The organism is Paucilactobacillus vaccinostercus DSM 20634, from assembly GCF_001436295.1.
GTDB classification, from domain to species: Bacteria; Bacillota; Bacilli; order Lactobacillales; family Lactobacillaceae; genus Paucilactobacillus; species Paucilactobacillus vaccinostercus.
The window spans coordinates 1-115,343 of record NZ_AYYY01000006.1; the positions used below are offsets into that span (position 1 = coordinate 1).

At 41.3% G+C, this 115,343-nt stretch carries 113 protein-coding genes and 2 other annotated features (1 of these 115 running past the window's edge); of the genes, 92 read left to right on the top strand and 21 right to left on the bottom strand.

Translation table 11 applies throughout. The features are described 5' to 3' along the window. Positions 1-69: 69 nt before the first annotated feature. Positions 70-552, bottom strand: coding sequence for a hypothetical protein (locus tag FC26_RS01850; protein WP_057777362.1), 483 nt, complete (start codon positions 550-552; stop codon positions 70-72). A gap of 98 nt (positions 553-650) precedes the next feature. Between FC26_RS01850 and FC26_RS01855 the strand changes: the two genes are divergently transcribed. The 5 genes from FC26_RS01855 (at position 651) to FC26_RS01875 (ending at position 5,328) form a co-directional block, all read left to right on the top strand. Continuing rightward, positions 651-1,391, top strand: a complete 741-nt coding sequence (locus tag FC26_RS01855; protein ID WP_057777363.1) for an MBL fold metallo-hydrolase — start codon at positions 651-653, stop codon at positions 1,389-1,391. A gap of 292 nt (positions 1,392-1,683) precedes the next feature. Beyond that, the gene (gene spxA / locus FC26_RS01860; protein WP_057777365.1) at positions 1,684-2,085 is read left to right on the top strand and encodes a transcriptional regulator SpxA; all 402 of its coding nucleotides are present in this window, start codon (positions 1,684-1,686) and stop codon (positions 2,083-2,085) included. Positions 2,086-2,208: 123 nt separating this feature from the next. After that, positions 2,209-2,901, top strand: coding sequence for an adaptor protein MecA (locus tag FC26_RS01865; protein ID WP_057777366.1), 693 nt, complete (start codon positions 2,209-2,211; stop codon positions 2,899-2,901). 145 nt (positions 2,902-3,046) lie between these two features. Beyond that, positions 3,047-3,283, top strand: a binding site (T-box leader). A 58-nt stretch (positions 3,284-3,341) separates the two neighbouring features. Further along, positions 3,342-4,184 carry a homoserine O-succinyltransferase gene (locus FC26_RS01870; protein ID WP_057777368.1) on the top strand — a complete coding sequence of 281 codons (843 nt, stop codon included), beginning with the start codon at positions 3,342-3,344 and terminating at the stop codon, positions 4,182-4,184. Between the two features lie 82 nt (positions 4,185-4,266). Further along, positions 4,267-5,328 (top strand): competence protein CoiA, encoded by a 1,062-nt coding sequence (locus FC26_RS01875; RefSeq protein ID WP_057777370.1) that lies wholly within the window; start codon positions 4,267-4,269, stop codon positions 5,326-5,328. Between the two features lie 18 nt (positions 5,329-5,346). Here FC26_RS01875 and FC26_RS01880 read toward each other — a convergent pair whose 3' ends face one another. Beyond that, positions 5,347-5,982: a DsbA family protein gene (locus FC26_RS01880; protein WP_057777372.1), complete on the bottom strand. Its 636-nt coding sequence runs from the start codon at positions 5,980-5,982 to the stop codon at positions 5,347-5,349. Between the two features lie 276 nt (positions 5,983-6,258). On the opposite strand from FC26_RS01880, the gene yjbM reads away from it, so the two are divergent. From yjbM to mgtE, 4 genes are read left to right on the top strand one after another with little or no spacing between them, the layout of a single operon-like run. Continuing rightward, complete coding sequence (yjbM, locus tag FC26_RS01885; protein ID WP_057777374.1) at positions 6,259-6,948, top strand: GTP diphosphokinase; 690 nt, start codon at positions 6,259-6,261, stop codon at positions 6,946-6,948. Positions 6,949-6,970: 22 nt separating this feature from the next. Next, positions 6,971-7,780, top strand: coding sequence for an NAD kinase (locus FC26_RS01890; protein WP_057777376.1), 810 nt, complete (start codon positions 6,971-6,973; stop codon positions 7,778-7,780). Continuing rightward, positions 7,777-8,658 (top strand): RluA family pseudouridine synthase, encoded by an 882-nt coding sequence (locus FC26_RS01895; RefSeq protein WP_057777377.1) that lies wholly within the window; start codon positions 7,777-7,779, stop codon positions 8,656-8,658. The genes FC26_RS01890 and FC26_RS01895 overlap by 4 nt, the downstream gene beginning before the upstream one ends. 15 nt (positions 8,659-8,673) lie before the next feature. Further along, positions 8,674-10,032: a magnesium transporter gene (gene mgtE, locus FC26_RS01900; RefSeq protein WP_057777379.1), complete on the top strand. Its 1,359-nt coding sequence runs from the start codon at positions 8,674-8,676 to the stop codon at positions 10,030-10,032. Between the two features lie 86 nt (positions 10,033-10,118). On the opposite strand, the gene FC26_RS01905 is transcribed toward mgtE, so the two are convergent. Next, positions 10,119-11,138 carry a beta-propeller fold lactonase family protein gene (locus FC26_RS01905; RefSeq protein WP_057777381.1) on the bottom strand — a complete coding sequence of 340 codons (1,020 nt, stop codon included), beginning with the start codon at positions 11,136-11,138 and terminating at the stop codon, positions 10,119-10,121. A gap of 117 nt (positions 11,139-11,255) precedes the next feature. Between FC26_RS01905 and FC26_RS01910 the strand changes: the two genes are divergently transcribed. The 4 genes from FC26_RS01910 to FC26_RS01925 all read left to right on the top strand — a co-directional run bounded on the left by FC26_RS01910 (position 11,256) and on the right by FC26_RS01925 (position 16,280). Then, positions 11,256-12,446: an AI-2E family transporter gene (locus FC26_RS01910; protein WP_057777383.1), complete on the top strand. Its 1,191-nt coding sequence runs from the start codon at positions 11,256-11,258 to the stop codon at positions 12,444-12,446. Continuing rightward, positions 12,427-13,275 carry a methyltransferase domain-containing protein gene (locus FC26_RS01915; protein WP_057777385.1) on the top strand — a complete coding sequence of 283 codons (849 nt, stop codon included), beginning with the start codon at positions 12,427-12,429 and terminating at the stop codon, positions 13,273-13,275. Before FC26_RS01910 ends, FC26_RS01915 begins: the two co-directional genes overlap by 20 nt. 181 nt (positions 13,276-13,456) lie before the next feature. Further along, positions 13,457-13,969: a tRNA (cytidine(34)-2'-O)-methyltransferase gene (locus FC26_RS01920; protein ID WP_057777387.1), complete on the top strand. Its 513-nt coding sequence runs from the start codon at positions 13,457-13,459 to the stop codon at positions 13,967-13,969. Positions 13,970-13,979: 10 nt separating this feature from the next. Beyond that, positions 13,980-16,280: an FtsK/SpoIIIE family DNA translocase gene (locus tag FC26_RS01925; protein WP_057777388.1), complete on the top strand. Its 2,301-nt coding sequence runs from the start codon at positions 13,980-13,982 to the stop codon at positions 16,278-16,280. 67 nt (positions 16,281-16,347) lie between these two features. Here the strand turns inward: FC26_RS01925 and FC26_RS12425 are convergent, their stop codons facing one another. Then, the gene (locus tag FC26_RS12425) at positions 16,348-16,464 is read right to left on the bottom strand and encodes a DUF4044 domain-containing protein (RefSeq protein WP_083483715.1); all 117 of its coding nucleotides are present in this window, start codon (positions 16,462-16,464) and stop codon (positions 16,348-16,350) included. A 66-nt stretch (positions 16,465-16,530) separates the two neighbouring features. Then, positions 16,531-17,496, bottom strand: coding sequence for a magnesium transporter CorA family protein (locus FC26_RS01930; RefSeq protein ID WP_057777390.1), 966 nt, complete (start codon positions 17,494-17,496; stop codon positions 16,531-16,533). A 111-nt stretch (positions 17,497-17,607) separates the two neighbouring features. On the opposite strand from FC26_RS01930, the gene FC26_RS01935 reads away from it, so the two are divergent. From FC26_RS01935 to FC26_RS02075, 29 genes are all read left to right on the top strand, one after another. Continuing rightward, positions 17,608-17,946 (top strand): hypothetical protein, encoded by a 339-nt coding sequence (locus FC26_RS01935; RefSeq protein ID WP_057777392.1) that lies wholly within the window; start codon positions 17,608-17,610, stop codon positions 17,944-17,946. Positions 17,947-18,109: 163 nt separating this feature from the next. Further along, positions 18,110-18,538, top strand: a complete 429-nt coding sequence (gene mraZ / locus FC26_RS01940; protein WP_057777394.1) for a division/cell wall cluster transcriptional repressor MraZ — start codon at positions 18,110-18,112, stop codon at positions 18,536-18,538. A 20-nt stretch (positions 18,539-18,558) separates the two neighbouring features. Continuing rightward, the gene (gene rsmH, locus FC26_RS01945; RefSeq protein ID WP_057777396.1) at positions 18,559-19,506 is read left to right on the top strand and encodes a 16S rRNA (cytosine(1402)-N(4))-methyltransferase RsmH; all 948 of its coding nucleotides are present in this window, start codon (positions 18,559-18,561) and stop codon (positions 19,504-19,506) included. Positions 19,507-19,533: 27 nt separating this feature from the next. Then, complete coding sequence (gene ftsL2 / locus FC26_RS01950; RefSeq protein WP_057777398.1) at positions 19,534-19,917, top strand: cell division protein FtsL; 384 nt, start codon at positions 19,534-19,536, stop codon at positions 19,915-19,917. Next, the gene (locus FC26_RS01955; RefSeq protein ID WP_057777400.1) at positions 19,917-22,070 is read left to right on the top strand and encodes a penicillin-binding transpeptidase domain-containing protein; all 2,154 of its coding nucleotides are present in this window, start codon (positions 19,917-19,919) and stop codon (positions 22,068-22,070) included. The genes ftsL2 and FC26_RS01955 overlap by 1 nt, the downstream gene beginning before the upstream one ends. 18 nt (positions 22,071-22,088) lie before the next feature. Further along, positions 22,089-23,045, top strand: coding sequence for a phospho-N-acetylmuramoyl-pentapeptide-transferase (gene mraY / locus FC26_RS01960; protein WP_057777402.1), 957 nt, complete (start codon positions 22,089-22,091; stop codon positions 23,043-23,045). Between the two features lie 18 nt (positions 23,046-23,063). Then, complete coding sequence (gene murD, locus FC26_RS01965; RefSeq protein ID WP_057777404.1) at positions 23,064-24,437, top strand: UDP-N-acetylmuramoyl-L-alanine--D-glutamate ligase; 1,374 nt, start codon at positions 23,064-23,066, stop codon at positions 24,435-24,437. Further along, positions 24,438-25,529, top strand: a complete 1,092-nt coding sequence (gene murG, locus FC26_RS01970; protein ID WP_057777406.1) for an undecaprenyldiphospho-muramoylpentapeptide beta-N-acetylglucosaminyltransferase — start codon at positions 24,438-24,440, stop codon at positions 25,527-25,529. Positions 25,530-25,556: 27 nt separating this feature from the next. Then, positions 25,557-26,399 (top strand): cell division protein FtsQ/DivIB, encoded by an 843-nt coding sequence (locus FC26_RS01975; RefSeq protein ID WP_057777408.1) that lies wholly within the window; start codon positions 25,557-25,559, stop codon positions 26,397-26,399. A gap of 167 nt (positions 26,400-26,566) precedes the next feature. Continuing rightward, positions 26,567-27,949 (top strand): cell division protein FtsA, encoded by a 1,383-nt coding sequence (gene ftsA / locus FC26_RS01980; RefSeq protein ID WP_057777410.1) that lies wholly within the window; start codon positions 26,567-26,569, stop codon positions 27,947-27,949. Between the two features lie 25 nt (positions 27,950-27,974). Further along, entirely contained in the window at positions 27,975-29,177 is a 1,203-nt protein-coding gene (ftsZ, locus tag FC26_RS01985; protein WP_057777413.1) for a cell division protein FtsZ, read from the top strand. Positions 29,178-29,271: 94 nt separating this feature from the next. After that, positions 29,272-29,700: a cell division protein SepF gene (locus tag FC26_RS01990; RefSeq protein ID WP_057777415.1), complete on the top strand. Its 429-nt coding sequence runs from the start codon at positions 29,272-29,274 to the stop codon at positions 29,698-29,700. A gap of 18 nt (positions 29,701-29,718) precedes the next feature. Beyond that, positions 29,719-29,982, top strand: coding sequence for a YggT family protein (locus FC26_RS01995; protein WP_191978870.1), 264 nt, complete (start codon positions 29,719-29,721; stop codon positions 29,980-29,982). Between the two features lie 18 nt (positions 29,983-30,000). Next, positions 30,001-30,789 carry a YlmH family RNA-binding protein gene (locus FC26_RS02000; protein ID WP_057777417.1) on the top strand — a complete coding sequence of 263 codons (789 nt, stop codon included), beginning with the start codon at positions 30,001-30,003 and terminating at the stop codon, positions 30,787-30,789. A 14-nt stretch (positions 30,790-30,803) separates the two neighbouring features. Continuing rightward, positions 30,804-31,496, top strand: coding sequence for a DivIVA domain-containing protein (locus FC26_RS02005; RefSeq protein ID WP_057777419.1), 693 nt, complete (start codon positions 30,804-30,806; stop codon positions 31,494-31,496). A 26-nt stretch (positions 31,497-31,522) separates the two neighbouring features. Beyond that, positions 31,523-31,735 (top strand) — a binding site (T-box leader). Between the two features lie 71 nt (positions 31,736-31,806). Then, positions 31,807-34,608 carry an isoleucine--tRNA ligase gene (gene ileS / locus FC26_RS02010; protein ID WP_057777421.1) on the top strand — a complete coding sequence of 934 codons (2,802 nt, stop codon included), beginning with the start codon at positions 31,807-31,809 and terminating at the stop codon, positions 34,606-34,608. A gap of 127 nt (positions 34,609-34,735) precedes the next feature. Further along, positions 34,736-35,725, top strand: coding sequence for a diaminopimelate epimerase (dapF, locus tag FC26_RS02015; RefSeq protein ID WP_057777423.1), 990 nt, complete (start codon positions 34,736-34,738; stop codon positions 35,723-35,725). A 14-nt stretch (positions 35,726-35,739) separates the two neighbouring features. Next, on the top strand, positions 35,740-35,961 hold the full coding sequence (locus FC26_RS02020; protein ID WP_057777425.1) for a cold-shock protein: 222 nt from the start codon (positions 35,740-35,742) through the stop codon (positions 35,959-35,961). A 2-nt stretch (positions 35,962-35,963) separates the two neighbouring features. Further along, the gene (locus FC26_RS02025; protein ID WP_157061006.1) at positions 35,964-36,527 is read left to right on the top strand and encodes an NUDIX hydrolase; all 564 of its coding nucleotides are present in this window, start codon (positions 35,964-35,966) and stop codon (positions 36,525-36,527) included. After that, positions 36,517-36,804, top strand: a complete 288-nt coding sequence (locus tag FC26_RS02030) for a hypothetical protein (RefSeq protein ID WP_057777426.1) — start codon at positions 36,517-36,519, stop codon at positions 36,802-36,804. Before FC26_RS02025 ends, FC26_RS02030 begins: the two co-directional genes overlap by 11 nt. 20 nt (positions 36,805-36,824) lie before the next feature. Continuing rightward, positions 36,825-37,520 carry a 5'-methylthioadenosine/adenosylhomocysteine nucleosidase gene (locus tag FC26_RS02035; RefSeq protein WP_057777428.1) on the top strand — a complete coding sequence of 232 codons (696 nt, stop codon included), beginning with the start codon at positions 36,825-36,827 and terminating at the stop codon, positions 37,518-37,520. An 11-nt stretch (positions 37,521-37,531) separates the two neighbouring features. Continuing rightward, positions 37,532-38,695 carry a cysteine desulfurase family protein gene (locus tag FC26_RS02040; protein WP_057777429.1) on the top strand — a complete coding sequence of 388 codons (1,164 nt, stop codon included), beginning with the start codon at positions 37,532-37,534 and terminating at the stop codon, positions 38,693-38,695. Position 38,696: 1 nt separating this feature from the next. Next, positions 38,697-39,038 (top strand): cysteine desulfurase, encoded by a 342-nt coding sequence (locus FC26_RS02045; RefSeq protein ID WP_057777431.1) that lies wholly within the window; start codon positions 38,697-38,699, stop codon positions 39,036-39,038. A 103-nt stretch (positions 39,039-39,141) separates the two neighbouring features. Further along, the gene (gene mnmA, locus FC26_RS02050) at positions 39,142-40,275 is read left to right on the top strand and encodes a tRNA 2-thiouridine(34) synthase MnmA (RefSeq protein WP_057777433.1); all 1,134 of its coding nucleotides are present in this window, start codon (positions 39,142-39,144) and stop codon (positions 40,273-40,275) included. Between the two features lie 141 nt (positions 40,276-40,416). Next, a complete protein-coding gene (locus FC26_RS02055) occupies positions 40,417-41,079 on the top strand; it encodes a histidine phosphatase family protein (RefSeq protein WP_057777435.1) in 663 nt (220 codons plus the stop codon). 15 nt (positions 41,080-41,094) lie between these two features. Next, positions 41,095-41,775, top strand: a complete 681-nt coding sequence (locus FC26_RS02060; protein ID WP_057777437.1) for a tetratricopeptide repeat protein — start codon at positions 41,095-41,097, stop codon at positions 41,773-41,775. 27 nt (positions 41,776-41,802) lie between these two features. Further along, the gene (recD2, locus tag FC26_RS02065; RefSeq protein WP_057777439.1) at positions 41,803-44,280 is read left to right on the top strand and encodes an SF1B family DNA helicase RecD2; all 2,478 of its coding nucleotides are present in this window, start codon (positions 41,803-41,805) and stop codon (positions 44,278-44,280) included. A gap of 82 nt (positions 44,281-44,362) precedes the next feature. Next, entirely contained in the window at positions 44,363-45,358 is a 996-nt protein-coding gene (locus FC26_RS02070) for a ribose-phosphate diphosphokinase (RefSeq protein WP_057777441.1), read from the top strand. Positions 45,359-45,373: 15 nt separating this feature from the next. Further along, on the top strand, positions 45,374-45,949 hold the full coding sequence (locus FC26_RS02075; protein WP_057777443.1) for a TIGR01440 family protein: 576 nt from the start codon (positions 45,374-45,376) through the stop codon (positions 45,947-45,949). An 82-nt stretch (positions 45,950-46,031) separates the two neighbouring features. Here the strand turns inward: FC26_RS02075 and FC26_RS02080 are convergent, their stop codons facing one another. Together FC26_RS02080 and FC26_RS02085 are read right to left on the bottom strand one after the other, a co-directional pair. Continuing rightward, a complete protein-coding gene (locus FC26_RS02080; protein ID WP_057777445.1) occupies positions 46,032-46,463 on the bottom strand; it encodes a Spx/MgsR family RNA polymerase-binding regulatory protein in 432 nt (143 codons plus the stop codon). Between the two features lie 146 nt (positions 46,464-46,609). Further along, positions 46,610-47,410 carry a 2-keto-4-pentenoate hydratase gene (locus FC26_RS02085; protein WP_057777447.1) on the bottom strand — a complete coding sequence of 267 codons (801 nt, stop codon included), beginning with the start codon at positions 47,408-47,410 and terminating at the stop codon, positions 46,610-46,612. 628 nt (positions 47,411-48,038) lie between these two features. Here FC26_RS02085 and FC26_RS02090 point away from each other — a divergent pair. The 3 genes from FC26_RS02090 (at position 48,039) to FC26_RS02100 (ending at position 50,577) form a co-directional block, all read left to right on the top strand. Continuing rightward, complete coding sequence (locus FC26_RS02090; RefSeq protein ID WP_057777448.1) at positions 48,039-48,563, top strand: copper resistance protein NlpE N-terminal domain-containing protein; 525 nt, start codon at positions 48,039-48,041, stop codon at positions 48,561-48,563. A gap of 250 nt (positions 48,564-48,813) precedes the next feature. Beyond that, entirely contained in the window at positions 48,814-50,196 is a 1,383-nt protein-coding gene (locus FC26_RS02095; RefSeq protein ID WP_057777450.1) for a LysM peptidoglycan-binding domain-containing C40 family peptidase, read from the top strand. 168 nt (positions 50,197-50,364) lie between these two features. Continuing rightward, a complete protein-coding gene (locus tag FC26_RS02100; protein ID WP_057777452.1) occupies positions 50,365-50,577 on the top strand; it encodes a hypothetical protein in 213 nt (70 codons plus the stop codon). Positions 50,578-50,620: 43 nt separating this feature from the next. Here FC26_RS02100 and FC26_RS02105 read toward each other — a convergent pair whose 3' ends face one another. Then, positions 50,621-51,577, bottom strand: coding sequence for a diacylglycerol/lipid kinase family protein (locus tag FC26_RS02105; RefSeq protein WP_057777454.1), 957 nt, complete (start codon positions 51,575-51,577; stop codon positions 50,621-50,623). 103 nt (positions 51,578-51,680) lie between these two features. Next, the gene (locus tag FC26_RS02110; RefSeq protein WP_057777456.1) at positions 51,681-51,893 is read right to left on the bottom strand and encodes a DNA-directed RNA polymerase subunit epsilon; all 213 of its coding nucleotides are present in this window, start codon (positions 51,891-51,893) and stop codon (positions 51,681-51,683) included. Between the two features lie 150 nt (positions 51,894-52,043). Between FC26_RS02110 and FC26_RS02115 the strand changes: the two genes are divergently transcribed. Then, complete coding sequence (locus FC26_RS02115; protein ID WP_057777458.1) at positions 52,044-52,529, top strand: hypothetical protein; 486 nt, start codon at positions 52,044-52,046, stop codon at positions 52,527-52,529. Positions 52,530-52,617: 88 nt separating this feature from the next. On the opposite strand, the gene def is transcribed toward FC26_RS02115, so the two are convergent. Next, a complete protein-coding gene (gene def / locus FC26_RS02120; RefSeq protein ID WP_057777459.1) occupies positions 52,618-53,178 on the bottom strand; it encodes a peptide deformylase in 561 nt (186 codons plus the stop codon). A 255-nt stretch (positions 53,179-53,433) separates the two neighbouring features. Here def and pdhA point away from each other — a divergent pair, with 255 nt between their 5' ends. The 18 genes from pdhA (at position 53,434) to holA (ending at position 74,350) form a co-directional block, all read left to right on the top strand. Further along, the gene (gene pdhA, locus FC26_RS02125) at positions 53,434-54,540 is read left to right on the top strand and encodes a pyruvate dehydrogenase (acetyl-transferring) E1 component subunit alpha (protein ID WP_057777461.1); all 1,107 of its coding nucleotides are present in this window, start codon (positions 53,434-53,436) and stop codon (positions 54,538-54,540) included. Between the two features lie 2 nt (positions 54,541-54,542). Beyond that, the gene (locus FC26_RS02130; RefSeq protein ID WP_057777462.1) at positions 54,543-55,520 is read left to right on the top strand and encodes an alpha-ketoacid dehydrogenase subunit beta; all 978 of its coding nucleotides are present in this window, start codon (positions 54,543-54,545) and stop codon (positions 55,518-55,520) included. Between the two features lie 33 nt (positions 55,521-55,553). After that, positions 55,554-57,158, top strand: a complete 1,605-nt coding sequence (locus tag FC26_RS02135) for a dihydrolipoyllysine-residue acetyltransferase (RefSeq protein ID WP_057777464.1) — start codon at positions 55,554-55,556, stop codon at positions 57,156-57,158. 7 nt (positions 57,159-57,165) lie between these two features. Beyond that, positions 57,166-58,587, top strand: coding sequence for a dihydrolipoyl dehydrogenase (gene lpdA, locus FC26_RS02140; RefSeq protein ID WP_057777467.1), 1,422 nt, complete (start codon positions 57,166-57,168; stop codon positions 58,585-58,587). A 98-nt stretch (positions 58,588-58,685) separates the two neighbouring features. Continuing rightward, the gene (locus FC26_RS02145) at positions 58,686-58,970 is read left to right on the top strand and encodes a UPF0223 family protein (RefSeq protein ID WP_057777469.1); all 285 of its coding nucleotides are present in this window, start codon (positions 58,686-58,688) and stop codon (positions 58,968-58,970) included. 3 nt (positions 58,971-58,973) lie between these two features. Next, positions 58,974-59,744 carry an inositol monophosphatase family protein gene (locus tag FC26_RS02150; RefSeq protein WP_057777470.1) on the top strand — a complete coding sequence of 257 codons (771 nt, stop codon included), beginning with the start codon at positions 58,974-58,976 and terminating at the stop codon, positions 59,742-59,744. A 100-nt stretch (positions 59,745-59,844) separates the two neighbouring features. Continuing rightward, positions 59,845-61,689: a translational GTPase TypA gene (typA, locus tag FC26_RS02155; RefSeq protein ID WP_057777472.1), complete on the top strand. Its 1,845-nt coding sequence runs from the start codon at positions 59,845-59,847 to the stop codon at positions 61,687-61,689. 80 nt (positions 61,690-61,769) lie between these two features. Continuing rightward, entirely contained in the window at positions 61,770-62,501 is a 732-nt protein-coding gene (locus FC26_RS02160; protein WP_057777474.1) for an MIP/aquaporin family protein, read from the top strand. A gap of 182 nt (positions 62,502-62,683) precedes the next feature. Beyond that, positions 62,684-63,853, top strand: coding sequence for an FtsW/RodA/SpoVE family cell cycle protein (locus FC26_RS02165; protein ID WP_057777476.1), 1,170 nt, complete (start codon positions 62,684-62,686; stop codon positions 63,851-63,853). 23 nt (positions 63,854-63,876) lie between these two features. Continuing rightward, the gene (locus tag FC26_RS02170) at positions 63,877-67,305 is read left to right on the top strand and encodes a pyruvate carboxylase (RefSeq protein WP_057777477.1); all 3,429 of its coding nucleotides are present in this window, start codon (positions 63,877-63,879) and stop codon (positions 67,303-67,305) included. Between the two features lie 105 nt (positions 67,306-67,410). Continuing rightward, positions 67,411-67,695 (top strand): YlbG family protein, encoded by a 285-nt coding sequence (locus FC26_RS02175; RefSeq protein ID WP_057777479.1) that lies wholly within the window; start codon positions 67,411-67,413, stop codon positions 67,693-67,695. Between the two features lie 3 nt (positions 67,696-67,698). Further along, complete coding sequence (gene rsmD, locus FC26_RS02180) at positions 67,699-68,262, top strand: 16S rRNA (guanine(966)-N(2))-methyltransferase RsmD (RefSeq protein ID WP_057777481.1); 564 nt, start codon at positions 67,699-67,701, stop codon at positions 68,260-68,262. 1 nt (position 68,263) lies between these two features. Next, complete coding sequence (gene coaD / locus FC26_RS02185) at positions 68,264-68,752, top strand: pantetheine-phosphate adenylyltransferase (protein WP_057777483.1); 489 nt, start codon at positions 68,264-68,266, stop codon at positions 68,750-68,752. A gap of 31 nt (positions 68,753-68,783) precedes the next feature. Next, on the top strand, positions 68,784-69,800 hold the full coding sequence (locus FC26_RS02190) for a SepM family pheromone-processing serine protease (protein WP_235809457.1): 1,017 nt from the start codon (positions 68,784-68,786) through the stop codon (positions 69,798-69,800). 71 nt (positions 69,801-69,871) lie between these two features. Continuing rightward, positions 69,872-70,507 (top strand): ComEA family DNA-binding protein, encoded by a 636-nt coding sequence (locus tag FC26_RS02195; protein ID WP_057777487.1) that lies wholly within the window; start codon positions 69,872-69,874, stop codon positions 70,505-70,507. Between the two features lie 51 nt (positions 70,508-70,558). Then, on the top strand, positions 70,559-71,032 hold the full coding sequence (locus tag FC26_RS02200) for a ComE operon protein 2 (RefSeq protein WP_057777488.1): 474 nt from the start codon (positions 70,559-70,561) through the stop codon (positions 71,030-71,032). A gap of 37 nt (positions 71,033-71,069) precedes the next feature. After that, on the top strand, positions 71,070-73,334 hold the full coding sequence (locus FC26_RS02205) for a DNA internalization-related competence protein ComEC/Rec2 (RefSeq protein WP_083483716.1): 2,265 nt from the start codon (positions 71,070-71,072) through the stop codon (positions 73,332-73,334). After that, on the top strand, positions 73,304-74,350 hold the full coding sequence (holA, locus tag FC26_RS02210; protein ID WP_057777492.1) for a DNA polymerase III subunit delta: 1,047 nt from the start codon (positions 73,304-73,306) through the stop codon (positions 74,348-74,350). Before FC26_RS02205 ends, holA begins: the two co-directional genes overlap by 31 nt. Positions 74,351-74,399: 49 nt before the next feature. Here the strand turns inward: holA and rpsT are convergent, their stop codons facing one another. Further along, positions 74,400-74,654 carry a 30S ribosomal protein S20 gene (gene rpsT, locus FC26_RS02215; protein WP_057777494.1) on the bottom strand — a complete coding sequence of 85 codons (255 nt, stop codon included), beginning with the start codon at positions 74,652-74,654 and terminating at the stop codon, positions 74,400-74,402. A gap of 269 nt (positions 74,655-74,923) precedes the next feature. On the opposite strand from rpsT, the gene rpsO reads away from it, so the two are divergent. The 9 genes from rpsO (at position 74,924) to FC26_RS02260 (ending at position 84,318) form a co-directional block, all read left to right on the top strand. Next, on the top strand, positions 74,924-75,193 hold the full coding sequence (gene rpsO, locus FC26_RS02220) for a 30S ribosomal protein S15 (protein ID WP_057777496.1): 270 nt from the start codon (positions 74,924-74,926) through the stop codon (positions 75,191-75,193). Positions 75,194-75,379: 186 nt separating this feature from the next. Beyond that, complete coding sequence (dapA, locus tag FC26_RS02225) at positions 75,380-76,252, top strand: 4-hydroxy-tetrahydrodipicolinate synthase (protein WP_057777497.1); 873 nt, start codon at positions 75,380-75,382, stop codon at positions 76,250-76,252. Between the two features lie 26 nt (positions 76,253-76,278). Continuing rightward, a complete protein-coding gene (locus tag FC26_RS02230; protein WP_057777499.1) occupies positions 76,279-77,991 on the top strand; it encodes a ribonuclease J in 1,713 nt (570 codons plus the stop codon). A 70-nt stretch (positions 77,992-78,061) separates the two neighbouring features. Next, a complete protein-coding gene (locus FC26_RS02235; RefSeq protein WP_057777502.1) occupies positions 78,062-78,991 on the top strand; it encodes a hypothetical protein in 930 nt (309 codons plus the stop codon). A gap of 228 nt (positions 78,992-79,219) precedes the next feature. Further along, positions 79,220-80,410 (top strand): elongation factor Tu, encoded by a 1,191-nt coding sequence (gene tuf, locus FC26_RS02240; RefSeq protein WP_057777504.1) that lies wholly within the window; start codon positions 79,220-79,222, stop codon positions 80,408-80,410. A gap of 232 nt (positions 80,411-80,642) precedes the next feature. Further along, positions 80,643-81,968: a trigger factor gene (tig, locus tag FC26_RS02245; RefSeq protein WP_057777506.1), complete on the top strand. Its 1,326-nt coding sequence runs from the start codon at positions 80,643-80,645 to the stop codon at positions 81,966-81,968. Between the two features lie 139 nt (positions 81,969-82,107). Then, complete coding sequence (gene clpX / locus FC26_RS02250) at positions 82,108-83,358, top strand: ATP-dependent Clp protease ATP-binding subunit ClpX (protein ID WP_057777508.1); 1,251 nt, start codon at positions 82,108-82,110, stop codon at positions 83,356-83,358. A 70-nt stretch (positions 83,359-83,428) separates the two neighbouring features. After that, a complete protein-coding gene (yihA, locus tag FC26_RS02255; protein ID WP_057777509.1) occupies positions 83,429-84,022 on the top strand; it encodes a ribosome biogenesis GTP-binding protein YihA/YsxC in 594 nt (197 codons plus the stop codon). A gap of 2 nt (positions 84,023-84,024) precedes the next feature. Further along, positions 84,025-84,318 carry a nucleoside triphosphate pyrophosphohydrolase family protein gene (locus FC26_RS02260; RefSeq protein ID WP_057777511.1) on the top strand — a complete coding sequence of 98 codons (294 nt, stop codon included), beginning with the start codon at positions 84,025-84,027 and terminating at the stop codon, positions 84,316-84,318. A gap of 47 nt (positions 84,319-84,365) precedes the next feature. On the opposite strand, the gene FC26_RS12905 is transcribed toward FC26_RS02260, so the two are convergent. Further along, positions 84,366-84,518 carry an SPJ_0845 family protein gene (locus FC26_RS12905; protein ID WP_164478247.1) on the bottom strand — a complete coding sequence of 51 codons (153 nt, stop codon included), beginning with the start codon at positions 84,516-84,518 and terminating at the stop codon, positions 84,366-84,368. 214 nt (positions 84,519-84,732) lie between these two features. Between FC26_RS12905 and FC26_RS02265 the strand changes: the two genes are divergently transcribed. From FC26_RS02265 to obgE, 3 genes are all read left to right on the top strand, one after another. After that, positions 84,733-85,479: an amino acid ABC transporter ATP-binding protein gene (locus FC26_RS02265; protein WP_057777514.1), complete on the top strand. Its 747-nt coding sequence runs from the start codon at positions 84,733-84,735 to the stop codon at positions 85,477-85,479. A 100-nt stretch (positions 85,480-85,579) separates the two neighbouring features. Then, positions 85,580-87,388, top strand: coding sequence for an excinuclease ABC subunit UvrC (gene uvrC, locus FC26_RS02270; RefSeq protein ID WP_057777516.1), 1,809 nt, complete (start codon positions 85,580-85,582; stop codon positions 87,386-87,388). 65 nt (positions 87,389-87,453) lie between these two features. Further along, positions 87,454-88,752: a GTPase ObgE gene (obgE, locus tag FC26_RS02275; protein WP_057777518.1), complete on the top strand. Its 1,299-nt coding sequence runs from the start codon at positions 87,454-87,456 to the stop codon at positions 88,750-88,752. A gap of 4 nt (positions 88,753-88,756) precedes the next feature. Here the strand turns inward: obgE and FC26_RS02280 are convergent, their stop codons facing one another. Then, a complete protein-coding gene (locus FC26_RS02280) occupies positions 88,757-89,032 on the bottom strand; it encodes a hypothetical protein (protein ID WP_057777520.1) in 276 nt (91 codons plus the stop codon). 95 nt (positions 89,033-89,127) lie between these two features. Between FC26_RS02280 and rnz the strand changes: the two genes are divergently transcribed. From rnz to FC26_RS02300, 4 genes are read left to right on the top strand one after another with little or no spacing between them, the layout of a single operon-like run. Beyond that, positions 89,128-90,057, top strand: a complete 930-nt coding sequence (rnz, locus tag FC26_RS02285) for a ribonuclease Z (protein WP_057777522.1) — start codon at positions 89,128-89,130, stop codon at positions 90,055-90,057. Positions 90,058-90,074: 17 nt separating this feature from the next. Further along, the gene (locus FC26_RS02290; RefSeq protein WP_191978871.1) at positions 90,075-90,893 is read left to right on the top strand and encodes an SDR family NAD(P)-dependent oxidoreductase; all 819 of its coding nucleotides are present in this window, start codon (positions 90,075-90,077) and stop codon (positions 90,891-90,893) included. Positions 90,894-90,948: 55 nt separating this feature from the next. Beyond that, complete coding sequence (recJ, locus tag FC26_RS02295) at positions 90,949-93,267, top strand: single-stranded-DNA-specific exonuclease RecJ (protein ID WP_057777574.1); 2,319 nt, start codon at positions 90,949-90,951, stop codon at positions 93,265-93,267. 14 nt (positions 93,268-93,281) lie between these two features. After that, the gene (locus tag FC26_RS02300; protein ID WP_057777525.1) at positions 93,282-93,800 is read left to right on the top strand and encodes an adenine phosphoribosyltransferase; all 519 of its coding nucleotides are present in this window, start codon (positions 93,282-93,284) and stop codon (positions 93,798-93,800) included. A 58-nt stretch (positions 93,801-93,858) separates the two neighbouring features. Here the strand turns inward: FC26_RS02300 and FC26_RS02305 are convergent, their stop codons facing one another. Then, positions 93,859-94,308, bottom strand: a complete 450-nt coding sequence (locus FC26_RS02305; protein ID WP_338045547.1) for a nucleoside 2-deoxyribosyltransferase — start codon at positions 94,306-94,308, stop codon at positions 93,859-93,861. 91 nt (positions 94,309-94,399) lie between these two features. Here FC26_RS02305 and FC26_RS02310 point away from each other — a divergent pair, with 91 nt between their 5' ends. Next, entirely contained in the window at positions 94,400-95,023 is a 624-nt protein-coding gene (locus FC26_RS02310) for a hypothetical protein (protein WP_057777529.1), read from the top strand. Between the two features lie 34 nt (positions 95,024-95,057). Here FC26_RS02310 and cytX read toward each other — a convergent pair whose 3' ends face one another. Continuing rightward, positions 95,058-96,233 carry a putative hydroxymethylpyrimidine transporter CytX gene (gene cytX, locus FC26_RS02315; protein WP_057777530.1) on the bottom strand — a complete coding sequence of 392 codons (1,176 nt, stop codon included), beginning with the start codon at positions 96,231-96,233 and terminating at the stop codon, positions 95,058-95,060. 138 nt (positions 96,234-96,371) lie between these two features. On the opposite strand from cytX, the gene FC26_RS02320 reads away from it, so the two are divergent. From FC26_RS02320 to FC26_RS02335, 4 genes are all read left to right on the top strand, one after another. Further along, positions 96,372-97,376, top strand: coding sequence for a nucleoid-associated protein (locus tag FC26_RS02320; RefSeq protein WP_057777532.1), 1,005 nt, complete (start codon positions 96,372-96,374; stop codon positions 97,374-97,376). 63 nt (positions 97,377-97,439) lie between these two features. Continuing rightward, entirely contained in the window at positions 97,440-98,828 is a 1,389-nt protein-coding gene (locus FC26_RS02325; protein WP_057777534.1) for a class II fumarate hydratase, read from the top strand. A 1-nt stretch (position 98,829) separates the two neighbouring features. After that, on the top strand, positions 98,830-100,221 hold the full coding sequence (locus FC26_RS02330; protein ID WP_057777536.1) for a flavocytochrome c: 1,392 nt from the start codon (positions 98,830-98,832) through the stop codon (positions 100,219-100,221). A 197-nt stretch (positions 100,222-100,418) separates the two neighbouring features. Further along, positions 100,419-101,762 (top strand): FAD-dependent oxidoreductase, encoded by a 1,344-nt coding sequence (locus tag FC26_RS02335; protein ID WP_057777538.1) that lies wholly within the window; start codon positions 100,419-100,421, stop codon positions 101,760-101,762. 73 nt (positions 101,763-101,835) lie between these two features. On the opposite strand, the gene FC26_RS02340 is transcribed toward FC26_RS02335, so the two are convergent. Beyond that, the gene (locus tag FC26_RS02340; protein WP_057777540.1) at positions 101,836-102,474 is read right to left on the bottom strand and encodes an EAL domain-containing protein; all 639 of its coding nucleotides are present in this window, start codon (positions 102,472-102,474) and stop codon (positions 101,836-101,838) included. A 265-nt stretch (positions 102,475-102,739) separates the two neighbouring features. Between FC26_RS02340 and FC26_RS02345 the strand changes: the two genes are divergently transcribed. Then, on the top strand, positions 102,740-103,267 hold the full coding sequence (locus tag FC26_RS02345) for a hypothetical protein (protein ID WP_057777542.1): 528 nt from the start codon (positions 102,740-102,742) through the stop codon (positions 103,265-103,267). Between the two features lie 50 nt (positions 103,268-103,317). On the opposite strand, the gene FC26_RS02350 is transcribed toward FC26_RS02345, so the two are convergent. Both FC26_RS02350 and FC26_RS02355 read right to left on the bottom strand, forming a co-directional pair. Then, entirely contained in the window at positions 103,318-103,797 is a 480-nt protein-coding gene (locus tag FC26_RS02350; RefSeq protein ID WP_057777544.1) for a Fur family transcriptional regulator, read from the bottom strand. 93 nt (positions 103,798-103,890) lie between these two features. Continuing rightward, positions 103,891-106,713 carry a YfhO family protein gene (locus FC26_RS02355; protein ID WP_057777545.1) on the bottom strand — a complete coding sequence of 941 codons (2,823 nt, stop codon included), beginning with the start codon at positions 106,711-106,713 and terminating at the stop codon, positions 103,891-103,893. 171 nt (positions 106,714-106,884) lie between these two features. Here FC26_RS02355 and FC26_RS02360 point away from each other — a divergent pair, with 171 nt between their 5' ends. From FC26_RS02360 to FC26_RS02370, 3 genes are all read left to right on the top strand, one after another. Further along, positions 106,885-108,054, top strand: a complete 1,170-nt coding sequence (locus FC26_RS02360) for an AbrB/MazE/SpoVT family DNA-binding domain-containing protein (protein WP_057777548.1) — start codon at positions 106,885-106,887, stop codon at positions 108,052-108,054. 42 nt (positions 108,055-108,096) lie between these two features. After that, positions 108,097-109,212, top strand: a complete 1,116-nt coding sequence (locus tag FC26_RS02365; protein ID WP_235809456.1) for an AI-2E family transporter — start codon at positions 108,097-108,099, stop codon at positions 109,210-109,212. Positions 109,213-109,523: 311 nt separating this feature from the next. Continuing rightward, positions 109,524-110,891, top strand: coding sequence for an Nramp family divalent metal transporter (locus tag FC26_RS02370; protein ID WP_057777552.1), 1,368 nt, complete (start codon positions 109,524-109,526; stop codon positions 110,889-110,891). A gap of 51 nt (positions 110,892-110,942) precedes the next feature. Here the strand turns inward: FC26_RS02370 and FC26_RS02375 are convergent, their stop codons facing one another. Both FC26_RS02375 and FC26_RS02380 read right to left on the bottom strand, forming a co-directional pair. Beyond that, entirely contained in the window at positions 110,943-111,896 is a 954-nt protein-coding gene (locus FC26_RS02375; RefSeq protein WP_057777554.1) for a 2-dehydropantoate 2-reductase, read from the bottom strand. Positions 111,897-112,106: 210 nt separating this feature from the next. Then, the gene (locus tag FC26_RS02380) at positions 112,107-112,463 is read right to left on the bottom strand and encodes an iron-sulfur cluster biosynthesis family protein (protein WP_057777556.1); all 357 of its coding nucleotides are present in this window, start codon (positions 112,461-112,463) and stop codon (positions 112,107-112,109) included. Between the two features lie 169 nt (positions 112,464-112,632). Here FC26_RS02380 and FC26_RS02385 point away from each other — a divergent pair, with 169 nt between their 5' ends. Both FC26_RS02385 and FC26_RS02390 read left to right on the top strand, forming a co-directional pair. Next, positions 112,633-113,247 (top strand): histidine phosphatase family protein, encoded by a 615-nt coding sequence (locus tag FC26_RS02385; RefSeq protein WP_057777558.1) that lies wholly within the window; start codon positions 112,633-112,635, stop codon positions 113,245-113,247. 9 nt (positions 113,248-113,256) lie between these two features. Continuing rightward, on the top strand, positions 113,257-113,577 hold the full coding sequence (locus tag FC26_RS02390) for a magnetosome magnetite crystal formation protein family (protein ID WP_057777559.1): 321 nt from the start codon (positions 113,257-113,259) through the stop codon (positions 113,575-113,577). 36 nt (positions 113,578-113,613) lie between these two features. Here the strand turns inward: FC26_RS02390 and FC26_RS02395 are convergent, their stop codons facing one another. Beyond that, positions 113,614-114,837 carry an MFS transporter gene (locus FC26_RS02395; protein WP_057777561.1) on the bottom strand — a complete coding sequence of 408 codons (1,224 nt, stop codon included), beginning with the start codon at positions 114,835-114,837 and terminating at the stop codon, positions 113,614-113,616. Between the two features lie 216 nt (positions 114,838-115,053). Here FC26_RS02395 and FC26_RS02400 point away from each other — a divergent pair, with 216 nt between their 5' ends. Then, positions 115,054-115,343: the 5' end (the start) of an AraC family transcriptional regulator gene (locus FC26_RS02400; protein WP_057777563.1), read on the top strand. 616 nt of this gene lie beyond the right edge of the window; 290 of the gene's 906 nt are visible here — the first part of the coding sequence; the start codon lies at positions 115,054-115,056; its stop codon lies beyond the right edge, outside the window.

Consider the following 115,343-nt stretch of genomic DNA (forward strand, 5'->3'; position numbering starts at 1 on the left):
ACAAAAGAGGAAGTTATGATAGTGCTTTTATCATAACTTCCTCTTTTTATTAGAATTAACTTGTTAAACTTAAGCTGGCTGGTAAGTTCGCTGGTAATACCGGTCTTGACTGCTGTTAAAGCTTTCTAAGAACTTATAATCAGGTCCATGCTTCCAATCATTAAAGTCTTTTAATGTCGGCCACATGGTTAAAATAATAAGTTCGTTAGATTCAAATTTATTTTCTAAAAGATAGGCCGCGATTAAGTTTTTTGGTGGATTATTTAATAAACTGTTGTTAACTGCTGACCGCAGCATTTTTTGATCATCTAACTCAAGTTTAAAAAATTCAAAGTTTGAAAGGCCTCTGAATTCGTTACTACCACAATGTCCAAGCACACGGTATTCAACAGAAGACTGAAAAATTGTTGGTTTATCAGATAGATCTAACAATTGAAGTTGTTGTTGAGTAGAATTGGACTGCAACAGTTTAAACTGTCTTTCAGGATGGCGTTTAATGACCGTTTCTAATACTTTTTTGCTCCCGAAAGTGGCACTTATTGTTTTTAGCATATTGACCAACCTCCTTTGGTTTCTACTTCCATTATAGGTGTTTTAACTTTTGAATGAAAATGATACCATCGAATTAGATCAAAATGGAGGATTAATAAATGAAAATTACTGTTATTGGTTTTTACGGTGGCTATCCATATAATGGACAAGCAACATCATCATATTTGGTTCAGAGTGATGACTTTAATTTGCTCTTAGATTGCGGTAGCGGGGCGCTTATTCAACTAGAGAAGGTGTTAGATCCCTTACAACTAGATGCTGTTATTCTATCTCATTATCATGCGGATCATATTGCTGATGTAGGGGTGTTACAACATTATTGGCAATTAAACCCAGGAGTCAAAAAGGAACCACTTCTTCCCATTTACGGACACACGTTAGATATGGTTAATTTTAAGCGGTTAAATTGGCCAAATTCAACTCAGGCAATGCCATATGAAACTAACCAACCACTAGATTTAGGTCCGTTTCGGATTACATTTTTACCCGTTCAACATCCAGTTGATGCATTTGCAATGCGAATAGTTGAAAAAAATTCGGGTAAAAATTTTGTGTTTACAGCAGATACCCGTTATTTTTCTGAATTAGTAAAATTTGTTCAAGATACAGATTTGATGATTTCGGATACAAACTTTTTGAGTGAGCCTAAAGGTAGTAAGTGGCATTTGACGGTTCCAGAAACCGGCAAGATTGTTAATGAAGCCCATGTAAAACGGTTATTGATGTCACATCTGCCACAGAATGTGGCAGCCAGTGAGTTGGAAAAAAAGGCGCGAGAAGTCATTAAAGATGACATAACGGTTCAGTGTGCACAGACTAACTTATCAATCATTCTATAACTTATTGGCAATCATAGTAAAATCTTCAAGAAAAATTCATAAATAAAATCTTTTTATAAGCATTATTTTTAAAAGAATTGCGAACAACTGACTCATAGATGCATAATGCATGAAATAGTGAATAACATGATATGTATTAGACTTATTTGTAAAAATAGTATATAAAAAAGTTTGACCTTTATTTTTATTTAATTAATAATAGTCTATTAATCTTTGGCTGATTGGTGTATAATGTAATCACACAAGGGAATTACTTCATGACTTATCATGATGTTTCAAGGAGGCAATTACTATGGTTACACTTTATACATCTCCAAGTTGCACATCTTGTCGCAAAGCTCGTGCTTGGTTGCAAGAACATAATATTCCTTACACTGAACGTAATATTTTTTCTGAGCCTTTGACGATGGATGAAATTAAAATGATCCTTCGAATGACTGAAAATGGGACAGAGGAAATTATTTCGAAACGTTCAAAAGCATTTCAAAAACTTCACGTTGATTTAGACGATCTTCCTATGAAGAGTCTGTACAATTTAATTCAAAAGAACCCCGGCTTATTGAGAAGACCAATTATCATTGATGATAAGCGGATTCAAGTGGGATACAACGAAGATGAAATTCGTCGTTTCTTGCCCCGTGAGGTTCGTGCGTTAGAGTTAGCTAAGGCACGCAGAAAAGCAAACATGATGTAGGAGAGAAACGCCTGATACTACTATTAAGTGTATCAGGTGTTTTTTGTCAGCAAGAATCTTTACTTTTTGTCAAAAACAGTTAGAATATACAATAAATGTGGATTGAAAGGGGGCGCTTGAATAGTGGAAATGGAAAGAATCAATGAAAATACGATTCGTGTTTTAATTGGAAATGATGATTTAAGTGCGCGTGGAATTACCGTATTGGATTTATTAGGCAATCATCAGCAAATAGAAAGCTTCTTTTACAGTATTTTAGAGGAAGTGGATACAGAACATCAGTTCCAAGATAATGATTCTGTGACATTTCAAGTGTTGCCAAATAGAAATGGGTTAGAATTATTCATTAGCAAAAATGGAATTGATGATGATGAACAAAGTAGTGAAGATGAGGATGCTATTCATCAAGATGATATTTCAGAATTTTTAAAGCGTCAGTTAGAACAGACAGATGCCGAGGATAAACGAAAAACAACGGTTGAAAATGACGGTGTTGACGATGCGTTAAATGACCAAAGTCTTGAAAAGAGCACAACGGTTATTCAACTCAATGATTTTGAGAGTATGGTACAGGTCGCACGTGTTTTAAAACTTGAAAATGCGGTGACAAATTTGTATCGTTATCGAGAAGCCTACTATCTTGAGGTCATTTTCTTTGTCGATTCAACAACGCCTGAAACAATTAAGGATGATCTTGCAATTGCGTATGAGTACGGACATAAGACAGAAATTAGTCCTGATGTTTTGAATGAACACGGCAAGTTGGTAATGGAGCAGTCTGCTTTGGAACTGACACGTTACTATTTTAATAAATAGATGAGAGCCTTCTGTGAGAAATTTGCAGAAGGTTCTTTTAATTTTAAAAAGAATGTAGTAATAACGCTGCGTTACAGTTTAAAATGAGAAAAAATGATATTTGACAAATTTTAAAATGATGATATGATTATAGGCAAGTTAAGATTTAATGACAATGAAAAGAAGAGTAGTAACACATCACTAGTACAGAGAGTCCCTGTTGGTGAGATGGAACATGGTGATTGTGTTATGAAGATGATCTTGGAGTCTGTTAGTTGGTGCGTTGGTGCTGACTAACCGGTTTGCAATCGATATGTTGCACGAGTATTTTTGTACTTGATGAGTTATTGATTGTGAGATCAATAAAAATATGGGTGGTATCGCGAAGATCTTCGTCCCAAATAATCACGAATGTGGTTGTTGGGATGGAGATCTTTTTATTTATAATGGAGGTGTGAATAATGACTGAATTAAAGCAAAAATATGCTAAACAGTACATTTTAAATCAGTCTGGAACAGAGGCTGAACAAACATTAAATTTATTGGTGCTGAACATTATGCCTAATAAACTTGAAACCGAGGGCCAAATTCTTAACCTCAGTGCCGGATATTCTAAGAATTTAAGTTTCACGTTCTTATATCCTCGAACACATCATTTTAAGTCGGATGTGTTGGAGCACTTACGAAAAATGTATGCCACTTTAGATGAAATTGCGGATGAGTATTTTGATGGTTTAATTATTACCGGAGCACCAGTGGAGACAATCGACTTCGAGCAAGTAGACTATTGGAATGAGTTTACTGACATTATTGATTGGGCCAAGACACATGTTAAACAGACCTTATATATTTGTTGGGCAGCTCAGGCAGGGCTTTATTATGAATATGGAATTCAAAAGCAGGACGTAAAAGAAAAAATATTTGGGATTTTTAAGCATCATGCACTCGAAAAGGATCCCATTGTTGATGGATTGACGGGGACGTTTTATTTACCACATTCTCGTCATACAACGCTTAACTCAGCAGACATTGTTGCGCAACCAGAGTTGAAATTAATTTCAGAAAATATTAAAACTGGTCCCCAAATTATTGTTTCTAAAGACCATCGAAATACATTTATTACTGGTCATCCGGAGTACAGTACCAATACCTTGGCTAATGAATATTTTCGGGATCAAAAGCAGGGGCTATCAATTGAATTACCTGAGAATTATTTCTATGCTAATGATCCATCTCAACGTATTATTAATCAGTGGCATGAGGCCGGAATGAAAATTTTTGGAAATTGGCTTAATCAACTATAGTAGTGACGGGTCGGTTACTTAGTGACCGGCTTTTTTGATGCTAATAATTGCAGTTATCGTACTTTAATTATGAGGTGAGGGTATGATAATTGGTATTTGCAACGGCAGACGAATAGTCGCTTCTAAAAAATTGAAACGACAGAACTTTTTTTGCCCAATATGTGGTGAACCAGTGGTCCTTCGGGCAGGGAAAGTTAAGATGGCTCATTTTGCGCATCGCAAAAATACGAACTGCGCCAGTAGTGAAGGTGAAACGCAAGAACATTTACTTGGAAAAAAGCAACTTTATCACTGGACAGCAAAGAAGGGGCTTAGGCCGCGTTATGAAGTGTATTTGAGTGAAATACAGCAGCGGCCAGACATTCTTTTATCGAAGGAAAATGGAACGCAAATTGCGCTAGAGTTTCAATGTAGTCCGTTATCAATAGAGCGATTAATGCAGCGTAATCAGGGGTACAAACAATTACATATTCAGGTGTGGTGGATATTAGGTGCACCGTATTTGAAACAAAAACTGTCGGCGACCAAACGTGCACAATTTATGCAATTAGTGCACGGACAATTGGTTATTTTGTATTGGTCGACAGCAGATAACAGGCTTGTTGTTTGGCAACCGCTAGAGAACTTGACTTGGAATGTAAGTGAGGCTCGGTTAAACAATGTTCAGTTAATTAGTCAGACCAGAGCGCTTCAACAGCAGGTTATGAGAGCAGATGCTCAAATTCAAGAAATTCAACAACGTTGTTATCTTCAAGGGCATAGTGTTGTGGAGATTCCACTCGTGTGTCACGCATGGAACAAAACAGTTTTGCCCCTCAAGGTTTCTCCCATCATTTGGCGTACCACATTACTGTTAAAACTTGAATGTTACCAAATTGGAGAACAGTGGCACGTACAAGAATGGCTTGAATTGTTGGTAGCTGAGTCTGAAGAGCAGTGGCTACAATTTGCCTGCTTGGCGCCTGAACAGGAAGAAAAATTACGATTAAGTTTGAGTCGGACATATACCCGAAGATTGTTAGAGGCTCGAATTATAAGGTATCATCAGGGAATAGTAACGCTTTGCCGACGAGCGGAATGGTTTACAAGTTACGAGCAAAAAATAAATTATTTAAGTCGGTGCACTAAAAAAAGCAATCACTAATGTGACTGCTTGGTTAACTTATAGAACATGTAGATTTGGATGGTGCCTTTGAATGAGCGATTCTGCAAACGAGCGAGCTGACTGTTTGGTATCCAATCCGTGTTCACGATACAGATCGAGTAGTGTGTAATAATCAAAATCATTGATTAAGATTCCGTCATCATCGTTTCGTGTGTCGAACACGACGGCAGACGATGGGGCTTCGATGCCCATCTCATTTGCCATTTTTTGGTCATCATGAAACGATTTTAGCGCCAAAGAGGAGCGCCGATCTTCATTGAACATTTCTAAGTCAAGATGAACTTTTTCAGCGACCTGCGCGCCCAAGTTTTGAGTGTAGTTGCTATTCTGGTTAACTAACTGTTGTTGAAGTGACAGTAGGAATGATCGACCACGTTTACGACCTTGAAAGAGTGCGGCTTTGTAGTCCATGATAATTTGAAAAATAGTATCGGATACATTATTTCTGGTTTGCAGATCATGGGCGTTCAATCGATGAGATTCAAGGGTGTTATCAATTGTTTGCATGTTTAGCAAGGGAACGAATTGGTAGGCAATATGGCCATCAATTTCATTTTCCAGTTTGAGTACATCGTTTTCACAACGCATGCAGCGTGTTCCCAATGGGTTCACAAATAAGTATAGTTCAAGCACAGTAAATCCTCCTCGAATCATCAGTTAGTTTATAAACTAGACTACTTAACTAATTGCAACTTAACTTTACCAAAGTTTATGTAAAATACAATTTAAATGCTTATTACAACTATGTAGATCTGTGACAACGTATGTCAGTACTTAGCATTTGTATTTTGCCAAATTCAGCGTGAAATGTAAAGCGATTTGTGGAAATCCTGAATGTGGTGGCTTATGGGCAGTCAGAAGTAATGAGGTATGATAAAATAGAATGCGAAGACGAAGGAAGGCGACACAATGGTAGAGGATTGGCGACATTTTTTATTACCATATCAACAAGCAGTTGATGAATTAAAAATTAAATTACGTGGGATGCGTAAACAATTTCAAGATTTGAATCAACATGCACCAATTGAATTTGTAACTGGCAGGGTGAAACCAGTTGATAGTATTAAAGAGAAGATGGTTCGTCGGCATATTGAGGATGGCCGGTTGGAACAAGATATGCAAGATATTGCAGGTCTTCGAATTATGTGTCAATTTGTGGAAGATATCTATCAAGTAGTCAACCTTTTAAGACAGCGAAGTGATATGACTATTTTGGAGGAACGCGATTATATTTCGAGTGCCAAACCGAGTGGTTATCGATCCTATCATATCGTAATCGAATATCCTGTGCAGTTAGTAACAGGAGAGAAAAAATTATTGGCCGAAATTCAAGTGAGAACGTTAGCGATGAATTTTTGGGCAACAATTGAGCATTCCTTGAACTATAAGTATCAAGGGGCATTTCCTGAAGAGTTGAGCGCACGGTTGCAGCGGGCTGCAGAGGCTGCGTTCAAGTTAGATAATGAGATGTCAGAAATTCGAGAGGAAATTCAAGAAGCGCAGAACCTATTTTCGTACGGAAAAAGTAATGCGTGGTCTAGTCAGGAACATAGCGATCAAGAACAGCAAGATGATAACGGTCAGCATGGTCCCCATTAAGATGTGTTAAGAGGAAAGACAAATGCGAATTGCAATTTTTAGTAATCCAACTGGTGGTTCCGTTAAGGTAACCAAAGAATTAACAACCAAATTAAATCAGGCTCATTTGACAATCGACAATGAACATCCAGACGTTGTTTTAACAGTCGGTGGAGACGGGACACTTTTGTCTGCTTTTCATCATTATTGGCAGCAATTGGATCGTATTCGTTTTGTGGGCATTCATACGGGGCACCTGGGGTTTTACACGGATTGGCGTGATTTTGAAGTTGATCAGCTAGTTGAAAGCTTGAAGAAAGATACTGGTCAGCAAGTGACCTATCCACTCGTGGACGTGGACATTACCTATTCTGACGGAACAGTCAAACATTTTATTGCGCTTAATGAATCGACTGTTAAAAAAGCAGTTAATACACTCGTTTGTGATATCTACATTAAGGGTAAACTGTTTGAACGTTTTCGTGGGGATGGTCTGTGCATTTCAACGCCGACCGGTTCAACCGGTTACAATAAGTCGATCGGTGGTGCGGTTATGGATCCGAGTTTGATTGGCATCCAGTTGGGTGAGATCGCGTCGATAAACAATCGTGTTTTCCGCACATTAGGGTCGCCGATAATTGTGGGGCAGGATCAATACGTTGATCTGGTGCTTAAAACAGACGATCGGTTAATTGTTAGCTGTGATCAATTACAAGCTCACGATTTGGATAACCCGCATCGAATTCAGAAGTTACATTATCAAATTTCGAAAAGTAAAATTGCATTTGCACGTTATCGACATACTAGCTTTTGGCAACGTGTTGATGAGGCCTTCATTGGTGGTGTCAAGTGAAATTTTCTTGGACCTATTTAGAAGATGCACCTATTCGTGTGCGGACCTTTTTAGCCTTTAACGAAGTAAGTCGTGCTCTGATTGTAGTTGCTAAGTATCATGGCGGTGATATTTTATTAGATGGTGAGCATGTTTTTACAACGGTAATGATGCATAAGGGGCAGACTGTGACGCTAGTATTGCCGGATGAAAAGGGCAGTGATACAGTTGATCGTTGTGACGAACCAATCGATATTTTGTATGAAGATCAAGACTACCTAGTGCTTAATAAACCGGCGGGGGTTGCGTCAGTTCCTGCACACCATGTTGTCACTGCGGACAGCTTGGTTAATCGGGTGAAGGGATACTATTTACGTCAGCATTACGCAAACCAGGTCACCCATATTGCGACGCGATTAGATAAGGATACGAGCGGGATTGTTGTGTTTCCTAAGCATCATTTTGCGCACAGCGTAATGGACAAGCAGCTTAAAAAACACATGGTTCAAAAGGACTATGTTGCAATTGTAAGCGGTCGGTTGGTTGCCGACCATGGTTTAATAGATGCACCGATAGGAAGAGATCCTGAATCGTTCGTTAAACGTCAGGTGTTGCGTGATGGGAAGCCGTCTGAAACTGAGTATTGGGTAGTTAAACGAATGCCAGCAGCAACGGTCGTCAAAATTCGTTTGCATACGGGACGAACACATCAAATACGAGTTCATATGGCATATTTAGGTCATCCTCTGGTTGGTGATCAAATGTATGCTGGGCCACAATGGATTGCTCGGCAGGCACTACACTGCGAACGAATTAAATTTTATAGTCCATTCAAGCAACAGTGGATTGAAATTAGATGTCCCTTGGCAGATGATATACAGCAAGTACTGAATTCTTAATGTTTTGAGGGATTAATGATGGATATTGAAGTTGAACACCAGTTACCTGTGGAGAAGATCAGTGCTACGTTAGCACAAAATGATCGGGGTGAATTTCGGCGTGTTTTTTTAGAACTTCACTTTTATGATCAAGCTCGGCTGTTAATTCAATTAGATGAGCAACAACGGGGCAAAGTTTATCGTTATTTATCTGCCAAGGAACTTGGCGACATGTTTGATGAATTGGAAGTCAATGAGGGCAATGCAATTGCGTATCTCAAAGAGATGAATCCACATCAAGGTGCGATGGTACTATCGGAAATGTATACAGATAATACGGTTGACATGTTAAGCGATGCAACGAGTAGCGATCTGGCGACATATTTAAATCTATTACCGAGCGGTGAAAAAAACGAAGTTCGTAAATTACTGAATTACGAAGATAAAACGGCCGGTGCGTTGATGACTACCGAGTATGTGGCCGTGTCAATTGATGATTCAGTTGGAACGGCAATGCAAGTTATTCGGCGTTTGGCTCGGGATGCTGAAATTATTTATTACGTGTACGTGCAGGATGATGCAGAAAATCTGATCGGTGTTGTCACGTTGCGTGAATTACTGAGTAATGATAAACGGGCAATGGTCCGTGAAATTATGAATCCTAATGTCTACAGCGTGTTTGTGGACGATGATCAAGCAGATGTTGCGCAAACTGTCCGTGAATATAATTTTTTGGCGATGCCAGTTGTCAATCGGGCCGGTCATTTATTAGGGATTATCACCGTTGATGATATTATTGATGTTATTGATGAAGAATCAACTGAAGATTACTCTGGTTTGGCCGGGGTTAATGTGGACGATCTAGAAGAATCCCCCATTATGGCGGCCGTTCATCGACTGCCATGGTTGATAACGTTGCTAATTTTGGGAATGTCAACGGCAACTTTGATTAACCATTTTGAAGGCTTAGTGAGTGAGGCTAGTATTTTAGCAGTTTTCATTTCTTTGATTACAGGGACTGCTGGTAATGCTGGTACGCAAAGTCTGGCCGTTGCCGTGCGTAAAATTTCAGTCGAAAATGATCGTAAGATGATTCAGTTGATCCGAAATGAAGTTATAACCGGGTTGCTAATTGGTGTTGTGACTGCAATTGTAATTACGGTGATTGTTGGTATTTGGAAAAATAATTTTGTCTTAGGTGCGGTGATTGGTATTTCAATGGTTGCGGCAATTATCGTTGCTAACCTAGCCGGTAGTCTGATCCCCATTTTGATGGATAAGATTGGTGTCGATCCGGCAGTGGCCAGTGGCCCTTTTATTTCGACCCTTTCTGATTTGACGTCAGTCATGATCTATTTTTCAATTGCCCGGATTTTTTTAAATTATTTGATATAAAAAACGACCTTGAGATGGTGATGAACAACAACCATTAGGTTTTTACCTAATGGTCGCACTCACGTATCTAAAGGTCATTTTTTGAATTAATAGTGTCTGATGCAGGTGCCTGCAGGGCAAGCAACGTGACTTTGCTGGAGAGATAATTTACCGTCATTGGCGCAACGATTAAAAAGAGTTAGGTCGTTAGTTAGTTGATTAATACAGATCAGGTAATGATCGTTCTGGCTGAATGAGAGATCCTGTGGTAATTCACCAAGGGTACTAATTTGCTGGACGGGTTCAAGGGTGCCATTACTTAGAATTTTGAATACGACTATTGTATTATGCCCCGCATTAGTTGCGTAGACGTAATGACCATCTTGGGATACCAGAATGGCCGTTACGCGATTATGCCCGGGCCATTCTGGTGGAACGGTAGCAACCGTCTGGATTTTTTCTAATTGTGCGGTTTCCGCTACGTATCGAAGTACCTCAATCTTATTTTGAAAGTCACCAATAAGATATGCTGTTTGCCCATCTGGATGAAATTGAATTGTGTGTGGACCAAATCCGTCACTGCTCTGATACCGAGATTTGGCAAGCAGGGTTCCTTCATCAGAAATATGATAAATGACCGTTAAATCCATCCCCGAATCACAAACGATTAATTGGCTATCGGGAGTAAGATTACAGCCCTTGATATGGGACATGTTTTGTTCTTGAAGTGGTCCAGGTAGTCCTTGATGAACAACACTGTCAGTTTGTGTGAGCTGTCCGGAAACGCCGATGTGAAAGACGGTTACCGAACCGGTGGCGTCATGACCACTGATAAGTAAATTACGACTATCATCGATGACAAGGGTACTTGGGATCGTTAGTTGAGTGGTTGTCGATGGCATGGTGGGGGATGGCGTTAATTCGATCGTGGCAATTCCTTGAAAATGATCATTTTGGTAGGCTGCGTAGCATATCTGCTGTTTCCAGAGGACCAAGTTGGTTGGCTGATCTAATTCAATTATACGGGTCGCCGGAGTTAGGATCCCCTGACATGGGTCTAGTTGAATGGAATAAATACCTGCGTTATTATGTTGAGCACTAGTTCCGATAAGAAATGTTTCTGACAAGAAAAAAACTCCCTTCGAGCTGTTCTCTAAATCTTAACAATCCAATGTTAAGAATACCAGCCTAATATTAAGTATGCTAAACTGATAACAGTTATCTGATTAAGGGGAGGTGGGCATTTGAAACCACACGAGAAACCGGTCAATTCAATTTGGAATTTACTCAAGCAAAGCCGGATTGTGAGTGCATTGCTAATTATTTTGTTGGTACTACTAATTTTATACATGGGAAGCAAAGTTTCGTGGTTGTTTGTCCCCATTAGGCAGTTTTTGAGTATTATTGGGTTACCGGTCATTTTAGCTGGTGTGTTCTACTATTTGCTAAATCCATTAGTTAACCGGTTAGAAAGAAAAATGAAAGTTAATCGTACCTTGACGATTACGGGTGTCTTTATCGTTGTGATTGTTCTACTAGGATGGGGAATTTGGAGCGTGATTCCCATTATTAATCAACAATTGCGGGATCTAATTGCTGCGTTTCCAAACTATATTGATGAATTTAACCGCTTTGTGAATGGTTTGAATGCCCATCCATTAACAAAACAGTTTCAGGGTCAAGTCAATCATTTCTCAGACCTAGCGGCAAAAGAACTGTCACAACGTTCAAGTGACTATATTAAAACAACCGTTAATTCATTGGGAAATGTATTAGGTACGATGACGACCGTTGTAGTGGCCTTAATTACAATGCCGTTTATTTTGTTTTATTTACTTCGAGATGGCCGGAAATTACCTTATTACGTTGCTAAATTTGTGCCATCGCGGTTACAGCCGTCCTTTCTAAAGGTGTTAAGTGAGATTAATGCGCAGATTAGTAATTATGTTCGCGGTCAATTGACAGTCGCGTTTTTTGTCGCCATTATGTTTTGGCTGGGGTATTACTTCATTGGACTTAAATTCGCCCTTACAATTGGTGTGATGGCTGGAATTTTAAATTTAATTCCCTATCTGGGATCGTTTCTAGCAATGGTGCCCGCGATTTTAGTTGGGTCTTTTATGTCCCCGTGGATGCTTGTTAAAGTTTTAATTGTGTTTGCAATCGAACAAACTATTGAAGGACGGGTGCTATCACCGCTTATTTTGGGTAGTAATCTCAAGATCCATCCGGTAACGATTATTGTCGTATTGCTTGCATCAGGTAAAATGTTCGGTGTGATGGGCGTTATTTTTGGGATTCCAGGATATGCGGTGTTAAAGGTTTTAATTACGCATTTATTTGAGTGGTATCGAGCTAACTCTGGTTTGTATGACACGACGCCTGCATCATCAACAACTGAAAAGGAAGATGAACATGAAGAAAATCGAACGTAGTCGTCAATTTGTTGAACAAAATTTGGCATTGTTTCGTTGTCCGGTCTGCCATCAGCCAATGGAGAAGGTGGTTGGCAATAGTTTGGTCTGTGAACTAGGGCATCAAATTGATTTTAATAAGCACGGATATCTGTACTTTCTACAGCAAGGTGGGCAAACGGAGTATGATGCTGCGATGTTGTCTGCCCGCCGTAAGTTATTAACGGTAGGGCTCTTCCGACCAATTGTTGAAAAAATTAATACGTTAATGCCGGTGACAGCACAAACTATTTTGGATGTTGGTTCGGGGGAAGGGACGCCCTTGATGCAGTTACTGAATCTGCGCCAAACACACGATGTTGCAATTGGGTTTGATATTTCAAAACCGGGAGTGACCTTGGCCACGCAGTTAGCAACCGATGCTTTCTTTTGTATCGCTGATCTCCGACGGCTCCCGTTTAATGATCAAACATTTGATACATTAGTTGAAATTTTTTCACCATCAGACTATGGTGAATTTCAACGAATCCTCAAACCAAAGGGCTCACTTTATAAGGTCATTCCGAATGCTCGATATTTAGGTGAGTTACGTGACATGTTATACCCGAGTGGCGATCATCAAACCTATGATAATTCTAAGGTCGTTGCCCTCTTTAAACAGCATTACGAAAACGTGATTGAGCATCGTGTCACCTATCAATTTGAAATACCGACTAATTTGCGTCAAGAGATGGTATTGATGACACCGCTCCATTGGGGGAAGGATGCACGGCAGCTCACCAGTGATCAACTCAAACAACTCACTAAAATTACGGTAGATGTTACTATTTTAGAAACTAAAAATGGATAAGCGGCGAAAGAAATTTGCATTATTTATGAACAAGTGGTACATTTTAATGTAGAAATCGTTTGGTAATTGACATCGATTAGTCGTTGGTAATTACCAAGGAGTACTTCATTAAAGCAGCGTTTCGCCGTGCCCACACCGAGACCCTGCTTTTTTATTTTGGCAAAATTAAAGGAGTTTTATTGTGACAAATCATATTGTATTATTTGAACCATTAATGCCCGCTAATACGGGGAATATTGCGAGAACGTGTGCGGGAACGGATACAGAACTTCACTTGATTAAACCGTTAGGCTTTTCTGTTGATGATAAGCATATGAAGCGCGCAGGATTAGATTACTGGGATAAAGTAAAAATTACATATCATGATAATTTACCAGACTTTATTAAGACGATTCCAGATATTAACAAATTATTTATTGTCTCAAAATTTGCGAGTCGTGATTATACGACGCCAGATTATTCGGTTAATACCGGTGATTACTATTTCTTGTTTGGTAAGGAAACAACCGGATTACCGGAACCATTCATGCGTCGATATCCCGAAAATGCGATTCGTATTCCACAAGACGATTCGAAAATTCGTGCGTTGAACTTATCAAATAGTGCAGCAATTGTTATTTATGAGGTACTGAGACAGCAAAGCTTTCCGAACCTGGAACGGGTTCACGAATACGACAATGATAAACTAAAGTAAGGTGAAAAAAATGGCGCGGAGGGCAAAAACGAAGACAGTTACAAAGCGGAAGTCAACCAGTCGCAAGTCGAGCTCAAGTAAATATGATTCAGCGCTAAATAACCTAGGAGGCGTCATTGTTGTCTTACTGGTGGTTTTGGGGCTATTTAACCTCGGTGCAATTGGAACGTTAGTTGCAGGATTATTTCGGGTAATCGTTGGTGAAACGTATGATGTTATGCTATTAGTCATTGCGTTGTACGGTGCGGGAATGGCACTCAAGGGGCGCTGGCCACGTTTTAAGTGGCGTTTTATGCTAGGATTTGTGATTGGCTACGTGGGTGTTTTACTACTCTTTCATGGTGCCATGTTTGATCAGCTAAATCGGCATAGTGAGTTCGTCACTCAAACCTGGACCAATTTGAATACCGATATCATGCAAGGAAGTTTTGATATGCCCGTCGGTGGCGGAATGCTGGGTGCTTATTTGTACCAGCTATCATATTTTTTACTATCACGCTTAGGGACGATCATGGTTGCATGGTTACTGATCGTTGTTGGAATTGTTATTTTCTTTAATATCCCGATGGTCACGATTTTAAAGAAACTTGATGTGGGGCTGCGAGCCATTGGAACGTGGCTTGCTTCGCTGAAGGATGAATTGCCTGAAAGGCAGCCACGACCGAAACGAGTCCGACAACCAAAGAAGGTGTCTCCGGCGACAGCTTCTGCTGATGATAATAATCCAAAACACGTGACAGACTTCTTTGATGATCCAGCAGATACCACGCCGCCTGTAAAAGACAAGCCATTAGAGCCTAAGATTACGGTGGCCAGTGAAACGCAGGCAAAGGCGAGTCACAATGATGATGACGATGATCAGATAACGATTAAACCGGCGCAGGAAAGTGAAAATGAGGACTATCAGCTGCCAAGTAGTGCCTTACTAACTAAGATTGGGGCTACGGATCAAAGTGCAGAATTAAAAGCAATCAATCAAAATACACAAACTTTGCAGGATACTTTTGCTTCGTTTGGGGTGGACGCTCAGATTGAAAACGTCAGTTTAGGACCATCAGTGACTAAGTATGAATTACGGCCGGCGGTTGGTGTTAAAGTAAGTAAGATTGTACACTTGGCCGATGATTTGGCATTAGCATTGGCTGCCAAAGATATTCGAATCGAAGCACCAATTCCGGGGAAATCTTTAATTGGGATTGAAGTTCCGAACCGACAAATTGCAACGGTTGGATTCCGGGACATGGTTGAGTCGGCCCCGAAGAATAATAAAATTTTAGAGGTGCCATTAGGCCGCGCAGTCACCGGGCAAGTCGTGATGGCGGATTTGACCAAGATGCCTCATTTACTGGTTGCTGGTGCAACTGGGAGTGGTAAGTCAGTGGCGATTAATGTCATGATTACCAGCATTTTGCTGAAGGCGAAGCCCCATCAAGTGAAATTTTTAATGATTGATCCGAAGAAAGTGGAATTAAGTGTTTATAATGGAATTCCCCATTTACTGAGTCCTGTCGTTTCACAGCCTAAGAAGGCCGCGAAGGCGTTAGGAAAGGTTGTTGGTGAAATGGAACGCCGATATGAACTATTTGCCGGATTTGGGGTTAGAAACATTGATGGTTATAACCAGATGGTTAAGAAAAGTAACGAAGATAAGGGTGAAAACAATCCCTATTTACCGTTGATTTTGGTTATTGTTGATGAATTAGCAGATTTGATGATGACGGTCTCAAATGATGTTGAGGATGCCATTGTGCGAATTGCTCAAATGGGACGGGCCGCGGGCATTCATATGATTTTAGCGACACAGCGACCGTCCGTAGATGTTATTACTGGGTTAATCAAAGCTAATGTGCCATCACGAGTAGCGTTTGCAGTCTCTAGTGGAATTGATTCAAGAACAATTTTGGATGCCAACGGGGCCGAAAAATTGCTTGGTCGTGGGGACATGCTCTTCATGCCGATCGATCAAAATAAACCAACCCGGGTTCAAGGGGCATTTATTTCCGATAAGGACGTGGAATCAGTCGTTGATTTTATAAAGCAGCAACAAACGGCTGAATATGATGAAAATATTGTTGTGAGTGATGAAGAAATGGTGCAAGACGAAACTCATGAGGATGAAGATGATCTTTATCAAGAAGCAGTTGATTTCGTGATTGATCAGCAAAAAGCGTCGACTTCTCTGATTCAAAGGCGTTTTAGAATTGGGTATAATCGAGCGGCTCGAATGATTGATGAAATGGAGCAGCGAGGATTGATCGGACCAGCAGAAGGATCAAAACCGCGCCAAGTTTTCAAAGAGAAAAAGGATTAAAAAAAGGATGAATTATCGAAGTGAAAACTTCGTAATTCATCCTTTTTGACGTTATAGGACAATTTTGTTAATACATGAGGGCCGATACGGCTGCAAATACTAAACTACCAATCATGGAAATCAACATAAGCCAGATAGCGATCATTGTAATTTTTTCAAATGTTGAACGCTTCTTTTTTTTCATAAAATCAGATGCCGCCTTTCAAAATACTTTTATAAGTGTAACGAAACTATGCCTAAAATTCAATCATTACATGTAATTGTGCCGCTTTAACAGCACTAATGTTACGGCGCTGATAATAATTGTGACGAAAAGAATGAGACTAAAAGCGGATGCGAGGTGAGCACCGGGCAGCGCGACATTCATTCCGTATAGTCCGCCGATAATAGTTGGGATGGTTAAAATAAGGGTGATAGAAGTTAAAATTTTCATGACGGCATTCAAATTATTCGAAACGACCGCTGAAACCATGTTACTATATTGATCCAAGATTTGACTCTGAATGTGGCACATACTGAGGGCCTGTTCATTTTCAATGATAGCAGCATTATTGAGTTTGCTTGTGTGATCCGAAACTAAAAAATTGGCGGATCGAAGGGCTTTTAGAACCGGTCGATTTTGTGTTAGCGCACTTTCAAATTCAATTAGCGTTTTTTGTAATGCCATAATCTGGTATATCTGTTCATTTTGGGTTGCCGAAGTTAATTGCTTTTCTAAAATTTCCATTTGGTGACTAATGTCGTTTAAAGAGGTCACATAATCATGGGCAATGTACCATAACATCTGTGTTAATAACCATTTTTGATCCGGAATGATTTGGCTAGAAACTTCTTGGCGCATAACAAACCGTTGAATAAAGGGGGCCGGATGATCTGAAATAGTAATAATGATGTGGTGAATGACGATAAAGTTAATTGGATATGTTGCGTAGTTGAGATAGCCAAGGGGGCTTGTTTGATGTTTCGGATAGGAAAGTAATAGCATGCTGGCTTCGTCATTATTTGATGACAGATTGGCTACCCGGGAAGGTTCATGGTCGTCCAAAACAGAAGTAAAAAAGTATTTTGGAATTTGATAAAGGGTCATTAATTCATTGATATCCTCTTGACTAGGAGACTCGACGTTAATCCAACGTGCCTGATCGGGATTCGCAAAAATATCTTCTTCGTTAATCAAGACCAAGTGTTGGTGGTTGACCGCAAAAAACTGAATCAAGTAAGCACCTCCTAATTTCTATTGTCCAAGCTGTTGAATAGTCTGATTTGTTTCATTATAATAATGCGTGTTTATGATTCGTAACTAATTTATAAAAAAGGTGAATCTGTCATGAAACAAATTATACTTCAAATCGTCATAATTACTTTAGTATCAGTAATTATAACCTTAATGAGACGGATTTTACATCGTTGGTGGCCACGATTTTTCCGCTATAGTACGGTTTGGCCATTTTTAATGGGATACTACAGTAGTATTAATTTAACGTGGCGTTGGTTTTCATATCCCATGATGTTGTGGGCGTTGATTGGAATGCTGATTGTGATTGGGCAAATTTTGGTAAGTGGTGAACTTATCTACCACCGATTCTGGCGTTTTTTTTGGAAAATCACGGTTTTTTATGCCACAATTGTCTACATTGCCTCTATTTTTTACACTTTTATGGGATAAGTCCCCACTTGTACAAAATTCTTATAACAGTTGATATAGCAACGTTTGCTCATAGTAAACGTTGCTATTTATTTTGCAGATAAATATTTTAACCAAGTTGTGGTGAATTGTGGTGGATTGTGGTAGACTTTTCTTAAGCGTTATCGAAATGGGGTGATTAGACGTGTTTATGGGAGAATATTCACATTCAATTGATACCAAAAAGCGTCTAATTATTCCAGCAAAGTTCCGTGAAGAGCTTGGAACACAGTTTGTTGTGACACGTGGAATGGACGGTTGCCTATTCGGATATCCGATGAGTGAGTGGCAAGTATTAGAGGGAAAACTCAAAGAGTTACCACTCACTAAAAAGGACGCCCGTTCGTTTGTTCGTTTTTTTTACTCGGCAGCTACTGAGTGTGAATTGGACAAACAAGGGCGAATTAATTTGCCAGCCACGCTATGCCAACATGCCGGACTTGAAAAGAAGTGTGTCATTGTTGGGGTGTCAGATCGAATTGAAATTTGGAGTGAAGATCGCTGGAATAGTTTTGCCGATGAAGCTGAAGAAAACTTCGATGAAATTGCCGAAAAGATGGACTTTGGATTATAAACTGCCGTGGGGGAAAACACATGCCTGAATTTAATCATATTACAGTGTTACTAAACGAAGCGGTGGCCGGATTAAATATTCAGCCGGAAGGCGTTTACGTTGATGCAACACTTGGTGGTGGTGGTCACACAGGAGAAATCCTTAAGCAATTGTCGCCACAGGGACATTTGTATGCATTTGATCAGGACCAAACGGCGATTAAGTATAATCAACAGCATCTGTCACAGGCGATAGAACAGAATAAGTTAACGTTGGTTGAAAGCAACTTTCGCCAGTTAAAGGTACAGCTTGAACAGTTAAACATTCAATCGATTGATGGCATAGTTTATGACTTAGGTGTCTCTTCACCACAGTTTGATGATGCCAAACGGGGATTTAGCTATAATCACGATGCACCGCTCGATATGCGAATGGATCAGAGTCAGGCATTAGATGCCAAACAAGTTGTTAATGAGTGGCCATATCAGCAACTGGTCAAAATTTTGAACCGTTATGGTGAAGAAAAATTTGCGAAGCCAATTGCGCGTGCCATTGAAAAGCAACGTGCGTTAAAACCGATTGAGACCACCGTAGAATTAGCTGAAATTGTTAAAAATGCGATTCCTGCAGCGGCACGCCGACATGGTGGTCATCCAGCAAAGCGCAGTTTTCAGGCGATTCGAATTGCAGTTAATGATGAGCTTGGCGCACTGGAAGCGTCTCTGGAACAAGCACTCGAACTATTGAATGTTAATGGCCGAATTAGTGTGATTACCTTTCAGTCATTGGAAGACCGGTTGGTGAAAGCCATGTTTAGGGAACGGACGCAGATGCAAGATGTTCCGGCGGGATTACCAGTTATTCCAGAAGAAATGAAGCCTCACTATCGGTTAGTAAACCGCAAGCCAATTACAGCAAGTGAAACGGAACTAGAAGAAAATCATCGCGCACATAGCGCAAAATTGAGAATTATCGAAAAAATTAAATAAAAAAATAGAAAAAGGAACGTGATTAGCATGGCGTCTAATGCTGCGAAACAAATACCACTAGAAGAATTACAAGTTAGTCAACCACAGGTGAAATCAACCCCCGAACGGGCACCAAGACAGGTACCAATGCCGGATAAGGTTGGCTGGTCGAAGTTCGAAAAAGCACTGGTGACAGTGTGTGGTGTTATGTTAACATTTATGATGATTTCGTTAGTATCAACGAAAATCGCAGTCACAAATGCGCAGCACAAATTACAAAATGTTAATACACAAATTACGAAAGTTAACAGCCAAAACACAAGTTCAAAACAAGTGATTGGTGAATTAACAAGTCAACAACACTTGGAACAGGTGGCTCAAAAATATGGCTTGACGATTTCGAATTCAAATATAAGGAACGTTAATAAGTAATGAATAAGAATCATAAACGGACAAATAGTAGAAAAACAACAAAAAATCGTAAGGTATTTGGTCAATGGCTATTCTTTATCGCGATTGCGTTGTTTGCTCTACTAATTGTTCGTTTTTCTTATATTGCCATTTTTAAAGATGTTAAAAATGTTAATTTAAAGGAAAGAACCGAACATTTATATACGCAAAAACAAGTGATTCAGGCAAAGCGGGGCACGATTTATGATGCTTCAGGTAAGGCGGTAGCTGAAGATTCCAAAACGTATTCGATGTATGCGGTGGTTGATCATAGTCAAAAATCCGTGAATGGTAAACCGTTGTATGTCACCAATAAGAAAAAAACGGCTCGAATTTTAGCGAAGTATTTACCAATCTCAGAACAAAAAGCGTTAAAAATTTTGACACCGACTAAATCGAACACTTTTCAGGTTGAATTTGGTAGTGCGGGAAATAATATTTCAATTAACACTAAACAAAAAATTGCCGCCTACCATTTGAGTGGAATTAATTTTGTATCATCTCCTTCCCGTGAATATCCAGACGATGATTTTGCTTCGCAAATTGTTGGATTGGCGCAATCAAAAACAAGCAAAAAATCTGGTAATACCACACTTGTTGGTCAAATGGGAATTGAACAGGTATTCAACAAACAACTTAGTGGACAAAATGGTGTTAAAAAGGCTAAACAAGATACATCTGGCTATCAGATTGCCAACACTGAGCAGACGGCCAAAAAGGCTAAGAATGGTGATAATATTTATACGACGTTCGACCGGCAACTGCAGACCCTATTAGAAGATCGTGTAAGTGCAGCCGTAAGTGCTTCCCACCCAGAATCATTTAACGCGGTCTTAATGAACGCGAAAACAGGTGCAATTGTCGCGGCAACGCAACGACCAAATTATAAGTCCACGTCGAGCCCAGTTTGGCGAAATACGCTTACGCAAGATGCGTATGAACCAGGTTCAACAATGAAGGTCTTTACGATCAGCGCGGCCATTGATTCAGGAAACTTTAATCCTAATGCTGTCTACAAGTCCGGGGTTTTCAAAGTTGGCGATGGTCAAGTGACAGATTGGAACAAGGCTGGTTGGGGATATATTACCTACAAAGAGGGGTTTGAACGTTCTAGTAACGTTGGGATGGCCTACCTGGAACAAACAATGGGCGCTAGTACCTGGAAAAAGTATTTAACCAAGTTTGGATTCTTACAAAAAACAAATGTGGTTGGAACCACCGGTGAAGTCAGTGGCTCGTCTCCGTTTTCAGGTGCGTTAGAACAAGCGAACACGGCATTTGGTCAAGGAATTACCGTCAATGTTATGCAGATGATGCAGGCCTTTAGTGCAGTGGCAAATAATGGTAAAATGCTTAAGCCATACTTTATCAAAAAAATCGTTGATCCATCGACTAATCAATCTGTCAAATCATATGGGAAGAAGGTCGTGGGTAACCCCATAAGCGCGCAAACTGCAAAACAAGTTCGTAAGTACATGCAGGGTGTGGTTTATGCTGATGATGGTACTGGAAGCAAGTATCAGATTGATGGTTACAAGATTGCCGGTAAAACAGGAACGGCTCAGATTAGTGGCTCTAGTGGCTATGAAAAGGGAAGCAACAGTTATGTGTATTCTTTTGTGGGGATGGCACCCGCTAAGAATCCTGAATATATTATGTATGTCACCATTAAAAAGCCACAAAATACATCTAGCTCGGCAGAAACTTATTTAGCGGATGTCTTTAATCCGGTAATGAAACAGGCGTTGGATAGTGCTAAGGCAGCTAATCAAAAAAATGCGGGTAAAGTCAAACTGGTTAATTATGTTGGTCAAGAAACGACGACTGCTCAGGCAGCACTTAGCAAGCTGGGACTGGGCGTGACGGTTATCGGAAGTGGTAGCAAAGTGAAGCAGCAATCAGTTAAAGCGGGGACGTATGTTTTGGCGAAGAGTAAAATCTTCCTCATAACGGGTGGCAACGTAACGATTCCGAACTTAAATGGTTGGTCACAAGCAGATGTGAACCAATATGCAAAATTAACGGGACTTGATTTAACCGTGAGTGGTAGCGGTTATGCTACTAGCCAAAGTATCAAAGAGGGTACCCAAATTAAACAACATCAACAATTAAGAGTTGTGTTTAAACAAAAATAATAAAAAGTGAGGATTACCATGAATATAATTGCAACAATTTTAACGATCGTGAGTGCATTCGTCATTACGTTTGCCCTGATGCCATCGCTGATAAAGTATTTTCGTGCCAAAAAAGAGGGACAACAGATTCGAGAAATTGGACCAACGTGGCACGCTAAAAAAGCTGGAACGCCGACAATGGGTGGTTCACTATTCATTATTGCTGCTGTTATTTCAGCTCTGTGGGTCGCAGTTTGGCAGGGGCTTTTGACACCAACGATGGGGGCTTTATTATTCTCACTAATTGCCTATGGGTTAATTGGAATGTGGGATGATAGTATTAAAATTTTCCATCATCAAAATGAAGGGTTCAAACCGTGGCAAAAAGCGCTGGCACAGGTAATTGCAGCAATGGTCTTTGCGGTTATTTATCAGCACGAAGGTTTTCCAATGGGATTTGGTACTTTCCAAATTGGTTGGTTGTTTGCAATTTTTATTATTTTTTGGCAAGTAGGTTTTTCAAATGCGGTTAACTTGACGGATGGTTTAGATGGGTTAGTGTCTGGTTTAGCGACGATTTCATTTGTTGCTTACGCAATAGTTGCCAGTTACCAACACCAATATGATGTTGCAATTTTCTGCGTGGCCGTAATTGGTGGACTGTTAGGCTTTTTCCCATACAACCATAAACCTGCAAAAATTTTCATGGGTGATATGGGGTCATTAGCGTTAGGTGGTGCTCTCGCCGCGGTATCATTGGTGTTGAATCACCCATTTTCATTACTCTTGATTGGGATTATTTACGTGGTGGAAACGGCCAGTGTTATGTTACAGGTTGCATCATTTAAGCTAACGGGTAAGCGAATCTTTAAGATGAGCCCAATTCATCACCACTTTGAAATGTCTGGTTGGAGCGAATGGAAGGTTGATTATGTTTTTTGGTTCGTTGGGTTAATTGGTGCGTTAATTGTTTTAGGCTACATCATATTATTTTAATTAGGGAGATTGAACGAAATGGAAAGCATTAGCGATTATGATGATAAAAAAATTTTGGTGATAGGACTTGGGAAGAGTGGGGTTTCAGTTGCTCAACTTCTCGTGAAGCTAGGGGCCCAGGTCACTGTCAACGATAAGAACACACCAAAGGATTTAACACAGGTTGATACATTAACACAACTTGGTGTTCGTGTGATTACTGGATCACATCCCTTATCATTAGTGGATGAAGGATTTGATCTGGTTGTCAAAAATCCAGGAATTTTTTATGACAATCCGCTAGTTGCAAAATTTGTTGAGCTTGGCACCCCAATCGTGACAGAGGTTGAGATTGCTAGCCGTGTTTATGATGGAACTTTGATTGGCGTCACCGGAAGTAATGGTAAAACAACGACGACTACGATGATTCGTGATATCTTAGCTCGTCATAATCATCATGAGGTCTTCAAAGCTGGTAATATCGGTATTCCTTTTAGTGGCGTGGTTCAAAACGCTGACAGTCATTCAACCATCGTGGCTGAGTTATCGAGCTTCCAGTTAGTTGGAACCCAGCAGTTGCATCCACATGTTGCAGTGATTACAAATATTTTTTCAAACCACTTAGATTATCACAAAACACGTGAGAATTATGTGGCGGCCAAAATGAAAATTACTGCCAATCAAACTGCAGAGGATTATTTTGTAATTAATTGGGATACTGATGAATGGCAGACCCTCAGTCAGCAGACAAAGGCGCAAATGATTCCATTTTCTCGACTTGGCAAGAGTCACGAAGGAACATATGTTAAAAACGATCAAATCTTTTGGCGTGATGAAGAGATCATGCCAACGGCTGAAATTAAAGCAGTTGGTGATCATAATGTTGAAAACGCCCTGGCTGCAATTGCCGTTGCTAAAATTTTGGGCGTTTCAAATGAAGATATCATTCATGTTTTACGGTCATTTGGTGGCGTTCGACACCGGATGCAGTATGTGATGGAAGCCCAACAACGAATTTACTATAATGATTCGAAGGCGACCGACATTGAAGCAACAGAAATGGCACTCAAGGGCTTCAAACAGCCGGTCGTATTGTTAGCTGGTGGGTTGGACCGTGGTTATACATTTGAAAAATTAGTTCCTGCATTTCGGGATCACGTCAAAGCAATAATTGTTTTTGGCGAAAGCGCCGATAAAATGGCAGATGCTGCGCAATTAGCAGGTATCAAAACAATCAAGCATACAAAAAATTGTGAAACTGCAGTGCCAATTGCGTTTGAATTAAGCGCGCCAGGAGACGTGATTCTGTTATCACCAGCTAATGCCAGCTGGGATCAATACCCAAACTTTGAAATTCGTGGTGATAAGTTTATTGCTGCGGTTGAACAATTAACCGGAAAGAAGGAAAAGTAAATGCGATTGATGGTTTCAGGAGGCGGAACAGGCGGACATATTTATCCAGCTCTTGCGCTTATTGAACGATTAAAACAAATCGAACCCGATACTGAAGTTTTGTATGTCGGAACTCACCGTGGGTTGGAAGATCGAATTGTTCCAGCGGCAGGAATTGATTTTAAGACGATTAAAATTCAGGGATTCAAGCGATCATTATCGCTTGAAAACTTCAAAACGATTTATCTATTTTTAAAAAGTGTGCATGATGCCCGTAAAATGATTCAGGAATTTAAACCGGATGTGGTTCTTGGAACTGGTGGATACGTGAGTGGTGCGGTACTATACGCAGCGGCCAAAATGAAAATTCCAACCGTGATTCACGAACAAAATAGTGTTGTGGGAATCACAAATAAGTTTTTGAGCCGGTACGTGACAAAAATTGCGATTGCATTTCAAGCAGCTAAGGAACAATTCCCTGAGGAAAAGGTCGTGATGACTGGTAATCCGCGTGCACAGCAAGTTGCAAATAGTAAGAGTGATTTTTCGTGGACGGAGTTAGGACTTGCAGATGATATTCCAACGATGATGATTTTTGGTGGTAGTCAAGGTGCACCTAAAATTAATACTAGTGTTGTTGAGGCGATTCCAACATTCAATGATAGAAAGTACCAGGTTGTTTTTGCCACGGGACAAAAACGTTATCAACAAGTGATGACTCAGTTGGGCGAAGCACAAGTTGGTCATAATATCGTAATTAAGCCGTACATTAGCAACATGCCAAGCATGATGCCCAAAGTAGATGTCATTGTTGGTCGTGCTGGTGCCACTAGTATTGCAGAAATCACCGCGTTAGGAATTCCATCAATTTTAATTCCGAGCCCATACGTGACGGCGGATCATCAGACCAAAAATGCTCAGGCATTGGTGGACCAACAGGCTGCAGAAATGATTAAAGAAGATCAGTTGTCTGGCGCAACATTGGCCCAAGCTGCCGATAAATTGATGCAAGATGCCCCATTACGTCAAGCAATGGCACAACATGCCAAGGAGATGGGAATGCCGGATGCCGCGGATCGGTTAATCGCAGTATTACGAGATGCACAAAATTAAGATTTAGCTCAGGGGAGGAGGACTGACATGGGTGACGATCATCACAATTTTTCCCACCATCGATACGCACAACGCCTGGCGGAAATTGAGAAACGTGAATTAGAACGCAAGCAGCAACATCAAGTTCATCGTCATCAATCGTCCGAATCGATTGGCAATAAGTTGCCGAAACTGAAAAAGCAGCGCCATGGAAGAACTGCATTGCGCGCAATACTACTACTGCTTTTTTTTGCTACGATTTTTGTAGGAATGCTGTTTATCATATCACCATTCAGTAAAGTGGATAAAATCGACGTTGTGGGTAATCATCAACTTACTGATCGGGAAGTTATTAAAGCCACTGGACTGAGTACGAATGACTTTATGTGGAAAATTGATCAGCGATCCAAGGTGATCAATAAGACGGCTCGAAAAGAAAATCCGGAGATTAAGAATGTTGCGATTAGCGTAACTGGATTTCGGGATATTAAACTGACAGTTGTAGAGAACCAATTAATTGGATCGGTTTATCGAAATGGTGTGTATCTGCCTGTTTTGTCGAGTGGCCATGTGATTAACCATGCGCAGGGATCACCCGTGCATGGTGGGGCCGTTTATTCTGGGTTTAAGTCACAAAAAATATTGGTACAAACGGCACAGCAGTATGCAGGTTTATCTCAGGTAATTCAAGATGGCATTTCCGAAGTCAAATTTCAACCAACGAAAAACGATCCACAACGATTGAGATTGTTTATGAATGACGGCAATGAGGTACTGATTAAATATACGCAGTTGAAGGAAAAAATGGCTTACTATCCAGGCATTGCTAGTTCAATGAGTAGTAGTGGCATCGTGAACTTAGAGGTTGGTGCTTATTCGCGCAGTTACTGAGAAAATTGGCTGATTTTGATAGTTGACTAAAAAAATATTAAAGTGATCATTTAAATGTGCGTAAAGCCTTTCAGACCAATGGTTATGTGTGTTAAAATCGGTATAGTTCAATATAATTTTAAAAGACAATAAAACTAAAATAAAAACAATAGGAGGGTTCCACGTAAATGGATAATTCAGGAGTTTACGTTGGATTAGATATTGGAACCACCTCGATTAAAGCGATTGTTTGTGAAAAAGTTAAGGGACAGTTAAAAGTGGTTGGTGTTGGTAGCCAACCCTCAGCTGGTCTTAACAAGGGAATCATTGTGGATATCGATAAGACTGCTCAAGCAATTCAGCAAGCAGTTACACAGGCGGAAGAAAAGTCCAATGTTAAAATCAAAGATGTTGTGGTCGGACTACCAGCCAACTATTTAAAAGTCGAAAGTTGCACAGGTATGGTGACGGTTGCTGATCAAAATCAGTCACGCGAAATTGTGGATCAAGATGTGGTTGATGTTGCTAAGGCGGCATTGATTCAAAATATTCCACCAGAACGTGAAGTGATTGATCTATTGGCAAATGAATTTATTGTCGATGGGTTTGATCAAATTAAGGATCCTCGTGGAATGGTGGGGGTTCGACTCGAATTACACGCTACATTATTCACGGGACCTAAGACGGTGGTGCACAACACCAAAAAGGCAATTCAAAAGGCGGGGCTTCAAGTTCAGGACATGGTTGTAGCGCCGCTTGCGATTGGCAAGCAAGTTTTGAATGACGGCGAGCAGGATTTTGGTACAATTGTGATCGATGTGGGTGGTGGGCAGACAACCACCAGCGTCGTTCACGATCATCAGTTGAAGTTTACCTATGTTGACCCAGAAGGTGGTCAGTACATTACCAAGGATATCTCGGTCGTTTTGAACACGTCACTGCAAAATGCTGAACGCTTGAAGCGCGACTACGGCTATGCAGATGCTAGCCAAGCGTCTGCTACAACCACGTTTTCTGTTAGTGAGGTCGGTAAAGAAGACCCTACAGAAGTGAATGAAGAGTACCTTTCAGAAGTGATTGAGGCGCGGGTAACGCAAATCTTTAGTCGGATTAACGACCAGTTAAAAGCCATTAAGGCTTTGGAACTACCAGGAGGAATCATTTTAACTGGTGGAGCAACGGCATTACCTGGAATTGCTGAACTTGCACAGAATTTCTTTGAGATTAATGCCAAGGTCTATGTTCCTGATCAAATGGGGATCAGACATCCGGCGTTTACTTTAGGATTATCACTTGCTCAGTATGAGAGTGTTCTGTCTGATGTTGACCTGCTTGTTAAACAAGCAGTCGGATATACGAGTCAAGGAAGTAGTAAGACGACCAGTGTCAATGCAAGTCAGCGAAAGAATGCTGATAGTCGAGCAGTTCGACAAACAACACGTTCCAAAAAGCAAGAGCAAAAACAACAGCCAGCACAAAATCAGAAGCAAGACGTTCACGAAGAACATACACAGCCTAAAAAGAAACGGTTTGAAGGTGTAAAGAAGTTCTTTAATAACTTTTTTGATTAATCAGCAGCGATGGAGGAATTAGATTATGGATTATTCAATGGAAGCGGGCCAAGAATTTGGCGCCAAGATTAAGGTAATCGGTGTTGGTGGCGGTGGTAGTAATGCTGTCAACCGGATGATCTCAGAAGATGTTAGCGGGGTAGATTTTATTGTTGCTAACACTGATGTACAGGCACTCGATGCGTCAAATGCCGAAACAAAAATTCAATTAGGACCCAAGCTTACCCGTGGCCTTGGGGCAGGTTCAAACCCAGAAATTGGGGAAAAAGCTGCTGAAGAAAGCGAAGAACAGATTGCACAGTCACTAGAAGGTGCCGATATGGTATTCGTTACTGCCGGAATGGGTGGTGGTACTGGGAATGGTGCTGCACCAACTGTCGCAAAAATCGCTAAGGATCAAGGCGCTTTGACAGTCGGGGTTGTGACACGACCATTTAGTTTTGAAGGACCCAAGCGTGGACGTTATGCCGCCGAAGGGGTTGCCAAGATGAAGGCCAGTGTTGATACACTGATTGTGATTGCCAACAATCGTCTATTGGAAATGGTTGATAAAAAAACACCAATGATGGAAGCTTTCAAGGAAGCTGACAACGTACTTCGTCAAGGTGTTCAAGGAATTTCTGACCTAATCACATCACCTGGCTATGTCAACTTGGACTTTGCCGATGTTAAGACGGTAATGGCTAATCAAGGATCTGCCTTAATGGGAATTGGGTCTGCAACCGGTGAAAACCGGACAGCAGAAGCAACGAAGAAGGCAATTTCATCGCCATTATTGGAAGTTTCAATTGATGGTGCTGATAATGTTCTGTTGAATATTACAGGTGGACCAGATTTATCATTGTTTGAAGCCCAAGATGCTTCAGATATTGTGACACAGGCTGCTACGACGGATGTCAATATTATCTTCGGGACATCAATTGATGAAAGCTTGGGTGATGAGGTGCGTGTGACTGTAATTGCGACGGGCATTGATCATGAAAAGAAGTCATCTGCGCGTCATACGGATGCTGCCAAACCAGCACAACGTCAACAACCAAGTGACGATCCATTTGGTGATTGGGACGTGCAAACGACGCCATCAGGTAATTCTGATAGTAAGAAGAGTGACTTAGATAAGGTTGAAAAGCCAGAGTTTAGTGTCTTTAATGATAATAGTGAAAACGTGGCTGATGATGACGAGGATAGCTTAGATACGCCGCCATTCTTCAAAAAACGTCGTTCATAATATAAATATTGGTTGGTGGGGACGATTAGCTGAGTAGTTAGATAATTTGGCAATCGACCCCATTTTACAATCAGGCAAGCGAGGAGGAATAATCATGGCTGGTAAATTTAGCTTAAATAATTTCTTTGGTATTGATGATGAAGAACAAGATGAACAGGATTATGAAGATACCGGAACGACCGATACAACGCCAACAAGTGGAAGGAATCAAAAAGTGGTGTCAATCAATAGCGGACGTCAAAATACAGATTATGGCAAAATTTCGCTTTTTGAACCACGACTGTATTCCGATGTGAAAGAAATTGCAACACAGTTGTTAAACGATCGTGCAATCATTGTTAACTTCAACCAGATGGATAATGCGGAAGCTAAACGGGTTGTTGATTTTCTTAATGGAACGGTTTTTGCAATTGATGGCGCAATTGAACGTGTTGGCGATCAAATTTTCTTGTGCACGCCACACAATTACGAAATTTCAGGTAATTTATCCGCAAATCTAACCAAGGATCAAGATAATTTTTAGAAGAGCAGAGGTAGCAGTTTGATTGGATTTATATTTTATGTCGTTGAACAACTTTTAAACCTGTATGCAATGGTGATTGTCGTTTGGGCGTTACTTTCATGGTTTCCTGGTGCTTCACAAAGCCGATTAGGCCTTTTATTAAACCGCTTGGTGGTACCATACATTCGATTATTTGATTTTATTCCTCCGCTGGGAGGAATTAGTTTTTCGCCATTGGTTGCAATTATGGTATTGTATTTGGCACAGCATGGTGTTTCATACCTGTATTTACTGATGGTTTAGCGAGAAAGGGTCAGAAAAATGGCAGATAGCAACATAGAACAGCATTTCCGTGCAGATGAACGCTCAGTTATCGACGCGATTAATGGCTGGATTCGTGAAGCAATCGACCAATATCGGCCGATTTTAACTCATTTTCTGAATCCGCGACAGCGCTATATTGCTTCCACACTGGTCAATCAAAATGATGATGTTGCGATGCAGGCGCAAGGTGGTGTTGATGGTGCTGAAATGAAGCGGGTTCTCATCTATCCATCATATTATGAACCGCAAATTGAGGACTTTCAGATTCAGGTATTAGAAGTTAAATATCCTGTGAAGTTTGCGGAATTGAAGCATCGTCAAATTTTGGGAACGTTGATTAGTCAAGGCATTGAACGTGCAACATTTGGTGATATTATCTCCGATGGTACCCGTTGGCAGGTGATGGTCGAGGCTGAAATGCTAGTGTATATTCGCATGCAGGTTGATAAGATTGCGAATGTTAAAATACAACTAGTACCAATGACAATTGATGATGTGATTAGTCAGGTGTCCGATTCAGGGGATGTTGAAACGACTGTCAGTTCGTTAAGATTGGATGCGATTATTGCAACCGCATTTAACTACTCCCGAAATCGAGCAAAGGAACTGATTGAGCATGGAAAAGTACGTTTGAATTGGACGGAAATGGAAAAACCAGATTATCCGGTAGCAATTCACGATTTAATTTCCGTTAGACATGGTGGTAGAATTAGACTGAAGTATGTAGGTCAATTAACAAAAAAGAATAAAATTAGGGTTACGATATCGCTTGTGACTGCTAAGTAATGGAGGAATTTTAGATGAGTTTATCGGCAGAAGATATTCAAAATAAAAAGTTTTCGACAAAAATGAGAGGGTACAATGTTGACGAAGTAAATGATTTTTTGGATCAAGTGTTATCAGATTTTCAGATGTTGACCGAAAAAAATCATGATCTTGAGGAATCGGTCAAAGCTGATCAAGAAAAATTAAAATATTTTACTGAGTTAAAAGATTCATTGAACCAATCGATTTTAGTTGCTCAAGAAGCTGCTGATAAAGTAAAGTCCAATGCTCAAAAAGAAGCCGACATTACGTTACGTGAAGCTCAAAAGCAAGCTACTGACATCGTGTCTGAGGCCAATGAAAAGGCAAATCAGTTGATTTCTAACGCGGCAGACTCTACTCGTAAGCTAACGGTTGAAACCAATGACTTGAAGAAGCAGACGCGTGTCTTCAGACAGCGGCTACAAGTGATGTTAGAATCACAACTAGGAGTTGTCACAAGCGATGATTGGGATGACTTATTAAAAGAATCAGATGTGAGCTCATATGATGAAATCCAAAAGGTTTTAGGAAAGACTCTTGACAATGAGGGAAATCAAAGTGTAAACTCAGAACCAGCGAGCGAGGTTGCTGAGCAGCCAGCGGATACGCAGACGGTTGAAGAACCGGTGAATGACGCTGCTGCAGCTGGCGAGACTGTTGTGATTTTTCCCGACAGCGACAAGTAATTCAAGCGCTCAATTAGCTGAATATGATGAAAATAATGAAGAGAACAGCAAGTCGGTTAGACGTGCTTGAAAGCGAGTCAACGAGTGGTGAAAGGTTGACCAAGTTACGAAACTGATAGATCATCTCCGAATATTTAGTCGATTATGTTAGACTAAGTCGGGTCATCCCCGTTATTGAATGACAAAGAGAATTTTTTAATTCTAAATTTGGGTGGTACCACGAAATCTTCGTCCCTTGCGGGCGGGGATTTTTTATTTTTCATCATACCGACGGCGCTACATACAATATTAATTATAGGAGGCAGAGATTATGCGAGTTAAAGAAACACTAAATCTTGGCAAAACCAAGTTTCCAATGCGCGGTAATTTACCCGTTAAGGAAGTTGAACGGCAGAATATCTGGGCTGAAAATAAAGTTTATGAACAGCGACAAAAATTAAATGAGGGTAAACCAACATTTGTACTACATGATGGGCCTCCATATGCCAACGGAAATATTCACATTGGGCATGCACTTAACAAAATTACCAAAGATATTATTGTACGTTATAAATCCATGTCAGGATTCCGTGCACCCTACGTTCCTGGATGGGACACGCACGGCTTACCAATTGAGCAACAACTTACTAAAATGGGGTATGATCGTAAAAAGATGAACACCTCAGAATTCCGTGATTTATGTCGGAAATATGCGCTAGAACAAGTTGAAAAGCAGCGTAATGATTTCAAACGGTTGGGCGTTGCAGGTGAATGGGATAACCCATACTTAACACTAAAAAAAGAATACGAAGCTGCTCAAATTCGAGTGTTTGGTGCCTTTGCTCAAAAAGGCCTTTTATACCGTGGTAAAAAGCCAGTATTCTGGTCATGGTCTTCTGAATCAGCTCTGGCGGAAGCTGAAGTTGATTACAAGGATGTTACTTCACCATCAGCTTTCTACGGAGAACAAGTGGTCGATGGTAAGGGTGTCCTTGAAAATGACAAGACTTATATGGTTGTCTGGACGACGACACCTTGGACGATTCCTGGATCCGAAGGAATTACCGTCGATGCTGATTTTGAATATGCCGTTGTCACACATTCGGGTGACGATCGGAAGTTCGTTTTAGCAGCTGAATTGGTTAACAAGTGTGCGGAGTTGTTCGAATGGGAAGATGTGCAAGTTGAAAAGACCGTTAAGGGTCGAGAATTAGATCGTGTTATTGCACAGCATCCTTTCTTTCCAGAGCGGAAGTTAGTTACGATGTTGGGCGACTTTGTGACACTTGACGCCGGAACTGGGCTGGTTCATACAGCGCCTGGTTTTGGTGAAGATGATTATAACGTTGGGAAGCAGTACGGCCTGGATATTTTTGTTCCAGTGAACGATCAAGGATACCTGACCAAGGAAGCTGGTCCTGATTTTGAAGGTGTCTTCTATGAAGATGGTAATAAGATCTCTTTGGATAAACTGAAGGACGCTGGCTTGCTGCTGAAATATATGCCAATCAAACATAGTTATCCATTCGACTGGCGGACTAAAAAACCGATCATTTTCCGGGCAACCGATCAGTGGTTTGCCTCAGTTGACAAAATTCGTGATGAAATTTTAGGGGCTTTGGATGATGTTAAGTTCTACCCAAGTTGGGGTAAGGCACGTCTTCATAATATGATCCGGGATCGTGGTGATTGGGTAATTTCACGTCAGCGTGTCTGGGGTGTGCCGTTGCCAATTTTCTACGGTGAAGATGGGACGCCAATTATGACGGAAGAAACGATTAATCACGTTGCCGATCTATTTGGTGAATATGGATCCAACGTTTGGTTTGATCGTGATGCCAAAGACCTTCTTCCAGAAGGCTTTACGAGTGAACACTCACCAAATGGAAAGTTTACTAAAGAAACTGATATCATGGACGTTTGGTTCGATTCTGGTTCATCACATCAGGGTGTTTTAGCTGAACGTGATTATCTCACTTATCCATCAGATATGTACATGGAAGGTTCCGATCAGTACCGTGGTTGGTTTAACTCCAGTTTGATTACCAGTGTAGTGGTGTCTGGCAAAGCGCCTTACAAATCAATTTTGTCCCAAGGCTTTACCCTTGATGGTGAAGGTAAGAAGATGAGTAAGTCAATTGGCAATACGATTGAGCCAAACAAAGTTGTTAAACAGATGGGTGCTGAAATTATCCGTTTGTGGGTTATGAGTGTTGACTCATCTGCCGATGTACGGGTATCAATGGAGATCTTTAAACAGGTTTCTGAAAGCTACCGGAAGTTCCGGAATACAATGCGGTTCTTACTCGCTAACACGACTGATTTTGATCCACAAAAGGATGCACTTGAATATGACGATCTAGAATCGGTTGATCAATTTATGCTCGTAAAACTTAATGAATTCATTGAGTCAACGAAGAAACACTTTGATAACTACGAATTTTTGGATATTTATAAACAATTGATGAACTTTATCACAACTGAATTGTCAGCATTTTACATGAATGTGGCTAAAGATGTTGTTTATATTGACGGTGAAAACTCACAAACCCGTCGATCAATGCAAACTGTTTTCTATCAAGTTCTTGTGTCAATGACGAAACTGTTAACGCCAGTTTTGCCACATACGACAGAGGAAATTTGGCAGTACTTGAAGGAACCAGAAGAGTTCGTTCAACTGGCAGAAATGCCAGAAGTTAAGCACTACGATGATGAGAAAGAACTTCTTCAAACTTGGGAAGCATTCATGACAATTCGAACACACGCCTTGAAGAGTCTAGAAGAAGCACGAAATGAAAAACTAATTGGAAAGTCACTTGAAGCACGCTTAGACTTATACTTGTCTGATGAAAATCAAAAGGTGTTGGCTGGACTGAACGGCGACACACGTCAGTTGTTGGAAGTTTCTGACCTTCACGTTCATGCGTTGGATGAAACACCTGCAGATGCAGAAAATTACAACGATGGTGTTGCGATTAAAGTGGCTGCTGCTGAAGGAGAAGTTTGTCAACGTTGCCGGATGACGACGACCGATGTCGGTTCGGACAGTGCTTATCCACAATTATGTGCACGTTGTGCGGAAATCGTCCGGCGTGAATTCCCTGAGACCGTCAGTGAGGGCCTTGAAAAATAGGGATTAAATGATGACCCGTTTAAACAGGTTGTTGGTACTGAACAAATGACTTTTAGTAACTAACGGTGTAAAATACCAAGTAATGAAAATTACTTGGTATTTTTTTGCCAAGATGAGGGTGAAGCAAATGAAATTATTAAAGGTACACGGTTCTGGCAATGATTTTTATATGCTAGACGCACAAACATTAGAGAGACAACTAACGGAAACAGAAATTCGCCAATTGGCGGTTAATATTTGTGATCGAAAAAATGGATTACTGGATGGGGCGGATGGCCTTTTGTGGGTTGACCGGGCAGACCATGTAGGCCCAATTGGGCGAATGCGAGTTATCAACGCTGATGGTAGTGAGGCCAGCATGTGTGGGAATGGACTTCGTTGCGTTGCACGCTATTTGGCACAGCAGAACCAAACACAGTCGTTTGCGGTGCAAACTATGGAGGCCGATTTACCAGTCGCTAAGATGCCTAATTTAGCACCGGATGTTGCGACTTATCAGGCACATATTGCGCCAGTTAGTTTTAAAGCGGCTGATTTAAAAATGCATGTTAACCATGAAGCAGAAACACTGGTTGACCAAGCAATTGATGAATTAGACAGCGACTTGAAATTTACTGCAGTGGCAGTACCGAACCCACATTTGATCGCATTTGTTGATCAAGCAACGCTTGAAAGCGATCAGCTTGGGGAACTAGGGCGTTATTTGAATGATGGTCAAAACCCAATTTTTCCTGATGGAGTTAATGTTAGCTTTGTTCGGGTACTTGGTAAAAATGAAATTTTTGTGCGTACATTTGAACGTGGAGTTGGGTATACTGATGCCTGTGGTACAGCAATGTCGGCTTCAAGTTTAGTTAGTGTGCTGTTACATGCGGATCAAGTAACGAATAATACTGAAATTACGGTTAAAAATCCGGGCGGTATGGTCAAGACTAAAGTTCATCACCAAGTTGCTGGTGGGGAAGACTATATTGATCTAATTGGTAATGCCACGTTTGTACGAACGGTTGAATTAAGCTTGGCAGACGCCTTAGAGCATCAATTTGAAAATACAGTAGTTGTTGAAACTGGAGAACAAACGGCGTACGAAGCCTTTGTTCAGTCATTGACGAAGTAGAAGGAGAAAAGACTGTGCGCGGACAAGTTAAAAATTTTGATGAACAAAAGGGCTTTGGCTTTATTGAAGTTCCGAATGAACCTGATGTATTTGTGCATTTTAGCGGTATCGAAGGATCCGGGAGAAAAGAATTACGTCCGGGTGAACAGGTTGATCTCGTTGTTGTGCAAGGAGTTCGTGGCCCACAGGCAGCTCATGTTCAAGTGATTACGGATGATGAGGAAGGATCTTTATAAAGGTGACATTAGAAGAAAAGAAGGTTGCTTCAAAAACGATTTTTAGCGGCCATATTATGACGTTAGAAGTTGCTGACGTGAAATTGCCGAACGGTAAAATGACAACCCGCGAGATTGTGCATCATGCCCCTGCCGTGGCCATTTTAGCAATCGATGATCAAAATAAAATGTTGCTAATGAAACAATGGCGAGCAGCGGTGGATCAGGTGACGTTGGAAATTCCGGCTGGAAAGCTGGATGATCGTGATGATAGTGCATTGCATGCGGCTATTCGGGAATTGAATGAAGAAACGCGATTAAAGGCGACACATCTGACTGAAGCCAGTTCGTTTTATACCTCAGTTGGATTTTGTGATGAATTCATGACGTTATATGTCGCGACTGGACTAACGGCAGTGGTGAACGAACTACCACAAGATGATGATGAGAATCTTCAAGTAATACGGGTAAGCCTTGATGAGGCACTTGCCATGATTCGCGAGCAAAAGATTATCGATGCTAAGACAATTATGGCGATTTATCATTGGCAAACATTGGTATTGAGTGGTGACCTGAATGAATCATGAGGATCAAGAAGAACAACCATTGTCTCGCCAAGCTTATCGGCGACAACAGGCGAAACGAGGACGAAAAGGTCCTGAAGAGACAGTGGACAGTGAACCGGATGCGGATGTGGTTTCTGATGCGCCGGATGAAGAAATTCCGCCGATATCGGAAACGCGAAGTCACACGGATCCCAGTGATGCGAGAACAGTAAAATTAAAGCATAAATTAAATTTGGTTATTATTGGACTAGTAATTGCGATTATACTCGTATACTTAGTTCTGTTTTTTGTTGGTTAATTAAGATAGGATGGTTTTGAATGAAGTTTGGTGTAATTTGTGCAATGCCAGAAGAAATTAAAGAATTAACGGCTGCACTAGAGAATAAGCAGATAACAACGCTTGGTGGAAAAAAATATTATGAAGGTCAAATTAGCGGTCAAAACGTTGTTTTGGTTGAGTCTGGCATTGGTAAAGTTGAGGCGGGAATAACTACTGAACATTTGATCGTTGAATTTCAAGCAGATGTGGTGATTAATTCTGGTTCAGCCGGCGGGATTGGTGATGGATTACACGTTGGTGATGTTGTTGTCTCAACTGCGACGGCCTACCATGATGTTGATGCAACGGCGTTTGGGTACCAATATGGTCAACTTCCGGGACAACCCGCTCGTTTCGAGGCGTCTCAAAAGTGGGGGCAAGAAATTGCTCGGGCCGGGCAAGAAACCGGGTTGAACGTGACGACCGGATTAATTGTGAGTGGCGATCAGTTTATTGCCAGTGAAGCGGCAGTGAAACAAATTCTGAGCCATTTTCCCGAGGCTGTTTCTAGCGAAATGGAGGGGGCAGCAGTCGGCCAAGTTGCTACTGATCATCATGTTCCGTACGTTGTTGTTCGGGCAATGTCGGATACTGCTGATTCAAACGCAGGAATTTCTTTTGATGAATTTATTATTGATGCCGGAAAGCGTTCAGCACAAATGTTACTGGCGCTCTTTCGGGCTCAAACTGAATAGGGGTTTTGATAGTGGAACAGATTTATTTAGATAATGCGGCGACAACGCCCATGTCTGATGAAGTGATTGATGAGATGACCGATAAGATGCGCCATGTGTTTGGTAATGCATCAACCGGCTATGGATTTGGTCGGCAAGCCGCAATGGTTGTTGACCAAGCACGTCATATAATTGCACAGAGTATTCATGCCAATGATAACGAAATTGTGTTTACTAGCGGCGGTAGCGAAAGCGACAATACGGCAATTCTGCAGACTGCAGAGGCACGACAAAGCTTAGGTAAACATATTATTACGACAGCAATTGAGCATGAGGCGGTGTTAAAACCACTCCATTATTTAGAGCAAAAGGGGTTTGAAGTGACGTACCTACCGGTTGATGAATTCGGTAATATTTCGTTGGCTGACTTTAAAGCAGCCTTACGCCCCGATACTATTTTGGTCACAGTTATGATGGGAAATAATGAGGTTGGTAGCCGGATGCCAATTCACGAAATTGGTGAAATTTTGAAAGATCATCAGGCGTGGTTGCACACCGATGCTGTTCAAACGTATGGGCTGCTCGATATTGATGTTGAAGCAGATCATATCGATCTACTCTCCACTTCTGCACACAAAATTAATGGGCCCAAAATGATTGGCTTTTTATATCGGCGTGAAGGCGTCAATTTCGAAAGTTTTGTTAAGGGTGGCGATCAAGAAACTAAGCGCCGTGCGGGGACCGAGAATGTGCCAGCAATTGCAGCGTTTGGGAAGGCAGTTTCCGTACTAACCCATGACGAAAAACTGCATCGTCAAACTAAGTACTACCAATTCAAGCAGCAGATTATTGATGGACTGACGGCTCAGCATATTGAGTTCGAAATTAATGGGGCACTGGACCCAGAAAACTTGAATCATGTGTTCAATATTTGGGTTAAGGGAATTTCAACGTATGTGTTACAAACTAATTTAGATCTGGCTGGATTCGCAGTTTCTGGTGGGTCTGCATGTACGGCTGGTAATTTGGAGCCGTCACATGTTTTAACTGCTATGTTTGGTGAAGATAGTCCACGGATTAGCGAATCGATTCGAATTAGTTTTGGTCGGTATACAACTACTGAGCAGATTACCGCGTTTGTCCAGGCGTTAAGTGATATTGTATCGCGACTTAAACAAAAGAGTGAGGTGCGATAGGATGGCATTTGCAGATAAGGTACAGGTACCTGGTGATTCAGATACTTATCAAATTAGTTCGCAAATTAAAAAGTATACGCTTCGAGATTTGGGGTTCGACTTAAAACCCAATGGTACGTTTATCTATGAAGGTTCATTGGACCCCACGTCACCGTTCGAAGCGGTCGCAAAACTTAAAATCACGTTTAAAAAAGATTTGGGTAGTTTTAAAATGGATACCGTAAATAAGAGTGGCAGTGCGACGGTTAATATTTTCAAGCACGCTCGAGCTGATGAATTTACGACTCAGTATCATTTCATACTTGATGAAATGGTTAAGCGTGGTGTATTTGAGAAGGTTTAATGCGTGCATGTTGTGGTCAATTTTGATATAATGGCCGATACTGGATTGTTACGACCTTCAATCGTGGATTTTTCCAGAATCTATTTGAAATGATGGTGATGACATGGCTGACAACAGTCATACACGTGTAGTAGTCGGAATGAGCGGCGGTGTTGATTCATCGGTTGTTGCACTGCTTTTAAAGCAGCAAGGATACGATGTCGTCGGTGTGTTCATGAAAAATTGGGACGACACTGATGAAAATGGCGTTTGTACCGCGACGGAAGACTACAAGGATGTTGCAAAAGTAGCATCAAAAATAGGGATTCCGTATTATTCTGTTAACTTTGAAAAGGAATACTGGGACCGCGTATTTACGTATTTCTTGGATGAATATAAGAAAGATCGCACTCCGAATCCCGACGTAATCTGTAATAAAGAGATTAAGTTTAAAGCGTTTCTAGAATATGCGGATCAACTTGGTGCAGACTATATTGCGACTGGTCACTATGCTGACTTGAAACGAGATGCTAATGGTCATATGCACCTAATGCGTGCTGTGGATCAAAATAAGGATCAAACGTATTTTTTGAGTCAATTAGATCACGAGCAGTTAGATCGGGTAATGTTCCCACTAGCTGGTCTGACAAAGCCTGAAGTTCGCGCTATTGCTCAGGAAGCTGGATTGGCAACTGCCAATAAGAAGGACTCTGTTGGAATCTGTTTTATTGGTGAAAAAGGTCATTTCAGGGACTTTTTGAGTACGTATTTACCAGCTAAGCCCGGTAAGATGGTCACCCTTGATGGGACTGTTATGGGTGAGCATACTGGATTGATGTACTACACAATTGGTCAGCGCAAGGGACTTGGAATTGGTGGTAATGGAACGAGTAACGAGCCTTGGTTTGTGATTGGCAAAGACCAGTCAAAGAACGTCTTGTACGTTGGGCAGGGCTACCACAATGAACATCTGTATGCAACACATCTTAACGCGAGTGATATTCACTGGGTGGATGATATTGCACAACGGTATGGCGATGAGTTCCATTGCACCGCTAAGTTCCGTTATCGGCAGAAGGATGTTGGGGTTACCGTACGGTTAAGTGATGATCATGAAACCGTTGTTGTGGCGTTTGATGATCCTGCGCGAGCAATTACACCAGGACAAGCAGTTGTTTTCTATGATGGTGCTGAGTGCTTGGGCAGTGCGATTATTGATCAGGCTTACAATGAGACACGTGCTCTTCAATATGTATAGTATGAAATAAGGGATTCTAATTCGTTGTGAATTAGAATCCTTTATTCATCGGTGTTGAAGATAATGGTGTAAAATAGAGTTGCACAATGTTGGGGATATTGGGATAATAAGAGCAGTTGATTTTAGGTAAGGAAGAAATAGATGACTAAACTATACTTTATTAGACATGGCAAAACTGAATGGAATCTTGAGTCGCGTTACCAAGGAATGCATGGAGATTCACCTCTCCTTCCAGAAAGTTATCATGAGATTAAACGTTTAGGAAAGCATTTACGGACGGTGTCATTTACACAGATGTACGCCAGTCCCATCAAACGAGCTCGAGATACTGCGAACTACTTACGTGCCCAGTTGAATCAAAAACTGAAGCTGACCCTTATGAGCGGTTTATCAGAATTTGATTTAGGTAAAATGGAAGGCATGGCATTTCAGGAGGTTGCTCAACAATTTCCAACAGAATTTGACGCTTTTCGTAACCATCCTGATCGTTACAACGCGTCAAATATTGCCGGTGAAAGCTTCGATCAGGTCATTAGACGGTTTAAACAGGCTGTTGATGAGATTGTCAGCAATCATCCTGGCGATCAAAATGTGATTATTGTATCACACGGTGCGGCGATGAATGCCGGTATTAACGGGTTGTTAGGTGTTTCGCTGGATCACCTGCGTGATCGAGGCGGACTCAGCAACACATCAACGACTATTCTGGAGGCACAATCACCGATGGATGGGTACCAACTAGTTCAATGGAATGAGACTGACTATTTAAATCGATCTGAAAATGATCCGACTGACACTATTTAGAGGGGGGAACAAGAAATGACTGAAAACCGTGATGGAATTAATCGTGATGAACAGAAAGAACAATCTGAAAAATTAGTAGCTAAATTGGTGGGGGCAATTGATGCACACCCTGACAAGGTGCAAAATTACTATGATTTAGGGGCACTTCTGACAAGGCTGAACAGCCACGAACAGGCTGAAGAGCTGTTTATGAAAGCTCTGGGAATTTTTGCCAAGGATACTAAAGCGGTCAATTTGTTGAGTTATGGCTTGGGAAATCTCTATTATGAAGTTGGCAAGTATGAAGAAGCAATCAAATACTATAACAAGATTAATGACGATAAGCTGAAGGCAGATGCATATTTGATGATGGCCCAGAGCCTAATGCAGATGAAGGACTATAAGCGGGCAATTGCTTATGGGCTGACTGCACATGATTTGCGGAAGCAGGATCCGGAAATTAATCAAGTCTTGGGAGATGCGTTACTAGCACTCGGTAATTTCACGCAGGCTGCGGATTTTTACGATGATATTTTAAAACGTCATCCGGGTCGCGCAGATACACAATTCAACAGAGGCTTGGTGGCAATGGTTCTTGGAGAACCCTATGTGGATTATCTGAACCAAGCCAAGCAGTTAGATCCGGACTATTATGAGAAGAGTGAAAAGCGGATCGATGATATTCAGAAGGTTCTCAAACAACATCAGGATAAGTAGTGGTGTTTTGGGAAATAGTTTGAGGAGATGACTTTGGTGGATAATTCAATTAACTTATTTGATGACCCAGTGGAGTCGTCTTTTTTAGTTGGTAAAGTAATTACCGTTTTTTTTGCAAGTTCGGATAATTTCTATAAAGTATTGCTGGTCTCTGTTGAAGAAACTAATTTAGAGTGGACCGAACCAGAAATTGTTGTAACGGGAAATTTTGGGGATGTTGACGATGAAAGTCTATATCGTTTCGAGGGAAAACTTGTTGATCATCCAAAGTATGGGCAGCAATTCCAGTCAACCGGCTATCACAAAGCACAACCTACAACACGACAGGGCCTAGTCAATTACTTGTCCGGTGACCAGTTCAAAGGGGTCGGTCAAAAAACAGCCGAAAAAATTGTCGATTTGCTGGGAACTGGTGCGATTGCAGAAATCACTCATGATTCAAGTGTTTTAGCACCATTAAAACTTCGACCAACCATTATTCAATCCTTGGTTGATAATTTGACGGATAATCAAGGAATGGACCAGATTGTGATTGGTTTGAATGATTTAGGCTTTGGTAATTCATTAGCAGCGACGATTTTTGAAAAGTACCGTGAGAAAACATTAGATGTTATTCATGATAACCCCTATCAGTTAGCCCAGGATATTGATGGTATTAGTTTTAAACGTGCAGATCAGGTGGCGATGCAGATGGATATTGCACCTGATGATCCGCGCCGATTAGCCGCTGGTGTGTTGCAGGCACTGGATGAGGTAACAATGCAAAGTGGGGATACATACACATTCACCAAGCCCCTCCTTAATAATGCTATCCAACTACTAGAATCGAGCCAACAAGTGAAAATTGAACCGCAAAAGGTTGCCGATCAGCTAATTGATCTGGCGAAAAAAAATGAAATTGTCGGTCAGGAGGATCGAGTTTATCCAAGTACATTATTTAGTGGGGAGTGGCAGATTGCCCAGCACCTTCAGCGATTAATGTCTGATGAACCAATTGACCTCGGTGAAAAAGCCATTGCTAAAGTCATTAATAAAATTGAAGGTCAACTGGATATTTTGTATGATCAATCACAAGAGCAGGCAATTATCAAAGCACTAATGTCGCGAGTGTTCTTATTGACTGGTGGTCCGGGAACTGGAAAAACAACTATTATTAATGGAATTGTTGCAACCTTTGCCAAGCTTCATCAGTATTCACTCGATATTAATGAGTATAAGGACCGACCATTTCCCATCTTGCTGGCAGCCCCAACTGGTCGAGCTGCTAAGCGGATGAGTGAAACCACCGGGCTACCAGCTAGCACGATTCATCGACTTTTGGGATTAAACGGCCGTGAAATGCCGACCGAAATGAATGCCAAGGATCTTGAGGGTGCGTTGTTAATCGTCGATGAGCTGTCAATGGTTGATACACTTTTATTTAAAACACTACTCAAGTCGGTGCCTAGTACCATGCAAGTTGTGTTAGTTGGCGATAAGGATCAACTGCCATCTGTGGGGCCGGGACAGGTTTTTCATGATTTGCTTCAGTTTGAACAGTTACCGAAGCTGGAATTAGATCATATTTATCGGCAGTCTTCTGAATCTTCGATTATCCCGTTGGCACACGCGATTAAACTTGGACAGGTTCCAAAAGATTTGACTAAGTCATATCCGGATCGTTCGTTTATTCCGTGTCGTGCGGATCAGGTGGCCGATGTGATTTCCCAGATTGTAGTTAAGGCACAGGATAAAGATTTTAGTGCGGATCAGGTTCAAATTTTAGCTCCCATGTATCGAGGGAGTGCGGGGATTGACCGCATTAATGAACTTTCACAAAATATTTTTAATCCTATCAAGAGTGAGAAAACCAAAGAAGTGGAGTTTCGAGGCCAACACTTTCGAATTGGAGATAAGGTACTGCACCTAGTGAATTCACCAGAAAATAATGTTTTTAATGGTGACATTGGGACGATTGTGGCGCTTGATCTCAAGGCAACTGGTAAAAAGGCGGGGCCGAAGACCGATCAGATGGTTATTCAATTTGATCAAAATGAAGTGACTTATTCTCGTAATGAGTGGCAAAGATTGACATTGGCCTACTGTATTTCAATTCATAAATCACAAGGAAGTCAGTTTGACATGGTGATTTTACCGATGGTCCCGCAGTTCAGTCGAATGCTACAACGCAATCTACTGTATACGGCAATTACACGGGCTAAAAATAAGTTAATTTTGTTAGGTGATCCACGGGCCTTTGCAACGTGTATTGAAAACGAGGCTGTTAATCGACAGACGTCGTTATTACAACGACTGACGGAAACGTTTGGTGGAGAAATGATGCCCGTTGGTAATGACCTACAGGAAGCCAAAGATTCGGTTTCAGATTCTCAAAATAATAATGATGATGACAAGATTATTGATCCAGAAGATGCGCAGTTAACGATGGCGTTGATTCAGAATGGAACGATTGATCCAATGATTGGCATGCACGGAATTAAACCGGCAGATTTTCAAACTTCATAGCGGATTCATAAGCTAATCAACTTGCACTTCAAGACAAATGTTGCGATAATATAATGAAAATATAATTTGGGGGTTGCCATTCATGGCTGGAATCAAAAATGCATCACGTGTAAAACTTTTTTCACTTAATTCAAATCGTCCACTGGCACAAGCGGTTGCGGAAGAAGTTGGGCTAGCGTTAAGTGACGCGTCGATCAAGCAATTTGCTGATGGAGAGATTCAAATTACGATTAACGAAAGCGTACGGGGATGTGAGGTTTATGTCATTCAATCAATCTCAGATCCAGTTAATTCAAATTTAATGGAACTCTTAATTATGATCGATGCATTAAGAAGAGCCAGTGCCAAGACAATTAATGTGATCGTGCCGTACTATGGGTACGCCAGACAAGATCGAAAAGCACGTTCACGGGAACCAATTACCGCTAAGCTGATTGCGACAATGCTTGAAAAGGACCAAATCGATCGCTTAATTGCATTAGACTTACATGCAGACCAAGTACAAGGCTTCTTTGATATTCCGGTTGACCACATGCTGGCGGCACCATTGCTCGCAAACTATTTTTATGACCACCATTTGACAGAAGATATTGTAATTGTGGCCCCCGATCATGCCGGCGTTTCGCGTGCTCGTCGATTTGCAGAAATTTTAAAGGCGCCGATTGCGATCATTGATAATCGCAATCCAGAAGAAATTGAACGTCAGACGGAATCCGTACCTGAATACGTGATTGGTAACGTTAAGGGAAAGACGGCAATTTTGATCGATGATATTATTGATACCGGAGTTCGAATGGCAGTGTCCGCGGTTGCCTTGAAAAACTTCGGTGCCAAAGAAGTTTACGCTTGTGCAACCCATGCGGTCTTCTCAAAAGAGGCGATGAAAAAGATTGATGAGGCGCCAATCAAAAAAGCAATTGTAACAAATTCAATTGATTTACCAGACAGTAAAAAAGGTGCAAAACTGGTTCAGTTATCAGTTGCACCATTACTGGGACAGGCGATTATTAAAATTCATAACAACGAACCCGTTGATTCGCTATTTATTAGTGCACACAATAAAAATGCTAAAATTTAGGTTTAAATTTAGAGGGTGGAGAATACGAAAGAATTTGATTTTGAAGAGAGCCAACGGCAGTTACGTCAGGGACTTACTGAATTTTTAGAAAATGCGCAGTTTCCTAAGGATTCATTAATTGTATTGGGATCAAGTACGAGTGAAATCCAAGGCCATGTCATCGGTAAGCATTCTTCTATTGAAGTTGGGCGGATGGTAATTGGCACAATTATGCCGTTATTGAAACGGTATGGATTACATCTGGCCGTTCAAGGTTGTGAACATATTAACCGTTCGTTGCTAATAGAACGACGAGAGGCTGAAAAGCGCGGTTTTGAAGAGGTCACGGTATTTCCAGCTCTAAATGCGGGTGGTGGTACTCAGGTGGCTGCCTACGAACAGTTTGATGATCCAATTGAGGTTGAGCATATTGTGGCTGCTGGCGGTATTGATATTGGTGATACATCGATTGGTATGCATGTTAAGTTTGTTCAGATCCCCGTCAGAACATCAATTAAAGAAGTTGGCTTAGCCCATGTTACGTATTTAAAGAGCCGACCAAAGCTTGTTGGTGGTGAACGGGCACATTATCAATGGGTGCCGGTCGACTAATTAATGAATGAAATATAAAAAAGGCGTATCAACTTATCATTTCGGTAAGCTGGTATGCCTTTTAGTCTACGATAAAACATAGTTATGCAAGTTTGATGTGATTACCATTTCCCTTAGCAGGGTTGAGTTTTGCAAACAAAGATGATAATTCTAACTTTCTAAGTTTTTTCGGAACAAACATTCCAATTTTCTCCAAATCAAATCCGGTTACAAGCTTATGTTTATCAAAGATGATCGGATTCTTAAGAATATGTGGGGTTGTTGAGATTGCATTTGTGAGCTGTTTAATTGTCATTTTATCAGGATCCATATTGAGAGCCTTGGTATCTTTTGACCGCTTTGAAATTAACTCATCTGTCCCATCAAGTGATAATGAGAATAGATGCATAATTTCAGCTTCAGATAACGGATCATTTTCAATGTTCCGTTGATGCAAATCAATACCGTGCTCCGCTAGCCATTTAACGGCTTTGCGTTTTGATGGATCGTTAGTATGAAAATACAGTTGAACCATATAATCACCTTCTCCATATAATTTAGCACTTAGTTTACATCAATCACCGGATAACTAGCAACTAGTTTATCTGATATTTAAAAGAAATATTAATGAGTAGAAAAATAGCAGGTATAAATTTTATTGTTTATGCCTGCTATTCCGGTTTATTTAACGTCTAAACTGACGTCGCCAAAGTCACCGCTAAAATGGCAGAGGTAATGTCCTTTTGTAAGATGTGGGGGTAATACAAACGTACCGCTTGATACACGTTGCCCTTTTTTTAATTTTTGACCTTGGCTTTCCAATTTTTTGACGAGCCATTGGAGTGAATTCAAAGGATTTCCAAGAACCTCCGAAGAATCACCAGCCACAAGGGGTTGACCATCGAGTGTCAATTCTGCCTTGACTTGTGATAGGTCAGCCACTTTCATGGTATTTGTTGCCAATTCCTTACCGAAAACGACACGACCAGCTACCGCATTATCTGCCATGACCATATGTTTTGACAAGGCGGGGAACCAGTTTTTGAAACGCGCGTCTGGTACTTCTAGTGCTGCAGCAACCGTAGTTTTTTTGAGTAATTCGTCAACAGAATCGGTAGCAGATAAATCTTCTTGGGCCGTAAAGACGAGTTCCACTTCAACAAGTGGTTCCATCATATCTGACAATGGAAGCTGTGCTGGTGACGACAGCCATTGATGGTCTACCTCTGCGCCGTAGAGTGGTGAGTCGGAGTCAAACATATCTTGTGTTTGTTTACTCGTTAAACTAACCTTATAGCCGCGCACAGGCTCTTGCTTAAGTTGGGTAAGTGCATATTGAACTCGGTATGCGGCATCATCATCTTGTAACAGTGTTTGATATTTGGACTCATCGAGCTTTGTTTGCGTTTGTAACGCCTGAAAGAGCGTGTTTGCGAATTGTGTTTCTTCGGGAGTTGCGAGAGTTAAATTAGTTTTTGTCATAATATGTAGTCCTCCAAAGTTGTTTAATATGTATTCAAGTCAAATAAAGGTTAAGAACGATCCTCCTTTTTTGAAGTTAGAAAAAATAGACGAAAAAACACGCCCCAAGTAAGGACGTGTTAGCGTGGTACCACCTTATTTTCCAAGTGCAATACTGCTTGGCTTAATGATCGAAAGATCTCCTGATAATGGGTGGCCCCAACAGTGTATCAAGTTAATGACACAGTGCACTCATAGGCGATGTTCGCAATTCAATGTCTATTCTGTCGCAGCGGATACCAGAACTCTCTGAAGACTAATTGAACGGTTACTGACCTAGTCGTTGATTTCTCATCTAAATTTAATATAACACTACCTTAGCGAGATTTGAGTTGGATGTCAAGGCTAAATCCAGACCATATGGTCAAAGAAACCAGCATTATATGTGGTAAATTGTGGTGAACAATTATAATAGTTGTATATAGCAAGGATAAGTATAAATAGGCATTGCTCATCAAATGAAGAATGGATGTTATTAATTCGGAATATCAAAATAAAAAATTAAAATAAAATGAGATTAGAACTCGTGAAGTGTTTTCAGTGGTTATGGTGCGTTATGATGATTAAGTGTTATAAAGGGGAGAATTTGATGAAACGAAAAGCAAAAATCATAACGTTGGCGATGGTAATTTTAATTGCGATAGTAGCATTGGGGAGCGCCGGCTATGTGCGTTATCAGGCAAACAGGACTCCAGTAACGAGTCAAAGACAAACTGTGCAGCATCATAGCAAAAAGGTATCGATCATCGGAAAATGGGAAGGAACCAAAAAGTATCCAGACGCGCAGGCTGTTAAAATTAAGCTGACATTAAATCGGGATAACACCTACCAACTAGTTGAAGAGAATACGGTTAGCCAATGCTGGACCCGGACATACACTGGAACATATAAGAGAAGTGGGAAAACTATTACCTGCATTCCTAATCGGGTGGTGGTTGCGACGTACAGTTCCAAAACCGCGCTTAAAGCACATCAAGTTAGTGCGACCGATACAGTTGATAAGGCACAATTTTACAAGCAATTTGGAAACCAACAACATAGCAAAATTACGGTTCACCAAACGTGGATGAAGATTGACCATGATCATGAACAAATCCATCTTACAAAATTATGATTGTTGTAACGTATTTGTAATGTTAACTAATTGATAAAGAACTGCAAAATGAAAAGGCTGCTGTTGCGGCCTTTTGGTATATACAAATAGATTAAATGAGCGATTAATGATTCGAAAATGTAAAGTGTTAAGTGTTTTCATGTTACAAGGATCATGTTATTCTTACAGTATGTTTAATCAGATTATCAGTAATTTAAAAATAAATTCATAATAATTTAAGAACTTAGTAATTCTGTAAGGAGTGGAACGAATGTCAAATTCTCATAAAGTAAGTGGAAGTAACCATAACCGATATGCCAAGAATGTTTTGTTGGGAACGGTTGGTGCATTGGGATTGTTCGCTGTTGGAACGCAAACGGCAAACGCTTCAACTGTTACAGTTAAGCAAGGGGACACGGTGTGGAGCCTCGCTCAAAAATACGGTGTTTCAATTTCCGACTTGGAATCTTCAAATACTAGCATTAAAAAAGTAAGCTCAACGGTTGATTTAATTTATTCTGGCCAGCAACTTAATTTATCAGGACAAAAGAAAGCAACGACCACGACAACTGCTTCAGCATCTAGCTATGTCGTTCAAAGCGGGGACACGCTTTCAGCAATTGCCGCGAAATATGGTATTTCGGTCGATAAATTGGTAAAGGCAAATGGTATTCAAAATCAAGATTTCTTGCTTGTCGGCCAGAAATTGACATTGAATGCATCTGCAACGGCTAAGACAAGTACAACGTCAGCGACTGCAAAGAGTGCCGTTTCGGCAACTACGAGTTCATCGGCCAGTGTAGCCGGTCAATCAACTTCATTGACTAGTAGTGCTTCGAGTGTAGCGGCAACTGTGAGTTCATCCGCAGAAAGTGCTGCTACCACGACACAAACCAGTAAGGTGAATGAATCAGGAGTGTCGAGTACAACTGCTACTAGCACCACCACGGCATCATCAGCGACTGTGAGCTCTTCTGTAAGTGCATCATCTGTTTCGTCAGCGTCTGCAAGCAGTGCGACATCATCTTCAACAACTGTTCAGCGCAAAGTGCAGGTGGACGCGACGTATCAGGTTGCTTCGAGTGCTGTTGCACAGAGTTCGAGCTCCCAAAAAGTGGCTTCAAGTGCTAGTGTTGCTTCATCGGCAACCACAAGCTCAAGTACTGCTGCATCATCAAGTGTTGCATCGTCATCGAGTACCAGTGCTGCCACATCGTCAAGTGCAACGCAGTCTAGCCAACAAGCCACAACGACAGCAAATTCGACGACAGCTTCGTCAAATACTGCCTTGCAGAGTGGATCGGTCGTTAGCCTTGCTGTTAAATTAGCAAGTGCTGGCATTCCTTATGTCTATGGCGGTAATACAACTTCTGGAATGGATTGTTCAGGACTTGTGCAATACGTCTTTAAATACGCGGACGGCGTTTCGTTGCCACATAATACGGTGGCACAAGAAGCATATGTTTCTAAGCATTCGGTAGCCTCTGCTCAGCCTGGAGATATTTTATTCTGGGGTACACCAGGCAATACCTATCATGATGCAATTTATATTGGCAACAATCAGTATGTTGCGGCACCACATACTGGCTCAAATGTTCAAATTCAGACCATTAGTAGTTACTTCATGCCTAGCTTTGCCGGAACTTTGAAGTAGTACTTAAAAGCACATAAACTCGCGCGGTTCGCGGCTTTGTGTGCTTTTTTTATGTGTGTAACCAAATTGTAATGCTTAAATGGTTAACTTTCTGCCGGATTGGTGTTATATTCAATGTTGCAAATTTGAATTTGCTTTTAATACTTTACTGAAAAGGGAGTGTTTGAGGTGAGTAACAAATTTGAGATTCAGCAGGAATTAGCTGATGCTCAAAGTGCACTGACACAGCTTTGTCAAAAAGAAGCTAAGCGATCGTCTAGGCAAAATGTTACTGGAACGATTACAATTGAGCCGCAGTATGGAAAAGAAATGAATGATTTGCGTGAAGAATGCAGTCAATTGCGGATGATTTTGGATGCGATGGAAGCATCTGAAGATTAAAAAATCTCGAAGCGGAGTTTGATAACTCTGATTCGAGATTTTTTTATTTAATAGCTGTATCAATCCAGAATGGATACTGCTGTATCCCCATTGAAAGGTCGTAGAAGCGGTTCCCCATTTCTTCCCCATCAATCTGTCCAAACTCCAGTGATGTTGTTGTGACGTGGATTTTTTTTGCCTTGTAGTGGTGTACCCAATGGGACTTGAGATGACGTTTGAACACGAGCAAGATCGAAACCCAGAGCAACATGAGCCAGTTTTTCCGTTCGATCACAATCAGTTCGAGTTCACCGCTGTGGACAGTGGCGTCGGGCAGTATTGCAACGCCGCCACCAAAGTAGGGATGATTTGATGTTGTGACCAAAAAGGCCTTTTGATATAGGTCACGATGCTTGCCCATTTGCACCATTAATTGAAACGGTTCCTGATTGTAGAGGACACTAAATACCGAGGCAACATATGAAAGTGAACCGAGATGATATTTATTGAACTGCTTTTTGTGTGCCGATGCATTTGTTCGACTAACAACCGCGGCATCAAAGCCAATACCAATGTTGTTAAGAAAAAAGCCGGTCTCATGCTTAATAGCTTCGTTATATGTCCCAACATCGACTAAGGTCGGTTGTTGGCAATTTAATACTTGGCGAAGTGCTGTATCAGGGTCAGATGCCATTTTTAGCCCCCGAGCAAAATCGTTGCCCGAGCCGGCCGGAATATAGGCAAGTGGGATTCGATCGTCCCCAGTTTCAGAATGGCTGAGAACACCATTTAGCACCTGGTGAAGCGTTCCGTCGCCACCAATCACTAAAATAACCGTTTGCCGTGGGTCACGAGCATGCTTAATAATTTGTCCAGCTAAAAATTCTGCATGTCCCGCATATTGTGTTCTATTTAAATTATAGTTGACTTCCTGAGCTTGAAGTTGAGGTTCAATCCTCTGCCAGACTTTTTTCGCATTTCCACTACCGGCAAGCTCATTTAAAATAATTGAAAATTGCACGAACGGTTATTTCCTCCATCAAAAAACAAATGTTTTGACTATACAATGAAATTTACATAACAAAAAACTGTCCTAGCAATTATCAGTTAGGACAGCGGTTACTTTAAAACTTTGCAATCTTGAAATCTGGGTTTTGTTTTTCGTATTCCAAGGCCTTATCAGATAATTCTTCGATATATTCAATGTTGAATTCCGTATTGCCTTCGGCTTGAATCCGGGCCTCTGGTTCTGAATCGGCTTCAAGATACATTGAATGCGTATCTTCACGTTTAGGATTACGAATCTTTGTGTCTTGATAGTAAATTTTAAAAATCATTATAAAGGCTCCTTAATACATAGTCATAAAACTTTACAGTCTATATCTTATCACAATCTAAGCTTAGATGGTAAATGTTATGAAATTCTCATTTTATTTTGTTTCAAATTATGAACATGGTATGCTTAGCAAAAGAGATGGGGTGATGAAATGCTATTAATTGTCATAATTTGTTTAGCAATTATTATCGCGGTACTTGTATACGAAGTGATTCGACGTGAGATTACAAAACATGCTACACTAATTGTTAGAAATGATGCTCAAAGAAACACGGATCAGGCCATGAAAGAAGCTGTGAAATCTTTGGTCACTCATCAAATTGTGCGACCAAATGAAATTGATTTTGGCGAGTCTCAAACTGTCGCGGATGTGTGGGGAAAAGGTGTAATGGCTTTTGAATACGTGTTGCATAGCGATTTAGTTGAGAAAGTTGATCTCAAACAAGTCCATCAAGTGTTGAATCAAGGATTAGCGCAGTATGAAAATGATCATCAGATTTCTCGTGTACCTAAGGCACAAGAAGCATTTTTAGTGACTGATGCGTGGGTATATGAGCAACAATTGCACATTGATGTTGCGTATATTATCAATGATGCCACATACCAATATATTTACGACTTGAAAAAAATCAGTTAATAAAGATAACTCTGTTTACTAATTCACATATTTTAAGATAAAAAAAAGATCGAAACGTTAACTAAATTGACGTTTCGATCTTTTTGAGTTAGCTAAGCATTACGGTATCGTCAGGGGCCTTAAATGGGTTGTCCTTGTTAATGTGATCGTAAAATAGCGTCCCATGTAGGTGATCAATTTCATGCTGGCAAACGATTGCAGGGTAGTGTTTGAGCCGAATAGTATGTTGTGTGCCAGAAACATCTTGATAGCGCAATGTAATGCGATCATGACGTGGAACATATCCAGGGACATCTTCATCGACTGATAAGCAACCTTCACCTTCTGTTAGTGCCCCAGGTTGCACCGATTCACTGACAATTACGGGATTAATAATAACATCTTTAAAAACAGGTTTCCCATCATCTTCTTCAGCTGGCACTAGGACAGCCGCCATCTGCTTTGAAACGCCCACTTGTGGGGCAGCCAGTCCGACGCCTGCTCGTAATTTATACTTTTCACAGAGCTCAGGATTCTGACTAATTTCCAGATATTCCATCATATCAGTGGCCAATTGTTTGTCTTCATCTGACAGTGGAAAATCAACCAATGGGGCCTGGGTTCGTAATACCGGATCGCCGTCTCGGACAATATCTTTCATTAAAATCAATACGTTCATCTCCAAAATTAGATTCCACAAAAACTGCTAGTTTAAGTCTAGCATAAATTGAATCGGATGAGAATAATGAGAAGTTAGTGGACTTTGTGAAAAAGGTAACTGTGTATTAGATATTAACTTCTAATACAAAATACGCTTATTTGCGTATGAAACGGGTTGCATTTATATAATAGGGGTGTATACTTTGAATTGAGGACAAATAAAGCGCTTACATAGTGCTGATAAAAAGAAAGGAACGTGTGTATTATGGCCAACAAAGGTAAGAACGCGGTCGATTTTGCTGCAATAAAGGCAGATTTGGGCAGTGATTTTAAGCCAGTTCAAATTTTGGATAACGACGGTAACGTTGTCGATTCAGAACTGATGGCAAATTTTTCTGATGATCAACTTGTTGATTTTATGAAGAAGATCGTGTGGGAAAGAGCGCTTCATGAACAAACCATGAATTTTTCTCGTCAAGGACGATTAGGATTTTATGCACCAACATACGGTGAAGAGGCAAGTGAAATGGGGACTGTTTCTGCATTTAAGGAGAATGACTTCCTATTGCCGGCATACCGCGACCTTCCGCAATTGATTCAGCATGGCGCTACGGTTACTGAAGGTTACTTATGGTCCCGAGGACATGTAAAGGGAAATCAGTTCAAAGCACGGGCCTTAATGCCACAAATCATTATTGGCGCACAAATGGTTGAAACGGCTGGAGTTGCTTTGGGACTGAAGAAGAATGGTGAGGATGCGGTGGCGTTCTCATATACAGGTGATGGTGGTACTTCACAAGGGGATACCTATGAGGGGATGAACTTTGCAGGGGCCTTCCAAGCACCGGCAGTATTCATTATTCAAAATAATGGCTTTGCGATTTCCGTTCCACGTCGCAAGCAAACAGCGGCAACGACACTGGCACAAAAGGCGGTCGCCTCAGGTATTCCAAGTATTCAAGTTGATGGGATGGATGTACTGGCTTGCTATCAAGTTGCTAAGGAAGCCCGGGAGTTTGCAGTAGCTGGTAATGGTCCAGTGATGATTGAAACGCTGACTTACCGATTTGGTGCTCACAGTAGTGCCGGTGATGATCCAAGTAGATACCGGACGAAGGAAGAAGAAAAACCGTGGTTCGATCATGATCCGCTTATCCGGATGCGTAAGTATTTAACCGGTAAGGGACTATGGGATCAAGAGACTGAAGATAAGTACGTAGAAGAATGTAAAGCATCATTCAAGGATGCCATCAAAGAAGCAGACAACGTTGAACCAGAAAAGGTTTCGGATATGCTTAAGAATACATTTGAAGTACCAACCCCAGATATTGCAAAACAAATTACCGAATTTGAAGCAAAGGAGTCGAAGTAATCATGACTAAAAAATCTTACATTCAAGCGATCACAGACGGTCTTGATATTGCGTTAGGGGAAGACTCAAAGACGCTGATCTTCGGTGAAGATGTCGGTAAAAATGGAGGCGTTTTCAGAACAACACAGGGACTTCAAGACAAGTATGGCGAAGACCGCGTTTTTGATACGCCACTGGCTGAATCAGGAATTCTGGGCCTATCAATTGGGTTAGGGCTAACTGGTTGGCGACCGATTCCTGAAATTCAATTTATGGGATTTACGTTTGAAGCGATTGACTCAGTTGCCGGACAAATGGCTCGGACACGGTTTCGCTTTGGTGGTCAGAAGAATTTACCGATTACAATTCGGACCCCATTTGGTGGAGGAACGCATACGGCAGAAATGCATGCGGATAACCTCGAAAACTTCTTTACAGGAATTCCTGGATTGCGTGTTGTAACACCAAGTAATCCATATGATGCTAAAGGATTAGTTATTTCTGCAATTGAAAATAATGATCCCGTGTTGTTCATGGAAAATTTGAAGTTATATCGCTCCATGAAAGACGATATTCCGGATGAAAAGTATACGGTACCTTTAGACAAGGCTAAAGTTGTTCGGGAAGGAACCGACTTAACGATTGTGGCGTACAGTGCTGAAGTTAATGAATCGTTAAAAGTAGCTGATAAATTAGCTAAAGAAAATGTTTCGGTTGAAGTCGTTGATTTGCGGTCGTTATCACCGATCGATACAGATACAATTTTTGCCTCAGTTGAAAAGACGCACAAAGTTGTCGTGGTACAAGAGGCCCAAAAAATGGCTGGTGTTGGAGCACATGTTGCTTCAGAAATTTCAGAACATGCGATTATGTCATTAGATGCACCTATTGGTCGTGTTGCAGCTCCTAATTCGGTCTATCCATTTGCACAGGCAGAAAATGTGTGGATTCCAGGGGTTGATGAAATCGAAGCTAAGGCTCGTGAAATCCTGGATTACTAATAATTAATTGGAGAACGAAAGGAAGTCTGCTTTATGGCATTTAAATTTAAACTCCCAGAACTTGGAGAAGGTATGGCCGAAGGTGAAGTAGCAACTTGGCTGGTCAAGGAAGGCGACAAAGTTAATGAGGATGATACGCTGGTTGAAATCCAAAATGACAAGTCAGTTTCAGAGCTACCGTCGCCCGTTTCAGGAACGGTAAAAAAGATCGTTGCTCAGGAAGGGGATACGGTAGAAATTGGAGACACCCTAGTTGAAATTGATGATGGATCAGCAGATACAGCAGATGACGCGCCAGAATCTACGGCGCCGGCAGCGGTAACTGCTACGACGGCTCCTCAGTCAGGCGGTGCATATGAATTTAAGCTTCCCGAACTTGGCGAAGGAATGGCGGAAGGTGATATTTCATCATGGCTTGTCAAAGTTGGTGATACGGTTAAGGAAGATGATCCACTGGTCGAAATCCAAAACGATAAGTCCGTGTCAGAACTGCCTTCACCGGTTGCTGGAACAATCGTCGAGATTGTGAAGCAAGAAGGTGAGACCGCTGAAATTGGGGATGTGTTAGTTAAGATCGATGACGGAAAAGTACATGAATCGACATCATCAGCAGCTACTGGTGATGGCACTGACTCACAGAGTACGACACCAGCACCGACAGGTGGCGATGGCGTACCTACCATTTCCGATCCCAATAAATTAGTTCTTGCAATGCCATCAGTTCGTCAGTATGCGCGTGATAAGGGAATTGATATCAGCACAGTAACACCTTCTGGCAACCATGGTCAGATTTTAAAAGCTGATATCGATAACTTTAACGGTGCTACACCGGCCAAGGCGGCGCCAACAGCACCTAAGACTGAAAAAACGGCTGAGGTGGCAACCACGAAGTCAACTGGTCAGGCAGTTAAACCATACAAATCAGACCAACCGGAATTAGAAACTCGTGAAAAAATGACGCCAATGAGAAAGATCATTGCTAAATCAATGAGAACCTCAAAGGATATTGCACCCCACGTAACATCATTTGATGATGTTGAAGTGAGTGCTCTAATGGATAATCGTAAGAAGTACAAACAAATAGCTGCCGATCAGGGTGTACATTTAACGTTCTTACCATACATTGTCAAGGCGTTAGTGGCCACGTTGAAGAAATTCCCTGAATTTAATGCTTCCATCGACGATACGACACAAGAAGTTGTTTACAAGCACTACTACAATATTGGAATTGCCACCAACACGGATCATGGCCTATATGTACCAAATATTAAAAATGCTGACGCCAAGGGTATGTTCCAAATTGCTAAGGAAATTAGTGAAAATACACAGGCGGCATACGACAATAAGCTTAGCCCACAGTCTATGAAGGGCGGCTCAATTACAATTAGTAACGTTGGCTCAATTGGCGGTGGTTGGTTTACACCAGTCATTAATCAACCGGAAGTTGCAATTCTTGGTGTCGGTAAGATTGCGAAGGAACCAATTGTAGATGAAAATGGCGCAATTGTTGTTGGTAAAATGCTGAAATTGTCATTGAGCTATGACCATCGATTGATTGATGGTGCGTTAGCACAAAACGCATTGAACTACATGAATGAATTGCTTCATGATCCAGAATTGTTATTAATGGAAGGATGATTAGCATATGGCAGACGTTGAAGAAAAAGACACAGTAATTATCGGTGGTGGCCCTGGTGGCTACGTTGCTGCAATTCGAGCTTCCGAATTAGGCCAAAAAGTGACACTAATTGAAAAGGCTGAATTAGGCGGTGTGTGTTTGAATGTGGGATGCGTTCCCTCCAAAGCTTTAATTAGCGCTGGACACCGACTTCAAGATGCAAATGATGCGTCAACCTTTGGGATTACCACGCAACCAGCAACAATTGACTTTGCCAAAACACAGGAATGGAAAAAGACAAAAGTTGTTGACCGAATGACCGGTGGTGTCAAGATGCTTCTCAAGAAACACAAGGTAGAAGTCATTCAAGGTGAAGCCTTTCTAGACAGTGATAGTCAATTGCGTGTCATGTCCGTTGGACCTAAGCAGTTTATGGATAATGGTGGTGGCATGACGATCAAGTTTAACAACCTGATTTTAGCTACTGGAAGTCGGCCGGTTGAAATTCCAAACTTCAAGTTTGAAGGTCGAGTGGTTGATTCTACCGGTGCACTTGATTTAACGGAGATTCCGCACGAATTAGTTGTTATTGGCGGTGGCTATATTGGTACTGAGCTGGCGGGTGCGTATGCCAACTTAGGATCGCATGTCACAATCTTAGAAGGAACGCCTTCAATTTTACCTAACTTTGAAAAAGACCTAGTTTCGTTAGCATTAAAGGGGCTCAAGAAAAAGGGCGTTGATGTCATCACCAAGGCAATGGCTAAGAAAGCGGAGCAAGATGATCAAAGCGTGATCGTAACGTATGATGCCGACGGTGAAGAAACGAGTATTAAGGCTGATTACTGCCTAGTTTCGGTTGGCCGGCGACCAAACACTGATAATTTTGGCCTTGAGATGACCAGTGTCAAAACAACCGATCGTGGGTTGGTTGAGGTTGACCAGCAGGGACGTACAAGTGTTAAGAACATTTTTGCAATTGGTGATATTGTCGCTGGTCCTGCATTGGCGCACAAGGCGTTCTTTGAAGCTAAAACGGCTGCGGGTGCTATTGCAGGCAAGAATACAGCTAACGATTGGGTTGGCGTACCAGCGGTTTGCTTTACAGATCCGGAACTAGCGACGGTTGGACTCAATCAAGCAAGTGCTAAAGAAAAGGGAATTGCAATTAGTACAGCGAAGTTCCCATTTGCTGGTAATGCAAGAGCCGTTTCACTGGACGAACCAGAGGGCTTTGTACGATTGGTTTACACAAAGGACGAAGGAAATCTGGTTGGTGCACAGGTGGCTGGTCCAGAAGCGAGCGATTTAATTGCTGAGCTTTCCTTGGCAGTTAATGCAGGAATGAATGTTGAGGATGTGGCACTGACGATTCATCCGCACCCAACGTTGAGTGAACCTATCCAAGAGGCTGCAGATATTGCGCTAGGATATCCAACACACATCTAGCATGTAGTGATTGATGACTAAAAAAGTCTGATCCTTCGTACTGAAAGGTCAGACTTTTTGGTGTGGTCTGTGTTAAAATGGCGCTAGGAGTGATGACGATGAGTAATCAAAACTATAGTTACCCACTAGATCCAAGCTGGTCGACTGCCGAAATTATAACGGTGACACAGATGTTTGGACTAGTTGAAGATGCTTATGAATCTGGGGCAGATCGACAACAGATTCTAGATCAGTATCAAGAATTCAAAGCAATTGTACAATCGAAATCTCAGGAGAAGCAACTGGGAAAACAGTTTAAGCAAGATTCTGGTTATGAACTTTATGATGTTATTAAGACAGCGCAGAGTTCGACGCAGAAAAAAATCTTAATAAGAGGGATTTAGCGAATGAAAGATATTCAGCAAATCGATGTTGAAGTGCAAAAATTAATGCAAACGATTCGGCAAGAAACCTTAAATAAGATGGATCAACCGTTTATGGTTGATCAAAAGACAGGTCGCAAAGATTTAGTGACGACAGTTGATAAAAGTAATGAGCAAATGCTGGTAAAGGCGATTCGATCAATTGATCCTGCGGCTCGAATTCTTGGCGAAGAAGGATTCGGAGATGTCATTCAAGATATGCATGGTCATGTTTGGTTTATTGATCCAATCGACGGAACGATGAACTTTGTGATGCAAAAGAATCGGTTTGCTGTGATGGCCGCACTTTATATCGATGGAGCCCCCGTTCTCGGTTATATTTTAGATGTGATGAATAACCAGTTGTATCATGGAGGGCCTGATTTTGGTGTTTTTATTAATCAACAAAAAATGGCGGCACCGCAAAATAAGTCGTTGGGAGATTCATTAATCGGTATCAGTGGGCCGCTGCTTATTCATAATCAACATCAAATGCAAGAAATTGCGCAAACTAGTCGAGGACCACGGATGTACGGTAGTGCTGGATTAGAATTTGCTAGTGTGCTCCGAGGTGAGCTGTGCGGATATGTTTCATATCTGAAACCATGGGACTTTGCTGCAGGTAATGTTTTGGCAAATGTCTTAGGGTTAGCAGTGAAAACTATTGACGGTGCCCCGCTTGATATGCTATCATCCAATGTTGTATTAGTAGCGACAGAACGAGCAAGTGGTGAAGTTATTAGGCTTGCAAATTAGTTTGGTTGACTGTGACCGCTTGTCACAGTTTTTTTATGCAAACAGTCTGCTCCTGCCGAGTGTGAAACTGACTTGAACTAACTGAAGGGAAGAAAAGATCTTGAAATTACGTGACGATATTCGTAACATTGCTATCATTGCCCATGTTGACCATGGTAAGACAACGTTAGTTAACGAAATGTTAAAACAATCAGATACATTAGATGAACATACCCAAATTGAGGATCGTGCGCTGGATTCAAACGCCATCGAACGTGAACGTGGGATTACGATCCTCTCAAAGAACACTGCTGTTCGCTATGGTGATAAGCAGATTAATATTTTGGATACACCAGGACATGCCGATTTCGGTGGGGAAGTTGAACGGATCATGCGTTTAGTTGATGGTGTATTGTTGGTTGTGGATGCCTTTGAAGGAACGATGCCACAAACTCGTTTTGTGTTGAAAAAGGCTTTGGATCAACATTTAGTACCAATTGTCGTGATTAACAAAGTTGATCGCCCAGGTGCGCGTCCAGAAGAAGTTGTTGACGAAGTACTTGATTTGTTCATTGAATTGGGTGCCGATGAAGAACAACTTGATTTCCCAGTTGTCTATGCTTCTGCTATGAACGGAACGTCAAGCTACGATCCAGATGTTGATACGCAAGAACATACGATGAAGCCAATTTTTGACACAATTGTTGATAAAATTCCTGCTCCAGTAGACAATTCGGACGAACCACTTCAATTCCAAGTAGCTATGCTCGATTATAACGACTTTGTTGGTCGTGTCGGCATTGGTCGTGTCTTCCGAGGCAAGATCAAAGTCGGAGATAGCGTTAGTGTTTTGAAACTTGACGGCTCAAAGAAAAACTTCCGAGTTACTAAGCTTTTTGGTTTCTTTGGCTTGAAGCGCTTGGAAATCGATGAAGCTAAGGCGGGAGATCTCTGTGCTGTTTCTGGGATGGATGATATCAACGTTGGTGAAACTGTTGCTGATCCATCACAACCAGATGCATTACCATTATTGCGGATTGATGAACCAACTTTGCAAATGACATTCCGGACAAACAGTTCACCATTTGCTGGTCGCGAAGGTAAATTCGTGACTGCTCGTCAATTGGAAGATCGTTTGAAGTCAGAATTGCATACTGATGTTTCATTGCGTGTTGAAGACACTGATGAACCAGGTGCTTGGATGGTTTCAGGACGTGGGGAACTTCACTTGTCAATCTTAGTTGAAACATTACGTCGTGAAGGTTATGAATTAGCTGTTTCACGTCCAGAAGTTATCTATCGAGATATTGACGGTGTGATGAGCGAACCGTTTGAAGAAGTGCAAATTGATACACCTGATGAATACACTGGTGGTGTGATCGATAGTTTGTCACAACGTAAGGGTGAAATGCAAAACATGGAATCCACTGACAATGGTCAGACGCGTTTGACATTCTTAGCACCATCACGTGGCTTGATTGGTTATTCAACTGAATTCATGTCAATGACGCGTGGTTACGGAATCATGAACCACACATTTGAACAGTATGGTCCTGTAATTAAGAACTGGAACCCAGGTCGTCAAAAGGGAACCCTTGTTTCAATGAATGCTGGTAAGGCAACTACCTATGCCATGATGGGAATTGAAAGCCGTGGGACGCTGTTAATTGATCCAGGAACGGATGTTTATGAAGGTATGATCGTTGGTGAAAACAGCCGTGAAAATGATATTACGGTTAACATCACCAAGGGTAAGAACTTAACTAACGTGCGTGCGGCCGGTTCAGATGATATGGCCCGGATTAAGACGCCAACTCATCTATCACTTGAAGAATCGTTGGAATTCTTAAACGAAGATGAATTGTGTGAAGTTACGCCTGAAAGTGTTCGTTTACGCAAGCAAATTTTGGACTCTAACTCACGGGAAAAAGAAGCCAAAAAGCGCAAAATTGCTTCACGAAAATAAGTTCGAACTTTCGCTAGTTTTCGGGAAAATTAAATAAGAACTAGCAATCAATTAAATATTTTGTTACTGGGGAGTAAGAGATGACTTACAGTTTGTTCACGCGGGTGATGGCCGAGATGATTGGAACGGCTTTCCTTGTAGTTTTAGGTAATGGTGCAGTTGCTGACGTGGAATTAAAAGGTACCAAAGGATTTCACGGTGGTTGGATTCTGATCGGAATTGGTTATGGTTGCGGGGTGATGATTCCCGCGATGATGTTTGCCAATATTTCGGGTAACCATATTAATCCGGCTTTAACGATTGCATTGGCAGTTAATGGGATGTTTCCTTGGAATGAAGTGCTACCGTACTTAGCAGCACAAATGATCGGTGCAGTGATTGGGCAACTAATCGTGGTTTGGAGTTATCGTCCTTACTACGATCTATCGACTAACACAGAATCGATTTTAGGAACATTTTCAACGATTGATGCCGCGCATTCGTATCGAGATGGATTTATCAACGAATTTGTTGGAACATTCATTTTGATTTTCGGAGCGCTAGGGATGACACATAATATGGCGTTTCAATCGAACATTGGACTGGCAAACTTTACCATTGGATTATTGGTGATGACGTTGGTTATTTCCATGGGTGGGGCCACAGGCCCGGCCTTGAATCCTGCTCGGGATTTGGGACCACGTTTGGTGCATGCACTCTATCCACTTAAAACTAAGGGAGATAGTCATTGGGATTACTCTTGGGTGCCTGTTGTGGCACCCATTGCTGGTGGAATTGCAGCAGTTTATCTGTATAAATTACTATTCTTATAATTTAATTTATGAAAATCAAAAAAGCTTGAGACAAATGCCGGTCTCAAGCTTTTTTTGGTAGACTAATCCTCATTATTTTTTAACAAAAAGGATAGACCATAAATTTTTGTATGATATAATTGTTTCAATCAAATTTGATTTCGATCAAATTACGAAAAGAGTGTGTTGGGTGATCAAAAAAAATGTTAAGAAAAATAAGTAGGAAGTTCCGTTACTTAGACTACTACATAGTAGTGCCTTATTTAATTTTGTGTTTGGTCGGTATCGTGATGGTTTACTCCGCGAGTGCGGATATTGCCAATCAAAATGGCGGTTCACCAACGGCGTATCTGGTTAAGCAAACGATCTATGTTGTTTTAGGGTTGTTTGTTGTCTGGTTTATGACCGCGGTGAACTTGCAGATCTTTCAAAACAGTAAGGTTATTTTTGGGATGACAATGATAACGTTGTTAGCACTGGTTTATGTTAAGGTATTTGGTCAGGCAATTAATGGTGCTCAAGGATGGATTAATCTTGGCTTTATGAATATTCAACCGGCGGAAGTCTGTAAAATTGTGTTGATCCTATACCTTGCACGAATGTTTTCGCATAAGGAACATGAGATGTCTAACCATTTTTGGGGTGCTGCGATTAGTCCATTACTTTTATCAGCAGCCTTAGTGGTATTGATTGTGATTCAGCCTGATTTAGGTGGGGCTGTGATTAATAGTGCGATCATTTTAATTATGATGCTGGCAAGTGGTATTTCATGGAAAAAGGGTGTCACAACTATTTTTGGGTTATTCTTTTTCTTCGTTGCCGTTCTAATGCCGATTCTAAGTAAGTTAGCTGCAAGTGGTGCAATTAAGGGGTATAAAATACAACGAATTATTGCATTTATTAATCCATTTGGAACTGCACAGGGTGCCGGGAGTCAGCTGGTTAACTCGTACTATGCATTAAGTAACGGTGGAATTTTTGGTGTGGGTCTCGGAAATAGTATCCAAAAGATGGGCTATTTACCGGAACCAAATACGGACTTTATCATGGCAGTGATTGGCGAGGAACTGGGATTGGTTGCAGTTGTAGTGATCTTGGTACTTCTTGCAATTATCGTTGCGCGGACAATCTGGCTTGGGGTTAGGGCAGATGACGCGTACTCATCATTATTGTGCTATGGCGTGGCCACCTTTATTTCTATTGAAACACTGTTTAACGTTGGTGGCGTAACGGGGATTTTACCAATAACAGGAGTAACGTTCCCGTTTATTAGCTATGGTGGGTCTAGTATGCTTGTTTTATGTATGGGATTAGGGTGTGTGCTTAACGTGAGTGCGGTTCACACTAGATCCCGGGTATTAGAGGGTATTTAATTCAGATGGAGGCGTATTAGGGAATGCAGAGAATTATGGTAGCAAATCGTGGCGAAATTGCCACGCGAATTTTTCGTGCGATTCATGAATTGAAAATGACGGCAATTGCAATTTATGCCAAAGAAGATGAATATTCCGAGCACCGCTTTAAAGCAGATGAAGCGTATTTGGTTGGCGAAGGGAAGAAACCAATTGCAGCCTATCTGGATATTGAAGATATTATTCGAATTGCAAAGGACCATCAGGTTGATGCGATCCATCCTGGTTATGGATTTTTATCAGAAAATGCACAATTTGCGAAACGATGTGCTGAGGAAAATATCACATTTATCGGTCCTAAAGTTGAACACTTGGAAATGTTTGGGGACAAAATAGCGGCTAAGCGAGCAGCGGATGCTGCAAATGTTCCAACAATTCCAGGGACCAAGGAACCGGTTGAGACGATCGAAGAGGCGAAGAAGTTTGCAGGCCAAATTGGTTATCCGATTTTTGTGAAAGCTGCCATGGGTGGCGGTGGCCGTGGGATGAGAATAGTGCATCATGAAGAAGAATTGGTGGACGCCTATCAAACCGCCCAAAGTGAGGCAACACAGTCATTTGGGGACAGCGAGATTTATTTGGAAAAGTATCTTTCGAGTCCTAAACATATCGAAGTTCAAATTCTTGCCGATAGTCATGGAAACGTGATGCATTTATTTGAACGAGATTGTTCGGTTCAACGTCGTAATCAAAAGGTAATTGAGATTGCACCAGCAGTTGCGTTACCACTTGAATTGCGTCAACGAATTTGCAATGCAGCTGTTAAATTTATGAAGCATGTTAACTACCTTAATGCTGCTACGGTCGAGTTCCTGGTGGAAGGCGATCAATTTTACTTCATCGAAGTTAACCCACGGGTTCAAGTTGAACATACCATTACTGAAATGATTACGGGATTTGATATTGTTCAAGCACAAATTCTGATTGCGGAAGGGTATGATCTGCACAAGGAGATCAATTTACCAACGCAGGATAAACTTGTTTACCATGGTGCTGCGATCCAAGCCCGTGTGACCACGGAAGATGCTACTAATAATTTCATGCCCGATACTGGTAAGATTTCAACTTACATCTCACCAGGTGGTAACGGGGTTCGTCTTGATGGTGGGAACGCCTACACAGGTTCAATTATTACGCCGTATTTTGATTCACTCTTAGTAAAGGCGATTGTAGTTGCGGATACCTTCCATGAAGCCTGTGACAAGATGTTACGGGTGTTAGATGAGTTTACGATTCGAGGAGTTCACACTAACCTTGAATTTATGAAAAACGTCATTTCTCATCCAGTATTTGCCTCCGGTGAAGCAAGTACGACATTTATCGATCAAACTCCAGAGTTATTCAATTTCAAACATGAAACAGACCAGCGCAATCAACTGCTCCATTACATTGCCAATACGACTGTTAACGGGTTTCCGGGTGTTAGCCGGGAAAAGAAATATTATCCTGAATTTAAATACGATGAAACATTTGCACCAATTGACGCGAAAATTGTAACCGCAAAAGATGTGTTAGATGCTAAAGGACCGGATGCAATGGTCCAGTGGATTAAAGATCATCGCGCCCTATTACTGACGGATACCACAATGCGTGACGCCCATCAAAGCCTGTTTGCAACACGTATGAGAACGAAAGACATGGTTGAAATTGCACCTAAGTTACAGCGTGCATTACCAGAACTTTTCTCATACGAAATGTGGGGTGGTGCTACATTTGATGTAGCCTACCGCTTCTTAGGTGAAGATCCGTGGGAACGCTTGAAGAAAATTCGCCAAATGATTCCACGAACGCTCACACAGATGCTGTTTCGGGGGTCCAACGCCGTAGGTTATCAAAACTATCCTGATAATGCTCTGAAGGCGTTTATTGATCAATCGGCCCAGGACGGAATGGATGTTTTTCGAATCTTTGATAGTTTGAATTGGATCGAACAAATGGAAAAAAGCATTCAGTATGTGCGTGATAATAATAAAGTTGCTGAAGCGACAATGTGTTATACGGGTGATATTTTAGATCCCGATAAGTCAAAATATAATTTGAAATATTATGTTGATTTGGCCAAGGAACTGCAAGCGGCAGGTGCACATATTATTGCGATTAAGGATATGGCGGGACTATTGAAGCCGGAAGCCGCATATCGGTTGATTTCGACGCTTAAGGACGAGATTGATGTGCCAATCCATTTACACACGCATGATACAACTGGGAACGGAATTTATACGTATTCACAGGCTGCAAAAGCGGGTGTGGATATTGTCGATGTTGCTTCTAGTTCGATGTCGGGAACAACGTCACAACCAAGTATGGGGAGTTTATATTATGCCCTACAAGAAACTGAACGGCAGCCGGAAGTTGATATAAAGAACGTTGAGGCGATTGATCGGTACTGGAAGTCAGTTCGACCATATTATCAGCAGTTTTCTAATAAAATGGTTGGACCACAAACTGATATTTATCAAACCGAAATGCCTGGTGGGCAATATTCTAACTTACAACAACAAGCGAATGCTTTACGGCTTGGTGATCGATTTGAAGAGGTTAAAAAGACTTATCGCCAGGTTAACCAAATGTTTGGTGATATTATCAAGGTTACCCCATCTTCCAAGGTGGTTGGCGACATGGCCTTGTTCATGGTGCAACATGAATTGACACCTGAGGATGTCATGAGCAAGGGTGAGAGTCTTGATTTCCCTGATTCAGTGGTCAGTTTCTTTAAGGGTGATTTAGGTCAACCTGCTGGTGGTTTCCCAAAGCAATTGCAAAAAATTGTTTTGAAGGGTGCAGACGCATTGACGGTACGCCCTGGGAGCTTAGCACAACCAATTGATTTCAAAGCAGTTCAAGCTGAATTGGAACAAAAAGTTGGGCATAGTGTAACCTTTGAAGAGGTCATTAGCTATGTTCTATATCCAAAGGTCTTTTTGGATTACGTTGATCGCCAGAAACAATACGGGGCCGTGACGGTTCTTGATACACCAACGTTCTTCCAAGGTATGAGAATTGGGGAGCGTGTCGATATTGAATTGGCTATTGGGGAAACGGAAATTGTCTCACTCAATGAAATTGGGGATCCAGATGATGAAGGTCAACGGACGCTTTACTTTGATATTAATGGTCATGCACGGGAAGTTAGGGTTGCTGATTTAAGCGTGCATAATACTGTTGTTAAGAAGCGGAAGGCTGAACCAACCAAGCCGGGTGAAATTGGTGCGACGATGAGTGGCTCAGTTCTGCGAGTGCTTGTTCAAAAGGGTGACGAAGTTAAAAAAGGAACACCGATCATTGTGACCGAAGCGATGAAGATGGAGACAACGATACAAGCACCAATTGATGGAACGGTTGCGAAAGTGTATGTTGAAGATGGCGATGCCGTTGATTCGAACGATTTATTGATCGAAATTACAAATATTTAGTCATTTAATGACATTGAAAGGGACCGTCTCACTTAGTTGTGGGTGCGGCCCCTTTCAAAATTTGGTACAATAACCAAAGACATTAAATGTAAGTGAGATGGTAATGTGACATTTACGATAAAACCACGTCGTTCCTTGGTGGTATATGTTAATAATTTACGTTCGGTGCGGCAACTGCGGCACTATGGACGAGTGGAATATGTTTCCAAAAAAATGCGTTATGTAATTTTATATACGGACGAAGAAACAGTTGAGCAAACACTAAAAAAAGTAAATGAACTTAAATTTGTTAAACATGTGAGTTATTCTCACTGGCCCGAAATTGACCCAGATATGTCAGATTTAAAGGCCGCTGGAATATATAAACATGAAACTGAAGAGGATGAATAGCGCATGCGGGTAGTATCAGGAGATTTTCGAGGCCGAAGGTTAAAGGCGGTACCGGGAAATGGTACCCGACCAACCACGGATAAAGTTAAAGAATCATTGTTTAATATCATTGGACCCTATTTCGATGGTGGTAAAAGTTTGGACCTTTTTGCTGGTAGCGGGGGACTAAGTATTGAAGCCGTATCGCGGGGAATCGAGCAAGCAGTGTTGATTGATCATCATTACCAAGCAATTAAGACGATTAAGGAAAACATTGCGGTTACTAAGCATGCGGAACAGTTTGAAGTGTATAAACAGGAGGCTAAAAAAGCCCTTGAGTTATTGCACAAGCGTGATGTGAAATTTGACATGGTCTTTCTTGATCCACCGTATGCGCAACAAAAGATCACCGAAGACATTGAAAAAATGGTAGCATTGGACCTGTTAAATGACGGTGCTATGATTGTGGCTGAAACTGACCAAAATGCACAGTTGCCAGATGATTTGGACTCATTTGAACTGGTACGCCGGCAGGACTATGGTATTACGGTACTAACTATTTATCGTTTTGTGAAAGGAAATGATTAAGATGAAAGTTGCAATTTTTCCTGGTAGTTTTGATCCACTAACGTTGGGACACTTAGATTTAATTCGTCGTGGAAGCCTGTTGTTTGATCGCTTGGCAGTGGCAGTCATGATTAACACAAGCAAGGAACCAATATTTACGGTTGAGGAGCGAGTTGCACAGATCAAGGAAGCTGTCGCACAAGCGGACTTGGACAACGTTTCAGTAATCACAGCCGATGAATTAACGGTTAGCTTGATGAATAAAATTGGTGCTGATTACCTACTTCGCGGCCTACGAAACTTTAATGATTTTCAGTATGAGCGCGATATTGCTGCAATGAATCAGCATTTGGATGATGAAATTGAAACTATTTTTATGATGGCTAACCCCAACTACCAGCATTTATCGAGTAGCTTGTTAAAGGAAGTTGCTCGTTTTGGTGGCGATATTTCGGCATATTTACCCGGAAATATCAATGAACAGTTGTCGGAAAAGTTAAGAGGAAACTAGTTTGAAGAAGAGTAATCGTAAAAAGTACGGTATTATCGGACTGTTTACTGTTGCAGCGCTTTTTCTACTGTGGCTAATTTTTTGGCCACTGAATTCATATATTGAGAGTCCCGGAGAGGCGGATGGTCTAAAATCGTATGTTACGATTAAAAATCACCCAGATAAGCGTTCGGGTAGTTATATGATTACGTCAGTTTATTTGCAACGTGCTCGGCCAATTACTTATTTATGGGCGTTGGCTGATCCACATGATACAATTGAAAGTGCTTCTGAAGTTACCGGCGGTCAGAGTGACGCAACGTATGATAAAGTGCAGGGATTTTATATGCAAAGCGCAATCAATGAGGCGATTGCGACAGCATATAAAGCTGCCGGTCAACAGTTTACGAAGAAATACCTAGGGATTTATGTGTTGGAAGTTCAGTCAAATTCTAAGTTTAAAAAGAGTATCAAGGTCGGCGATACAGTTACCAAAGTGAATGGTCGGCATTTTGATACATCCGCTGGCTATCAGAAGTATTTAAGTCATCAAAAGATTGGTACACCAGTTGAAGTGACATATTTGCATAATGGTAAGCAACATGTTAGCACGCATCCCTTAGTTAGATTATCAACTAAAAAGGCCGGAATTGGTATTATCTTGACGGATAACGTCAAGGTAACAACCAAAATTCCCGTTAAGGTGAATCCGGGTGAATTAGGGGGCCCGTCTGGCGGGCTTATGTTCAGTTTGCAGATCTATCAACAGTTAACTAACCAAAACCTCCGTCAGGGACGTAAAATCGCAGGTACGGGAACGATTAACCCTGATGGCAGTGTTGGTGAAATTGGTGGGATTGATAAAAAGGTCATTGCTGCAAAGAAGGCTGGTGCTAAAATTTTCTTTGCACCATATGTTAAACCAACTAAAGAGCTGTTGAAGTATGAAGAACAGCACAAGACTAACTATCAATTAGCCAAGCAAACTGCCAAAAAATATGCACCAAATATGAAGGTTGTTCCAGTTAAGACATTTAATGATGCCGTTCGGTATTTGGAGAACCACTAAAAAAGAGTGTTGATTTTTAAATAAATCAACACTCTTTTTGCGTACTTTAACATTGAAGGGGGGATCAGCAATTGGAGCAATTTAAAAATTTTTGGCAAGACTACCGGCGCTACTGCTTGGTTGGTTTGGGTGTGCTGATATGCTTAATTGGAGGATGGTATCTTACAGCAAAGAATGCGACAACTCATAGGAGCGTTGATTTTGTTGATGCACAGTCGGAGACCCAGCAGCGATCGCGGAAGTCGGCGATAGTGAGCAACAAAATGGTGTATGTGGACGTGAAAGGTGCGGTTAACCATCCAGGTGTTTACTCAGTGAAAAGTGGCTTACGCGTGCAAGATGCGATCACTAAGGCTGGTGGGGTGGCAGCTAATGCAGATATGAACCATGTTAACATGGCTAAACAGGTAGCGGATCAACAAGTAGTGTATGTGCCAGTTACGGGAGAAGTTACAACACCGATGGCCGGTGAAGCCGGTGGAACCGAGATGACGGGAAGTGAAAGCTCGGCAGCACCAATCATTAATATCAATTCTGCAAGTAAGGATGATTTGATGAAGATTACGGGAGTTGGTGATAAGAAGGCAGATTTAATTTTGCAATACCGGCAGGAACATGGACAGTTTAAAACGGTTGAGGATTTAAAAAATGTTTCCGGATTTGGGGATGCATCGGTCGCAAAAATCAAAGATCAATTAGCGGTTTAGATTTGAGTTGAGTTTGTTATACTAGAACACAGTAAAGGGAAGGTGATTGTTTTGACGAAAAGAATTGATTGGGACCATTATTTCATGATTCAGGCGGTGCTACTCGCTTCGAGAAGTACTTGCAAACGGCTATCTGTTGGTGCCACGATTGTTCGGGATAAACGAATTATTGCTGGCGGCTACAATGGTTCTGTATCAGGAGACGAGCACTGTATTGATTCGGATTGTTATTTAGAAGATGGGCACTGTGTCCGGACAATCCATGCTGAAATGAATGCAATTTTACAGTGTGCTAAGTTTGGTGTTTCAACTGACGGAGCCAGCATATATGTGACTGATTTTCCATGTCTCCAGTGCACTAAAATGTTATTGCAGGCGGGAATCAAGCAGATTAATTACCTTCGTAACTATCATAATGATGAGTATGCAATGAAACTTATCAAACTTAAAAATATCAAACTCAATCAAATTAGCATTGATCAAGATACATTGAAAGAGACGCGGCTAGATCAATATCTAGCGTAATCTTATTTATCGATTTTATCTTTATCCCGCGTTAGCGATGGCGCTAACGACCGGAATATTTTTTGCCCACCAATGGTTTTTGTTACTTGGCGTCGGTTGGTTGGTGATGCGACTTTGGAGATTAAGAAGAACAACAGTGACCGTTGTGACTATCATTGCTGTGGGTGTTTTTGTATTGTTTTGTGTTAATTATCAGCAACGTGTTGATCGTGCAACGCTGAATGGCCCTCAGGAAACGGAGCTGACCGTTCGTGTCTATCCAGATCAATTGAAGGTAAATGGTGATCAGTTTCAGATGTTGGCAAGGACTGTGGCTGGACATCAACAAGTTCAGGTATACGGTCGAATTAAATCATTAGCGATGCAACAGCAACTATTGCATGTGAATAAAACGGCAACGTGGCAATTAAAAGGGACGTTAGAACCAATTTCAATTGCCACAAATGATAACCAGTTTAATGCACAACAGTATGCGCGAATTCATCAAGTTTATAATCAGATGACAGTAGAAAAGGTCGTCACTGCGCGACCAGCTCCTAGTTCTGGAATTAATCGATGGTTTGACTGGTGTCATGAGCTGAGATTTGAATTGATGACCTATTTTGATACGATGCCGCATGTACTGAGGCTCTATTGTCATAGTCTTATCATTGGTAATGTGTTAAATGATTTTTCTGATACGATGACCGGTGTGACACAACTTGGCCTGATTCATTTATTTAGTATTTCCGGAATGCACGTTTTTTTAGTTGTCAGTATGATTCGAACGGCCTTGGTCTATCTGTGGATTGAAAAGGAGACGGTAAATCGTCTTTTAATTGGAGTGCTCCCGGTTTATTTGATTATCGGTGGTGGTTCGACAGGGCTAATGCGAGCAACACTGATGGCTGAAATTACACTAATTTGTCAGAGCGAGCGGTTTCATCTTTCAAAAATCGATATTTGGAGTTTAAGCCTAGCTGGTGGTCTGATTTATCAACCGTTACTACTCTTAACACTTGGTGGCCAATTAAGTTATTTATTAGCCTTAATGCTTCATTTCTTGCCCCCAGGTAAACCACTGACTGGCGCAGTACTGATGAATTTAATTGGCTTACCGTCAATTTTATATTATATTTATGAATGGCATGTATTAAGCTTGCTCGCCAGTTACTTGATGATTCCGCTTTTTTCAGCGGTTATTTTTCCGTTAGTGATTGGATGTTGTTTCACGTACTGGGCAATGCCAATGGTTGGTCAAATGGTAAATGTCTTTTTGATGTTTATGCAGCAGTTGATTGATTTTATTGGTGCACTCCCGGGGATGATTCATTTTGGAAAGCCACCGGTTGCTGCAATTGCGATCTTGTTTTCTGTAACGTTATTGGTATATGTATTTCCGCATCGGCGACGTGCCTGGGGAGTATTAGTGTTGATATATGTTTTTACGTTTGGCTGGATTCATTTTCCACTATACGGAGAAGTTGTCTTTTTCGATATTGGTCAGGGTGATAGTTTCTTGATTCGAGAGCCGTTTAATCGGAGCGTGACCATGATCGACACTGGTGGTCAGTTAAACTTCCCCAAACCACAGTGGGCGCAGTCAACAACGACAAATAGCCGTGCGAAACGTGTCAGTATTAACTATCTAAAAAGTCAGGGAATCAGTCAAATCGATAATCTATGTTTAAGTCATCAAGATACAGACCATATTGGATATACTAAAGATATTTTGGCTGCGATCCATGTGCGTCAGATTTCGTTTCCAAAGGGAATGGAAAGACAGCGTAACTTTAAGACTAAAGTATTACCATTAGCACGAAAGCAACATAGCCGACTGATCCCCGTTGTGGCAAATGATCACTTGCCGGCGCTTCCCCTAAGAGTTGTGCATCCGTTCACATCGGGGAAGGGCGCTAATGAGGATTCAATGGTTTTAACAGGTATTTTTGGCGGTTTGAGATTTATGTTTATGGGTGATTTGGACCGTAACGGTGAGAAAGAAATATTGGCTCGCTACCCGGAATTGAAAACCGACGTCTTGAAATTAGGGCATCATGGAAGTAAGACGGCCTCGGATCCTGCTTTTATTAAGGGAATCCAGCCGCGATTAGCGATTATATCCGCAGGACGGATGAATCGCTATGGTCATCCAAACAACGAAACGATGAACACGTTAAAACAACAAAGGATTCAGGCGATTTCTACGCAACAATATGGCATGATTCGATATCGGTATTGGAACAACACTCGACATGCTTGGGATACTAAACTTAAAGGAGATGAACTCAAGTGGATGTTACCGCCCTACAGCAACAGTTAACAAAGCAACCGGCTGATTCGGTATATCTAGTTTTAGGCGAACAGGCTGTGTTAAGACAGCAGGCACTTGAGGCGTTCAATCAGCTTATTCCTGATGATCAAAAAGTTATGAACATTGGTAACTACGATATGGAAGTGACACCGTTGGCAACAGCGCTCGATGACGCCACATCGGCTCCTTTTTTTGGTGATCAGAGACTAGTTATTATTAATAAACCTTATTTTCTGACGGGAGACACTAAAAATAGAAAAATTGACCATGATATTGATGGATTAGTTGCCTATTTTGAGCACCCTGAACAGAGCACAATTTTAGTGATCAACGCACCTTATGAAAAGCTAGATAGCCGCAAGAAAGTTGTGAAGCGTCTAAAAAAAGTGGCCACTGAGATCAGTGCAGCCCCGCTAAGCGAACGTGAAGCGCGACAAGCAATCAAACGCCAATTGGATGTAGAGGGCTATCAAATTACCTCTGATGCACTTGATGAATTAATTCAACGCACTAATGCGGATTATTCACTGATGGTTCAGGCCGTCCGGAAACTGGAGTTGTATAGTTATCAAGGAAAACAGATTGAATTATCGGCTGTTCAAGGGCTGGTTGTACAGTCGCTTGATCAAAATGTATTTGATTTGGTTACCGCGGTATTGAAACGAGATTATCGGTTAGCACTTCACCGATATCAGGATTTAATCAACAGTGAAGAGCAACCACTAAGAATTAATGCGGTCTTGGTTAGCCAGTTTAGGCTGTTAATTCAGGTGAAGGTACTTAAAGATCGTGGTCTTAGTCAAGGAAGTTTGGCTGGAACATTGAAAGTTCACCCGTATCGAGTTAAGTTAGCCTTACAGACGGTGAGAGCGTTTAAATTAGCAGACTTGGAGCAAGCCTATTTAGGATTGGTTAAAATTGAAAAGGGATTGAAGACGTCTTCACGGGATCCGCAATTGTTATTTGAACTGTTTATGCTGCAGTATGTTCAGGCAACTCAGCATCAGTCAAGGAGACGAGCGTAATAAAAAAGGACTGCGATAGAAATCGCAGTCCTTTTAAAAATACTATTTATTATTTAGCATAACGTGCAGCTAAACGTGACTTGTCACGAGCAGCCTTGTTAGCCTTGATCAAGCCTTTTGAGTGTGCACGATCGATGGCAGAAATAGCATTATTGAATAATTCTTCAAGGTTTTCTGCACCTGCAGTCTTGCCTTGCTCGAACTTCTTAACAGTAGTACGCATTGCACTGAGTTGTGAAGCGTTACGTGTTTGTGCTTTTTCGTTAACACGAACACGTTCAATAGCTGATTTGATGATTGGCATGGTTTCACCTCCACAAATTAATGATCACATCTGACCTGAAATTTTCAACATCAGCCATTATACAATACAAATCGCACTGAATGCAACAGAATCCAGGAGAAGATCGCAAAAAATATCAAACGGCCGGATTCAACTTGCTTTTTAAGTAGATGTCATGTATATTATTAGAGATCGATTCACATGTCGATCGGCCTCTTCTCAGTTTAACGATCCTCACCGACGTTTTACTTAGAACTAGGCGCAAAAATTTGAAAGGTGGGAAATTACTTATGGCAATTTCTAAAGAACGTAAAAACGAAATCATCAAAGAATTTGCACGCCATGATGGCGATACAGGTTCAACTGAGGTTCAAGTTGCTGTTTTGACAGCTGATATTAACGAATTGAATGAACATCTCCGTGTTCACAAGAAAGATTTTCATTCACAACGCGGTTTGATGAAGAAGATTGGTCACCGTCGTAATTTATTGGCTTACTTACGTAAGACTGATGTTGCGAGCTACCGTGACTTAATCCAAAAATTAGGTTTGCGTCGTTAATATATCGATTTAAGGTCGGGTCACGTTATGTGTCCGATCTTATTTTTTTACATAGAAGTTGGCGAAAAAGCTGGTAGAGTGCCGTGTGCGATTAATCGTAATTCACAATACCGCTAATTTGTAGTAAGATAATGACAATGTCTAATCGGATTAATATTAAATGAATGAGTTAAAGGGGTAAGATGAATGACATTCGAAAATGCAGATTTAATGACCGCGATTGTAACACCATTTGATGATAGTGATCGGGTGGATTACGACCGGCTAGAAAAACTGATTAATCATTTGATCGAAACTGGATCAAAGGGATTTGTTGTTGGTGGGACGACGGGTGAAACGCCGACGTTAACGCACGATGAAAAGATCGAGTTGTATCAAAAAAGTGCGAAGATCATTGACCATCGCGTTCCAATGATTGTTGGAACTGGATCTAATAGTACGCAAGATACAATTGATTTTACAAAAGAAATCAGTGTGATCGATGGTATTGATGCCGCTTTGGTTGTTGTACCCTACTATAACAAACCCAATCAAAAGGGCATGTTAGCGCATTTTAAGGCGGTTGCGGCTGAGAGTACATTACCTATTATCATCTATAATATTCCAGGACGGACAGGAGTTACGATGGCCGTAGAGACGGCAATTGAGCTTAGTCATGTGACGAATATCATTGGCATCAAGCAATGTACGGATATTGATGATTTAGGGGCGCTAGTGGAACACTGTGCATCAGGCTTTTTGGTTTATTCTGGTGAAGATAACCTAGCGCTTGCTACCAAGGAAATTGGCGGTGCTGGTGTTATTTCCGTTGCGAGTCACGTGTTTGGCGCACAAATGAGTGAAATGTACGCCGATGTTGAAGCTGGCAATTGGCAAGCTGCAGCAGCAATTCAACGTGACTTAACACCTAAGATGAATGCACTTTTCATGTATCCATCACCATCACCAGTGAAGGCAGCATTGAACCATCTTGGCTATGCTGTCGGTGGTTGCCGGTTACCAATATTACCCCTTGATCAAGATGAACAAGCAAAATTATTTGAGATATTAGACATATAATCAATAGAAAGATTCAAGGTGACGTAATGAGTAATATTAACATTATCCCGTTTGGTGGGGTTCGAGAAAACGGGAAAAATATGTATGCAGTTGAGATTGATAACCAAATTTTCATTCTAGACTGCGGCCTAAAATACCCTGAAAATGAATTATTAGGTATTGACGTTGTAATTCCTGATTGGAATTACTTACGCGAAAATGCCGACCGAGTTGTAGGAGTGTTTTTAACCCATGGACACGCAGATGCGATTGGAGCATTACCTTATTTTCTTGATGAATTTAAGGTCCCGGTATTTGGCTCTGAAATGACAATTGCGCTGGCTAAATTGGGAGTAAGTTCTAACAGCCAGAACAAAAAATATGATGATTTTCACGTTGTTGATGCTGAGACAGAAATTGACTTTGATGATGTGACGGTTTCATTTTTCAAAACAACCCACTCAATTCCTGAGTCAATGGGAATTGTTTTATCAACTAAATCTGGGAACATTGTTTATACAGGTGACTTTAAATTTGATCAAACGGCCACCAAGGGTTACCAGACTGACTTGGCACGGTTGGCAGAAATTGGCACTCAAGGCGTGTTAGCCTTACTGAGTGATTCTGCCGGTGCCGCTAACGGTGGTCAAAGTGAACGTGAGAAAGATATTGCTGCCTATATTTTAGAGACCTTTAAGTATACGGATCATCGAATTATCGTTGCCAGTGTGGCTTCCAATATTATGCGGATTCAACAAATTTTTGACGCGGCTGCACAGGTGGGCCGAAAAGTTGTTTTATCTGGCCATGATTTGGAAAAAATTGTTAAAACAGCCATGTCACTCGGAAAACTCGTTCTTGACGATGATGAGTTACTGATCAGTATGACAGATGCGCAACAGTTGGATCCAAAACAAGTCGTCATCTTAGAGACTGGTAAGATGGGTGAACCCATTAAATCATTACAGCGAATGGCGACCGGGGGAGATAAAAATGTCCAACTCGGTGATGATGACTTAGTTTTCATAACAACAACACCATCATACGCAATGGAAACTGCAGTACAGAAGACACGCGATATGATCTATCGTGCGGGTGCTGAAGTAAAAGCTATTTCGGATGACTTACAGCCCTCAGGTCATGCCAGCCAGAATGATCTTCAACTGATGCTTAACTTTATGAAGCCACAGTACTTTATTCCGGTTCAAGGAGAGTATCGTTTGCTGAATCGGCATGCGCAACTGGCGCAAGAAGTGGGTATCGCGAAGGATCACATTTTTATTACTACAAAAGGTGATTTAGTTACTTTTAACGGACACGAGATGAGAATTGGTGATCGTGTCGATGTCGGCGATACGATGATTGACGGGATTGGTGTTGGCGATATCGGGAATATCGTTCTTCGTGATCGCAGAGTGCTCGCTGAGGATGGGATCTTTGTGGTTGTTGTGACTATCGATCGTCGTAAGAAGAAGATCGTTGCCCGCCCGAAAATCACGTCCCGTGGATTTGTATTTGTTAAGACGAATCGTGAATTAATGAATCAAAGTGCCAAACTGGTTGAAGAAACAGTCCAAGATAACCTTGATAATAAGGAATTTGACTGGGGACACTTGAAACAGGATGTTCGCGACAAGTTAAATCGCTTTTTATTCGATCAAACAAAACGCCATCCGGTAATCTTGCCAGTGATTATGGAAGTTAATCAGCACGCACGAAAAAATAATAAAAAGAAAAAGACAACTAAAGAAAGTAAGTAATTAGTTAAGAGTGTGGTGCTCGTTGATCATTCAACGGCGCGACGCTCTTTGTTGATCTGGAGGTGAAATTTTGGAAGATCATTTAAATCAAAGTCAGGTTGAGCAAATGAAACGTATTAAGCAGTTGCTTGCTCAGCAGGAGTGGAACCGGGCAAGCGAGCAATTAGAAAAATTGTACGAACAGCGAAATGATAATGAAATTAATCATTTATTGGTAGAAGCACTCTATATGGATAATCAATTTAAAATGGCGTACGAATTTGCAGTTGAAAAACAAGAAACGTTTTTATTATCGGCGGACTTATTTAAATTAATGGTCAATGTGCTGCTGAAAAGTCAGCACCTTATTGAGGCACGTCAATTCGCACTAGCAACGGCAAATGCGAATTGGCAAGCAGTGGCGATTCAGGGAATTAATGAATTCGAAACGACTACTGCCCAGACGCTAGTTGCGACTCGTAAGGCTAATTTACGCCAATTTTATCATCTGGGAGACCAACCATTTCCTCAACAAAGGGAGCGACTGGCCCGAGCGGGTCAGCTGCCACTCGCGGATTACATGGTTGGGGCAAAATTTCTATTAAGGGATCCGTTTACCAATCCATTAATTCGATCGAGTATTCTACAGAATTTACAAAAGTTAAAAATTACCGATCGAATTAAAACGTACTGGATTGATGAAAAAGAGCATGAAATTGATGGCGCTCAATTGGTCCCTATTGATCAAATACCAAGTTATCAGCAGCTGATCCAAGCATTGAAAGAGCGATTAGAAAATGTCGATCCCGTAGCCTATGCGACTATTGGTCAGGAAATTGGAATGCAAATGATGATGTGCTATCCATTCATTGAACAAGTGGTGACAGATGCGGACGGTTGGGTCGATTTAGAAATTGCTCAATTTCAAGGTAAAACGGATTTGAAAGGCCTAGATTCAGGGATGGCGCACTGGCATAGTGTCATTGAGGCACTGATTGAAGCACTCATCAAAGCATATTAGAAGTATTGAAAATTTCCTTTGAAAACCTTTTTTAAATTCTTGAGAAATAATGGTTTACAAATGAAGGGGCAGTATATATAATAGTTTAGGATTCTTCTTGAAGCGCCTTTTGATAGGTGATAGGCTTTGCTTTATCAAGGGGAAGTAGTATAATATATTTAAAGGTGTGTCAGTCGGCTGCCTGAAGGCTGACATAATTCTTGCAAAATAACAGGAGGGTTTCATTCAATGGCAGAAAAAGAACATTATGAACGTACAAAGCCCCATGTAAACATTGGTACTATTGGCCACGTTGACCATGGGAAAACTACTTTAACTGCAGCTATTACTAAGGTATTAGCAGCTAAAGGTTTGGCAAAGGCTGAAGATTATGCAGATATCGATGCTGCGCCAGAAGAAAAAGAACGTGGTATCACTATCAACACTGCCCACGTTGAATACGAAACAGAAAAGCGTCACTATGCACATATTGACGCCCCAGGACATGCTGATTACGTTAAGAACATGATCACTGGTGCTGCACAAATGGATGGTGCTATCTTGGTTGTTGCCGCAACTGATGGTCCTATGCCACAAACTCGTGAACACATTTTGCTTGCTCGCCAAGTTGGTGTTGACTATATCGTTGTCTTCTTGAACAAGACTGACTTAGTTGACGATGACGAATTGGTTGATCTTGTTGAAATGGAAGTTCGTGAATTACTTTCAGAATACGATTTCCCTGGTGATGATATTCCAGTTGTTCGTGGTTCAGCTCTCAAGGCTCTTGAAGGCGACGAAGAACAAGAAAAGGTTATCCTTCACTTGATGGATGTTGTTGACGAATACATTCCAACTCCACAACGTGACACTGACAAGCCATTCTTGATGCCTGTTGAAGACGTATTTACGATCACTGGTCGTGGTACTGTTGCTTCAGGACGTATCGATCGTGGACAAGTTAAGGTCGGCGACGAAGTTGAAATTGTTGGTCTTAAGGAAGAAGTTTTGAAGACTACTGTTACAGGTCTTGAAATGTTCCGTAAGACACTTGATCTTGGTGAAGCTGGTGACAACGTTGGTGCCTTACTTCGTGGTATCGGCCGTGACCAAATCGAACGTGGACAAGTTTTGGCTGCTCCAGGTTCAATTCAAACTCACAAGAAGTTCAAGGGTGAAGTTTATATCTTAACAAAAGAAGAAGGTGGCCGTCATACGCCATTCTTCTCAAACTATCGTCCACAATTCTACTTCCATACTACTGACGTTACTGGTGTTATCGAATTGCCAGAAGGCGTTGAAATGGTTATGCCTGGTGACAACGTTACATTTACTGTTGAACTGATCAACCCTGTTGCCATTGAAAAGGGTCTTAAGTTCACTGTTCGTGAAGGTGGTCACACGGTTGGTGCCGGTGTGGTTTCAGAAATTGATGACTAATTTATTTTAGTTTGATAATTAAGCTTGGTAGGGTTTCCTATCAGGCTTTTTTGTTGTAGTTAAAAGTAGAAAATGCTATGGTCTGTCCTAGGTCATCTGATTATTGATTTAACAAGGGAAGTATTTAAATTAGTTGATGCAAAATGTTTACAATTACTGCGGCTTACGTTAAACTGATTAAGTATGCACAAGCAACATTTTAAATATATGTAATCGTTATGGAGGAAATACAATGTCAGCAAAATGGGAACGCGACAGCGATACCAACAAAGGAACTTTGACATTTGATATTGATGTCGACACTATTAAAAAAGGAATTGATCAAGCTTTCGATAAGACCAAGAAGACACTATCTGTCCCTGGTTTCCGTAAGGGTCATATTCCACGGCAAATCTTTAACCGTATGTACGGTGAAGAAGCTTTATATCAAGATGCTTTAAATATCGTTTTACCAGAAGCTTATGAGGCAGCGATTAAAGAAGCCGGAATCGAACCTGTTGATCAACCACAATTAGACGTTGATAGCATGGAAAAGGATCAACCATGGGTATTAAAGGCGATTGTTACCGTTAAGCCAGATGTTAAATTAGGTGACTATGAAGGCTTAACTGTTCCAAAGCAAAGTACACGGGTACTTGTTAAGGAAGTTGATGCTGAACTTGAAAACAAGCGTCAGCAACAAGCCGAATTAGTACTTAAAGAAGGTAAAGCTGCTGCCGAAGGTGACACAGTTGTTATCGACTATGTAGGTACTGTAGACGGTGAAAAGTTTGATGGCGGTAGCGCAGATAACTACTCACTTGAATTGGGTTCAAACTCATTCATCCCTGGCTTTGAAGACCAATTAGTTGGTCACAAGGCGGATGAGGATGTTGATGTTAAAGTTACATTCCCAGAAGATTATCAGGCTAAGGAATTAGCTGGTAAGGAAGCAGTCTTTGCTGTTAAGCTTCATGAAGTTAAGACTAAGGAATTGCCAGCACTTGATGACGAATTTGCCAAGGATGTTGACGAAGACGTTGATTCACTTGAAGAATTAAAGGCTAAGACTAAGGATCAATTGAAGGAACGCAAGGAACACGAAGCGAAGGAAGCAATTGAAGAAGCAGCCATTTCACAAGCTGTTGACAATGCCGAAATCAAGGAAATCCCACAAGCAATGTTGGATGACGATACTAATCGTCAAATGCAACAATATCTTGCGAACATGCAACAACAAGGAATCAGCCCAGAAATGTACTTCCAAATCACAGGTACTAAGCAAGAAGATTTGCAAAAGCAATTTGCTGCTGATGCTGAAAATCGAGTTAAAACGAGCTTGGTTCTTGAAGCAATTGTGGAAGCTGAAAAGATTGAACCATCACAAGACGATATTGATGCTGAAATCAAAGATTTGGCTCAACAATATGGCATGAAGGAAGAAGATGTTTCTAAAGCATTATCAACTGACATGTTGTCACATGACATCGCTGTTCGTAAGGCCGTTGATCTTGTGCGCGATTCAGCTAAACAAGAAAAAACAGCTAAGAAGAGCAAAGCTAAAGAAGACGAAGAATAAGACACTTGGTTTTCGAAAAAATGTTCAATCCTAGTGATTGGACATTTTTTTAACTCTAAAAACATAATAATTCAATTATTCGTATTTAGAGAAATATTCTGTTATGATGGCGTCATAACTGTATAGGAGGTCACAATAGATGTTTGAAGATACCAACGGAATGGAATCGGTTAACTGTTCTTTTTGTGGCAAATCACAAGATCAGGTGAAAAAAATTGTTGCTGGACCTGGTGTGTATATTTGTAATGAATGCATCGATCTTTGCAAGGAAATTATTGATGAGGAAATTGCTGAGGACGCGGCTCAATCACTATTAGATGTGCCAACTCCTGCAGACATTGTATCGAAGCTGGACGATTATGTGATCGGTCAGGATGATGCGAAAAAGACGTTATCAGTTGCCGTCTACAACCACTACAAGCGGGTTAATGCGATGGCGAGTGCCAGTAAGGATGATACCGAACTACAGAAAAGTAATATTAGCCTAATTGGGCCAACGGGTTCAGGGAAAACATACCTTGCACAGTCACTTGCTAAAATTTTAAATGTTCCGTTTGCAATTGCTGATGCAACGACGTTAACGGAAGCTGGGTACGTTGGAGAAGATGTGGAGAACATCATTCTCAAATTGCTACAAGCCGCCGATTACGATGTTGAACGTGCTGAAAAGGGCATTATCTACATTGATGAAATTGATAAGATCGCTAAAAAAAGCGAAAATGTGTCAATCACACGAGATGTTTCTGGTGAAGGGGTGCAACAGGCACTTTTGAAAATTCTTGAAGGAACGATTGCTAACGTGCCGCCTCAGGGTGGTCGCAAACATCCACAACAAGAATTTATTCAGATCAACACCAAGAATATTTTATTTATTGTTGGTGGTGCATTCGACGGTATCGAGACGATTGTTAAAGATCGTCTAGGAGACAAAACGATTGGCTTCGGGACTAATTCGCGTGAAATCGATCAAGTTACGGAAAAGAACGTGCTACAACACGTCGTACCAGAAGATTTACTTTCGTTTGGCCTAATTCCTGAATTTATTGGTCGTTTACCAATTTTAACGGCGTTGCAAAAGCTTGATGAAGGTGATTTGGTCCGTATTTTAACCGAACCGAAAAATGCGCTGGTTAAACAGTACCAAAAATTGATCACTTTAGATGATGCTCAGTTGGAATTTACCGACGGGGCGTTAACGGCAATGGCTCATCTAGCCATTGAACGTAATACGGGTGCTCGTGGACTACGATCAATCATTGAAGATGTGATGAGAGACGTAATGTTTGATTTGCCAAGCCGTGAGGATGTGGCTAAGGTTGTTATTGACCAGTCAAGTGTCATAAAACACACAGAACCTGAATATATTTTAAAAGATCAAAAAGCATCCTAGTTTAATCAATCAAGAGACCCGTGAGCATGTGGGTCTCTTTTGTTGAAGATAACGTGCAACGGAGGATTATATGGAAGTACAAGAAGTTGAATTAGTAATGAGTGCGGTTGATCCAAAACAGTATCCCGTAACTGGATATCCAGAGATTGGATTGGTCGGTCGATCGAATGTTGGTAAATCATCGCTTACAAATGTTCTGATTAATCGAAAAAGTTATGCACGCACTTCCAGTCAACCTGGAAAAACACGTACGTTGAATTTTTATGAAGTTGAGCATCAGCTTTATTTCGTGGATGTTCCCGGCTATGGCTATGCCAAGGTCTCTAAAAAAGAACGAGAGAAGTTTGGTGTGATGATTGAAACTTATCTCACCCAGCGCAAGCAGTTACGAGGGGTTATTCAGCTGATCGACGGCCGGCACGCACCCACGGAAGATGATGTCTCTATGTATAATTGGCTTCAGTATTATCATATTCCAACGTTAGTTGTTGCAACGAAGATTGATAAAATTAAACCGGGTGTTCGCAATCGTGAAGAAAGTCTAATTAGAAAGACGCTGGGATTAAATGCCGCAACACAACTCATTTTATTTTCAGCACAGACAAAACTCGGTAAGGACGCAGTTTGGCAATGGATTGAAAAGCAAATTGGAGGAGCACAGTAATTATGGACTTTAATGAATATCAAGCAGCTGCAAAAAGAACGCTGTATGGAAACGAACAAGTTTTAACTAATTGTGCTTTGGGATTGGCATCAGAAGCGGGACAAGTTGTCGATATTGTTAAAAATTATACGTTTCGGGGCCAAAAGCTAAGCAAGGAGCAGTTGGAACATGAAATGGGCGATGTCTTATGGTATTTGTCCCAAGTTGCTCAATGGGCGGATATCTCCTTTGATGATGTGGCCAAAACCAATATTGAAATCTTGAACAAACGGTACCCACATGGATATCAGAACTAAAAAAATAAACCTAGGACGGTTTGAAGTGACCGAGCTAGGTTTATTTTTTAGTTTTCAGATTTATTATCGGTAGTACTTTTTTCTTCTACCGTTTTATCTTTCTTATCATCGGGTTTCTTTGGCGCCTTTTTCTTTGGATCAACGGCGAATGCATTGAACATTTGCTCGAGTTTCAGATCACGATTAACAACAAGTCCCATTAAAAATCATTCCTTTCGAACTAATCTAGGTTGCTACTATGCTAGCATGATTCGCTAGTTTTGTAAAACTATTCATTTATTGCGCGCTTTAAAGCTTAAATAATGCATAAATTGGGTAAAAATCGAAAAACTCTTGCATAAACAAACATGTATCAGTATAATAGGCCATGAGATTAAAACAGTGAGATACGTAAAGTAACAAGGAGGAACATAAATGGCAGAACAAGCCGTAATTGAAATTAAAGGATTACAAAAAAAGTATGATGATACGGTCGTTTTAAAAGATATCACCGAAGATGTGAAACAGGGTGAAGTGATTTGTGTGATTGGACCTTCAGGGGCCGGTAAATCAACCTTTCTACGTTGTTTGAACCTTCTTGAGAAACCTACCAAGGGTCAGGTATTGTTTGAAGGAACGGACTTGACAACTCTTAACGAGAAAAAGATCAATGGTCTTCGTGAAAAGATGGGGATGGTATTCCAGAACTTCAATTTATTCCCGAACATGACCGTGATCGAGAACTTAAAGCTCGCGCCTAAAAAAGTGAAGTCGATTTCGGACGAGGAAGCTACTAAAACGGCCCAAGATCTTTTGGACAAGGTTGGCTTGCTGGAAAAGGCAGATGTTTATCCAACCAGTCTTTCGGGTGGTCAACAACAACGGGTGGCAATTGCGCGGGCACTAGCCATGAATCCAGAAGTGATGCTTTTTGATGAACCAACCAGTGCGTTAGATCCGGAAATGGTTGGCGAAGTATTGAAGGTTATGCAAGATTTAGCTAATGATGGCATGACAATGGTCGTTGTTACTCATGAAATGGGATTTGCTAAGAGTGTGGCTGATAAGATCTGGTTTATGGCTGATGGCTATATTCAGGAGTCTGCTGATCCAGAGACGTTCTTCAGCCATCCTCAGACTGACCGTGCTAAAGACTTCTTAGAAAAAATTCTGGAAGCCTAATTTTTGAAGTGGTTTACCGTCTAACGGTAGGCCGCTTTTTTGCTTTCATTCAGGCGATGCCATATAATAATATGCAGTCAAGAGGACAGGAGGGCTAGCATTGGCAAGTGAACATATTGAACATAAACTTACTTTGCTACCACCGTTACCCGGATGTTATCTAATGAAGGACATCAATAGTCAGATTATTTACGTGGGAAAGGCCAAGAATCTGCGTAACCGGGTGCGGTCATATTTTAAAAGTAGTCATGAAGGAAAAACAGCGCGGTTAGTCAGTGAGATTGCTGACTTTGAAACAATTGTGACGTCAACAAATAAGGAATCATTTTTGCTTGAAATTACGTTGATTCAAAAGCATCAACCCTATTATAATATTAAGCTAAAAAAGGGGACTGGCTATCCGTACATCAAAATTACGAATGAACGGGATCCCCAAATTGTTATTACGGGAGATATAAAAAAAGATGGCGCCTACTACTTTGGTCCTTATCCGAACGTATATGCTGCCGAAGAAACACTGCATTTTATTCAAAAAGTGTTTCCTTTACGGCGGTGCAATGGATTTCAGGGACGCCCATGTTTGTACTATCATATGGGGCAGTGTTTAGGTGCTTGTTTTCAAGAAGTTCCCGAGGAAAAATACCAGCATCAGATTACAAGAATTAAGTCGTTTTTGAATGGCAATACCGGAACCATTAAGAAAAGATTAACTGATGAGATGCAACAGGCCGCAACTGACATGCAGTACGAGCGAGCGGCTGAGTTGCGAGATCAACTGCATTATATTGAAGTAACGGTCGAGAAGCAAAAAATCATTTTTAATGATAAAACGCCTAGAGATCTATTTAACTTTTATATGGATAAGGGCTGGCTTTCAATTCAGGTATTCTTTATTCGACAGGCTCGGTTAATGAAACGTGAGAAACGTCTTTTCCCAGTTGTTGATGATGCGACAGAAGAAATGACGAGTTTTATCATGCAGTTTTATAATCGCAAGAATAACGTTTTACCACGCGAAATTTTAGTTCCTGCTGGATTGCCGACCCAAGAAATTAGTGAAATTTTGGGAATTCCAGTACGAACGCCGCAGCGCGGTGAAAAAAAGAATTTGTTGGCTATGGCGGAGAAAAATGCTCGATTGGTGTTGGAAGAAAAGTTTCGATTATTGGAGCTAGATGAACGAAAAACTACCGGCGCCATGAAGGAACTGACGGATGCGTTAGGCCTGCCAGCTGGTCGAAAAATTGAGGCCTTTGATCATTCGCATATTCAAGGAGCCGACCTTGTTTCTGCAATGGTGGTTTTTGTTGATGGACAGCCTAATAAAAAACTGTATCGGAAATATAAGCTAACAACGGTTGATCATGCGGATGAAACGGCAAGTACGCAAGAAGTGATTCGTCGTCGGTATACCCGGTTGTTAAAGGAACACAAAGAAATGCCAGATATGATTTTTATGGATGGCGGTGTTATTCAAATGAATGCGGTTAAGGAAGTTTTAGAAGATGAACTGGGACTAACAATCCCGGTCGTGGGAATGGTTAAAAATGATCATCATAAGACAGCGGATTTGTTGTTTGGTCCAGATGATGCACACATTAATTTAGATCCAAAGAGTCAGGGATTCTACCTAGTTCAACGAATTCAAGATGAAGTTCATCGGTTTGCGATTACTTTTCATCGCCAGGTGCATACTAAACATTCTCTTAGTTCCAGGTTAGATGAAATTGCGGGAGTGGGCCCCAAAACACGCAATAAGCTGTTAAAAGAGTTTGGATCGATTACTAAAATTGCACAGGCATCGGTTGATGATATTCATGAGCTGGGAATTGCTAAGCCCACGGCACAATTAATTAAAGTTTCACTGCAGAAAAATGCAGAAGTTGCAAAGGGTAGTAGTCATGATTAACTTTGACGAACCGGCAAAGTTCAACTATAATTGATGTCTATGACACAGAAAAACGGAGAAATGACATGTTTGTAGATCAAATAAAAATTCAAGTACGTGCAGGTAAGGGCGGCGATGGAATGGTGGCATTTCGTCGCGAAAAGTTTGTTCCGAACGGTGGCCCAGCAGGCGGTGATGGTGGCCGTGGTGGCGATATCATCTTAAAAGTAGATGAAGGCCTGCGAACATTGATGGATTTTCGGTATCACCGAATTTTTAAAGCTGACAATGGTGGCAAAGGTATGATTAAGCAGATGACGGGTCGCGGTGCGACAGACACCGTTATTTCAGTACCTCAAGGAACAACGGTTAAAGATTTAGCCACTGGTCAAGTAATGGGTGATTTGGTCAATCAAGGTGATGAGCTTATTGTGGCCCATGGTGGTCGTGGTGGTCGTGGTAATATGCGATTTGCAAATGCAAAAAATCCTGCGCCAGAAATTGCTGAAAATGGTGAGCCGGGCGAAGATCGTGATTTAGAATTAGAATTGAAGATGTTAGCAGATGTTGGACTGGTCGGTTTCCCATCAGTCGGAAAATCAACCCTTTTGTCAGTTGTGACGGGCGCTAAACCCAAAATTGCGGAATATGAATTTACAACGTTGGTTCCAAACTTGGGGATGGTTCGCTTGGATGATGGTCGCGATTTTGCGATGGCCGATATGCCAGGATTAATTGAAGGCGCGTCAAATGGTGTTGGATTGGGGCTCCAATTCTTACGTCATATTGAACGGACGCGTGTCTTACTACATCTGGTTGATATGAGTAGTGATGATCAGGATCAGGCGATTGACCGATTCCGGGCGATTAATCATGAGTTAGCTAGCTATGATCCGGAATTACTTGATCGTCCACAAATCGTTGTTGCAGCAAAAATGGATTTACCGAATGCAGATGAGAATTTGGCCGTGTTCAAACAGCAACTTGCAGAAGATGATTCATTAGCACAACAACCCATTATTTTTCCAATTTCGGCAATTACTCATCGAGGTGTTACGGAGCTTATGCAGCAAGCAGCAAACCTGCTTGATGAAACACCAGCATTTACAAGTGAACGAGCACAGGACGAAGAAACAACCTATACGTTTGAAGCTACTGAAGAAAAACCGTTTGAGATTCACCATGAAGATGATGGCCTCTGGGTTTTGAGTGGCAACAAGCTGGAACGTTTATTCGAAATGACAGACCTGCAACATGATGAAAGCTTGATGCGGTTTGCCCGGCAGATGCGCTCAATGGGTGTTGATGATGCGCTACGTGCGGCCGGTGCCCAAAGTGGGGATACCGTTCAAATTCAGAAGTTTACGTTTGAGTTTGTTGAATAGCAGATTAGCCAAGAATGAGCCGGTTGCCATCAAGTCGATATCCGAACAGTGGATATGTGGCGCTGTTTAAAAAAAATTTAGTTTGACCGTCCAGGGCAGCAATGCGAGCGCGAAATTGATCAAGCGTTAAAATTTCGTGAGCGTCTTGATGTGAAACGATTAATTCGGTGTTGTGATAGGTCAGTTGAGTAATTGAAATGACCGCATGGCGATCTGTTGCCCACAGCGTTAAATTACCGTTCAGTGTCCCCGTTGATAGGTTGAAATCGGTTAGTATCATTATAAAAATCCCTCCGCCCCTGTTTTGTGTTGAGTTAATTATATGCCCGATGCAGGGGCGGAAACAATTGATTGTAAGTAAGGAACTTTGATAATATGCAAATTGAATTTTTAGGAACTGGTGCTGGTTCACCAAGCAAGCAAAGAAATGTGACCAGTATTGCGTTGAAACTGTTAGAAGAGAGAAACGCAATTTGGTTGTTTGACGTTGGGGAAGCTACGCAACATCAAATATTGAGAACGACAATCCGTCCACGAAAAATTGAAAAAATTTTTATTACCCACCTTCATGGTGATCATATATTTGGCTTACCAGGATTACTAAGTTCACGTTCTTTTCAGGGTGGAAACGAGCCGCTAACCATTTATGGTCCACGTGGAATTGAGGACTTTGTAAAGGTAAGCTTGAGAGTGAGTGAAACGAAGCTTAGTTACCCGCTAAAGTTTGTTGAATTGACTGATGGTGGTGTAATTTTCAAAGATAAAACCTTTACGGTGAGTTGTGAAAAATTAGATCACAAAATTGAGTGTTTTGGCTACCGGATTGTTGAACATGATCATCCTGGGGAGCTAAAAGTTGAGAAGCTTAAAGAAATGAATATTCCGTCTGGACCAGTCTACGGTCAACTAAAAGCAGGGAAAACAGTGACTCTTGAGGATGGCACAATACTGGATGGACATGACTTTATTGGAATGCCACAGAAGGGCCGTATTGTGGCTATTCTTGGCGATACACGTAAGAATGGAAATAGTATCAAATTGGCACACAATGCGGACGTGTTGGTTCATGAGAGTACCTTTGCAAAGGGTGAAGGACGCATGGCACGCAATTATTACCACTCGACGAGCGCTCAGGCAGCTCAAATCGCGAAAACGGCAAATGTGGGTCGACTACTGTTGACGCACATCTCAGCTCGTTACACGGGGAGGGCCGCGTATGAACTTGCTTATCAGGTAAGAGATGTCTTCTCAGCTACACGAGTTGTCAATGATTTAGATGTAATTGATGTTCCGTTTAAGGGTTGATTGAAAGGATGGTTAACTTGCAAAAACGACTAAAAGCACTGAGATCGCTAAAAAACAAAATTGTATTGATCACTGGTGGTTCCAGTGGCATTGGTGAAGCAACGGCGTATGAAGCGGCTAAAAGAGGCGCAATTGTTGTTTTGTGTGCTCGTAATCTGGACCGTTTGAACATGGTGGCCAAGCACTGTTTAATTTTATCTGGTCGGCCATCGTTTGCATATCAGCTAGATGTCAGTGATCCGGATCAAATTGATTCAGTTTTGAAGACGGTTAGTCATGAGGTCGGGAGCATCGACGTATTGGTTAATTCGGCTGGCTTTGGTGATATGCAGGCCATATATGATGAACCGCGCCAGACGATGGAAGCAATGGTTAAGGTGAACGTTCTGGCCTTGATGTATTTGAGCCGGTGCGTGGCTAAGCAGATGATGAATCAAGGTTACGGTGCCATTGTCAATTTAGGATCGGTCGCCGGCAAGATTCCAACACCTAATAGTAGTGTCTATTCTGCGACTAAGGCAGCTGTTATCAACTTTAGCAATGTTTTAAGAATGGAATTAGCGGACTATGGTATCCAGGTCTTAACGGTTAATCCGGGGCCAGTAGAGACTAATTTCTTTGATCAAGCGGATCCTAAGGGAACCTATCTATCGCATCTTCCGAGTGCGTTTATGCTGCATCCGGCGGTAATTGCGCAGAGAATTTGGAATCATGTGGGATATAGTACGCGTGAGATTAATATTCCGCGCTATTTTTCAGCCGTTGCTATTGGGTATCAACTCTTCCCAGGGCTAGGTGATTGGGTAATTAAGCATTTTTTTGCGTTAAAAAAATAGTGGTTCACGTTGTGAATCGTTATTGATACATATTTTTTAGAATGGTGGAATGAGACTGATGGATGCAAAATTTCAGTGGCAATTGGCTGACTCGATAGATCAAGCCACCCAGGATCAACTGGCAAAAGAACTTAAGTTGTCGCCAATAACGGCTAAGATATTGGTGAATCGGGGCTATCAAACGGCGGAAGCAATTGACCAGTTTTTGCATCCTCAAATTAAAAATTGTTATGATCCGTTCTTAATGCATGATATGCAAAGGGCTGTTGAACGGATTCAGTCTGCAATTGAGCAGGGGCAGAAAATAACGGTGTACGGGGACTACGACGCAGATGGAATTACCAGTACCTCACTCATGTATGAAACGTTGTTGACAGTTGGTGCTGATGTAGATTATTATGTTCCGAATCGTTTTACCGATGGTTATGGCCCTAACGTGCAGGCATTTAATCGGTTGATTGATAATGGCACGCAATTGATTGTGACCGTCGATAACGGTGTCTCAGGCAATGAAGCAATTGCTGCGGCTCAACAGCGAAATGTGGACGTTGTGGTGACGGACCATCATGAATTGCCGCAGGAGTTACCGACGGCGTACGCGATTGTTCATCCACGATTTCCAGGAAGTAAATATCCGTTTGGGGATCTTTCAGGTGTTGGGGTCGCGTTCAAAGTTGCGTGGGCATTGTTAGAAGAATTTCCAACTGAATTGTTAGATTTGGTAGCCATTGGTGAAGTGGCCGATTTAGTTTCTGTAACGGATGAAAATCGGATTTTAATTACCTATGGGATTCAGCAATTACGGACTGGAATGCGTCCAGGAATTCATGAACTAGTTAAGCTGGCCGGAATTAATGAACAAACGATCAATGAAACTAATATTGGTTTTGGCATTGCCCCTCGATTAAATGCCCTCGGACGGATGGGCGACGCTAATCCTGGTGTTGAACTGTTAACGACGCTGGACGATGAAGCAGCAGTTGACTTAGCCAAAATGGTGGATACTAAAAATCAAGATCGGCAGAAGCTGGTTAGTGATATTAGTGATGAAGCTCTACAGCAGGCACAAACCGCTGAGAATCAGGAACGAAATGTTTTAGTATTGAGTGGTCATGATTGGCATCAAGGTGTACTGGGGATTGTTGCTAGTCGTGTGGTTGAACAGCTTGGAAAACCTACCATTGTGATGAATATTGACGATGAAACTGGTCTGGCAAAGGGATCTGGACGCAGTATTGACGGATTTGATCTATTTCAAGCTGTTGATGGTCTGAGAGATCTCACACAAGCATTTGGTGGTCATCAAATGGCGATCGGGTTGACGGTTCCAGTTGCTAATGTTGCGCAGTTAGTGGAACAGTTACAAGTGACGCAGCAGGCACAACAACTAGCAACGTTAGCGAAGGCGCCAATGTTAATTGCCGGACAGTTGAGTGCAGTTGATGCTAATTTAACCCTGTTTAATGAGCTAGAGCAGTTGGCGCCGTTTGGTACTGGTAATCCGCGGCCTCAGTTTTTATTTCAAAATCAGCTCATTAGCGATGTGAAACAAATTGGGAAAAATAACGATCATTTAAAATTAGCAATTGGGGATGAAGATACCAAGTTGGCGGCAATTGCTTTTGGTAAGGGAGAGCTTGCACCCGAACTGCAGGCGGCAGTTGATCAAGTCGAAATCGTTGGGACACTTGATGAAAACGAATGGCGAGGCAATCGTAGCATTCAGCTGATGATTAAAGACCTGAAGACGAATGGAATTGCTGTGATTGATGAACGAACAAATAATTTATCTGCACCATTATTTCAAGGAAATGATGTTTATATTTGCTTTGATCAACAGGTAATTGATCAACTACAACCACAGGTGAACGCAACCTTAATCCTTGCGGCGTCGATTAACAGTGCTATGCTGCAGCAGCAGACGGTTACACTGGTTGATTGTCCACCATCACTGGATGCATTAAAGGCGGTATTTAAAGTTGGCGGTACACCAACGGCCGTTCGCGTATTTGCTTATCAAAAAGATGACGCGTATTTGATGGGAATGCCGACGCGGCAGGAATTTGGGATGCTTTATAAATTTGTTCAAACTCACCAAAATGTGGATGTTCACCGACAATTGGGGACACTAAGTGGCTTTTTAAAAATCGATCGAAATAAATTGATTTTTATGATACAGCTGTTTTTCGAGGTCGGATTTGTTAAAATAGAAGATGGTGTTCTCAATGGCGTTGTTAATCCGCCATCGGTTGAGTTGACATCAGCAGATCTTTATCAAAAACGACAACAATTAATCGAAACTGAAAAAGCATTAGTGTATAGCAATTCTAAGGACCTTAAACATTGGGTACTTCAGTGCGTTGCTAGTGATTAAAGGAGAATTTAGACATGGCGTTAGATTTAAAACAGTATATTGCAAGCATTCCCGACTATCCAGAAAAGGGGATTGTGTTTCGTGATATTTCGCCACTAATGGCTGACGGAGCTGCTTACACCGAAGCAACTAATCAGATTGTTAGTTATGCGCGTGAAAGAAATGTTGAAATGATCGTTGGCCCTGAAGCCCGTGGCTTTATTGTTGGTTGCCCAGTGGCTTATGAATTAGGCGTTGGATTTGCACCGGCGCGTAAAAAAGGAAAGCTACCCAATGAAACGATTAGTGCTTCGTATAGTTTGGAATACGGCACTGCCGAACTGCAATTACAACGGGCAGCCATTAAACCTGGACAACGTGTGCTGGTGACGGACGATTTACTTGCGACTGGTGGGACTATTTCGGCTACCATTGAAATGGTAGAAGCACTTGGCGGAATTGTTGTCGGAACAGCATTTATTATTGAATTAACAGATTTAAAAGGTCGCGATAAGTTGAAGGATTACGATATCTTATCATTGCTTAAATACTAGTAATTTAGACAAAAAAGAGTTTCCAACACGATAATTGCTTAGTGTTGGAAACTCTTTTTTAAAAAGCTTTACCAGTGTATTCGTTAGCTGGTAATTGTTCGAAATTGTATGTTGCCAGTTCATCAATCGAAGTTGTGTAGTAGTGGGCTGATTGACTGACCATCAAATTAAGTTGTTCATCAAGTTCTTGCAATAAAATAATGGGCTTATTAGAATGGTAAGCGTAACCCAGTTCAAATGCGGTTCCACTATCAAGGTTGGCGTGTTCAAAGTCGGCAATTGCAACGACTACATCACATTTATCAACTTCAGCAACATCCTTAGTGAAAATAGCTTTAGCCCATTCCGGTGAACCTGCATTTTCAGTATCGTCGTTTTCATCAGATAACCGAGGGCTGAATACAAATCCGGCGGTTGGATTTGTGGTTAACGCTTTTTCAACCTTACTGATACGTTCAATTTGTTCGTCGCTAAAAAATGGTCCTGCAAGATAAATTCTTTTCATCATGACACTCCTTGTCGTTAATGTTTTAATTGTAACGGATATAGGGGAGTGATACAAACGTAATTTAGCAATTAATTCAGGAGGAGTTATAAAAATGGTTTTCCTATTGATTATCGCAATAATTGTTTTAATTCTGAGCATTTTTTATTTAATGAATTCATGGCAACAGTACGGAACTTGGGTCTGGCCGACAATTATGATTGTTGTCAGTGTCCTAGTGACCGGATATGCTGCTTGGAACTTACCTTTTTGGCATCAAAGTAGCAACGATAAGGCGACCTCATCTGTTTCCACCAGCCAAACAACGGCTAGTTCAGTTTCGTCATCCTCATTTTCTCAACCTGGGCAAGGTGGTCTTACTGGTCAAACCAGTCAACAGTCACAAACGACAATGGAGCAAAATGTACTATCCCAGATGAAGAAAAATTATCAAAGCATTGGTGGTGTCACGTTTGATAGCGACACAAAGACATATAAAATCTTACCCACAGATGATAATACTGTGAAGGCTTTGAATTACATTGCTAAGAACCCAAGCAAAGCCTCGGAGGCGGGCTGGTCATCCTTTACCAAGAACTTGACTAAAACGTCCACTCAACTAAAAAAGGCTATCGGCAGTGGGTACTCAATTAGTATTCAACAACCCGATCATGATGATCAGGCAATGTTTACCGTTAAAGATGGGAAAACGACGTATGATATTGCAACACAAAAATAAAAAGCATCCAGCGGGATGCTTTTTTTGCACAACGTTATTTTTTCAGCTGACGGTAGAGACCGTAACTGAGGACTAGTCCAATAATCAGGCTCAGGAGGGTAATGACTGTTGGTCCGCACCAGAAATTGAACTGTTGAATGTGATTATAAAGGAAAATACCGATTAACCACCACCCAAAATTGACGATAATGGGTAATCGATGGGGCAAGATGAAATAAGTTGTGAAAACAATGCTAAATAGAGGTGTGAAGACTGCTCCAATTGTGTAAAGAAAGCTTTGGTATGCCGAGAGTGAAACCATTAAGGCGATGATCAAACCGATAATGGTAATGATGACGCCAAGAAGCTTGATCCGATGAACCTGAGTAATATTTGCAATATTCGTGGCTGCAGAATAGGCATCCATGAAGGTAGTTGTGACCGTTGAAAAAACGATAATTAGCAGCGCTACCAGACCGAGGCTGGAATGTGCGAGAACGGTTGTAAAATCAGTGCTCTTAGTCATTAAAACGCTGGATAGTCCGATTAGAAACATGACACAGCTTCCGATAAAGTAACCGCTGATGCTTACAAAGCTGGCCTTCACGGGTGCTTGCGTTTTTTGCGTATAGTCCCCAATCAGAGGGAGCCATGACAGCGCCATAGTGACGTTTAGCTCGACTGCCGCACCAAAACCTAATGGTGAAAGTGTTGTGGCGTGAGCGTGGTAGGTACTCGTCATGACAGTAAAAATTAAGATGACTGCACCAATTGCTAGGAGAATGACAATTAAGTTGTTGACGCGGAATAACCAATTATGATCAAGGACGAGCCAAAGAACAATGAGGGCAGCCACAATTACGGCCATCACGACGGGGGAGTGAAAGTGAAACAGCCGCTGACTAATGGCGTTCATTGCGATTTGAGCATTTACGATCATTACTGCGGTCCAACCGAGTAGTTGAATCGCATTTAGAAGTGAAAATAACGTCACACCCCAGTGACCAAAGGCGGTGTCCGTTACTTCGATTGCACTTTTGGATTGACGTGCTGAGATATAACCTGCTGGAAATAGAAATAAGACACAGCCGATTAGATGACCGAGGATGATAGCCGTGATGCCCATTGTCCACCCTAACGGTGCCAGTAAAGTACCTGTAACAATTTCTGCAATGGAAATTGCTGCTCCTAGCCAGAGTAAAAACAGGCCACTTAATTTTGTGTTTCCCATGAAAAAATCCTCCCAAAATAATTTGTATCAACGACTAATGGTAACGTTTGACGGCCGGAAAATCAATTCCACAGTATGTTTTGGTTCAGTCGCCGTGGTAAGATAGAACGTGATAAATTAAAAGGCAGGATGAACATGATGGACATTTATTTAAAACAGGCGATTGAACATGTTATCGACCGTAACTTTGGCGATCCAATCTACTCGCAGGTTGGACTGGATCTTAATAATATCAATATTCGCGAATACTTAAGCAAAAAAATTCAAAAAATTTCTTCGGCGCAAACGAAGACTGGGACGTTAAAGCAAGATTCGACAATGGCGCAATTAGTAGCACAGGTAACCGACAACTTCACGGATACGAGCAGTAAGATTGTGAGACATTGGTATGAAACCTATGTTCAAAGTGAAGACGCACCAGGCGCAGATGCATTTGTGGTGTTATTTGAAAAGGATACGGAGATGTATGTGGCCTTTTTAAAGGTTAATTACCATGAAGCGTTTACCCATCTAGTAGGGGATGCAGACGGAAAAATCGCCAACGACTTAATTATTCATCAATCGATTTTGGCAGGGAAGACCCAACGCCCAGATGAAGGATTTACGGTTAAAATTTCGGACAATACCTATGAACTGATTGAAAAAAAATATACTTTTTCAGGCGAAAAAATGGAATATCTTTCAAATCGAGTAATTGAAAGTGAGCCAGTCGCTTCGCTAGACGATAATGTTAAGACTGTCAAAAAAGTGGCAGAAAAAGTAGCTAAGAGTTTTGACATTCCCAAGTTTGATGTCGTCAATAACGTTAAAGATGCCATTCATGAAACGATTGCTAGTGATGGTGAAATTGACACCCAACAGGTCGCACAGACCGTTTTCAGTGATAACATCTCAGCAAAAGCGGAATTTGAAAGTGCCATTCATGAGAAGCTACCAGACTCAAAAATTCCGGTCACGAAGGAAGTTCAGGAAATTGCAATCAAGAAGTACGGCAAACAGAAACTAAAGCTATCTAACGGCATTGAAATGACCATTCCTTTGGATGTCTATCAGGATCCCAATTTGATCGAATTTGTCAATAATCCGGATGGAACAATCTCGGTAACCATCAAAAATGTGGAAGAGGTTATTAGTCGGCTATAATTTTTTATTGAATGTCATGACCGATTAAACTAAGATAGTAAAAAACAATAAAGAGGCGTCGTGATGGATAATTACCGTATTGAAGAAGATACTTTGGGCCCCGTTAAAATTCCTGTAAATGCATTATGGGGACCCCAGACACAACGGAGTTTGACCAATTTTAAAGCTGGCTCACCAATGCCTTTGGCACTGATTAAGTCATTATTGCAACTTAAGAAAGCAGCCGCGCAAGCCAACTTAGCGCTTAATAATTTAGCTCAGGAAAAAGCCAATGCCATTATTACAGCAGTAGATCGACTATTAGCACAAGATGATGACGAGTTGCAGCAGCATTTTCCGCTCGTGGTCTACCAAACAGGTTCTGGTACGCAAACCAACATGAATGTCAATGAGGTGATTAGTCATGTTGCCATGCAAGTCGTCCCGACGGTGGAAGTCTTACCCAATGATGATGTTAATTGTGGTCAAAGTTCAAACGATATTTTTCCAACTGCGATGAATATTACGGCGATTGAAGCCCTGCAACGGCTTCAAGATTCTTTAGAACATTTAATACAGCTACTGGATGCCAAACAAAAAGAATTTTGGCAAGTTGTCAAAATTGGACGGACCCATTTGCAGGATGCAACACCGTTAACCTTTGGCCAAGAGGTTAGTGGTTGGAAGAGTGCCCTGGTGGATGATCGCGATTATATTAACCAGTTACAGCCTACCTTGTATCGCCTTGCGATCGGGGGGACTGCCGTCGGAACTGGTTTAAATGCAATTCCAGGGTTTAAAGAACAAATTGCTCAACAGGTGAGCCAGTTGTATGGTGTACCATTCACGGCGGAGACAAATAAGTTTGCGGGGCTTGCCAATCATTCGGGACTCAACGCTGTTCATGGTGCATTGAAAACACTAGCCAGTGACCTATTAAAGGTGGCCAATGATGTTCGTTTTCTCGCTAGTGGTCCGCGTGCAGGATATGATGAATTAAATATTCCTGCTAATGAACCAGGCTCTTCAATCATGCCGGGAAAGGTTAATCCAACGCAAGCAGAAGCCATCACGATGGCAGCAACTAGGGTGATCGGCAATGATGTGACGATTTCTTTAGCGGCAAGTCAGGGAAATTTTGAGATGAATGTTTATAAACCGGTGATCATTAGTTCGTTTTTAGAATCAACGGATTTATTAACCGAAACAATGATCAGCTTTGCTGATAAAATGATTGCTGGTCTCAGTGTTAATCAGGAGCGGATGACTGCCTTGGTTGACCAGTCATTGATGACGGTAACGGCCTTGTCGCCCCACATTGGTTATCATAATAGTGCGACAATCGCGCAACAGGCCCAAAAGAAGGGCTGGTCGCTGAAGCAAGCAGCATTAGATTCAGGATTAGTCACGGAATCACAATTTGATGAGTGGGTTGATCCGTTAAAGATGACCAATATTGGGGAGGAAAATTAAAATGGGTGAAAAATTTGTGTTTGAGTCAACGCCGTTGGAGCAATTAGAAACGAAATACGATGTCATTATTATTGGATCTGGTGGTACTGGATTGACCAGTGCGATTCAAGCATATGAACTCGGATTGTCACCAGTGATTCTTGAAAAGATGCCCAAAATCGGGGGTAACACGACGCGAGCATCATCAGGAATGAATGCGGCTGAAACGAGTGTACAGCTTCAGCACCAGATTGTTGATAGCATGGATGACTTCTACCAAGAGACGTATGATGGTGGCGGTAAACGCAATAATCCGGCGATGCTGCGTTACTTCACGCAACACGGTGCTTTAGCGATTGACTGGCTTGCGGCACACAATATCGTCCTTGATGATTTAACAATTACTGGCGGTATGTCGACAATGAGAACTCACCGACCAAGTTCAATGGCCCCAATTGGTGGCTTTTTAGTAACCGAGTTGTTGAAGCAGGTGGCGAAAAACCAAATTCCGTTATTTACAGGTGTCAAAGTTGATCAAATCTTGACGGACGATGACGGCAAAGTGATCGGCATTCAAGCAACCACCAGCCAGAAAACTGTTGAATTACATGCTTCTGCAGTTATCCTTGCGACCGGTGGATTTGGTGCTAGTCAAGAAATTATTACCAAGTACCGGCCAGATTTAGGCGGGTACAACACTACGAATCAGCCGGGAGCAACTGGTGATGGATTACAGCTTGCGCAGGCTGTAGGCGCTGATTTGGTGGATATGGATCAGGTTCAGGTTCACCCCACCGTTCAGCAAGATACTGATCATGCCTTCCTAATTGGTGAAGCTGTTCGTGGTGAAGGGGCAATTTTGGTTAACCAGGCAGGCCAACGGTTCGTAAATGAGTTAGATACGCGTAAAAATGTAACGGCGGCCATTGATGGTTTAAATGGAACGGGAGCCTACCTGATTTTTGACCGTGCAATTCGGGACCGGGTCAAAGCGGTTGAATTTTATGATCATATTGGATTAGTGAAAACGGCTACCTCACTTGAAGAACTTGCAGGATTAGCTGATATAACAACAGATGAGTTGGTCAAAACTGTGGCCGATTGGAATCAGGCTGTTTCGCAGCACGTTGACCAGGTGTATGGCCGCAAGACTGGAATGGATCGGGCCATTGACCAAGGGCCGTTTTATGCAATCCATATTGCGCCGGCGATTCATTACACCATGGGTGGTATTAAAATTAATGAAAAAACGCAGGTCATCAATACCGATGGGCAGATCATCGCCGGGCTGTTTGCAGCGGGTGAAGTGGCTGGTGGCTTACATGGAAACAATCGAATTGGTGGTAATTCAATTGCTGAAACGGTCATTTTTGGCCGGCAAGCAGGGCAACAGGTTTTTAGCTATTTAAATTAAAAAGATTAATCACTTGATATATGATTAAAGAGTGCGGTGATACCAATCATCAGCACTCCTTTTTTATGCAGTGGCATGGTGATCTGATCTATGCTCTTTTTTAGTTAATTAGTGATAACTCTTTTTCTTTGAATGAATTTGCGTTACAATGAGATTGTAAACGATTACACAAGCCTTTTAGAAAGAGAGTGACCATTATGAAAGTTGTTATTGTTGGTTGTACCCATGCAGGCACGGCGGCTGCAAATCAGATTCTTTCAGCCCATCCTGAAACTGAAGTTACGATTTACGAGCGAAACGATAATGTATCGTTTTTATCATGTGGAATAGCGCTTTATCTAGGAGGTGAGGTTAAAGATCCGCAAGGACTATTTTATTCGAGTCCGGATGCTTTAACAAAATTGGGTGCTCGTGTGTGCATGCAACATGATGTGACTGAAATCGATGCTGTTAATAAACAAATAAAAGTTACCGACTTGGTCACTGGAGAATCGAAGTCTGATTCATATGATAAGTTAATTGTAACGACGGGGTCGTGGCCTGTAATACCACCGATTGAGGGGATTGACGGAAAACATGTTTACCTCTGCAAGAATTATGATCATGCTAAGAAGTTATTTGAACACGCAAAAAAGGCACAACGCATTGTTGTGATTGGCGGTGGCTATATTGGGGTTGAACTGGTTGAAGCCTATAACAAAAAGGGTCATGATGTGACACTAATTGATGGATTGCCTAGAATGTTGAGCAAATATTTTGATCATGAATATACAGATCGACTTGCAACTGACTTTGCTGACCAAGGTGTTAAGCTGGCGCTTGATCGGACGGTAACTTCATTTGAAGATACTGACGACGGTGTAACAGTGCACACGAGTAATGGTGATTATGATGCTGAAATGGCGATTCTATGTATTGGATTCCGACCAAATACTGATCTGTTCAAGGGGCTAGTCGCAATGAATCGAGACGGCTCGATCAAAACAAATGACTATATGCAGACTTCGAATCCAGACATTTTTGGTGCCGGAGACGCGGTGGCAGTTCACTATAATCCGACTCATAAGGATGCGTATATACCATTGGCAACTAATGCGGTGCGGCAAGGAACATTGGTAGGAATCAATATTTTTGAACCAACTGTGAAGTATATGGGAACTCAGTCTTCATCAGGATTGAAACTATATGATCAGACGTTAGTGTCATCTGGTATGACACTTGAGCATGCACTCAGTGAAGGCTTTGATGCTGATAGTGTGACTATTGAAGATAATTATCGGCCAGAATTTATGCCATCAACGACACCTGTCTTAATGACATTGGTATGGGACAAGAAGACCCGTAAAATTCTGGGTGCACAATTAATGAGTCGCCACGATGTCTCTCAATCCGCTAATTTAATTTCTGTATGTATTCAAAATGAAAATACGATTGATTTTTTGGCGTTTGTGGATATGCTTTTCCAACCACAATTCGATCGCCCATTTAACTATTTAAACTTGCTTGGTCAAGCAGCAGTGGCAAAAGCAAATCAGAATTAGGTTTGTTAAAAAAACACGTCATAATACTAGGATTAGATTCCTAAAATTATGGCGTGTTTTTATCTGATAGTGACTAGGCGGACTGCTCCGTGATCAGTTTGTCAGCTTCGCTATAGTAATTACCTTGGCGAAGTGCAATATCCAGATCATCCAATAAATCAATATCGTCATCTGTTTCAACATTATAAACAATAAATCGTTTACGATTACGGCGGGCAGCAGTTTGCCAAAATTGCAATAATTGCCGGTCCGTGTTTCGACCGTTCAGACCAAACTTGATTTCACGGGTTTGTAAAATAAAAGGTGCGACAACGTCGAAATTGGTAATTTGGTCAACAGCATCTAGACTAACTTGAATGCCATGTTGACGATAATTTTCTGCCTGTGCAATCAGTAAATTTATTTGTTTAAGCGATTTACCTAGTGTAATCTCAATTCGTAAGTTACGTGGGTATATTTGATGTTGCAAGTTAATTAAAGCATCAGAGATAACAACGTTGGTAAACTGGGATTGCGTGCAATTAATCGCAACTGATGGGAGCTTAGTTTGGAATTCTGGGTCGAGTGATCGAATCAGGTTGAGCAAATTAAGTTGATTAACAATTTGACAGTGTTGATATTGATTATTCGTCTTTTTAAAGACCATCAGTTCAGTACTGGTGAGCGCATTGTTATAAATATTCAGTTGAGGTTGCTTGAAAAAACAGTACAAGTTTGAAAACCTCCTAATGAGCGTTGGTCATACTAAGGTGTAGATTCAATATAGGCTATATACGGATAAAAGTATAGTACAACGAGACGTAGAAAGAAAAAATCTTAAAAAATAATGATTCAAGTGATAAAAAGTGAGATTTTAAAAATAAATTTAGTAGAAAAATGGAATAATTAATCCCCTTACATTATATTACAAGTAGATATTAACGCAAAGAGATTGACGGACCAAATACGATCATCGAATTTTGAGGGGGATGGGGTTAATGTTACAAAGTGTTGAAAAAAATGAACGACGGACTAAGCTTAAAAAATATCGGGGGATTTTGCTCGCACGAATCTCCAATAATGTTTTACTACACGATCATTTGACAGTTGGTACACATAACCCTGGAGAACACAGGGACACATGCACAGCTTGTCAGGAGTATTTAAAGGATAAGAAAGAATTTGACATGGTTGGCGAGTTATTAGCCTGTCATGAGACACCCACGAATATTGATTATAGTGCCACGCCGAAACATTATTTTTATGTCATTGAAGATACACGGCAAAATCACTATGTTATTCGTGCGTATAATAAGGAACATGCGCTATCATTATTAGAAGATGTGGATGGTTTCGTACTCGCACGCCATCCGGAGCAAATTTCCAAAAAAGAAGCGTTAGATTTAGTGATTAAGTATGAGGGGCAGGCCTCTGAGAAACAGATTGTTCAGTATTTACGTGAGAATGAATACTATGTGGGACCGATAATGAGCAACTTGCACGTCTCACTAGTCGCAAATTATTAAAATAGCAATGAAAATGGGGTGATCGCGAATTGGCGACCATCCCATTAGTTTTAGGAATGTTTAATTCTCAGTTTGATTTGACACTCTGGACAGATCCCGTAGACTTCAACGTGGTTACCTGAAACCATGTATCCGGATTGTTCTGCAGCTTTGGCTTCCAATTCTTGTTCAACGTCATGAAAGCCATCGTAGGAAATATCAGTAATTTTCCCACAATTAGTACAAATTGCATGGTAGTGGTGATGCTCAAAGTAATCGTAATGCGTACTGCCATCACCGTTTTGAAGTTCAATTACGATTCCGTGGTCGACAAACGTGTTCAACGTATTGTAGATGGTAGCAGGGCCTAGATTAGGTAATTCCTTATTCAGCCCTTCTCGGATCATTTCGACTGATGGATGATTATGATGGCTTGCCAGGTAGGCTAAAATGATATGCCGTTGCGCTGTAATCCGAAGATGATGATCCTTCAGAACTTGCCGAGTTTGTTCAATAATATCATTTGATGCCACAAGCGATCTTCCTTTCATTAAGTAACCAATTTATTATACCTATTAAATCACGTTTTGACAATAAAAGCTAACCCCGTGCATTCTCTTTTTGTATAGGGGATGTATGAGCCATTAGTGACGATAGTAACGCTGGACAATCAGGATTAGTAAAAATAGCAGTAGGCCAATGCCTGATACTAGAATAGAAATCGTTAGAAATGGGGATTGATAAACAAGGTGAATCGTGTGGTGACCGCGACTAACAGGAATGCCAATGAAGCCGGTATTGATTTTTGGCAGCGTATGATGATCGCCTACTAAATGCCATCCCTTTGAATACGGAATTGTGGTGGCTAGTATTGTTTTGTGGTGGGCGGTGTAGGTGGCAGTAACGCTATTTTTACCTAATTTAATGTTTTGAGCAGCAGTATTTTTACTGATTGCCTGATCCACACTCTTGCCGGTCGGAACCGCCCATAATGAGAGATCAAATGATGTCGATCCGGTCGCTGGCAAAGTGAGCGTGAGAGAATTACTATCCTCGTTAGTTGAGACAATTGTTCCCAAATTGAGGGTGGTCGAAGAACGTGGTGTGTAAAAAGATAAATCGTTACTACCGGTTTGTTCGAATTCGTTGGAGATGCCGTTGTAGTTAACCCCGATATTAAATTCGCCAGTTGACGCCGAGTAACTCATTGCATTTTTGCGTAGCCAGTTCAAATTGTACAGTTGTGGATTATATCTTAAATCAGTTTCTTGGCCTGCCATCATAATATCTTGATTATGAGATGCAATGTAATAATCAAGAGCATCTTTATGCCGCTGCTTAAAAGTACCAGCGCGGTAGGTAATATTTGTCAGTTGGGCATGTAGTTCGTAACCTTTAATGGACTTATCAGGATTCCATGTCACAATTGTAGGTGTTAAATCAGTTGTTGGAGTATGCACCTTAATGTGTTGGACCACCGAAAATTGATTGGCATTGGTTGGTAAGACGGCCGTTTTAAGTTGTTGGACCTGTTTGATTAGTTTAGTTGCAGGATTGGCGTGAAGGTGATTTGTGACGATATTGGTCAACAATGCAGCCTCTTTTTGAGAGGCCGAAAGTTGTTTGAATTGTTTGGTTGACATTACTCCGGAGGCCTGATAGATCAGAGGCATCGTCGAATTAGCCGTATATTCTTGTTGGTTATTTACGGCGGTTCCCGTCGCTTCATAACCGGCAGGCACTAATAAATCATCGCTATTGAGAAATAGCCGATTAACACCCAGAAAGCGTAATAGGAGTGCTCGATTGTCAACGGTGTTGGTGGTATCGTTGGGATTACTCGTGTTATTTTCTAGTGCTTGATTAAATGAATTAACGGCAGCATTTTGTAGCGACCAATAACTGTTAATATTATGCGTTCTGGCTAAGATTGGAAGGTTATCCGCTGGTGATTTATCCGTATATGACCGTAGTTGGCCATCAATTAAAGAGCGTTGGTCATGATCACTGCCGGTTTGAGCATAGGCCTGCTGTGTTTGAGTGAGCTGGTGGGCAGTGCGGCTTGAAATCAACGTTGAAGATTTATCAGAGAACTGATTAGTGTGACGATCGCGCATCATAATCACACCGTTGAGACCCGTTAAACATAGTAATGTAATCGCCAGAATTTTTGGTGGCAGTTGTTTGTGTGCGGGCATATTGAACATCAGGAGAATCGAAACTATTGTAAAATAGAGAACCATTACGCTCCCAAGATCGAAGGTGAATTTAAATTTATTACCTGCAAAAAGGCTGAGTAAAATCGCGAAGGCAATGATCGTAAACCAGATAAAATCTGCACGAACAAGCTCTGTAACGTGCTCTAGCATATGCATGACGGCGATCGCAATCGGGAGCATCAAAAGGAAAGTCCAACGGTTAGAAGGTGAAGAGCCACCATTCATTAAGGCCGCCAAAATGGGTGAAATGAGAATAATACCACCTAGACTCAGAACTAAATTGAGCGTTAAATAACGTCGAAAGCGCCGTAACGTCCAAACCGAAGCCATGATACCGATCACTAAAATCCCACCGGTTACCCAATAGGGGCGGGCGTAGTTGCTGACAGCAAGGCCGGGTAGTGTGAGGTAATAGGAGAGCGGATACCAAGTCATGCCATTTGCTAACTGGCTAGATGAACGGGTGGCTACTGATAATTGGTAAAGGGAAGGAATAAAAAGCAGGGAACTGATGAAAACGCCACCAAGAACGCTCAAGACCAAGTGGATGTTGAGCCGCCATTGCCGCCATTTTCGTTTTGTAATCATCAAAATCAACCAATAAAGTGCCAGGCCTAATCCGGTAATGGCGCCAAGGTAGAAATTGTTAAATAGTGTCCAGGCCGTCATAATCGTAAGTGTTCCCATTTTACGGGTTGCTAATGCGCGATGAAGAGCACAAACTAGTAACGGCGTAATAATGAGTGGATTAAGAAAGAATGGGTGTGCAAAAGCAACGTACGCGCTATATCCCGAAAATAAGTAAACGAACGTGGCGGTCAATATAATCCAGTTTTTGGTTCGATGGCCGATATGATTGATACAAAAAATGAATGCACCGCCAGCAAGGAAAAGGCGCACAACCACCATTACGGAATAATAAGCTACCATCGAAGATTCGCGGAAAAAAATAGCTGGATAGGTGAAAATATCGCCCATGACATAGTATGATAAAGTTTGGATGGTATCTTGACCAAGCCCCATGTTCCAATTCCACTGTGCCCACCACTGATGGTTGATGATGAGGTGCCGTAGCATTCGGCGCCAGTAAACCAATGCTGGATAATGCTGCGTGATGCCATCTGAATTCCAGATTAATGTTGAACCCGTTAGTGGGATAATAGCGAAAATGAAAATGCTTGTAATTGCAAAGCAACACAGATATTGTAGGTAGATGTTAGTTTTTAACTTGTTGATTAAATGAGTCATCGTAAAAAATCCTTACGTTCTATTTATAAGTTGATAGTCACCTTTTATTGTAACATGTGGCAGTAGGGAAAGAAGTGAAACAAATCTTAAAAGTTAAATTTGAAGCTTAATGTCATTAATAAATTAGGTATAATTAATGCTAACAGAAGATTTTAGGGGGATTATTGGACAGTGGCAAATCAAAAAGAGCTTAGTGTCACCTTGCCTGTAAATTTAGTGGATGAGTTAAATATTCAAGACGGTGAGGAATTGGAAGCCGTTGTGAAAAACAAACGGTTAATTTTGCAAACAACAAATGATAGCGATCATCGGTCTCGACGGGAATTTTTATGGTCACTGGGCGTGGCACTATTAAGTGGGATTATTTTTTTACTTTATTTTTGCGTGAAAGACCAACGACAAGTACCGTTGAGTGGGGGGTATTCGATTTCTAGTGCCATTATTATTTTCGGCGTGGTATTGGGAATGGTGCTATTTAGCGCTTTTTTTATCAAGGCACGGCAAAAATCTGACAATCGAACGCTCAAAAATATATATTGGCGTAATTTTCCGACCATTATTCTAGCTGTCGGGTTAATTCTCGCACTGAGTTTACTGGGGATCTTTTGGGTATTTGAACTCATTTTTCCGGATATCTCATTTGATCCCGTTACATCGTCATTATTTGTGTTGATTTTTTGCTTTTTCATTAATTACATGATGATTCAAGCGGCAGGAATTATTTCGCCATTTGCACTAACCACCGTTTTTACAATTGTGATTATTAGTGGTGTTATTATTTCGATGGTGACCAATGGTAATCGACACTGGTGGGAATATAACCTGAGCTTTTTGGGCACGGACTTAGCCCATAATGCTTGGCAATTTAATTTGACGCTGATTATTTCAGCACTAATTATGATTGTTTTAGTAGATTACCTATTTGTGTCGCTAGGGCCTAATTATCGAAGCTGGCGACTTTTAATTTTACGTGGATTATTGACGTTAACCGCCGTGTGCCTGGGGTCAATTGGTATTTTTACGAATAATCAGCGGTTCCACTTTATTCACGATCAAATTGCAAGTAGCTTGGCTTACCTAGTGTTAGCGATGATTATTGGGATTAAGTGGATGCTGCCACAGATTTCACGAGAATTTCAAGTGTTTTCTTACGTCATGGGAATTATTCTGGTAGCTGTCAGCTTGGCATTTAAACCGATCGATTACTTGTCATTAACGGGATTTGAAATGTTATCTTTTTTTGCAGTTTTTGGCTGGATTTTATTGCTTTTTCAAAATCTGCAGTTCTTGGCAGAGCCAACGCAACAAAAAGTAATTGTGCGTATATCAACGAAACATTAAATTTGGTATGATATTGGCAACGAAATGATGGAGGTTTCGAATTTGAAACTAAGTAAAAAACAAGTAATTGGTTATGGCTGTTTAGTATTGGTCATTGTTGCAACGTTGATTTATCCACAGTCAGCCCTAAAGTTAATTACAAAAAGTATGGGCGTTGTATTTCCAATCATACTCGGAGCAGCGTTAGCCTACGTTCTGAACTTGTTGTGCTCACGATTGGAACAGTGGTATTTTCCTAAATCGCGGCTTAAAATTGTGCGTGTAACTCGCCGTCCTGTGTCGATTTTGCTGACTTTTGTACTGGTTCTGTTGGTTTTGTTTGGTGTATTAAGATTGGTATTGCCTCAATTTGCGAATGCCTTGAGTGAATTTTTTGAATCGGTACCCAAAGTTGTCACGCGATTGGCAGCGTGGATTCAAAGCACGGACCAATTCCCATTAATTCAAAAAAAGATTAGCACGACACAGATTGATTGGACGAGCATCCAGTCTAAAGTAATGAAATATTTTACAACCGGTATCAGTGGTGTGCTCGGATCGACGATTACAATCTTTAGCAAAGTAACCAGTGGGGTTGTTAACTTTGTGTTAGCGGTCACGTTTGCAATTTATATTCTAATTAGTAAAGAAAAACTCGGAACAAATATTAAACGGGTGGGTCATGCGTTTTTGAGTGACCGTGTGATGCGGAAGCTAAAGTATTATTTGGCAACAATTAACCAGTGTTTCTCGAGCTTTATTATCGGCCAGATTACTGAAGCATTCGTTCTGGGAACACTTTGTATCGTTGGAATGTTGATTTTTAGATTCCCATATGCAGTCTCGATTGGTGCATTCGTGGGGATGATGGCTTTGATTCCCATCTTTGGAGCCTGGATTGGGGCGGGGGTCGGATTCTTATTGATTGTCGTGGATTCACCGTTCAAAGCGGTGCTGTTCATTGTCTTTATTTTAGTACTACAGCAGATTGAAGGAAATTTAATTTATCCCAAGGTCGTTGGTACGTCAATTGGGCTACCAGGAATATGGGTGTTAGCTGCAATTACGATTGGTAGTGGTATCAGTGGTATTTTGGGGATGTTGCTTGGTGTCCCAGTAGCGGCAACGTTATACAAATTACTGAAGGATGCTACAAACCAGCGCTTATCGAATAAATGAGAAATTTGTGCGGAATTTTTAATATTCCGCATTTTTTTTGATCTGAAAACGGTTAATAAAGGTAAAAAAGTTTTTTTTTCTCAAAAACATGATATATTAGTCTAGGTTTTGGATAAGTAGTAACTAACTTGAGGGAGGGTTTGCGATCGTTTTTTAATTTGGTTAAAAAACAGGAACAGCGTAATTGATATAACTTTAAACATGTTTAATTAAAAAAAGTAAACGGGTTTAAAGTTACATGAATTAGTTCATCCAAGTTTAAATCTACTGATTCACCGAATTTCTAACTCAATAGAAAAGAGGCTTTTCAGATGAAAAATAATGAACACAACAATGGCTTAGTGCATACAATTGATACCGACAGCAAAAGTCTAGATGAGATTAATGGTAGCATTCGAGTGCCGCAAAATGCCGGTTTTTGGAAGACCCTGCTGGCTTATACCGGGCCGGGCATCTTAATTGCGGTTGGGTATATGGATCCAGGTAACTGGGTAACTTCGATTGCCGGTGGTGCGCAGTTTAAGTATCGGTTGCTGGCGGTTATCTTAATTTCATCGTTGATTGCGATGATGCTTCAAGCAATGTCATCGAAGCTCGGCATTGTGACGGGGAAAGATCTAGCTCAAATTACGGGGGAAAGAACTAATAAGCCCGTGAGGCTAGGACTATGGATGGTTGCTGAGTTGGCTATTATGGCAACCGACGTGGCTGAAATTATTGGTTCAGGGATTGCGTTACAATTACTGTTCAAGATTCCGCTGTTAATTGGGATTTTGATCACTGCAGCGGATGTCTTGTTACTACTATTGCTTATGAAGATGGGATTCCGCAAAATTGAAGCAATTGTGGCGACTTTAGTTGCTGTAATCGTGTTGGTTTTTGCGTATGAAGTCATTTTGTCACAACCAAGTATGTCAGGGATTTTAAAGGGTTATGTCCCAACCGGAAGTATTATCACAAACCATTCAATGTTGTACTTATCACTCGGGATTGTTGGGGCGACCGTAATGCCGCATGATCTATACTTAGGATCTTCGATTTCACAAACGCGTGAAATCGACCGATCCAACGCCAAAAACGTTGCTAAGGCGATTAAATTTACAACTTTAGACTCCAGTATTCAATTAACAGTGGCTTTTGTGGTGAATAGTTTGCTATTGATTTTGGGAGCAGCACTGTTTTATGGGACTGACAGTTCACTTGGACGTTTTGCGGACCTGTTTCATGCACTAAGTGATAGCCAAATTGTTGGTGCAATTGCTAGTCCAATGTTGAGTATGTTATTTGCAATTGCATTGCTTGCTTCCGGTCAGAGTTCCACGATTACTGGCACGCTTTCCGGACAAATTGTTATGGAAGGGTTTGTTCGCCTCAAGGTACCACTTTGGGTCCAACGGTTGATTACCCGGTTGTTATCTGTAACGCCAGTATTAATTTTTGCGATTTATTATCATGGTGACGAAGGTAAAATTGAAAATCTACTTACATTTTCACAGGTGTTCTTGAGCATTGCGTTACCATTTGCGATTATTCCATTAGTTATTTTCACGAGTAGCAAGAAAATTATGGGGCAGTTTGCGAATGGTAGTTTACTGAAGATTCTTTCGTGGATTGCGACAATTGTATTGATTGGATTAAATGTTTATTTATTACTACAAACAATTGGACTGATTAAGTAAAGTAAAAGGGCTGATTCAATACGAATCAGTCCTTTTTACATACATGGAATATTAGTTTGTAACAGCTTCATTGTCCTGAATAATGTCTTCCTTGCAATGGATCAGGGCCGTTAAAAAGTCGCAGTAGGGCGTTGGAACGCCATATTTCTGACCTTTCCGTGAAATAGCACCGTTAATATAGTCAATTTCTGTTGTCCGATGGTTTTTGATTAGATCTTGATACATCGATGGGTAATGATGACCGATTGTGTTTGGATCATAGCAATTTTCAACGTGTGACACAATTTCGGCAACATCTAGTTCAATGTTTTCGTGACGAGCAACCGCCGCGAATTCGTTAACAATGGTAGTTACTAGTTGATGTGCGGGAGTCGTCTTACCAAATGTGGTCATATTTACTTCAAGCAATGTACAAAGGCCGTTCATCGTACCATTAACACAAGCTTTTCGGTAAATCGAATAGTGAATGTTATCTGTATACTGCGCGTTCAATCCCGCTTCGGACAAGCAAGCAGCTAAAATTTCAGCGTCTGACTCATTTCCCGCAACCAAATTTTGTAGCGAAACGCTCCCACTACCGAATGATTGGGTATGACCGGGGCCAACAAGGCTTGCCGTCCACATTGTATTCCCAAGGAAGATGTTTTTCTTGGGGACATATTTTTCAATGATGTCTTCATGGCCGATACCATTGAGGAGACAAAGAATTTTAGTATGGTCTTTAATAATTGGTTTGATATCCTGAAGCATTTGATCCAGTTGCATAGATTTCGTGAAGACGATGATTAAATCCATCGCCATGTTTTGTGTAACTTCTTTTGGGAACATGACTGGAATTTGAGTTGTATAGGTATCCTTATCAAGGGTTACTTTTAAGCCGTGTTCTTTAATAGCTGCAACATGTGCTGGCCAACCGTCAATAAGCGTAACATCATTTCCGGCCTGTTGAAGTACAAAGCCAAATCGGCTGCCTAACGCACCGGCACCTGCAATTGCAATTTTCATGGTAGTGACCTCCAGTCTTTAGTATGTGCAACCATGAGCATATCTCTATCACAATCATAATACTGGTAACCTAGGAATGGAATTAATATGGGAGCTTCCTTATCAACTTCTAATAGATTTCACATTTTATAGACTAACTATTATCAAGTGTCTGTTAAAGATTAAGTGTCTGCTTAAAATTGATTAAATGTAGAATAAATACCACAATAATTAAGAACTTATCTGACGATCTTCGATTTGTAAGTTGTCTTCGAGAACTTCACCGTCGTCAGATAGAGATAGTAGATGATAGCGAGCGTTAAAATCAATTTTGAGATTCGATCCAAAGAAACGGGCTGAGTATCCCTTGACGTGAATTGGGCCGAGGTCAGACGGCATTGAAAGATCATAATCGTCCATTGGCATTCCTTTGGAAATCAGCACGAGCTTAAATGAAATTTGAAGTGCTTCTAACCCGTGTGGTGAGTACGGACCAACACCATCGTCGTAGTTAAGGAGAATAAGGGTATCTGGACGTAATTTAGGTGAAATAATACTTTGAGCACTTGTCGAAATAGTAAGTTTCATTTTAAAAGCCTCCAATAGCGTGAACTTAATTTAGTGTCAGTATAACGCTTTAAAGACTGGGATCATAAATTTTCGTCTCGCGACTCTAAAACGAGGGTAAGTGGGTTAGATTTTAACTATCAGGACAATAAAATATGATATGATAGAAAAAAATGTTAGGAGTTTATGCATGACAGAACTATATTTAATTCGTCACGGACAAACGACTGGGAATGTGATGGGGATTAATCAAGGAACAACCAATACCGCCATTGCGTATTTGAACGATCACGGTCGCCAACAAATTCAGCAGCTGCAGCAACATTTTGATATTCGCTTTGCAGATCAGCTTATCACCAGTCCACTTGTAAGAACGCAACAGACAGCGCAGATCTTGAATCAGGCCGCTGATTTAACGGTTAGCGAGGATTCACGACTACTAGAAATTTCGTATGGACAGTGGGATGGACGAAAGAAAGTTGACCTCCAGGCTGAGTATCCGACACTTTTTTGTGCGGATACTGGAGATGTGGTGCCAGAGTACGCGAAGGTTGCGGCCGGTGAACGCTTTACGGATGTAGAGAAACGGGTTAGCGATTTTATGGTTGATATTTTTCGACGCTTTCCAGATCAAAAGATTATCGTGGTTACACACGGGTTCACTATTCGCAGTTTTGTGGTTGCCGCTATGCATGTTCAAGATCCATTTGCGATCCCTGAACCAGATAATGGTAGTGTTACGAAGCTGACCATTATTCCGGAGAATGGTCGGAGAATGTTGAATTACTACAACCGAATTTATTAGGAGACTACTGTGAGTAATAGTAAGATTATTAAGGCATTATCATATCTGTCAATTACGTTTGCACCATTACTGGTACCGTTGATTATCTGGATTTTGAGCCAATCAGCATCGTCAGTCCAATATCATGCACGGCGAGCATTTTTTCTGCATTTATGGCCGGTAATACTAACGGTTGGAGCGTTAATTGTAATTGGTGTAACGGGAGTTACAACGAATGATGTGTTTAGCACGAGTGCAGTATCGTTGTTATTGCTAGGAGTGATTGCAGTAATTGATGTTGTGCTATACATTTATAACTTAGTATACGGAATTAGGGTCTTGTTTGAGTAAAAAAACGCCTGTGCAAATTGCACAGGCGTTTAATTTTCACTTGGCCCTTGTTAGTTTAATGCCATCCTTACGATAGGCCCACAGAACGACAAGCAGGTTGATGATAACAAGGAGGGTCGTCATCAAGAATACATAACGATAATCTAAAATTCCGGCAACTCCTGAGGCCAGCATGGGACCAATAACAGAGCCAATAGCTTGGAATGACTGATTGTAACTAAAAATACGACTGATTGCACTGGTGGGCGTATCGAGTGTCATAACGGTTTGCGTAACGGGCAACAATGCGGCATCGGCGATACCAACGAAAAAGCGAAGGATCCCGAGCATCAGGACAGTAGTCGTAAAGAACATGGGTGTAAAGGCTAAACCTGAAAGTAATAATCCGCCAATTAGGACCTTTTGCGGGCCAATATGATCTCCTAACGATCCCAAACGTGGTGCTGAGAGTAAAGTTGCGATTCCCGGCATTGCGGCCACCACGCCGCTGGCAAAGGCAATGTTACCTTGATTGTGCATCAGCTCTTTAACAAATAAACTGATGATGGGATTGATAGAGTTGGTAGCCGCTTGGATTAGCATCGATGAAATAATCATGGCCCATACGACATGAATCTGCTTAATTCCGGCAAAGGCACTTTCTGTCTGATGATGGTCATCTTTAGGTAGTGGCACAAAATTTTCCTTAACGCCGAATAATGTAATTAAGGTCGCGAGTAACATAAATGCGCCAAACAGGAAAAAAGGAATTCGATAACCAAAGATACCGGCAATGGCGCCGCCAATGATGGGACCGATGAGTTGCCCACCGACGTTGCCTGTTGTCAGGGTTCCCATGACGCGACCACTTTGTTCCTGAGGTACTTCGCTTGCAACCAATGCGTATGCGTTGTTAATATATCCGGAGAACGCTCCTTGAATTAAGCGTAGCAAAATTAGAACCCAGACATTAGGAGATAGGCCGGTTAGTGTAGCGGTGATGGTCATGGCCGCCGCCGCACGTAAGAGCATCGGCTTTCTACCAGTTCGATCCGCCAGCTTTCCCCAGAGTGGAGATACAATTGCCTGGCTCAGAAATGTAACTGAAAATGCGATGCCGGCGTACAATGTGAGCTCCCACTTTGGAAAATTGTCCATTGTACTGATAAACAGAGGTAAAAAGGGAAGGCTCATGCTTGCTCCGGCGCCGGTTGCAAAGTTTCCGAACCAGAGTGCATACATATTCTTCTTCCATTGTGGTGCGTTTGATAATTGAGACATGTTAATTCACTCCGAACTTTTATTAAAAACACTAGTTATTATACGCTGAGCAGATCATAAGTAAACCAGGTGTGAGAGTTCGATCATCGTTGCGAAAAATCAAAAGAAGTTCATGATTTGACAAATTCCAGATACAATAACTGCTAGACTGATGAGTTGAAAACGAATACAATTTAGGTAGTGTGGAAGTTTTCGCAAAGTTTGGGGGATGCAGGTATGGCTAAATTTACACCGTTTCCGGTAATTGAATCTAGTTTGCATATGTTTGGTGGTCACCTGCGAACGGTGGCCGGCGGATGGACTTTCTTTGAGCAAAAACATCAAGCATTTGAATTGATGTGCGTGATCGACGGTCATCAAACGACACAGATTAAGAATCAAACACCGGTTACGTATGGGCCAGGGGATATCATTATTATTTCTCCTGGAACTTTACACGTTAATTTTAATGCTAGTAAGCGAGAGAGCATGACCTATTGCTGCATTCATTTCAATATCGAAAGTTT

Coding starts and splice junctions, on each gene's coding strand:
- FC26_RS02055 (WP_057777435.1), top strand. CDS start 40,417: ATGACTAAACTATACTTTATTAGACATGGCAAAACTGAATGGAATCTT.
- coaD (WP_057777483.1), top strand. CDS start 68,264: ATGAAAGTTGCAATTTTTCCTGGTAGTTTTGATCCACTAACGTTGGGA.
- murD (WP_057777404.1), top strand. CDS start 23,064: ATGGAAAGCATTAGCGATTATGATGATAAAAAAATTTTGGTGATAGGA.
- mgtE (WP_057777379.1), top strand. CDS start 8,674: ATGATGGATATTGAAGTTGAACACCAGTTACCTGTGGAGAAGATCAGT.
- rnz (WP_057777522.1), top strand. CDS start 89,128: ATGCAAATTGAATTTTTAGGAACTGGTGCTGGTTCACCAAGCAAGCAA.
- FC26_RS02305 (WP_338045547.1), bottom strand. CDS start 94,308: ATGATGAAAAGAATTTATCTTGCAGGACCATTTTTTAGCGACGAACAA.
- FC26_RS02300 (WP_057777525.1), top strand. CDS start 93,282: ATGGCGTTAGATTTAAAACAGTATATTGCAAGCATTCCCGACTATCCA.
- FC26_RS02160 (WP_057777474.1), top strand. CDS start 61,770: ATGACTTACAGTTTGTTCACGCGGGTGATGGCCGAGATGATTGGAACG.
- yihA (WP_057777509.1), top strand. CDS start 83,429: ATGGAAGTACAAGAAGTTGAATTAGTAATGAGTGCGGTTGATCCAAAA.
- FC26_RS02355 (WP_057777545.1), bottom strand. CDS start 106,713: ATGACTCATTTAATCAACAAGTTAAAAACTAACATCTACCTACAATAT.
- rsmH (WP_057777396.1), top strand. CDS start 18,559: ATGCCTGAATTTAATCATATTACAGTGTTACTAAACGAAGCGGTGGCC.
- tig (WP_057777506.1), top strand. CDS start 80,643: ATGTCAGCAAAATGGGAACGCGACAGCGATACCAACAAAGGAACTTTG.
- ftsZ (WP_057777413.1), top strand. CDS start 27,975: ATGGATTATTCAATGGAAGCGGGCCAAGAATTTGGCGCCAAGATTAAG.
- FC26_RS02350 (WP_057777544.1), bottom strand. CDS start 103,797: ATGAAAGGAAGATCGCTTGTGGCATCAAATGATATTATTGAACAAACT.
- FC26_RS02230 (WP_057777499.1), top strand. CDS start 76,279: ATGAGTAATATTAACATTATCCCGTTTGGTGGGGTTCGAGAAAACGGG.
- FC26_RS02130 (WP_057777462.1), top strand. CDS start 54,543: ATGACTAAAAAATCTTACATTCAAGCGATCACAGACGGTCTTGATATT.
- FC26_RS02370 (WP_057777552.1), top strand. CDS start 109,524: ATGAAAAATAATGAACACAACAATGGCTTAGTGCATACAATTGATACC.
- clpX (WP_057777508.1), top strand. CDS start 82,108: ATGTTTGAAGATACCAACGGAATGGAATCGGTTAACTGTTCTTTTTGT.
- FC26_RS02335 (WP_057777538.1), top strand. CDS start 100,419: ATGAAAGTTGTTATTGTTGGTTGTACCCATGCAGGCACGGCGGCTGCA.
- rsmD (WP_057777481.1), top strand. CDS start 67,699: ATGCGGGTAGTATCAGGAGATTTTCGAGGCCGAAGGTTAAAGGCGGTA.
- FC26_RS12425 (WP_083483715.1), bottom strand. CDS start 16,464: ATGAAAAAAAAGAAGCGTTCAACATTTGAAAAAATTACAATGATCGCT.
- ftsA (WP_057777410.1), top strand. CDS start 26,567: ATGGATAATTCAGGAGTTTACGTTGGATTAGATATTGGAACCACCTCG.
- FC26_RS01890 (WP_057777376.1), top strand. CDS start 6,971: ATGCGAATTGCAATTTTTAGTAATCCAACTGGTGGTTCCGTTAAGGTA.
- FC26_RS02170 (WP_057777477.1), top strand. CDS start 63,877: ATGCAGAGAATTATGGTAGCAAATCGTGGCGAAATTGCCACGCGAATT.
- FC26_RS02150 (WP_057777470.1), top strand. CDS start 58,974: ATGAAAGATATTCAGCAAATCGATGTTGAAGTGCAAAAATTAATGCAA.
- FC26_RS02035 (WP_057777428.1), top strand. CDS start 36,825: ATGAAGTTTGGTGTAATTTGTGCAATGCCAGAAGAAATTAAAGAATTA.
- tuf (WP_057777504.1), top strand. CDS start 79,220: ATGGCAGAAAAAGAACATTATGAACGTACAAAGCCCCATGTAAACATT.
- FC26_RS02260 (WP_057777511.1), top strand. CDS start 84,025: ATGGACTTTAATGAATATCAAGCAGCTGCAAAAAGAACGCTGTATGGA.
- FC26_RS02375 (WP_057777554.1), bottom strand. CDS start 111,896: ATGAAAATTGCAATTGCAGGTGCCGGTGCGTTAGGCAGCCGATTTGGC.
- cytX (WP_057777530.1), bottom strand. CDS start 96,233: ATGGGAAACACAAAATTAAGTGGCCTGTTTTTACTCTGGCTAGGAGCA.
- FC26_RS02110 (WP_057777456.1), bottom strand. CDS start 51,893: ATGATTTTTAAAATTTACTATCAAGACACAAAGATTCGTAATCCTAAA.
- FC26_RS02165 (WP_057777476.1), top strand. CDS start 62,684: ATGTTAAGAAAAATAAGTAGGAAGTTCCGTTACTTAGACTACTACATA.
- FC26_RS01855 (WP_057777363.1), top strand. CDS start 651: ATGAAAATTACTGTTATTGGTTTTTACGGTGGCTATCCATATAATGGA.
- FC26_RS02115 (WP_057777458.1), top strand. CDS start 52,044: ATGCTATTAATTGTCATAATTTGTTTAGCAATTATTATCGCGGTACTT.
- FC26_RS02045 (WP_057777431.1), top strand. CDS start 38,697: ATGGCATTTGCAGATAAGGTACAGGTACCTGGTGATTCAGATACTTAT.
- FC26_RS02395 (WP_057777561.1), bottom strand. CDS start 114,837: ATGTCTCAATTATCAAACGCACCACAATGGAAGAAGAATATGTATGCA.
- FC26_RS02380 (WP_057777556.1), bottom strand. CDS start 112,463: ATGAAACTTACTATTTCGACAAGTGCTCAAAGTATTATTTCACCTAAA.
- rpsO (WP_057777496.1), top strand. CDS start 74,924: ATGGCAATTTCTAAAGAACGTAAAAACGAAATCATCAAAGAATTTGCA.
- FC26_RS02000 (WP_057777417.1), top strand. CDS start 30,001: ATGGCAGATAGCAACATAGAACAGCATTTCCGTGCAGATGAACGCTCA.
- FC26_RS02085 (WP_057777447.1), bottom strand. CDS start 47,410: ATGACAAAAACTAATTTAACTCTCGCAACTCCCGAAGAAACACAATTC.
- FC26_RS02205 (WP_083483716.1), top strand. CDS start 71,070: ATGGCGCTAACGACCGGAATATTTTTTGCCCACCAATGGTTTTTGTTA.
- FC26_RS02070 (WP_057777441.1), top strand. CDS start 44,363: ATGGCTGGAATCAAAAATGCATCACGTGTAAAACTTTTTTCACTTAAT.
- FC26_RS02135 (WP_057777464.1), top strand. CDS start 55,554: ATGGCATTTAAATTTAAACTCCCAGAACTTGGAGAAGGTATGGCCGAA.
- FC26_RS12905 (WP_164478247.1), bottom strand. CDS start 84,518: ATGGGACTTGTTGTTAATCGTGATCTGAAACTCGAGCAAATGTTCAAT.
- recD2 (WP_057777439.1), top strand. CDS start 41,803: ATGACTTTGGTGGATAATTCAATTAACTTATTTGATGACCCAGTGGAG.
- FC26_RS02060 (WP_057777437.1), top strand. CDS start 41,095: ATGACTGAAAACCGTGATGGAATTAATCGTGATGAACAGAAAGAACAA.
- FC26_RS01955 (WP_057777400.1), top strand. CDS start 19,917: ATGAATAAGAATCATAAACGGACAAATAGTAGAAAAACAACAAAAAAT.
- FC26_RS02145 (WP_057777469.1), top strand. CDS start 58,686: ATGAGTAATCAAAACTATAGTTACCCACTAGATCCAAGCTGGTCGACT.
- FC26_RS02320 (WP_057777532.1), top strand. CDS start 96,372: ATGGACATTTATTTAAAACAGGCGATTGAACATGTTATCGACCGTAAC.
- spxA (WP_057777365.1), top strand. CDS start 1,684: ATGGTTACACTTTATACATCTCCAAGTTGCACATCTTGTCGCAAAGCT.
- FC26_RS01850 (WP_057777362.1), bottom strand. CDS start 552: ATGCTAAAAACAATAAGTGCCACTTTCGGGAGCAAAAAAGTATTAGAA.
- FC26_RS01875 (WP_057777370.1), top strand. CDS start 4,267: ATGATAATTGGTATTTGCAACGGCAGACGAATAGTCGCTTCTAAAAAA.
- murG (WP_057777406.1), top strand. CDS start 24,438: ATGCGATTGATGGTTTCAGGAGGCGGAACAGGCGGACATATTTATCCA.
- FC26_RS02005 (WP_057777419.1), top strand. CDS start 30,804: ATGAGTTTATCGGCAGAAGATATTCAAAATAAAAAGTTTTCGACAAAA.
- FC26_RS02310 (WP_057777529.1), top strand. CDS start 94,400: ATGGTTTTCCTATTGATTATCGCAATAATTGTTTTAATTCTGAGCATT.
- FC26_RS02265 (WP_057777514.1), top strand. CDS start 84,733: ATGGCAGAACAAGCCGTAATTGAAATTAAAGGATTACAAAAAAAGTAT.
- FC26_RS02080 (WP_057777445.1), bottom strand. CDS start 46,463: ATGGTTCAACTGTATTTTCATACTAACGATCCATCAAAACGCAAAGCC.
- mnmA (WP_057777433.1), top strand. CDS start 39,142: ATGGCTGACAACAGTCATACACGTGTAGTAGTCGGAATGAGCGGCGGT.
- rpsT (WP_057777494.1), bottom strand. CDS start 74,654: ATGCCAATCATCAAATCAGCTATTGAACGTGTTCGTGTTAACGAAAAA.
- FC26_RS02090 (WP_057777448.1), top strand. CDS start 48,039: ATGAAACGAAAAGCAAAAATCATAACGTTGGCGATGGTAATTTTAATT.
- FC26_RS02345 (WP_057777542.1), top strand. CDS start 102,740: ATGTTACAAAGTGTTGAAAAAAATGAACGACGGACTAAGCTTAAAAAA.
- FC26_RS02325 (WP_057777534.1), top strand. CDS start 97,440: ATGGATAATTACCGTATTGAAGAAGATACTTTGGGCCCCGTTAAAATT.
- FC26_RS02030 (WP_057777426.1), top strand. CDS start 36,517: ATGAATCATGAGGATCAAGAAGAACAACCATTGTCTCGCCAAGCTTAT.
- yjbM (WP_057777374.1), top strand. CDS start 6,259: ATGGTAGAGGATTGGCGACATTTTTTATTACCATATCAACAAGCAGTT.
- FC26_RS01925 (WP_057777388.1), top strand. CDS start 13,980: ATGGCGCGGAGGGCAAAAACGAAGACAGTTACAAAGCGGAAGTCAACC.
- pdhA (WP_057777461.1), top strand. CDS start 53,434: ATGGCCAACAAAGGTAAGAACGCGGTCGATTTTGCTGCAATAAAGGCA.
- dapA (WP_057777497.1), top strand. CDS start 75,380: ATGACATTCGAAAATGCAGATTTAATGACCGCGATTGTAACACCATTT.
- FC26_RS02095 (WP_057777450.1), top strand. CDS start 48,814: ATGTCAAATTCTCATAAAGTAAGTGGAAGTAACCATAACCGATATGCC.
- FC26_RS01935 (WP_057777392.1), top strand. CDS start 17,608: ATGAAACAAATTATACTTCAAATCGTCATAATTACTTTAGTATCAGTA.
- obgE (WP_057777518.1), top strand. CDS start 87,454: ATGTTTGTAGATCAAATAAAAATTCAAGTACGTGCAGGTAAGGGCGGC.
- lpdA (WP_057777467.1), top strand. CDS start 57,166: ATGGCAGACGTTGAAGAAAAAGACACAGTAATTATCGGTGGTGGCCCT.
- FC26_RS01975 (WP_057777408.1), top strand. CDS start 25,557: ATGGGTGACGATCATCACAATTTTTCCCACCATCGATACGCACAACGC.
- dapF (WP_057777423.1), top strand. CDS start 34,736: ATGAAATTATTAAAGGTACACGGTTCTGGCAATGATTTTTATATGCTA.
- FC26_RS02385 (WP_057777558.1), top strand. CDS start 112,633: ATGACAGAACTATATTTAATTCGTCACGGACAAACGACTGGGAATGTG.
- ftsL2 (WP_057777398.1), top strand. CDS start 19,534: ATGGCGTCTAATGCTGCGAAACAAATACCACTAGAAGAATTACAAGTT.
- FC26_RS02330 (WP_057777536.1), top strand. CDS start 98,830: ATGGGTGAAAAATTTGTGTTTGAGTCAACGCCGTTGGAGCAATTAGAA.
- FC26_RS01870 (WP_057777368.1), top strand. CDS start 3,342: ATGACTGAATTAAAGCAAAAATATGCTAAACAGTACATTTTAAATCAG.
- FC26_RS01915 (WP_057777385.1), top strand. CDS start 12,427: ATGAAGAAAATCGAACGTAGTCGTCAATTTGTTGAACAAAATTTGGCA.
- mraY (WP_057777402.1), top strand. CDS start 22,089: ATGAATATAATTGCAACAATTTTAACGATCGTGAGTGCATTCGTCATT.
- FC26_RS01990 (WP_057777415.1), top strand. CDS start 29,272: ATGGCTGGTAAATTTAGCTTAAATAATTTCTTTGGTATTGATGATGAA.
- ileS (WP_057777421.1), top strand. CDS start 31,807: ATGCGAGTTAAAGAAACACTAAATCTTGGCAAAACCAAGTTTCCAATG.
- FC26_RS02280 (WP_057777520.1), bottom strand. CDS start 89,032: ATGATACTAACCGATTTCAACCTATCAACGGGGACACTGAACGGTAAT.